Here is a 112048-nt window from a genome sequence, read left to right on the forward strand (position 1 = left end):
GACGGTCCTTTGATCGTGCAGTCGGACAAGACCTTGTTGCTGGAGACGGCGCATGCGGAGGCCAGCGAGTGCCGGAAGGCCATCGCGCCGTTCGCCGAGTTGGAGCGGGCGCCGGAGCATGTGCACACGTACCGGCTGACACCGCTGGGCCTGTGGAACGCGCGGGCTGCGGGGCATGACGCCGAGCAGGTGATCGACGTACTGCTGCGCTACAGCCGGTACCCGGTCCCCCACTCGTTGCTGGTCGACATCGCGGAGACGCTGGATCGGTACGGGCGGCTGCGGCTCGAGAAGCACCCGCAGCACGGTCTGGTGCTGATAACCACCGACCGGCCGGTGCTGGAGGAGGTACTTCGCAGCAACAAGGTGAAGCCCATGCTCGGCGCCCGGCTCGACGACGACACCGTCCTGGTGCACCCGTCGGAGCGCGGTCACCTCAAGCAGACCCTGCTGAAGCTCGGCTGGCCCGCTGAGGACCTGGCCGGGTACGTCGACGGTGAGGCGCACCAGATCGACCTTGTGACCGACGGCTGGGAGCTGCGCCCGTACCAGGAGCAGGCGACCGAGTCTTTCTGGCACGGCGGCTCCGGTGTCGTCGTACTCCCCTGTGGCGCCGGCAAAACGATCGTCGGCGCGGCCGCGATGGCACAGGCGTCCGCGACCACGCTGATCCTGGTCACCAACACCGTGTCCGCGCGGCAGTGGAAGGACGAGCTGCTGAAGCGCACCAGCCTCACCGAGGAGGAGATCGGCGAGTACTCCGGTGCGCGCAAGGAGATCCGTCCGGTGACGATCGCGACGTACCAGGTGATGACGACGCGCAGGAAGGGCGTCTACACGCACCTGGAGCTGTTCGATGCGCGCGACTGGGGCCTGATCGTGTACGACGAGGTGCACCTGCTGCCCGCGCCGATCTTCCGGATGACCGCCGACCTGCAGACCCGGCGCCGGCTCGGACTGACCGCGACGCTGGTCCGCGAGGACGGTCGCGAGGGCGACGTATTCTCGCTGATCGGCCCGAAGCGGTACGACGCGCCGTGGAAGGACATCGAGTCGCAGGGCTGGATCGCGCCGGCGGACTGCATTGAGGTGCGCGTGGATCTCGAGCAGACCGAGCGGTTCGTGTACGCGACCGCGGAGCCCGAGGACCGCTACCGCCTCGCCGCCTCCACCCCGGCGAAGTCCAAGCTGGTACGGCGGATCGCCGAGCACCACGCCGACGAGCCGCTGCTCGTCATCGGTCAGTACATCGACCAGCTGGACGAGCTCGGTGAACGCCTGGAGTGTCCGGTGATCAAGGGCGAGACCACGGTGAAGGAGCGGCAGCGTCTGTTCCAGGCGTTCCGCACCGGCGAGATCAAACGGCTGGTGGTCAGCAAGGTCGCCAACTTCTCCATCGACCTCCCCGAGGCGTCGGTCGCCATCCAGGTCTCCGGCACCTTCGGCTCCCGCCAGGAAGAAGCCCAGCGCCTGGGCCGAGTCCTCCGCCCCAAGGGCGACGGCCGCACCGCCCGCTTCTACTCCATCGTCGCGAGAGACACCATAGACGCCGAATTCGCCGCCCACCGCCAACGCTTCCTAGCCGAGCAGGGCTACGCCTACACCATCGTCGACGCCGAAAACCTGTTTGCTTGATCCCAGATGTGCAAGGTCGACAGGAGGTGTCGGGGTCAGCGGGTCATCGGCACGCTCGATGCATGCGGTATCAGGCCAGGTTCGAGAGACATCTCCTGTCGAGGTTGTACGTAGTCAGCCAGCAAGACGCCGAGCCAACGCGGCGCGGACGGTCGCGACGACCCAGGCGGGGTCGCCGATGATCTGTTCATAGGTGAATCGGAGTACGAGCCACCCGGCCGCCACCAACTCGTCGTACCGGTGACAGTCGGCCGCGAAGTCGCGCCGGGATCCGTGGAATTCGAAGCCCTCCGCCTCCAAGACCAGCTGCGCTTTCCGGTGCCCGAGATCAACCCTGGCCCGAAATGCCCCATGGGTCACCAGAACTTGCGGTTCGAAGCCGTCGACACCTGCACTGATCAGAAGCCCCCGGAGGATTGACTCGAGGAAACTGCCCGAGAGGCGAGTCGCGGCTGCGGCTGTTCTGCGCGCGTTCGGACAGCCGTGGCCACGCATCGCGGCAGTGGCGGCAAGGAGCTCGTCCTGGCTGAGCCGGCCTGTGGCGAGGGCTGCGTCCGCAACGGCCAATGCCTCGGTGAACGGGAGGATGCGAGAGCAGTCGACGACGGTCCGCAGCAGTGAGGTGGTCCGGTTCCGGCGCTCAGCGGATGTGGTTTCGGCCCAATGCAGGACAGCGGGTGGTCCCGGACGTGGGCGGCGCTTGGGCGGGACCATGATGTGAGGCTTCGGCGGTGTCTGCAGCAACGGAAGCCCCAGCGACTTCGCGGCACTCACGTGCGAGCGGACACCGTCGTACACCAGCACGGCCACCTCGTCGGCCGGAAGGTCAGGCAGCGCATAGATTCCCAGGGCGATCCGCTGGATCTCACCCCGCTCGATCGCTGCCTCGACGGCGCGACGGGAAGTCGCCCCGACCAGCCCGGCCCGCGTCCCCCAACCGCCAAAACGCGCGAGAACCTCACCGACCGATTCCATCCCAGGATGGTGCCCCACACGGGCGACTGATGATTTGGCTTATCCACAGGGGCCAAGCTCGACAGGACATGTGCCCGGTTGAGCGGGCAAAACACGCTCCACTGACTACCAGATGCTCGTTAGTGGACGTATACGTCCTGTCGAGCTTGCACGCACTATTCGCCTAGGCGGGTGTGGATGCCGTTGAAGTGGCTTTTCATGGAGTGGGCGTAGGTTTCGGGGTTGCCGGATTGCAGGGCGTTCAGGAGGTCTCGGTGCCAGGCGGCGGCGTCGGCGGGGGTGTAGCGGGCTCCGGGGAGGCGGGCGTCTACCTGGGCGAAGGTTCGCCAGAAGACCGAGAGTAGGTCGATGACCAGGGCGTTGCCGAGGGGTTCGTAGAGAGCCTGGTGGAAGGCCCAGTCCTCCTCGGGGAAGTAGTTGCCTTCGGCGGCCTTGGCTTCCATGCGTTCGACGATCGGCTCCAGCGCGTCGTACCCGTGCTCCTTGAAGTGGCTGACCACGTCGTCGGCCAGGCCGACCTCGATGGCCTGGCGGACCTCCAGGACGTTCTGGACGTCGCGGAGGTCGCCGGCCATCGACTGGGACATGCGGAACGCGAGGCCGTCCTCCAGGGACTGCAGGTTCACCTCGCCGACGTACGTGCCGTACCCGTGCCGGATCTCGATGATGCCGACCGCCTGCAACGCCTTCATCGCCTCGCGCAGCGGGTGCCGGCCGACGCCCAGCTGCGCCATCAGGTCCTGCTCGTTCGGCAGCGGGTCACCCGCCTTCAGACCGCGTTCCAGGATGTACGACTTCATCGCGTCCCGGATGAAAGACTGATTCCCTGCCGCACCACGTGCCCGGCTGAGCCCACCCGTTGTCACTGCCGGCCTCCCTCGTCTAGGACCGCTCAGTGTAATCCGGCGCGATCCAGGAGCGGCCGGATCGCGGCGATCTCCGTGTCGTTCAACGGAATCGAGGGGTACGCCGTGACCGGACAGGAGATCACGCCCAACAGGTAGAGCCCGGCCTTGAACGCACCGAGCGCAGCCGAGCTGGCCCCCATCCGGGACCGGTCCGCCATGTTGATGATGTCGAACAGCCGGAACAACCGGTCCTGCTCGTCCCGTGCGGCCGCAGCGTCACCGCCCACCGCTGCCTTGAACAGCCGCACGTATCCGGCCGGATCCACGTTTCCCAGACCAGGTACGACGCCGTCCACGCCGAACGCCAGCGCCGAGTCGACCGTCACCTCGGAGCCGGTCATGATCACGAAGTCGTCGAGCGCCTTCTCCCGGCGGGACAGCACCAACTCTCGCAGCGAGGTCTCCTGGCCGGACGAATCCTTCACCCCGGCAATAACCCCCTGCTCACCAAGGGACATGACCAGAGCAGCCGGTAGCTTGGTGCCGGCCCGAGGCGGGATGTCGTACGCATGCAGCGGCGTGTCGCCCGCAAGCGACGCCAGCCGGACGAAGTGGCGCTCGATCTCAGCAGGGTGAGTGGCGGCATAGAACGGAGCCGTGGCGACGATGCCGTCCACGCCGGCCTTCAACGCGGCCGAAACATGCGCAGCGACCCGGTTGGTCGACGTGTCGATGACGCCGGCCAGTACCGGGACCTGTCCGGCCACCTCCGCGACCGTCGTCTCCAGCACGACCTGGCGCTGCTCGTCGGTCAGGAACGTGCCCTCGCCGGAGGTGCCGAGCACGAACACCCCGTCCACACCCCCGGTCAGCTGGTACTGGATCAGCCGGGACAGCGATGCGGTGTCGACGTCGTACGACGGGGTGAGCGGAGTGACCAGCGGAGGGACGACGCCGGTCAGATGGGCGGACTCGGTCAAAACATCTCCAACCTCTCTGGGGCGAATGTGGCGAAGCGCAAGGTCGCGAACGAGGAGGTCTCACCGGCCTCGTAGAAGATCCCGATCGAGCCGTCGGGCAGCAGCACCAGATCGGAGTACCCGGCCATGCCCTCGTGCACGACCAGGTCCGGCTTCCACGACCCGCCGGAGTCCTCGGACACGAAAACGGTCAGTTCCCGGCGAGACGTGGGGTTCACCGGTGTGGACAGCAGCAACCGTCCGTCCGGCAGGCAGAGCACGCTGCCCTGGATACCGGGCGCGGTGATCTCGGGAATCCCGACGTACGGCGCATCGAGGGTCTGACCGCCGTCGGACGACCAGGCGTGCACGCGGGCCGGACCGGTGCCCTGGTGATTGCGGGCGTTGAAGTACAACCGCCCGTCCGGCAACTCGGCGACAGCTGTCTCGTTCGCGTTGATCTCCGCGCCGTCGTTGCGGTCCACGAAACCGACCGACCAGGAAACCCCGCCGTCGTCGCTGTAGATGCAGTGCCCGCCATTCAACCGGATCAGGTCGTCCAGCAGCTCGGACGGCACAAAAGAATGATTGGCCGGGACGACGAGACGCCCGGAGCGCAGCGTGATGCCGTGACATGGACCGGTCGCGTACCAGCCCCAGTCGCCCGGCTTCACCTCCGCCGTGATCTCGCGCGTCGGACTCCAGGTCGCACCGTCGTCGGCGGACCGCTGCACAAACACACGCCGGCCGTCGACTGGATCGGTGCCCCGGGCAAGCGACATCTCGACCGCGTCCGCACCGTTCTCAACCGTCACCAGCACGATGGCGCCGCTCGTGGGATCGACCAACGGAACCGGGTTTCCACAGGTCTTGCCCGGCGCCGCCGACACCACCTGCAGCGGCAGCCAGGTCCGGCCGCCGTCGAGCGAACGCCGCAGTACGACCTCGATCTCACCCGCGTCGCCGGCGCCGTGCAGCCGACCCTCACAGAAGGCGAGCACCAGCGAGTCACGCGCCACGACCGACGGGATGCGGAACGTGTGGTAGCCGCTTTCCGCCGGATCGAAGATTTCCAGAGCGCCGACTCTTGAAGACATAGGACGTACTATGTCATGGTGTGGCCCTCCGATGGAAGTGAGGCCTCATGCCGGTCAGCAGAAGAACATTCCTCGGCGGTGGTCTGGCCGCCGCCGCTGTCGCGGTCACGGGTACGCCGCTGCTGGCGGGGTGCGCGTCCGAGAAGAAGAACACCGCCGCGGCGAACGCGGCCGTCAAGCTGCCGACGTACACGAAGTACGGCGAGATCAAGCCGGACCTGCCCGGCACCGACGTGGTGCTGGACGGCTTCCTGAAGTACCCGGCGAACCCGGTGAAGGCGATTGCCGAGGCTCCTGGTGACGGCAAGCCGATCACGTTCATGACGAACATCCCCGGCGCCATCCCGCCGGCCGCGGACAAGAACCAGTTCTGGCAGGAGCTCAACAAGCGCCTCGGATCCGAACTGCAGATCAGCATGGCGTCGAACGACGAGTACAAGGACAAGTTCGCGACCCGGATCGCGGGCGGCGATCTGCCGGACATCCTGAACATCCCGCCGGACACGCCGCAGATCCCCGGCCTGGTGAAGTCCAAGTGCATGGACCTGACCGAGCACCTGTCCGGCGATGCGATCAGCAAGTACCCGTTCCTGGCGAACATCCCGACCGAGTTCTGGAAGGGCTGCGTCTTCAACGGCGCCATCTACGGCGTCCCGGTGCCGCGCGGCATGTCCCGTACGTCGGGCGTGCTCTACCGGGAGGACCTGCTCGCCGCGAAGGGCATCAAGGACCCGGCGCCGAAGAACTTCCAGGAGTTCTTCGACCTGGCCAAGGAGCTGACCGCGGCCAAGCAGAACAAGTGGGCGTGGACCCGGGTGCCGCTGTCGACCATCCGGCAGATGCTTGGTCTGCCCAATGTCTGGAAGCAGGACGGCGGCAAGTTCACTTCGATGTACGAACACGAGGCGCAGGAACAGGCCCTCGAGGCCGGGCGCAAGATGGTCGCCGCCGGTGTGATCAACCCGGACGCGTTCAACGACAAGGCCAGCGCCCGCAAGCAGTGGTTCAACGGCGGCATCGCCGCGTTCGACTACGACAGCTTCGTGGCCTGGAACCAGTACTACGCCGACAACACCGACGGCGAGGCCTTCGCGGTGAACATGCTCGACGTACCGGGCTTCGACAGCGGTGCGGGCACGCCGTGGATGGGCGGGGCGCTGAACAACGTGACGTCGTTCAGCAAGGACAGCCAGCACTCGGCCGAGACCTTGCTGAAGGTCGCGAACTGGATGGCGGCGCCGTTCGGCACCGAGGAGTACCTGTTCCGCAAGTACGGCGTCGCGGGCCGGCACTACACGTTGCAGGGCACGGACCCGGTGCCGTCCAAGGTCGGTGTCGTGGAGACCGGGATCGGCCTGCAGTACATCAGCGACTCGACGCTGGCGCTGTACTGGGCCGGTAAGCCGGACGTGCCGCAGAAGCAGCACGCGATCCAGGAGAAGTTCGCCAAGCGGCTCGTGTACGACGCGTCGTACGGCCTGTACTCCGACACCGGGTCGAAGAAGTGGGGCCAGCTGGTCAAGACGATGACCGACCTGGAGAGCCAGATCGTGCAGGGCAAGAAGCCGGTCTCGGACTGGAAGGCGGGCGTGGAGTCCTGGAAGGCGGCGGGCGGCGACAAGATCCGCACCGAGCTCGAGCAGGCGCTCGCTGACACGGCAGGGAAGTAATGCTGCAACGATCCAAGACGCGCCCGCAGCAGCAGTTGAGCCTCGGCCGGCGGCTGCTGCGGGACCGCGTGCTGCTGCTGTTCGCGTTGCCCGGGATCGCGCTGATCATCGCGTTCCACTACGTGCCGCTGCTGGGCAACGTGATCGCGTTCAAGGACTACCAGCCGTTCCTCGGGATCAGCGCGAGCGACTGGTCGGGCTGGGAGAACTTCAGTGTGATCTTCAACGGCGACCCGGCGTTCCTGCGGGCGTTGAAGAACACGCTGATCCTCACCAGCCTGCAGTCGATCTTCGTGTTCCCGGCGCCGATCCTGCTCGCCCTGCTGCTGAACTCGCTGTTCTCCGAGCGGATCAAGCGGATCGCGCAGAGCATCCTGTACCTGCCGCACTTCATGTCCTGGGTGATCGTGGTCGCGCTGTTCCAGCAGATGCTCGGCGGCAGCGGCCTGCTGAACAATTACCTGCGATCGCACGACCTGTCGACGATCAACATCATCGGGAACTCCGAGTTGTTCCACGTCCTGCTGACGTCGCAGATCATCTGGAAGGACACCGGCTGGGCGACGATCCTGTTCCTGGCGGCGCTGTCCCAGATCGACTCGCAGCTGTACGAGGCGGCGAGCGTGGACGGCGCTTCGAGGATGAAGCAGTTGTGGCACGTCACGCTGCCGGGACTGCGCGGGATCATCATTCTGCTGTTCATCCTGCGGCTCGGTGATTCGCTGACCGTCGGGTTCGAGCAGATCATCCTGCAGCAGCAGGCGGTCGGCCGAGACGTCAGTGAAGTACTCGACACGTACGTCTACAACAACGGCGTACTCGGTGGCGCCTGGGGCGTCGCGGCGGCGGTCGGCCTGGTGAAGGGCATCGTCGGCGTGATCCTCGTGCTGACCGCGAACAAGGTGGCGCACATCTTCGGCGAGCAAGGGGTGTACCAGCGATGAGTACCAAGATCGTGCCCCCGAAAATTGTGCAGGGCGTGCCGATGCCCGGCTGGCCGATGCGGATCTTCAAGGGACTGGTGCTGCTGGTCTTCTGCGCCGTCGTGATCGTCCCGTTCGTCGGGGTGATCTCGACCAGCGTGGCGCCGAACAAGCAGATCAACGAGTCCGGCGGTCTGGTGCTGTTGCCGAAGTCGATCAGTTTCGCGGCGTACGAGTCGTTGTTCGCCGGCGGCGTGGTGACACGGGCACTGTTCGTCAGCATCTTCGTCACGATCGTCGGCACGCTGCTCAGCCTGACCGTGTCGTGCCTGCTCGCCTACGCGTTGTCGCGGCCGAGTTTCGTCGCCGGGCGGCCGATCCTGCTGGTCGTGCTGTTCAGCATGCTGTTCTCCCCCGGCATCATCCCGCTGTACCTGACCGTGAAGGGCGTCGGCCTGCTGGACAGCATCTGGGCCCTGATCGTGCCGACGATGGTCAGCGCGTTCAATGTCGTCGTACTGCGGGCGTTCTTCATGAACCTGCCCAACGAGCTCACCGAGAGCGCGCGGATCGACGGCGCGGGCGAGCTGAAGACGTTCACCAACATCGTGCTGCCGCTGTCGAAGGCAGTGCTGTCGGTGATCGGCCTGTTCTACGCGGTGGCGTACTGGAACGCGTTCTTCTCCGCGCTGCTGTACCTGAACGACTCGAAGCTCTGGCCGTTGCAGCTGGTACTGCGGACGTACGTCATCAACGACACCCAACTCGGCAGCGCGGAGCTCGGCACCGAACTGCTCCCGCCGCAGGCGTCGATCCAGATGGCGATCCTGGTCGTCTCGATCGTGCCGATCCTGATCATCTACCCGTTCCTGCAGCGGCACTTCGCGAAGGGCGTCCTGACCGGTGCTGTGAAGGGCTGATCGGGGGTTGCCCAGGGCAACATCAGGGTTGCGCCTGGGCAAACCCTGTGGGAACAGCAGGTACCGTCGAACGGTATGGGGATAGCGGCACTTGAACGGGTGGGGCAAGAACGCAGAGCACAGGTTTTCTGGAGAGTGGTACGCGAAGCAGTCCTGCTCGCGACCCTGTTCCTCGTCTACAGCGCCGGCCGGCAGCTCGCGGCCAGACACTCCGGTTCGGCGTTCGACCATGCGCACGAGGTGCTGTCGCTGCAGAACTGGCTGCACCTGCCGAACGAGGCGTCGATTCAGCACTGGGTGCTGCAGTTCCCGCAACTGGTCAAGGGCGCGAACCTGTACTACGCCGGCGTGCACGCGCCACTGACTGCCGCCGTACTGCTCTGGCTGAGCATCTGGCGGCCGAAGGCGTACTCGCATGTCCGGTGGACGATGGTGTCGCTCACCGGACTGGCTCTGATCGGTCACATCGCGTTCCCGCTGGCGCCGCCGCGGATGATGCCGGGCTTCGTGGACACCGGCCTGCGCTTCGGCCAGTCTGTGTACGGCCCGGACCACACCGGCGGCGCGGTGAACCAGTTCGCCGCGATGCCGAGCCTGCACGTCGGGTGGGCCGCCCTGATCGCACTGTCGATGATCCTGATCACCCGGTCGCGCTGGCGGTGGCTGTGGCTGCTGCACCCGATCATCACGTTCAGCGTCGTCGTGGTGACCGCCAATCACTACTGGCTGGACGGCATCGTCGCCCTGGTCCTCCTGGCGGCCAGCCTGCCCCTCCTGCTCCGGCCCGGCCTACGCGCCGACAGGCCACGGACCCGTAATTCAGTTCCACCGAGCAGGGTGCTCAAGTAACGTGGCTGGGCTCCCCACTGCTCGCCCGGAGGTTTCAGCATGCCCTCAGATACGTCCGACACCCTCCAGGCCGAGAAGGACTACCTGAAGAACTCCCGGGCGGCGCTGGCGCTGATGCGGGAGAAGACCGGCGCGCTGGAGATCCACAGCGCAGACCGGGTCAACCAGGAGTACCTGCAGGCCGCCATCTTCCGGCGGATGAAGGAGCTGGAGGACGACCCGGACGTGCCGCTGTTCTTCGGGCGGCTGGACTATCTCGAGCCGACCGACGAGACGTTCCACATCGGTCGCCGGCATGTGAACGACGCGCTGGGCGAGCCGCTGGTGGTGGACTGGCGGGCGGACATCTCGGTGCCGTTCTACCGGGCCAGCAAGACCGAGCCGATGGGCGTGGGGGTACGTCGGCGGTTCGGCTTCACGCACGGCGAGATGACCGCGTTCGAGGACGAGGACCTCACCGCGACCGGTCAGGACGAACAGCACAGCGACATCCTGGACGCCGAAATCGAGCGCCCACGGTCCGGCCCGATGCGCGACATCGTGGCCACCATCCAGCCGGAGCAGGACGTGATCGTCCGGGCCGGCGTCGACGACACCATCTGTGTGCAGGGAGCACCTGGCACCGGAAAGACCGCGGTCGGGCTGCACAGGGCGGCGTACCTGCTCTATGCGTACCGCGACCAGCTCAGCCGGGCCGGTGTGCTCGTCGTAGGCCCGAACGCGAGCTTCCTGCGGTACATCGGGGACGTCCTCCCCGCACTGGGCGAGATCGAGGCGAAACAGACCACCGTCGAGGAGCTGGTCGCCCGCGTGAAGGTAGCCGGTCCTGGCCCGGCACTAGTCGACGTACTCAAGGGCGACGCCCGCATGGCCGAAGTACTGCACCGGGCCGTCTGGTCGCACGTCAGACTCCCCGAGGAGTCGCTAGTAGTGCCGCGCGGAGCGCACCGCTGGCGAGTAGCGGCGTACCAAGCCGAGGAGCTCGTCACCGAGCTGCGGAGCCGTGGCATCCGGTACGGCGCCGGCCGCGCGATGCTGCCGCAGCGGCTGGCCCACGCCGTACTGCTGCGCATGGAGGCAGCCGGTGACTCCCCCGACGACCGCGTGCAGGACTCGGTCGCGCGCAGCCGTCCGGTGAAGCAGTACGCCGACGCGCTCTGGCCGGCTGTGGACCCGGCGAAGCTGCTCTTCCGCCTCTTCACCGACCCGGAGCTCCTCGCCGAGTACGCCGACGGCATCCTCACTGCGGAGGAACAGGCGCTGTTGCTGTGGGACAAGGTGCCGCGGTCGCCCGGTGCGGCCAAGTGGTCCGTTGCCGACGCCACTCTGATCGACGAGATCGCCGACCTGGTCGACCGTACGCCGTCCCTCGGGCACGTGGTGCTGGACGAGGCGCAGGACCTCTCCGCGATGCAGCTGCGCGCGGTCGGTCGACGCTGCTCGACCGGCTCGATGACGGTGCTTGGTGACATCGCGCAGGGCACCACACCGTGGGCCACGCCGTCGTGGGACGAGGCGCTGAAGCACCTAGGCAAGAGCAGCGCGCACACCGAGGAGCTGACCGCCGGCTTCCGCGTCCCGGGCCAGGTGATCGAGTACGCCGCCCGCCTCCTCCCGACGATCGCTCCGCACCTCAAACCGCCGACCGCGGTACGGCGGGCGCGCGGTGAGCTGACCATCACCCGCGTACCGGACAGCCTGGCTGCTGCGGTGACAGCAGTCCATGAGGTGTCAGAGCGCCTCGGCTCGATCGGTCTGATCGTCCCGGACGCACTGGTCCCCGCAACCCGAAAAGCCCTGCAGGGCATCGCTTTCTCGGTTCTCGGCGACGAAGACGACGTGGATGCACACCTGGACGTCGTACCGGCGTCTCTCGCCAAGGGTCTTGAGTTCGACCACGTGGTGCTGGTGGAGCCGGCCGGCATCGTCTCTGGTGAAGCCGACGAGCGGACCGGACTCCGGCGCCTCTACGTCTGTCTGACTCGTGCTGTCACCTCACTGGTCGTACTGCACAGTGAAGACCTGCCTGAGGTACTAGAAGCCCCGTGACCCGCCGGACCGGCGCGAGGAGCGCCGGGACGACCCGCCACCGCTGGAGCGTGTCCGCGACGACCAACTCGAGCGCCGTGAGCTGCCGCTGTACCAGCCGTCGTCGTCACTGGACCCCGTGGCCGCGGACACCGCTGCCTCGCCCAAGGCACTACCGACGTTGGACCTGAAGCGGCCGAAGCGCGCTCCCGGGCGCCGGTACCGCCAGCGGGCGCGCATCTCCTCACCCCGCCGACGGAAGTCAGAGTCAGGGAACCACCACTGCCGCCCGTCGCCCTGCGACCAGTACCCGTCGACGTACGCGGCCAGCTCCTCGCCGAACTCCCAGTAGGGACGCTCGATCTGCCAGCCCTTCACCATCCGGATCTCGGGCCGCTCACCGGCCTCGTCACGCTGCTTGCACGCCGAGCAGACGTCCACAGTGCGCGCAGCTCCCTCCTCGGGCTTCCACTCGACTTCCGCCACGCTCGGCCCGTGCCGCGGGTCGAAGAAGCACGGCGCGGTCGGCTTCGGGATCGGCTTGCCGGCGCGTGCGGAGTCCAGGCAGAGCAACCCGTAGCGGGCCGAGCCGAGCAGCGTCGTCACTGCCTCGATGTCCTTGTCGTCCTTGGCCTGGTCGAGTCGCTGCCGTGCCTTCTCGACGGTGTCGAGCACGTCCTTGGACAGCTTCGACTGCTGCGGGTCCGAGACCGTCGGCAGCGCGGAGACCTGCTGCGAGAGCGCGATGACCTCCTCGTTGAGCAGCGGCTGCGCGACCTTCAGGTGGGCCTTCTCGTCCTGCCGCCGTGCGCGCCGGGCACCCAGCCCGGTCACGGTGACCCAGAGCCCGATGATCCCGGCCACGCCACCGGCGTACGGCGCGGCGTCGACGTAGAACGGCTTGTTCACGACCTGTGCGCGCTGGATGAACCTCTCGAGCATCGACTCGTAGTCCGGCGCGCAGCAGTCGACCGCCTGGTCCACCGCGTCGCCCACGAAGTACGTCGGACCGTGATCGGCCCGCTGGACGGCGTGCAGCCCGCGACCGGCGGACTGCGACGACGCATCGACCAGTACGGCGTACACGCCCTCGACGCCGACGCGGTCGTACAGCTGGTCCGCGATCTCCTCGCCTTCCCAGGCAGGCACCGAGTAGTACTTGTTCGCCGACTTGCTGATCTTGTCCACAGGGATCACAGCGATCCGGATCGGTGCACCGGCGCTCTTCGCGGCCGCGTCGAGCTGCGCGGTCTCGCTGGGACTCAGCTCCGTCACGTCCGGGTCGACCCAGACGCCGGCGTCGCCGAGGTGACCGGCCACGGTGTTCATGTACGCGTCGGGGTCGCCGGCCGCGTGCGCCAGTGGCGCGGGCAGGACCCACAGGGTGATGACGGCGAGCGCGCCGAGCAGACGTTTCATCGTGCTCCTCCCGAGAGCCGCTCACGACAGGCGTTGCAGACCGGGACCTCCCGGGGCCGCCCGCCAGGCGGCGTGTACATCCAGTCCGTCACGGAGGTGCCGTGGCCGGGGTCGAAGAAGCAGGTGGCACGGCGAGCAGGTGCGGGTGTTCCGGCGACCTTCGCCTGCGCACAGGCCAGCCGCCAGCGACCGTACTCGACCGTGGACCGCACTTCGCGCAGCGTGTCGTCGTCGGGTTCCCCATCGACCACGCGGCCGGCGTCGGCGTACGCATCCATCGCCGCCTGCACGTCCGCTGCCGTATCCATGCCGTCCAGACGCACGTCAGCGGCATCCAGTTCCTCGCCGAACCGCGTGACGTCCTCCCGCGCGGTCGCGCGCCGCTCGTCGAGCGTGTCGACCTCGTCCGGCAACACGTCGTACGACGGACGGTAAAGCGCGGGGCCCTCGTCCTTGCGCGACCGTTTCCTCCACAAGAGCAGACCGGCTGCTAATACCACCAACGCGATCAGCAACGGCCACAGCCAACCGGGTGCGCCTTTGGAAGCTTTAGGTACGTCGAGTTGGTCCAGCACCCCGTTGAGCAGGCCGACCGGGTCGGAGCGGCTGTGCTTGTCCAGCTCCCTCGTGAGGATGTCCGCGATCGGCGTGTCGACTCCGACAGCACTCCCCCAGGCGATGGCCCCACCGAAGACGACGAGGTAAACCCCGTCAGCCTTCTGCCGGTCCACCAGCTGGTCGACATACGTGTGTGCCGCTGTGCTCTTGTCGCCGGGGTTCAGCGCGGCAGCGGGCACGACCGCGATGCGAATCGCCGGGTCGTGCCCGCTCACTCGTTCTGCCAGCTCAGCGGCGTCCTTGTCGGGGACCAGTGAGCGCTGCGTCGGGTCGACGTACACAGGTGACGTCTTCCACCCGTCGACCACCGCGGTGGGGTCGTTGGACCCCGTCAGGGTGGTGGCGAGCAACAGCACACCGGCCAGCAGACGCATGGGCAGAAGAGTGCCCTATTGCGGGTCCTCCTCAGTCGGCGGTTGCTGTGAGGTAGATGTCCTCGTCCCGCTCGAGCTCCTCTACCCGCTGCAGGGAGGAGTCCCGCCAGAGCGCGTAGAGCAAGCCCAGCACGACCAGCGACAGTGCGGAGGCCAGCACGGGGAGGTAGCCGACGCCGAGTGTCTGGATGACTAGTCCGCCGACCACAGCGGACAGTCCGGCGCCCAGGTAGATCGCAGAGGCGTTGAGGGAGATGAGCAGTCCGCCGCCGAGCTCGAGCAGCAGGTTCTGGATCGGTGGGTTGAAGGCCCAGGTCAGCATGCCCCACACCACCAGAGCGGCTCCGGCACCGACCTCTGTCGTCAGTGTCAGGTCCAGCGTGGCGAGGACAGCGGTGATGCCGGTCATCAGGACGACCAGGGTGCGGAGGCTCCCGAACCGGTCGGTGATCCGGCCGCCGAGGAAGTTGCCGATGACCGCGCCCACGCCGTACAGGAGCAGGAGGAGACCGGTGACGCTGCCGGTCAGGCCGGCGGTGTGCTTGAGCAGCGGGACGATGTAGATGTACACGCTGAACGCGGCGAGCACCGCAAGGACTGTCATCGCCAGGATGATCTGGACGCGGCGGTCTGCCACACCGGCGAACCGCTCGCGCAGGCTGACCACAGGAGGTGCGTCGACCTTCGGGAGCGCGGCACGCTCCACAATGGCGACCAGTACGGCGACAGCGGTGATGAGAGCGAACACGCCCTTGTAGCCGAGCGTCGGGCCCAGCAGCGTGCCTGCGGGTACGCCGAGCACCAGTGCGAACGTGAGACCGCCGAACACAATGGCCACTGCTCTACCGCGTTCCTCGGGTGGCATCAGGCTGGTCGCGAACAGTGTGGCGGCCGGTGTGTAGACGGCGGCCCCGAATGCGGCCACGACGCGGCCGACGATCAGGATCGGGTAGTTGACGGCCAGCGCGGCGATCAGGTTGCCGAGCGCGGCCAGCACCAGTGCGGCGATCAGGAGGGTACGGCGCTCCCACCGGCCGGTCAGCGTGGACAGGATCGGCGCACCGATCGCGTACGACAGCGAGAACGCGGTGGCGAGTTGGCCGGCTGCGGTCAGCGAGACGTGCAGCTCGGAGCTGACGTCGGGCAGGACACCGGACACGACGTACGCGCTGGTGCCGACCGCGAACGCACCGGCGCCGAGCAGGTAGATCCGTGCGGACATCGAGGACCTTCCGGTCGAGGTTTCATTAATTCGATCGTCATCGTACTACGATCATCGTCGAACTTCGACCGACGTCGTACTATGGACACATGGCCAGCAAAGTCCTCCCGCAGCCGGAGCGGGACGAGATCCGCGTCGAGGCGGTTCTCCAGGCGCTGGGCGAGCCGGTCCGGCTGACGATCGTCCGCGCGCTCGCCGACAACCCGGCCGGCGTCTGCTGCGGCGAGATCGAGCTGCCGGTGACGGCGTCCACGCGCGCCCACCACCTCAAGACCCTGCGCGAAGCGGGCGTCCTGTCCACCCACACCGACGGCACCCGCCGGATCAGCATGCTGCGCCGCGACGACCTCGAGGCCCTCTACCCGGGTCTGCTCACGGGCATTCTGTCGGCCAAGCAGTAACCAACCGCAAGGTTGCGGGTGGGTGGTTGTAGAAGTGCGGCTGGCAGACTGAAGCGGTGGAGCTCCGGGCGCGGTGGGACGACCTGGTGCCCGGGTCTGCCTCGCTCGCGGACGAGCTGGTCGCGCGGTACGTCGAACGCACCCGGCGCGCGTACCGCGACCACTACCTGGGCATCGTCCTGACCGCGCTGGACTCGCTCATCCAGCTCTCCACGGACCCCACCAGTGTCCGGCTCGCCGCGTGGTTCCACCGCGCCGTCCACGAGCCCGGCGGCACCCCGTCCGAGGACGCCGAGGCGTCGGCCCGGCTCGCCGAGCGCCTCCTCCCGCAGTACGGCGTACCGCCGATCCGCATCGCCGAGGTCGCCCGGCTGATCCGCCTCACCGGTGACCTCGCGACGCCGCCTCCGGACGCCTACGCCCCACCTCGCCGCGACGCGAACGGCGACGTACTGCTGGATGCGGTCAACGCCATCCTCGCCTCCGACCCCAGCCGGTACGTCGTCCACACAGCCGAGGTACGACGCGACGCCGGCGACCGCAAGGCCGCGCTCGAGAGCCGGTACGACGAAGTCCGCGAGCTGCTCGACGGACACCTCTACCGCACGCAGCTGGCGCGGCAACGCCTCAGCCCGGTCGCCCGGGTCAATCTGGAGGCAGAGCTCGCCGGACTGGACAGTGAGCTCCCAGCCCCGTGGCGCGGTTGGCAACAAGCCACTCTGACCGCCACCGCTACTTTCACTGCCATCGCAGCCGCGGTGGTAGCGATCGCCGCATCCGGTGCGTCCTGGCAGACGCCAGCAGCACAGGACGAGGCTGGCTGGCCGACCGTGGCACTGGCCGTCCTCTCCTTCTTCAGCGCACCAGTCCTCTTCCGTTGCGCTCGCAGCGCCAGCCAGCGCGCCCGCCTCATCGCAGGCGCAGTACTGGCGATTGCAGTGACCGGACTGCTCATCGCCTGGGCCCAAGCGCCGCGAACGAACGTGGCTGTCGGCATAGGCCTCCGCGTCCCGTTGCTGATCTCCGCACTGGTCCTGCTGCTACTTGCTGGAGCATCAGCCCTCGTAGCCTCACTCCTGCGCACGCGGACGGCCCGCTTCCTCCCAGCACGCAACCTCGGTCAGCAACTGGCCTGGCTCGCCGTACCGGGAGCAGTCGCCCTCATCCTGCTGCTGATCGTCCAGCCCTTGTCCCGCGGCTACGTGCTCAGCTCCAACGAGCGGGTCGAGGGAACGCCTCGCGACGCCGGCAAGGCCAGCCCGTCGGTCCTCGACGGCCGCGTCGCATGGGTCAGCGATTCCGTCGCGGGCACTGGTGCAGAAGAAGCGATCGGCACCAGGTACGGCGTGGCGGTGCCCCGCCCGAGCGGTGTGGTCGAGATGCTCGATGCGGCCACTGGTGCGCTGCGGTGGCGCTACAGCCGCTCCGACTCCGACGAGAAGCCCGTGATCGCGGCCACCGGCAATGGCGACTACGTACTCGCACAGTTCGCCGACGTCGGCTACCTCCTGCTCGACGCGAACACAGGACGCCGCAAGGCCGCGTGGTCCGGTCGCACGCGGGACCGCTTCATCCTGCAGACTCAACCCCTCCTGACTGGCGAACGCTCCGGCAAGCTGCACGGTGTGGATCCGGACGGTCACGAGCGCTGGACCTACGACTCCGGCGACTGCACCGAGCTCGGCGCCATCGCCACCGCCGAGACCGTGCTCACCTTCGTGAGCCACACCTGCGACGACCGTCCGGACGAGATGACCGCACTGGACGTCCAGTCGGGCAAGAAGCTGTGGACCAGGACCTCAACCGACACCTACCGCCGCCCGGTGGTCGTGGCCGGTCTGGTGGTCGTGGCCGAGCCCGGCGGCGACTCCGACGTACCTGCCGCGCTGACCGCGATCGAACCGCGCACCGGCGACATCCGCTGGCGCTGGGACGTGCCGAAGGCCTGGGCCTGCCGCACGCTGCTGAACGCGGCCGGGAAGTACCTGATCGTCGTCGACTGCCCGGGGCCGAGTACCCAGGAGAACCGGCGGACCGTCGTCACTGCGATCGACGCGAACACCGGCCTGACCGCCTGGCAGACCCTGGCGCCGGTGAGCCCGCGGACCAAGGTCACCGTGACTGCGGACGGCCGGGTCATCTCGCTGGGCCGTGGCGTGAGCGGGTGCGTCGCGAACGTGGTCAGCCGGGCCGGATTCCGGCAGGTCAGGCTGCCCACCGGCATCTCCTGCAGCCGTGACCCGCGGGCCGTCGGCAACCTGATCCTCATGTCCGGACCGAACACCGTCATCGCCCTGCGCTAGTAACTCCGCGTAGCCGACCTCGGATGCAGGTCCCCAAGTCCACGCCGGAGTGTGACGTACGCCGCAATTCCAGGGGTGAGATTCGTTGCGAAACGCCCCTGTCGGAGCGGTCAGGTGACGAGCCGATATCGCTTTGGCCACGGACCGATCCGGGAACCCCGGATCGGTCGGCCGAGGCTCCCTACCGGTGCCAGACTCCTTAGCCATGGACCTGCGCGACCGGTGGAATCGCCTGCTGCCGCACGCGCAGCCGTTGGGCGACGACCTGCTGGCTCGTTACGCAGAGCAACATCGCCACTATCACGACCAGCAGCACCTGACCGAGGTCCTGCAGACCGTCGACGAACTGGCCGAGTACGCCGACGACCCGGACACCGTCCGGCTGGCGGCCTGGTTCCACGACGCGATCTACGACCCGCAGGCTGACCCCGGCGAGAACGAGGAAGTCTCGGCTCAACTGGCCGAGCTCGAGCTGGCGGCGTACGGCGTCGAGACCGAGCGAGTCGAGGAGATCGGGCGCCTGGTCCGGCTGACCGCGAAGCACGATTGTGCCGAGGACGACCGCAACGGCGCGGTGCTCTGCGACGCCGACCTGCGGATCCTGAGCCTGCCGGCAGCGCGGTACGACGAGTACGCGGCCGGGATCCGGCAGGAGTACGCGCACGTCGCGGACCGGGATTTCGCCCGCGGCCGGATGTCGTTCCTGCAGAGCCTGAGCGAGACGCGGTTGTACGCGACCCCCCGTGGCCATGACGAGTGGGAGCGACCGGCCAGGGAGAACCTGACCCGGGAGGTCGGTTCGCTGGGCCCTAAGGCGGCCCGGCCGATCGGCGGGCTGGTCCCGGTCATCTACTTCGGCGCTGCACTCGGTGCTGTCGTCGCCTCCTCGGTTCTGCTGGGCCGCGGCCTCGGGGCGGCGGCCAAGTGGCCTGCCGACCCGTCCGACATCGGCGGCTTCCCGGTCTGGGCCCCGATCGCCGGTACCGCTGTCGCTGCGGCACTGACCTGTGCGTGGTTCCGGCGATCCCAGCAGCGCCTGGTGGCAGTCCCGGCGATCGTCTTCGCCGCAGTCGGCCTGATTGCGATCGGCGTCTGCTGGTGGCGCTGGCCGGTCGCTCAGCCCGGTGCGGCCATGTCGGAGCGCTGGCCGTACCTACTCCTCGCTTCCGTGGCACTCGTCCTGGCCGGAGCGTTGCTGGCGCTGGCACGACGGCTGCGGCTCGCACCGCCGTACGCACAAGCTCCTCCGCGCTGGCTGGGGGTCGGTGCGACCGCTGCGTGCGGTGCGCTGCTGGCGTGGGTCGTGGTGTCGGCTGGTGAGCCTTTCGTACAGGCCCGGCTGGAGACCGCCAACACGGTCAGCACGACCACGACGGCCCAGCCGACGCAGCTGCCGGTCCAGCTCGACGGAACGCTGGCCTGGAGCCGTGAGGTGCCGGCGACCGGCGCCATCACCGGTACGGCGGGTGGAGTCGCGGAACTGCGCTCGGACGGCGTGGTCATGTCCGACGCGGCCACGGGGCAGATCCGGTGGCGCTACGCGCGGGCCGACGTACAGGACGCCGCCTCCAGTGGCGCCAAGGGACTCGTGGTGTCCGCGGACGGGCGGACCATCGTCGCGCATCTCCCCCGCTCGGAGTACCGCGAACCCGCGGGCATCAAGCTCCCGACGTACGCCGTACTCAACGCCGTGAGCGGAGAGGTGCTGACCGAGGTCGACACCGACGGGACGGCGCTGGCCGTCGACTCGAACCAGCTGCTCGTGGCTGAAGGCAACTACGTGGTCGCGCACGGCGTGAGCAGCCCGACGCACTGGCGCGCGCAGGTGCGCTGCAACGTGACGCAGGGCGAGCTGGTCGGTGACCAGGCGGTCGTCGTGGACGCCTGTGCCGGGAACGGCGCCGTAGTACGCGGTCTGGACATCAAGACCGGGGCCCAGCGGTGGGAAGTCGACCTGGGTGCGCGGATCGACCTGAGCGCGGAGCTGGACCCGTCGACGTGGGTCGGCGAGCTGGTCGCCGTACCGGACACCCGTGAGGTCTCCGGGCTGATCTGGACGGCCGCTGCGGGCGGCACGCTCTACCAGTGGTCCGTGGACATCAGCGAAGGCCACGTGATGTGGACAACCCCCGTGCCGGGGACACCACGCCCACGGCTCGGGTCGACGTCCTGCGACGCACAGCTGGCCGCCACGCACGCGTCACTGGTGCTGATCACGTGCCGGACCGGAAACGACCCCGGACAGCCCCAGACGTACGACGTGTCTTCGTCGAACCCTGCTGACGGGACACCGCAGTGGCATCACCTGCTGCAGGTGCCGCCGCGGTTGCAGCAACCGGAGTACCCGCGGAACGGGTTCGGACTGCTGCCGGACGGACGCGTGGTCACGCTGATGCCGCAGCCGAACGGCAGCTGCTCTCCCGTGATGATCGGCACCACCGGCATCCAGTCGCGACCGATCCTGCCCAGCCCGAACACGCAGTCGGTCGCCAAGTCCGAAGAAGTCACCTGCAACAAGCCGGCCGTCACCGTGGCCGCCGCCCGCCCGATCTTCTCCGACGGCACCAGGCTCTTCGCACTCAACTGACCCCCGGGAATTTCTGTTGCTCCCGGCAGCGTTGACACCTACCGTGATCCGCATGTTCCGCGTGGTTTTCGAGTTCGACCTGTCAGGCACCGGCCTGACGGGCGCTCCCACGTGGGCACTGTCAGTCGATTCAGCCACTCGAAGCTGACCCTCCTCCTGCTGAGCAGGACCCGCGGAGGAGGGTGGCTCGAACCGGCCCCCTCCACGCGGTGACAGCGCTGTGAGGGCTTGCCGGAGGGTCCTGGCTCATACCGAATCTTCTGACAGGCAAAGGAATTCTCATGGCCAAGAGCCAGTTCGTGCGGACCAAGCCGCACCTCAACATCGGGACGATGGGTCACGTCGACCACGGCAAGACCACGCTGACCGCCGCGATCACCAAGGTGCTCGCGGAGCGCGACCCGAGTGTGAACCGCTTCGTCGCCTTCGACGGCATCGACCGTGCGCCGGAGGAGATGCAGCGCGGGATCACGATCAACATCTCGCACGTCGAGTACGAGACCGCGACCCGGCACTACGCGCACGTGGACATGCCCGGGCACGCCGACTACGTGAAGAACATGATCACCGGCGCCGCCCAGGTGGACGCCGCGATCCTGGTCGTCTCCGCCCAGGACGGCGCCATGCCGCAGACGCGGGAGCACGTGCTGCTCGCGCGCCGGGTGGGCGTGCCGTACCTGGTGGTCGCACTGAACAAGGCGGACACCGTCGACGACCCGGAGCTGCTCGACCTGGTCGAGCTGGAGGTCCGTGAGCTCCTGGCGGAGTACGGCTTCCCCGGCGACGACGTACCGGTCGTTCGCGTGTCCGGACTGAAGGCGCTGGAAGGGGACCCGCAGTGGACCGCCGCGATCGGTGAGCTGCTGGACGCGGTCGACAACTACGTGCCGGTGCCGGACCGTGAGCTGGGCGAGCCGTTCCTGATGCCGATCGAGAACGTGCTCACCATCAGCGGCCGCGGCACAGTGGTCACGGGTGCGGTCGAGCGCGGTTCGCTGAAGCTCGGCGACGCGGTCGAGGTCGTAGGTCTCGGCCCGACGGTCACCAGCACGGCGATCGGCATGGAGACGTTCGGCAAGTCGCTGGAGTCCGCGGACGCGGGCGACAACGCGGCGGTGCTGCTGCGTGGCGTGAAGCGCGACGAGGTCCGTCGCGGCCAGGTGGTGGCGTTGCCGGGCAGTGTGCAGCCGCACCGGAAGTTCCGGGCGAACCTGCACGCGCTGTCCACGGCCGAGGGCGGCCGGCACACGCCGTTCGCCGCGGACTACCGGCCGCAGTTCTACTTCCGGACCACGGACGTGTCCGGCGGGATCGACCTCGGTGAGATCGCCCTGGTGATGCCCGGCGACACGATCGAGCTCGGAGTGGAGCTGGAGAAGCCGATCGCGATGGACGTCGGCCTCGGCTTCGCCGTCCGCGAAGGCGGCCACACGGTCGCCGCCGGCACAGTGACCGAACTGCTCGACTGAACAAGAACGGCCCTCGACCTCAACCGGTCGGGGGCCGTTTTCGGTTCCGTAGACCCGCGGCGATCAGCCGCTGCACGAGCTCGCGGCTGGTGACCGGTACGGCGCCGGCGGCAATCAGGTCGTCGTAGCGGTCGCTGGGTACGTCGTAGTGGTCGCGGTCGAAGCCGCGGGCCGGAATGCCGGCTGCCTTCGCGAACGCGTGGAGCTCCTCGTAGGACTCGTCACTGACCAGGTGCGACCAGACCCGGTTCCAGGCCGGCCAGGCGGGCGGATCGATCAGGATCATTCGCGAGCGTCCTGGGCGTCGAGCAGGTTGCGCCAGGACCGGACGAAACGGGAGTTCACGTACGCCTTCGTCCACGAGCCGTCCTGGCGGACCGATGTACCGACATGGAAACGGCGTACGCCGCTCTGGAACAGCCACGGCACGTGCTCGGGCTGCAGACCGCCGCCTGCCATCATCACACCGGCAACAGCAGAGTCCTCGCGAGCCAGCTTGCACAGGTCGTCCAGACCATGGCTGACACCAATAGACGAGCCAGCCGTCAGTACGCAGTCCAGCCCGGGCAGGGTGCGCAGGGCACGCCAGGCAGCTTGCTGGTCGAGTACGGCGTCAATAGCGCGGTGGAACGTCCACGGCGTACCGGCGAACGTGCTGACCAGTGCGGACACCGACTCGACGTCGACCTGGTTGTCCGGGGTCAGGAACCCGAGCACGAAGCCGTCCGCACCTGCGGACAGGAACGACTGCGCTGTCGCGGTCAGCCGGTTCAGGTCGGCGCCGTTCGCGGTGAACGAGTTCTCCAGCCGCAGCATCACCCGCAACGGCAGATCGGTGACCCGCCGGATCGCACTGACGGTCGACACCGACGGGCACAACCCGTCCGCCTCCATCGAGGCGCACAGCTCCAGCCGGTCCGCCCCGCCCTCCTGTGCCGCCTCCGCATCCGCCGGATGCAGCGCGATGATCTCCAGCAACGAACCCATGGGCGCCATCATCTCCCATATTCCTGTTGCACTCCCGCAAGCTCTTCTGTATCGTTTTTCTAGAACGATTTAGAAGAACGATACAGATGAGGTGATCAAGATGGCGGGCGTGACGCTGAAGACCGTGGCGAAGGCCGTGGGCGTGTCGCCGTCGACCGTCTCGAACGCCTACAACAAGCCCGACCAGCTCTCGGCCGCGCTGCGTGAGCGGATCCTGGCCACCGCCCAGGAGCTCGGGTACGCCGGACCGGACGCCTCGGCGCGCGCCCTGCGCAGCGGGAAGGCCGGCGCGGTCGGGGTGCTGTTCACGGACAAGCTGGCCTACGCCTTCTCGGACCCGTACGCGGTCGGCTTCCTGGCCGGGCTCGCGGAGATCGCCGAGGAGTTCGCGACCAGTCTGCTGCTGATGCCGCTCAGTTCGACGGACATCGTCGGCGGAAGCACCGCCGTACAGCAGGCCGCGATCGACGCGGCGGCGATCTTCTGCGTGCCGGGCGGTCATCCGGCGCTCGACATCCTCGCCAACCGCGGGATCCCCGCGGTGTCGACCGATCGGGGCGATCACCCGGACCTGTCCTGGGTCGCGATCGACGAGGTCGAGGCGGCCGCGCAACTGGGCGAGCACCTGGCCCGGCTCGGTCACCGCGAGGTCGTCGTACTGGTCGACAACGCGCAGGCAGCCGGCGGCCGGCCGGTGGAGCTGACGCTCGACGAGGTCGGGTACACCGACTGCGAGCTGCGGATCCAGGGCCTGCAGAAGGCGATGCCGGACGCGCGGCTGCGGATCGTCTCCGGCGGCCACAACGCGATCGCCTCCGGGCTGCGGGGCGCGGAGTACGTGCTCGACTCGCAGCACCGGCCGACGGCGATCGTCGGGCTGAGCGACGTCCAGGCGCTCGGCGCACTGGAGGCGATGAAGGTCCGGGGGCTGACCCCGGGTCGCGATCTGACCCTGGCCGGATTCGACGACATTCCGGCCGCCGCGGCGGCCGGGCTGACGACGGTCCGCCAGCCGATCAAGGACAAGGGACGCGCGGTCGGCCGCATCCTGCTCGACCCGGCCACGACCGAACGCCAGCTGCTGATGCCGACGCAGCTGATCGTCCGCTCCAGCAGCGGACCGGCACCCAAGCACTGACAACTCCACACCCACTCCCCAGGGACCACTCGGTTCCCGGGTCGATCAACCACGCTCTCAGGAGGGAGCAGAACCATGACGTACTTCATTGCCGGCAACACCGCCGTAGAGAACGCCCGTAGCCTCACCCAGTCGGCGCTCCCGAACGCTCCCCAGCAGCCGTACGACGAGCCCGCACCGCGGCGCACGTTCGCGGTCCGCGTCCGGATCGGCGCCGCACTGCGGGCCGCCGCCGAACGCGAGGTCCGCCTCGCCAACCGCATCGACCCCACCTGCTCCGTCAGTTGACCGACTTTGAGCACCCACCAACCAAATCCGCGACGGAAATCTGGTTGGTGGGGGCTCAAAGAGCTCGCCGCGTGGATTTGTCGGAAGGGTCTGGCACTCTGAAGGGCGATGAACGAGCCAGGGGTGTTGCTGACCGCGCGGGCGATGGTGCTTCATGACCTCGCCGCGCGCGGCTTCGATGACGCGGTGATGGTGTCCTTGCTGGAGGACGCCGTCGCCGGTCGTCAGTGGTGGCTGGACCAGTGGCCGGACGGCGCCGAACACATCGCCGGCCTGGTCGCGCAGGACGTCCAGGACCGCCTGGTCGACTCCGGGGTCCGCTGGCCGCGCTGCACCGCCTGCGACGACCTGCACGACCACGAGCTCCGCATCGAGCCGGAGCTCGGCCCTGACCCGCAGTGGGTCTGCGAACGCGCCGGCATCTCCGTCGCACCCCTGGGGCGCCTCACCTGACCCCTCCGGGTAATACCTGATTGCCCTACATGTAGCCAGACTACTATTGTCTGTCTACATGAAGGTCCTGAACGTGCTTCGGGCGACCGCCGGAGTCCATGCGCTGGCGATCTGCGTGCAGCCCGTCGTGGCGGGGGTCTACTTGGACGGCTCCCCCTCCGGTCTGCGGATGCACGAGCCGATCGGGTTGGCCCTGGCCTTCCTCGGACTCGCGCAGTTGCTGCTGGCAACGGTCTGGTGGCGGACCGGCGGACGCTGGACCGCACCCGCGGCGAGTCTGCTGATCCTCGCGGGCGAGGTCGTCCAGATCGCCATGGGTTACAGCCGCCAACTGGCGATCCACGTCCCGCTGGGCATCGCGTTGGTCGCTGCCACGGTCGCCTTCGCGTTCTGGGTCAACAAGCGACAGGTGGTCGCCGCATGATCACCCTCGAACCGCAACCGACGGCCAAGGTACGTCGGCCGCGCGTCAGCCTGCACGTCCTGCGGATCACGCTGGTTCTGCACGCCGCGTTCGTGATCGCACAGCCGATCGCGGCGGGCTACTTCCTGTCCGGCAACGTCGACGCGATGACCAACGTGCACAGCACGGTCGGCGGCACCATCTGGATGTTCGCGCTCCTCCAGACCGTCGCGGCCGCCTGCTACACGCTCGTAGGCCGCGGCCGGATCTGGCCGATGCTGGTATCCCCGCTCCTGGTCGTCGCGGAGTTCGTCCAACTCACCTTCGGTTACCTGCAGAACTTCGCCGTACACATCCCGCTCGGGACCGCGATCGTCGGCACCGTCTGCTGGATGACGGTCTGGTCGTTCCGTCGCACCGCACGCCTGAACCGCCGGGAGGCGAAATGATGAGGCTGTCCCGCCGGGGACTTCTCGCGGCCACGGGTGGCGCCCTGGTGCTCACCGCCTGCGGCCAGGAGGCCAAGCCGGCACAGGCCGGAGAACTCCTGCGCAGCAAGGCGAAACTGCCCACACCCTTCCAGGTCCCGCTACCGATCCCTCCGGTCAAGAAGCCGACCCGCTCCGACGCGAAAGCAGACTACTTCCAGGTCGTCCAGCGCAAAGCTCCTGTAGAGATCCTCCCCGGCCTGAAGACCGAGGTGATGGGGTACGACGGCCTGCTGCCCGGCCCCACCTTCGACGTGCGCAGCGGACGCACCACCGTGGTCGAGCAGGTCAACGAGCTCGACGTGTCGACCGTGGTCCACCTGCACGGCGGCCACACCCCCGCACCGAGTGACGGCTGGCCGCTCGACCTCATCATGCCCGCTAACGGTCAGCACGCCGGCCACCATATGTCCGGCGGCGACATGGCGATGGGCAAGCGCACCTACACGTACCCGAACACGCAGCGCGCCGCCACTCTCTGGTACCACGACCACACCATGGACTACACGGCGCCGCAGGTCTATCGCGGACTGTTCGGCCTGCACATCATCCGGGACGACGAGGAGGAGAATCTCCCGCTGCCGAAGGGCGATCGGGAGATCCCGCTGGTGATCGCGGACCGTGCGTTCGACGCGGACGGGTCGTTCTTGTACCCCGCCGCGAAGGACGGTCCCGGCGTCGAGTCGGCGTACATGGAAGGTGTCGTTGCCGACGTCACGCTGGTCAACGGCGCACCGTGGCCGGTTCACGAGGTGGACGCGGTCCGGTACCGCTTCCGCATTCTCAACGCCAGCAACGCCCGCCGGTACGAGCTTGCCTTCGACAAGGGCCCGGCGAAGTTCGTGCAGATCGGCAGTGACGGCGGACTGCTCGACAAGCCGGTCGAGCACAAGACGTTGGTGATCGCGCCGGCCGAGCGGTTCGACGTGATCGTGGACTTCTCGCAGTACCAGCCCGGCGACGAGGTCACCGTCGTCAACAAGCTCGACAACAACGCCAACATCATGCGTTTCAAGGTCGCTCGCAAGGCCGTCGACGAGAGCAGGATCCCGGCCAAGCTCTCGTCGTACGCCGTGGTGCCCCGGCCGACCGGTGTCGTACGGCGGGAGTGGCGCTTCCGCCGAGGTGGCGGTCACTCGGGGTGGACGATCAACGGGAAGGCGTTCGATCCCGCGGTGATGCAGGCGCAGGTGAAGCTGGACCAGTACGAGATCTGGTCGTTCGTCACCGACGTACATCACCCGGTGCACGTCCACCTCGCGCCGTTCCAGGTCCTCACCCGGGGCGGGAGCAGCAAGCTGTCGGCGTACGACCACGGCTGGAAGGACACCGTCGACATCCGCCCCGCCGAGGTCGTCGAGGTCCTCGTCAAGTTCACCGCCCACAAGGGCAAGTACCTGATCCACTGCCACAACCTCGAACACGAGGACATGGCCATGATGGCGGCCTTCGAAACGATCTAGATAGTCAGCGGATGCCTTGGGCCAGGGCTTCGGCGGCCTTGGCGTGCAGGGCTGCGCGGTCGACGCCGGCTGCTTGGAGGGTGCGGGCGACACGGCCGCGGTCGGCGCCGAGGAGACCCACCAGGATCCGCACGGAGCCGAACCGGGCCATCTTCGGCGGGGCATCCATCGCGCGGCGGAGCATCAGCTTGGTCGACTCGCCGATCTGCGGGTCGCGGTCCCGGTCCGGCGTTGCCTCCGGCAACAGTCCCATCCGGACGGCGATACCGGCGACGGCCAGGCTCTGCTCCCACTCGCGGTCCAGCGCGGCCCGGATCGCATCCTCGGTCAGGCCGGCGTCGGCCAGCAACCGCGCGGCCGGCGAGCCCTCGAGGGCGGCGACGGCGAGCAGCACGTGCTCGGCCTCGATCGTCCGGGAACCGTCCCGGCGAGCCTCGGCGCGCGCCGCGCGCACCAGGATCGCGCGCACGTCCTTGTGGTCCGACATCAGCGCCTCCTCAGGGCGACCCCGGCGGCGACGAGCCGCCGGGCATGTTTCTTGTGGACGGCCTGCCGAGTGACCCCCAGCACCTCGGCCACCTCGGACCAGCTCCAGCCGGCCCGCATCGCCCGCTCCACCTGGCTGTCCTCCAGCCGATCGGCCAGCCGGCGCAGCGCCACCACCGCGGCCAGGCCGGCCGCAGGGTCCTCGGGATCCACCAACTCGGTCATTCAAGCAACTTAGGTTGACAATCTCGCGTTGTCAACCTTGGTTGCTTAAATCACGGGTTGACGACCTCGACCAACCCTGCTTATAGTCAACCTATCGGTTGATCAAGGGAATGGTTGATAAAGATGATGGTTGACGATGGTCAGCTCGACCGGTCGTTCGCGGCACTGGCCGACCCGGTCCGGCGAGCGATGATCGCGCGGCTGTCCCGCGGCCCGGCCACCGTCAACGAACTGGCCGATCCGTTCCCGATCACCAAGCAGGCGGTGTCGCGGCACATCCAGGTGCTCGAGGCCGCCGGGCTGATCACCCGGACCCGGGACGGCCAGCGCCGCCCGTGCCACCTGGTGCCGGCCGCCCTCGAAGCACTGACGAGCTGGATCGACGAGTACCGGCTCGAAACCGAACGCCGCTTCCGACGGATGGAAGCACTACTGAAGGAGCAGGAATCATGAGCGGCACCACCATCAACACCCCGGCCGGCACCCCGTTCGTCGAGGTGACCCGTGAGTTCTCCGCGACGCCGGCGCAGCTGTTCCGGATCATGACCGAGCGCGACCTGGTTGCCGAGTGGCTCGGCCCGCGCGAGCTCGACGCGACCATCGAGGAGTACGACGTACGCACCGGCGGCAAGTACCGCTACGTGCACCGCGACGAGTCCGGTGAGTACGCGTTCCGCGGTGTCTTCCACAGCGTGGAGCAGGACAAGCAGATCATCCAGACCTTCGAGTGGGAGGGCGCGCCGGGCGAGGTGTGCATCGAGAAGATGACCCTCGAGCCGACCGCGCAGGGCGTCCGCCTGCACCAGCAGTCGGTGTTCCCCTCCGTCGAGGCCCGCGACCAGTCGATCGAGTACGGCATGGAGAGCGGCATCAACGACTCGATGGACCGCCTGGCCGAGCTGCTCGCCAAGGAGAGCTGACGATGAGCCAGGTTGTCGTCGACATCTCGGTGTCGCTGGACGGCTACGTCACCGGGCCCAACGTCGCACTCGACAACGGGCTCGGTGACGGCGGGATGGCCCTGCACGACTGGGTCTTCCACGGCACCGACGCGGACCGCGCCGTTCTCGACGCCGCCTTCGAAGCGAGTGGAGCGGTCGTCCAGGGACGGAACCTCTTCGACGTCATCGACGGGCCGGACGGGTGGAGCGACGAGATGGGGTACGGCGCGAAACCGACGGGTGAGATCAACCCGCCAATCTTCGTCGTCACCCACACACCGCCGGCGAAGACCCGGCTGGGCGACCGGTTCCGGTTCGTCGGCAGTCCTTCGGAGGCTGTCGCGCAGGCCCTCGAAGTTGCCGGTGACAAGGATGTTTACGTGATGGGCGGCGGGCAGATCTGCCACGCGGTGCTCTCCGAAGGGCTGGCCGACGTACTGCGGTTGCACCTGGCGCCCGTCGTACTCGGGGGCGGAACCCGGCTGTTCCCCGCCGAGGCCGCGCCGGCGTACGCACTCGAGCTGATCGAGGCCGTGTCGACAGCGGCCGCCCAGCACCTCACCTATCGAGTAGTGAAGGGGCAGTAGTCATGGGAAACGTCATCGCGTCGGCCGTCGTTTCGCTGGACGGCTTCGTGGCAACCACCGAGGACACCGTCGGACCGCTGTTCGACTGGTACAACAACGGCCCTGTCGAGGTGTACGGGACAGACCCGGGCCGACCGTTCCACGTCAGCCCGGCGAGTGCGGAGTACATCGCGTCGACCTGGCCGAACGTGCGCGCCTGCGTCATCGGCCGGCGGCTGTTCGACCTCACCAACGGGTGGAACGGCGTACCCGCGGTCGGCGAGCACGTCTTCGTCGTCACCCACGAGCCGCCGACGACTGGCCCTTCCCCGACGCCCCGTTCACCTTCGTCAACGGCATCGAGGAAGCCGTCGGCCAGGCCAAAGCCTACGCAGGCGACGCCGACGTCAGCATCACCGGCGGCAACCTCACCGGCCAAGCACTCGCCGCGGGACTGGTCGACGAGATCGCCTACAGCCTCGCCCCGGCCCTCCTCGGCACCGGCCGCCGGTTCTTCGGCGACTACGTGGGTCCCGAGCTCCTACTCGACAACCCCCGCGTGGTCGAAGGCGACCGCGTCACGCACCTGCACTACCGCGTCATCCGATAGAAAGACCCCATGGGAGCCAAGGACTGGATGGTGCTGTACGCCGAGACCGACGTCGCCGGCGTACTGCGAGCTCATCCCCGACCGGACCGGGACGCCACCCGCGCGGTGGTCGAGCGCCTGCACCCAGGCGCGCGTCTCACTCCGATCGAGGACGGGAATCTCGACGACAACGCCAACCCGCGGAACCTGACGGTGTATGCAGGGGTGTACCCGGGTCTGACCGTCGTCGCGACGGGCGAGGCCGCGATCGATCGGCCGTCCGCGCTACCACGGCAGTTCGTCGAGGAGGGTCGTGGTCGCACGTTGTACCTGCATGCGATGCACAGTGTCGTCGACTGGTTCGCCTACGCGATCTGGGTGGACGGTGTGCTGCGGCGGTCGCTCAGCCTGGCACCCGACGACGGCATCATCGAGAACCTCGGTGACCCGCTGGACTTCGAGAAGCCGTACTGGGCCGGCGAGCACCCGGTGGAGGTCGACGCGGACGACCCGCCCTACCCGTTCGTCTTCCATCCGCTCGAGCTGGGCGAGGCGGCGCTGCGTCAGCTGTTCGGGTTCAACTACGAGGGGTGGATCCAGGACGACGACCCGGAGCTCGAGGACGTCGTGCTGGCGGGTTATCGCCTGAGTTGAGGGTGGTCGGCGATCACGGTCCGGGAGCCCGGGGCGATCTCGGTGAAGCCGGCGTCCTGGACTACGGGGAGGTTGGTGGTCAGTAGGTGGGTCCACTGGGACGGGGTCGCCGTACGGACGGCTAGCTCGAAGTCGGTCGCCTCCCACTCCTTTCGCGCCTGCGCGGACAACGCCCACCAGGCGAGCTGCGCCGCGTGGCCGCACTGGGCCATTGCTTTGCCGCTCGACATCTCCAGGTCGGGGTTGAGCCACAGGACCGGTACGCCGGGCTTGAGGGGCGGAAGGTCGGCGGTGTCCTCGAAGTCGGTGCCCGTGACCTGGAGCTTGAACAGCTCAGCCGGTACGTCGTCCACCCCCGTCGGCGGAAACACCCGCACCTCCGCAGGTGCCGCATCCGAGGACCCGGCGCCCGTCCCCCGCACCGTGATGCCTGGTAGGGCCTCGGCGCGGCGCCACTCGATGCCTCGGGCTCGCTTGGTGATTTTGCGGATTCGGTGGTCCTGCCAGGCCGCCATCGCCGGCGCCCACTCGCCCTCGCCGTACGAGCGCTCGTCGGCCAGGATCGCGAGCACCGCCCGCGCCGCCGTCTCCAGCGCGTCGGTCTGCGACGGCCGCGCGTTCTTCTCGACCCGCACCACAAGCGTCAACACCTGTTCCACGCCGTGAGTCTGCCAGGACCCCTGATGCATTACGGTGACCGACCTCGGTAAAACGAACGTTCGACATTTCGACAGTGAGGCCACGGCACGACGATGACGCGGAAGATCACGAGAGTTCCCCAACTGTCGCCGGAGTGCGGCGTCAACCTGGCGTTCCTGGCGATGGCGGCCGATCTGCCCGGCGACCGCCCCTCGGCGGAGATGATGGCGGAGTGCGCCGAGGACCTGGCCACCCACGGCCGGACCGCTGACGCGCTGGAATGGTTCTCGCGCATCGTCGAGGGCCGCGAGCCGGAGCTCGGACCGCACGCGGCCCTCCGGATCGCCGGGCTGCTCGTCGACTACGACCTGGTGACTGCGCAGGCCGCACTGCGGTACGCCGCCGACAACGGGACCGGCGACGTCGCCGAGTTCGCCGCCGACAACCTGCGCATCGTGACCGAGGGCGAGGTGCCGGCCCGCACGGAGCCGGCCACCGTCGAAGAGATCGTCGGCCGCACCGCCATCCTGCGGGGCCTGCTGCTCAACGCCGAAGGCGATACCGCCGCAGCAGCCGAGGCTCTTCAGCAGGCCGTCGACAGCCCGATCCCCGACATCACCGCCTCCGCAGCCTTCGAGCTGGGCAATCTGCTCGAGGACGACGGCGACCTGGCCCGAGCGCGGGATGCCTACCGGCAAGCGGCCGAGCTTCGCCGGCCGCGGGTGAGCGGTCAGGCCGCAGTCAACCTGGGGCTGGTACTGAGCAAGCAGATGGATGTCCGCGGCGCCCACGCCGCGTACGGTCTGGCAGTCGAGGTAGGCGATCCCGATGACGTTGCCAAGGGCAACCGCCTGCTGGAGCAGCTCGCCGGGCTCGGCGATCTGGACGAGGTCCACGCGCGTGCCCAGCAGCTCGATCTGACCGACCCGGACCTGGTCGGCGCGAGCGCGATCGACGCCGGCGAAAAGTTCCTCGGCGACGGGGACCTGGAGTCCGCACTCCGCGCCTTCGAGAAGGCCATGGACACCGGTCACCCGGTCCACGCACCCGAGGGCGCCGCCTGGGTCGCCGCGGCGTTCTACCAGGTGGAAGGAATGCGCGGCGCCGAGGCCGCGATCGGGCGGCTCTCCGAGATCGGCCGGGCGGACCTGACGCCGCGGGCCTGGTTCATGTTCGGCTGCCGGTTGGTGGACGGCGGCAACGTCAAGGACGGCGAGAAGGCGTGGAAGCGGCCGGTCGGAGACGCTCGTGCGGCCGCGGAGTGCGGGCGGCACGTCGTACGGGGGAAGACGGCCAAGGCGGAGGCTGCGTTCGAGGAGGTACTCACGGCGGCCCCGGACCTGGCCGGTCATCTCGGCGGGCTGGCGCTGCAGGTCGGTGACCTGTACTCGGGGCACCGCGCGCAGGCGACGTACGAGCTCGCCCTCCGGTTCGGCGAGCGTGCCGAGCTACCTTGGCTGATCGAGCAGGCGCGCGCGAGTCTGGCACGTTGACTTGGTGCACCAGGTTGTAGCGTGGCGGCATGCAGCAGTACCTGGATCTGTTGAGGCACGTGCTGGACAACGGGACCGAGAAGGGGGACCGGACCGGCACGGGTACGTTGAGCGTGTTCGGGTACCAGTCGCGGTACGACCTGCGGGACGGGTTCCCGGCGGTGACCACGAAGAAGCTGCATCTGCGGTCCGTGATCGGGGAGCTGATCTGGTTTCTCAGCGGCTCGACGAACGTCAAGTGGCTGCACGAGAACAACATCTCGATCTGGGACGAGTGGGCCGACGCGGACGGTGAGCTCGGTCCGGTGTACGGGTACCAGTGGCGGTCCTGGCCGACGCCCGACGGGCGGCACGTGGACCAGATCGCGAACCTGATCGCGTCGATCAAGAAGAACCCGGACTCCCGCCGGCACATCGTGAACGCGTGGAACGTGGCGGACGTGGACGACATGGCGTTGCCGCCGTGTCACACCATGTTCCAGTTCTACGTCGCGGACGGCCGGCTGTCCTGCCAGCTGTACCAGCGGTCGGCCGACATCTTCCTGGGCGTGCCGTTCAACATCGCGTCGTACGCGCTGCTCACCCACATGGTCGCGCAGCAGACCGGGCTCGAGGTCGGCGACTTCGTGCACACCCTCGGTGACGCGCACCTGTACCTGAACCACCTGGACCAGGCCCGCCTGCAGCTCACCCGCGAGCCGCGGCCGCTGCCGACCCTCCAACTCGCGCAGCGCGACTCGATCGACGGCTACGAGATCGCCGACGTCGAGTTGATCGGCTACGACCCGCACCCCGGGATCAAGGCGCCCATCGCGGTATGAGCGTCATTCTGATCGCCGCGGTCGGACGGAACGGTGTGATCGGGCGGGACAACGACCTGCCCTGGCGGATCCGCGAGGACCTGCAGCGGTTCAAGCAGCTCACCCTCGGCCACACCCTCGTGATGGGCCGCAAGACCTACGACTCGATCGGCCGCCCGCTCCCGGGCCGCCGTACCGTCGTCGTCACCCGGCAACCCGACTGGTCCGCGGACGGCGTCGATGTCACGCACTCCCTCGAAGAGGCCTTGAAGTACGACGGCACGCTGTACGTCGCCGGCGGCGGCGAGATCTACCGCCAGGCCCTCCCGTACGCCGACGCCCTCGAACTCACCGAGGTCGACCAGTCCCCCGACGGCGACGTCACCTTCCCATCCGTCGCCCCCGGTACCTGGACCGAGACCGCCCGCGACCCCCACGACGGCTTCTCGTTCGTTAGCTATCGCCGCAGCTAACAACGAGTACGCAACGAGGTGACCAGGAAGACCGGGAACCGCGTAGATTGTGTGCGCGTCACGGAGGTATCCAGGGGCACCTCTCGGAGGGGAACACGATGACTGAAGCCGACCACAACGCTGCTCAGCCTGCTGCCGCGCAGGCCGCTGCGGCGCCGCTGCAGCCGCCGACGGCCACCGCGCCGGGACTGATACTGACCGCACCGCCGCCGTCACAGCCGGTGGCCGAGACCGCGGCGCCGAGTATGGCGCCGGCTGTCGACCCGGCCGCGTTACCGGGGCTCGACACCAAGGTGGACACCTTCCTGACAGCGCTGATGGCAGCCGAGCCGCGGTCGCCGGAGTTCGCGTCGAAGGCCGGCGACGTGCGCAGCATGGGCGACGTCGACATCCGCGCCGCGGCCGAGAGCTCGAACCGGCTGCTCCAGTCGCCGGTGCGGGCGCTGCAGGAAGGCGGCCTGTCGGAAGGTTCGACCGTCGGCAAGACGCTGCTCGAGTTGCGCCGTACGGTCGAGGACCTGGACCCGAAGGAAGCCACCGGGGTGAAGAAGCTCCTCGGGATGATCCCGTTCGGGGACAAGATCGAGGACTACTTCCGCAAGTACCAGACCGCGCAGAGCCACCTCGAGGGCATCCTGCACAGCCTGCGCAACGGCCAGGACGAGCTCGGCAAGGACAACGCCGCGCTGAACCTGGAGAAGCAGAACCTCTGGGACGCGATGACGCGCCTCAACCAGTACGTGTACGTCTCCGAGCGCCTCGACGCGCGGCTGTCCGCGGCGATCGCGGAGCTGCAGACGACGAACCCGGAGAAGGCGAAGGCGTTCCGCGAGGACGTGCTGTTCTACGTCCGGCAGAAGCACCAGGACCTGCTCACCCAGCTGGCCGTGTCGATCCAGAACTACCTGGCCATCGACATCGTGATCAAGAACAACATCGAGCTGATCAAGGGCGTCGACCGGGCGTCCACGACCACGGTCTCGGCGCTGCGTACGGCGGTCATCGTCGCGCAGGCGCTCGGCAACCAGAAGCTCGTGCTGGACCAGATCACCGCACTGAACACGACCACCAGCGGGATGATCGAGCGCACCTCGGAGATGCTGCGCGACAACTCGGTGGCGATCCAGCAGCAGGCCGCGTCCGCGACGATCGGGCTGCCGCAGCTGCAGGCCGCGTTCGCGAACATCTACGCCACCATGGACGCGATCGACACGTTCAAGGGCGAGGCGCTGGACAACATGGCCGCGACGATCGGCACGCTGGAGAACGAGGTGACCAAGTCGCGTTCGTACCTGGAACGGGTCGCCCAGCAGAACCAGCAGGTCGTCCACGGCAGCCTCGACCTCAACCTCGATCGCTGATCCACACCACCACCTGGAGACGGGGGACTGCATGGCGCTCGGCGACTTCTTTGCGCGGCTGACCGGTCGCAAGGAGGAACCCGAGCCTGCCCCGGTGCCCCGGCCGCCGACGAACGACGACCTGCTGGCGTCGCTGGTCCGCGTCGAGCAGCTGGTCGCGGGCGGCGCCGTACCGGCCGTGGTCGCGTCGCGGGTCGCCCGGGTGGTCCGCGTCGTACGGGAGACCATCCCGCGGCTCGGGAACCTGGGCGGCAGCGTGCAGGCGTACTCCGTGATGGCGACGGCGACCGACTACCTGCCGGAGGCGATCGGCGGGTACCTGCGGCTGCCGCGGCAGTGGGCCGACACGCGTCCGGTGGACCGCGGCAAGACGTCGCTGATGATCCTGATCGACCAGTTGGACCTCTTGGCCGCGACGATGGACAAGGTCTTCGACGCGGTGAACCGCGCCGACGCGGCGGCGCTGATCGCCCACGGCAGGTTCCTGCAGGAGAAGTTCGGCACCGGCTCCACCGGCGGAGGATTGGCCCTCGGCCCGACCGGGTCGACCCCGCCGCCCGACCTGGGACCGGCGGGACCACTGGCACCACCACCTGGACGAGGAGGGTCATGAGCGGCGCGGGGGGACTACCGGAAGCCGTGTCGGCGCTGCTGACCGTGGCCGCTCGGGCCGGCGTGGCTGAGGAGACAGCCCGGGGCGAGGCGCTGTCGCTGGCCGCCGCGCTGGCTGAGTCTGCACCCGGTGCGCCTGCTGACTGGGGCAAAGCAGTCCCGGGCGGTACGACGCAGGACTTCTTCGACGCCGCCGTACGCGGACGGCGTTGGCGGGGCGCTCCGACCGCTGTGCTGACCGAGCTGATCGCGAGTGGCTCGAAGGAGAAGGCGGCGTACGCCGAAGCGCTCGCGGAGGTGGCGTCCGCAGCCTGCACGTTGGGCGAGCCCACGATGCGGGTCGTAGGCAACGCGTCGGTGGCAGCTGCTGCGCAACTGCAGGCGGCAGGCGCACGCCAACTGCAGGTAGGCGCGACGCCGGCTGCGCCGGCGCAAGAAGCTGAGCGGGTCACGGCCGCGCACGCGGAGCCGGAGGCCGAGGCTGAGCCGGCTAAGACGGTTGAGGAACTGTTGGCTGAGCTGGATGAGCTGACGGGGCTGGCTCGGGTCAAGCGGGAGGTGCACCGGCAGGTCGCCGTACTGCGGGTTGAGAAGTTGCGGACCGAGGCGGGTCTGAAAAGCCCGACGATCACGCGACACCTGGTGTTCGTGGGGAATCCGGGCACCGGGAAGACAACCGTCGCGCGGCTGGTGAGCGGGATCTACAAGGCGCTCGGCCTGCTGTCGAAGGGGCAACTGGTCGAGGTCGACCGGTCCGAGCTCGTCGCCGGCTACCTCGGGCAGACCGCGACGAAGACCGCCGAAGTGGTCGCTTCCGCCGTCGGCGGCGTGCTGTTCATCGACGAGGCGTACAGCCTCACCGCGGGCGACCTGGGCGCCGACCAGTACGGGCGGGAAGCCGTCGACACGCTGGTCAAGGAGATGGAGGACCGGCGCGACGACCTGGTCGTGATCGTCGCCGGGTACCCCGAGCCGATGGAAGTGTTCATCGCCGCGAACCCCGGGCTGGCCAGCCGGTTCCGGACCACGATCGAGTTCGAGAACTACAGCGACGACGAGCTCACCGACATTCTCACCGGGCTCGCCGAGGCCGCCGACTACGAGCTGGTCCCGGAGGCGTTGGAGAAGTTCCGCGAGGTGCTCGCGGCCACCGCGCGGGACAGCTCGTTCGGCAACGGGCGGTTCGCCCGGAACGTCCTGGAGGCCGCGATCGGCCGCCACGCCTGGCGGCTGCGGGACGTGACGGCACCGACGAAGGACGAGTTGCGTCAGATCCTCGCCGCCGACCTGACCGACGACCCCGAGCAGCCAGAGCAGACCGAGCAGACCGAGACCGAAGAGCCCGTGCAAGCCGAGCACCCCGTGCAGGCCGAGGCCGAACAGGTCGGCGAGGCTGAGCAGATCGAGCGAGGAGAACAGGCGTGACCCAGACGCAGAGTGCGCCGCCCGCGACCGTGCCGGCGGCCCAGCCGCCGGGCACGACGCTGCAGGCGCCGAACGCCAGGACCGCCGGTCCACGCAGCGCCGTCGCGCAGTGGTTCGCCGGTACGCCGGGCCGGATGCGTGCGTTCCTGATCCTGGCCGCCGCAATGAGCGTCGTATTCGGCCTCGCCGCCGCGCAGGGGTTCAGCCAGTCCGACGGCGCCCTCGACCGGGCGCAGGCGAACACCGCGCAACTGGTCCGCATCCAGGCGATCCACACCAACCTGGTCAGCGCGAACGCCGACGCCACGAACGCGTTCCTGGTCGGCGGTCTCGAACCGCCGGAGCAGCGTGCGCACTTCGTCAACTCGCTGGCCGCGGCCGCCGGGCTGATCGCCGAGGCCGCGACCGCGCAGCCCGCGGACCGCGACGTGCTCGGCGCGCTGAACAAGACGCTGATCACGTACGGCGGCCTGATCGAGCAGGCCCGCGCCAACAACCGGCAGGGTCTCCCGATCGGTTCGCAGTACCTGAAGGACGCGAACTCGGTACTGCAGGACGACTCGCTGCCGCTGGTGAAGGCGCTGGTCGAGGCGAACGAGAAGCGCGTCGACACCGAGTTCGACGGGATCAGCAGGGGCACCATCTGGGTCCTCGCCGGCGGCCTGCTGAGCCTGGTGGTCTTCGCGATCACGCTCCGCTGGCTGGCCCGCCGTACGCACCGCTACCTCAACGTCCCGATCGCCGCCGGCGCCGCCCTCGTCCTGCTGACCACCGTCGTCGGCGGGGTCGCCCTCGCCGGCGCATCGAGCTCGGCGAAGGACACCCGCAGCTCCGAGTACGAGCGGACCTTGGCGCTGTCCCGCGCCCGGATCGCGGCGTACGACGCCCGCTCGAACGAGAGCCTGACCTTGATCGCCCGCGGCTCCGGCGACGCGTTCGACAAGGCGTACACAGCGGCGGCCGCCCAGGTGGACGAGCAGCTGGGCAAGGTCGGCGGCAACGGCGGCAACCTCCAGCAGCTGTGGACCGCCTACAAGACGGTCCACGCCAAGGTGCGGACGACCGACGGCACGGACGGCAACTGGGACGGCGCCGTCGCGATGGCCGTCGGCAAGGACAAGACCAACAACTCGGTCGAGACGTTCAACGCCTTCGACTCCTCGTCCAACCAGCAGCTGACCCGGACGAGCACCGCGGTGCAGAGCGAACTGAAGGATGCGCGGGACGGCCTCCCGCCGATCGGCTGGCTCGGCGTACCGATCGGCATCCTGGCCGCACTGTTGGTCGCCTGGGGCATGTCGCAGCGTCTGGAGGAGTACCGATGAAGAAGCTGATCCCGCTCGCCGTCGCCACCGCCCTACTCCTCACCGCCTGCGGCAACGGCAACTACGCCGCCACCCAGATCCCGGCAGAACCTGAGGCGCCGGCGTCGTCCGCCGCACCCGCGGCGACGGTGCCGTGCACGGCAGCCGAGAAGGCTGCCGAGCTGGAGTCCTACCAGCCCGAACCCACGCTGCCGGCTCCGATGCAGATGACGCCGGGGACGACGATGAAGACGATCCAGGATCGTGGCCGGCTGATCGCCGGCGTCTCGGCCGACAGCCTGCATCTCGGTTCCCGGAACCCGATCAGCGGCAAGATCGAGGGCTTCGACATCGACATGATCAAGGCCGTCGCGAAGGCGATCTTCGGCACCGACGTCGGCCACCTCGAGCTGCGCGTGATCTCCAGCCCGCAGCGCATCCCCTTGCTGGAGAACAAGAGCGTCGACATCGTCGCCCGGAACATGACGATCAACTGCGAACGCTGGAAGCGGATCGCGTTCTCGGCGGAGTACTACCGGTCCGGCCAGAAGACGCTCGTCCAGCGCGACTCGACGGCCACCAAACTCGCTGACCTGTCCGGCAAGACGATCTGCGCCCCGGCCGGGTCGACCAGCCTGGACAACCTGAAGAAGGCGAACCCGAAGATCAAGCCCGTCACGGCCGATACCGACACCGGCTGTCTGGTGCTGTTCCAGCAGGGCAAGGCGGACGGGATCAGCGGTGACGACACGGTGCTGGCCGGTGACGCCGCGCAGGACCCGTACGCGAAGGTGCTGAACGAGCGGATCAGTGACGAGCCGTACGGCCTGGGCATCAACAAGGACAACGTCGACTTCGTCCGGTTCGTGAACGGCGTCCTCGCGCAGATGAAGACGCCTCCGACCCCGGAAGGTGTGAGTCCGTGGATGCTGTCCTACAACACGTGGCTCGGTACGGACCTGGGCAAGTTGACGACCCCGCCGACACCCGCTTACGGCCGATGACCGTTCGTACGCCGATTGTGTCGGCTCCTCCGTCGCCGGGGAGGATGGGGAGCAGTGTTCCTGCTGCGGAGCTGCTTTCGTTTCTCGGTGCGCTTGGGGAGTGGCGGGACCGGCGGAAGGCGGAGTTGGACGAGCTGGATCAGGCCGCCCTGCACTCGCCCGACGGGGACGCTCTCAGTGCCGACATCGTGCTCAGCATGACGGTCTGGAAGGCGGTCTCGGACCGGTACGAGCTGATCCTGGTCACCTGGGACTCGGGCCGGGTCGGGCAGACGGAGACCGAGCGGATCTCCACGCTGATCTGGGGCGGCCTGGACGCCGGCGGCGCGGGCGGTTCGCTCGCGGTTTCGTTGCCCGAGGCCTGCAAACTGTCGGACGCGCTGGCGTCCAGCCTGCGGGCGAAACTCATGCTGCAGCCCGGCGACGCCGACCTGGCCGCCCGGCTGCGGCAGCTGCGTGCGCAGGTGGAGCGGATCAACGACCTGGTCAAGCTGGAGCCGGCGAACGTTCGCAACGACGCGCTCGCCAAGCACCACGACCTCGACCGCCGGCTCGTCGACCTGACCGACCGCAACAAGCGTGGCGCCGATATCGGCGGGCTGATCGGCCCGCTCGACCAGGACGCCGCGAAGGTCGAGCGAGACCTGATCGTCGGCGCCGCCACCCGCAAGGAGCGCGCCGCCGACGTCGCCCGGGCGCGCTCGCTGCGCGGCGAGCTCGAGGCGCAGGGCAAGGCGGTCCGAGCGCTCGCGGACAAGGCTGTCGCGACGGTCAGTCCGGCCCCGCGTCTCGCCGTACCGGATGTGACTGCGCTCGGTCCGGTGCCGAACACGCCGACAGAGCTGGAGAGGTACCTGACCCGGTTGGACGCCGTACGGCGGGCGCTCGGCCAGGCGCAGGCGGCGTACGGCTCGGCCCTGCAACGACGTGACGAGCTGGCTCAACTGCTGGACGCCTATCAGGTGAAGGCGTCCAGCGTTGCCCCGGGCAACGAAGATCTCGCCGAGCTGTACCGGCGCGGCCGAGCGGTGATCGAGACCGAGCCGGTGGAACTGGCTCGCCTCGGCGCACTGGTAGCGGCCTACCAGGCCTACCTGGAAGGGACGAAATGACGACCAACACCGCCTGCACCCAGCCGGGCTGTACCGGCTCCATCGTGGACGGGTACTGCGACGTCTGCGGCTCCCCCGCGGCCCCGAGTGCAGCCGCCGCGCCGGCTGCTGCTCCTGCGACCGGTGCGTGCACCCAGCCGGGCTGCACGGGGACGTATGTCGACGGGTACTGCGACGTGTGCGGCTCCCCCGCACCGGGCGGCGGCACCGCGGCCAGTGGCGAGCCGGACGCGCTCAGCACGGTGTCGACCGTCTCCCGCGCCTCCAACCGGCTGGCCTCCACGCCACTCGGCTCTGCGCGGGCAGGACAGGCCGGCTCGAAGCTGACCCGCAAGCTCGGTACGTCGTCCACCCGGCTGCGCGGCGCGCGGCTCGGCGCCGGGCTGACCCACGTACCGACGATCCCGGCGATCGACGCGAGCAAGGCGATCCTGGCCAACCCGATGGTCCCGGAGGACCGCCGGAACTGCCCGAGCTGCGGCCACGCGGTCGGCCGCTCCCGGAACGGTCAGCCGGGCCGGACCGAGGGGTTCTGCCCGAACTGCCGCAACCGGTTCTCGTTCTCGCCGAAGCTGCAGCCGGGCGACCTGGTCAACGACCAGTACGAGGTGGCCGGCTGCCTGGCACACGGTGGCTTCGGCTGGATCTACATGGCCAAGGACAAGAACGTGTCCGACCGCTGGGTCGTCCTCAAGGGTCTGCTGAACTCGGAGGATCCGGACGCCGTCGCCGCGGCGATCGCGGAGCAGACCTTCCTGGCCCGCGTCGAGCACCCGTTGATCGTCGAGATCTACAACTTCGTCACCCACGACGGCGCCGGCTACATCGTGATGGAGTACGTCGGCGGCACCTCGCTGAAGACCCTGCTCAAGCAGCGGATGGCGGCCAACAACAACCAGTACGACGCCCTGCCGATCGACCAGGCCATCGCGTACATGCTGGAGATCCTGCCGGCGTTCTCGTACCTGCACGACCTCGGCCTGGTGTACTGCGACTTCAAGCCGGACAACATCATCCAGGTCGGTGACGCGGTCAAGCTGATCGACCTCGGTGGTGTCCGGCGGATCGACGACCTGGACTCGGCGATCTACGGCACGGTCGGCTTCCAGGCGCCCGAGGTGGCCGAGGTCGGCCCGTCGGTCGCCTCCGACATCTACACGCTCGGCCGGACGCTGTGCGTGCTGGCGATGGAGTTCCGCGGCTACCAGAGCCGGTACGTCGACACGCTGCCGCAGGTGAGCGAGGTGCCGCTGTTCCAGAAATACGACTCGGTGTACCGCCTGCTGGCCAAGGCGTGCGCGAAGGACCCGGCGGACCGGTTCCAGTCCGCGGACGAGTTCCGCGTGCAACTGCTCGGCGTACTGCGTGAGGTGGTGGCCGACAAGCAGGGCGTGAAGGCTGCCCAGCACTCGGCGTCGTCGCTGCTGTTCGGTACGCCGGGTGACAAGTCGGTCGGACTGGGCGAGGCGGCGCAGCCGTGGCAGCAGCTGCCTTCGCTGGCGCCGGACGACAGCGACAGGATGGCGAGCTGGCTGAAGACGGTCAGCGTGCCGGACCCGGCCAAGAGGCTGGAGCTGCTGGTCGATGCGCCGGAGCAGTCGGCGCAGACACTGCTGGAGGTCGCGGAGGCCGCCCTGGAGGTCGGACCGGAGCGTTACGACATGGTCGACACCGCGGTGGCTGACCTGCTCAACGACGACCCGTGGGAGTGGCGCGCGGTCTGGATGGCCGGACTGGTCGCTCTGGCCCGTGGCGACTCGAAGGCCGCACAGTCCGCGTTCAATGCCGTCTACGGCCAGGTGCCGGGTGAGCTGGGGCCGAAACTCGCGCTCGCGATCGCGTGTGAGCACAGCGGCGAGTTCGACGTTGCCGAGGGCCTCTACCTGACCTGTGCGCGCACCGACGCCAACTACATCGCGCCCTCGGCGTTCGGTCTGGCCAACATCCGGACCTCGCGCAAAGACGTGGACGGTGCGCTCAACGCACTCGACCTGGTGCCGCGAACCAGCGGCGAGTACGTGCGGGCCCGTCGCCAGCGAGCCGGTCTGCTGGCAGGATCAGGGCGTGGCCTTCCCGCGCTCGCCCAGGCGATGGACAGCATCGCGACGCTGACCATCGACCCGGTCGACCGGGCCAACCTGGCCGCGGACGTGTTCCGGACCGCGCTGGCCGAGGTCCAGCAGTCCGGTCCGCAGGAAGCTCTGCGGATCGACGGACGGGCAGCCACCGAGACCTCCCTGCGGGACGGGCTCGAGGCCACCTACCGGCTGCTGGCCGACCAGGCGCAGACCCGGCCGGAACGGATCGCCCTGGTCGACCAGGCCAACGAGGTTCGAGGATGGACGTTGCGATGACGAGTACGACCGACACGGTCTGCCCCAGCTGCGGCGGGGTGGTGTCCGAGGCGGACCTGTTCTGCGAGGCCTGCGGCGCCGAGCTGAAGCCGGGGACTGCCCCGACCTCACCTGCGCTGGACACCGACACCGAGCCGACCGTGGAGATCGGCGCGGTGCCCGGCCCGGAGGCTGCGGCCGTCGGCCCGTGCCGGTCGTGCGGCGGCACCGTCAGCGCGGACGGGTACTGCGAGACCTGCGGCACCAAGGCGGCCAAGCCGCGCGACCACTTCGAGGAGCAGCCCGCTCCGTGGGTGGCCGGGGTGTGCGACCGCGGCATCCGGCACACCCGGAACGAGGACGCGATGGCGATCGCCGCGGACGCCGAGCCAGGCAGCCGAGCGCTTCTGGTGGTGTGCGACGGCGTCAGCTCGTCGCTCGACTCCGACGTCGCCTCGCTCGCGGCCGCCCGGGCGGCGCGTGAGGTGCTTGAGGCCGGCCACGCGCAGGGGCTCGGCACGGACTCGTCGCGGGCCAGTGCTACCGCGGCCCGGCTCAAGGCGGCGGCCGACGCGGCGAGTGACGCCGTACTCGACAACACCAGTCCGGACAGCCCGAACCCGGCGTCCTGCACCTTCGTCGCGGCCGTCCTGGAGAACGGGCTGCTCGTGGCGGGCAGTGTCGGCGACAGCCGCGCGTACTGGTTCCCGGACGCGGCCGAGCCGGTCGCATTGACGGTGGACGACTCGTGGGCCGCCGAGCTGATCGCCACCGGCGTCTCCCGCGAGGAAGCCGAGTCCGGTCCGCACGCGCACGCGATCACCCGCTGGCTCGGCAAGGACGCGCCGGACCACACGCCACGGACCACGAGCCAGCAGGTGAGCGGGCCCGGCTGGCTGCTGGTCTGCTCGGACGGCCTCTGGAACTACTGCTCGGAGGCGGCACCGCTGGCCGAGCTCGTACGTCAGACAGCTGCGGACAAGGGCGGCGAGCCGCTGGCCACTGCGTCCGCCCTGGTTGACTGGGCCAACGCCCAGGGCGGTCAGGACAACATCACCGTCGCGCTCGCACGCATTTAAGGAGAGGGACCCGAGATGGCCGACTTCACCGCCTCCGTTTACCAGAACGAGTTCCTGCCGGACGGCGGGACCGACGTGCACGCCATCGTCACGGTGAACTGCACCGGCGCCGGCGCCGCAGGGCAGTCCGGCAGCGGCGACGCGGGCGAGATCATCATCGTCGACACCTCCGGCTCGATGGGTCGCGACGGTGTCCAGGCGGCCGCGTACGCCGCGCAGACCGCGCTCGACCAGATCCTCGACGGTGTCTGGTTCGCGGTGATCTCCGGCAACGACCGCGCGCAGCTGGCGTTCCCGCCGTCCGCGGAGCCGGTGATGGTCAAGATGGACCCGTACACGCGGCAGGCCGCGAAGGACGCCGTGTCCCGGTTCTACGCCGACGGCGGGACCGCGATGGGCACGTGGCTGCGGCTGGCGTCGCGGGTGTTCGCCACCGTGCCGTCGCTGACGCAGAAGCACGCCATCCTGCTGACCGACGGCGAGAACCAGCACGAGACGCCGGAGGCGCTGACCCAGACGATCCAGGCGGTGACCGGCCAGTTCCAGTGCGACACCCGCGGCGTCGGCGTCGCCTGGCAGGTGGACGAGGTACGCCGGATCGCGCAGGCCCTGCTCGGTACCGTCGACATCATCCCGGCGCCGGACCAGCTGGCCGCCGAGTTCTCCAAGCTGATCCAGAACGCGATGAGCCGTGGTGTCGCGCAGGCCGACCTGCGGGTGTGGGCGCCGCAGGGTGCGGAGGTGCTGTTCGTCAGGCAGGTCGCGCCGACGGTCGAGGACCTGACGTCCCGGCGTACGTCGATCAACCCGTTGACCGGGTCGTACCCGACCGGGTCGTGGGGTGACGAGTCCCGCGACTACCACGTGGCGATCCGGCTGGCCGCGAAGGCGGTCGGGCAGGAGCAGCTCGCCGCGCGTGTGCAGCTCGTGCTGGGCGACGACACGGTCGCGCAGGGCCTGGTGAAGGCGCTGTGGTCCGCGGACGAGGCGCTCACCACCCGGATCAGCCCGGAGGTCGCGCACTACACCGGACAGACCGAGCTGGCGCAGGCGATCCAGGACGGCCTGGCCGCGAAGGCGGTCGGCGACACCGCGACGGCGACCACCAAGCTCGGTCGCGCGGTGCAGCTCGCCGCTCAGACCGGCAACGAAGAGGCGACGACCCGGCTGCGGAAGGTTGTCGAGATCGACGACCAGGATACGGGTACGGTGCGGCTGAAGCGGACGGTCGAGAAAGCCGATGAGATGGCGCTCGACACGGCCTCCACCAAGACCACCCGGGTGCGGAAATGACCGTGAACTGTCCCAGTGGACACCCGTCCACCTCCACCGACTACTGCGACGTCTGCGGCCTCCCCATCCCGGCGGACGCCGGCGCAGCGGTCTCGGCAGCCAGCACACCCGCGGCTCCCGCGGCCGGCGCTCCCGCGGGTCCTGGGCCGAGCGCCGGCGGCACAGCGCCCGCGGGTTCCGCCGCCTCACCAGCTGGAGCTCCGGCGGCGCAGTCGTGCCCGAACTGTTCGGAGGCCGCCGCCCCCGACGCTCTGTTCTGCGAGAGCTGCGGGTACGACTTCACCACCGGCACCATGCCGCGGCCGGCCTCGTCGCTCGACCTGTCCGCCGGTCCGGCTCCGGCGACCCCACCGGCGACACCGTCGGCACCGGCCGCGCTGGCCGAGTGGGTCGTCGAGCGCTGGGTCGACCCGGACTGGTACGCCGTACAGCAGAGTGACGACCCGTGTCCGTCGCCAGGGCTGCCGGCAGTGATCCCGCTGACCGAGAAGAGCCTGCTGATCGGCCGGCCGTCCCGTAGCCGCGGCATCTCGCCGGAGATCGACTGCGGCGACGACACCGGCGTCAGCCGCCGGCAGGCCCAGCTGACCACCGACGGCCAGCGATGGTGGGTGGAGGACCTGCAGTCCTCCAACGGCACGTACGTCGCCTCCGCCGCCGGACCGCTCCCGGAGACCCCGATCATCCCGGGCCAGCGTCAGGAGCTGAACCCCGACGACCGCGTCTACGTCGGCGCCTGGACCCGCCTCGTCGTCCGCAAGGCAACCCCGGAAGAGCAAGCCGGGCAGGCTTAGGCCTTTGCGCCGGGTTGGGCCTGTTGGGTCCAGCCCGGCGACGGGTTGAAGCACAGCCACTCGATCACGGCCGAACCGACCACGACCGGGAGCGCCCAAGCCCACCACTGGTGCGGCAGGGAGACGACCGCGATCGCGGTCCACAGTGCCACCCAGCCGCCGCCGTACCCGCGCAGGACGCCGCGGTACCAGAGTCCTCCGGGCGCCTCGGCCGCGCGTTGGCCGACGTACACGAACAGGTACGACGCGATCGTGATCGGCCAGAAGTACCAGAGCCGGCCCCAGTCGTACGGGACCATCACCAGCGCGGTCAGGCAGACCGCCGCGATCGTCCAGTGGTAGACCTCGCCGACCCAGTTCAGCCCGCGGCGGCGCAGCGTGAGCACGATCGCCAACGGGCCGAACAGGACTGCGAGCACGCCCGCCAGCACATGCAGGATCAGAGCGATGTCGCGCATCGCCCCGCTCCCCCGAAACTCTCTGACATGTCAGGGAGCATAGGGATTCGGGGCGTGCACGTCTCTACCTCGCGCTCAGTTCTCCGGGAAGGCCAGTACCCGGCGGACCGCGAAGTTCCGGTAGCCCTGGCGCTCGAAGCTCTTCGCCATCGGGATGTTGCCGAAGTCGGTGTCGGCCCGGATGTTCTCGGCGCCGGTCTCCGCGAGTTGGTGCGTGAGGTCGGCCAGCAGGTCGTTGATCAGGCCCTTCCCGCGGTGCTCCGGCACGATGCCGAGATACCCGACGACCGGCCCGCCGGCATTCGCCGACGGCAAGTGGAACCCGACCAGCTCGCCGGTTTCGTCGTGCGCCAGCCGCCACCAGTCGCGGTCGCCCCGCATCGACTTGTACATCGCCAGCTCTTCGCGGGCCGCGCCCTCGACGCCGAGTCGCGCGATCTCCCGCGCGGTCGCGGCGTCGAGACTGCCCACGCTGACCCGCATGAACACGTCGACGAACGCTTCGTCGTCGGCCGGATCGAACTTCAGCCGGGTGGGCCGCTCCGGCAGCCCGTACTCCGGCTTCCATTCGTAGCGCAGCCGATCGGTGATCCCGCTCATCCCGACCGCGGCGGCCGCCTGGCTCCGCGTCTGGAGCGCCGCGACGACGTCCGGCTTGTCCTGCCAGTCGCTGTCCAGGAAGAAGTGGTACTCCGGCGGCTCGGCACCGGCGGGCCGGGACGCGACGGCGTACTTCAGCAGCTCGGTCCAGACCGGGACCGGGTCGCCTTCACCGGCGTAGTAGAGGCCGTCGATGCTGTACGGGTGGTTCTCGCCCGGGACGCCCCACCAGATCGCGAGGGCCTGGATCGCGCCGTTCTCCTCGACGACCCAGTTCCAGTCGTGCTTGTAGTAGCCGGCGGCAACGTACTCGCGGTACCGCTCGACGGTCACGGTGTTGACGGACTTCTGCTCGATCAGAGCAAGGATGGTGTCGAGGTCGGCCTCGACGGTGTTGCGGATAGTCACAGATCCTCCAGCAGGAGGCGCGCCACTCCGCTCAGTGCGAGCTGTGCGAGCGGACCGGGCGCACCGGGAAACAAGTCAGTGTCTTCATCGGTCGCTCCTTCCGCTCCGGGATCTCTCTCGCCGCGCCAGACTTTAGGGGTACGCCGGGGTCATAGTCCAGCTGTTATTCAGAGCTGGGATGTACCGGCGTCGTTCCGGGCGGGAAGCCTCCGGGCATGAGAACCCTCATCGCCGCCGTGACCCTGGCTGCCACCGCCGCCCTGGGCTCCACGGCCTACGCCGCCCCAACCCCTACCTCCGCCTCATACGCCACCTCGTCGTACGTCACCGCGCCGCAGGTCACCGCGATCGACACCTGCGCGCTCAGCTCGCTGCCGTCGCAGGCCGCCGACACCCTCGACCTCATCCACTCCGGCGGACCGTTCCCATACGACCAGGACGGCACCGTCTTCTCGAACCGGGAGGGCATCCTCCCGGACGAGTCGAACGGGTACTACCACGAGTACACCGTGATCACGCCCGGCTCACCCGACCGCGGCGCCCGTCGGCTGGTCGGCGGCGGCGCGATGACCACGCCCGCACACGTCTACTACACCGGCGACCACTACGCCTCGTTCTGCGAGGTCGACGAGAACAGCTGAGCTGCCGAAGAGTAATGTCGTCGGCACGTTGAGTGATCAGGAGGATCCTTCACGATGCCGACCACGCGTCCGGTAGTTGCCTTCCTTGTGCTGACCGCCGCGCTGCTCGTCCTCGGCCGGCCCGAATCCGGGCTGGCCGAGGCGACCGGCGATCCGTTGAAGCTGACCACCGGGTTCTACGTCGATCCGGCGTCGCCCGCGGCTGCCTACGTACGGCGGCATCCGGAGGACACCGAGCTCGCGTCGAAGATCGCCGCGCAGGCGTCGGCGCGCTGGGTCGGAGCGTGGAGCGGGGACGTGAAGGCGGGCGTCACGGCGTACACGACGGCAGCCGACAAGGCGGGCAAGTTGCCGGTGCTGGTGACGGACAACCTCCCGGGACGCCAGTGCGGGATCGGGGGCGGGGCCGCGTCCGAGGCGGCGTACCGGACGTGGATCGCAGCGGTGTCGGCCGGGATCGGGACGCGGCCGGCGGTGGTGGTTCTCGAACCGGACGCGCTGGCGCGACTCGACTGCTACCCGACGTCGGAGTGGGACGGGCGGATCGGGCTGCTGAAGTACGCCGTCGGGGTGTTGGCGGCGAAGAACCCGAACACGTGGACGTACCTCGACGCCGGGAACGTGACGTCCGGTGACGCGAAGGAGATGGCGCGCCGGCTGCGGCTCGCGGATATCGGCAAGGTCCGCGGGTTCGCCCTGAACACCGCGAACTACTTCACCACCGAGCAGTCGGCCACCCGCGGCTCCGAGATCTTGCAGGCCCTCGGCGGCGGCACCCACTACGTCATCGACACCAGCCGCAACGGCAACGGTTCCGACGGCAGCTCCTGCAACCCACCCGCCCGCAAACTAGGCACTCCCCCGGCGCGCACCCCCGCCCCCGTAGACCTCCACCTCTGGCTCCGCACACCGGGCGAATCCGACGGCCCCTGCGGCCTGACCCCAGACCTCCCCACCCGCACCTTCTCCCCACTCCTGGCCCACCACCTCATCACCGGCACATAGCAAGCGGTCCCGAGCTGCTGCTCGGGACCGCTTGGTGTGCTGCTGTGTGCTGTTGGACTACTTCTGGATCAGAAGTCCATGCCGCCCATGTCGGGCGCGCCGCCCGGAGCGGCTGCTGCCTTCTCCGGCTTGTCGGCGATGACGGCCTCGGTGGTGAGGAACAGGGCCGCGATGGACGCCGCGTTCTGCAGCGCCGAGCGCGTCACCTTGGCCGGGTCGATGATGCCGGTCTTGATCAGGTCCACGTACTCACCGGACGCGGCGTTGAGGCCCCAGCCCGGCTCGAGGTTGCGAACCTTCTCCACCACGACGCCGCCCTCGAGGCCGGCGTTCACGGCGATCTGCTTCAGCGGCGCCTCGACGGCCTTGCGGACGATCTCCGCACCGGTCGCCTCGTCACCCTCGAGGTCCAGCTTCTCGAACGCGATCACCGACGCCTGCAGCAGCGCCACGCCGCCACCGGCGACGATGCCCTCCTCGACGGCCGCCTTCGCGTTGCGAACGGCGTCCTCGATGCGGTGCTTGCGCTCCTTCAGCTCGACCTCGGTGGCCGCGCCGACCTTGATGACCGCAACACCGCCGGCCAGCTTGGCCAGGCGCTCCTGCAGCTTCTCGCGGTCGTAGTCGGAGTCCGACTTCTCGATCTCGGCGCGGATCTGGTTCACCCGGCCGGTGATCTGGTCGGCGTCGCCCGAGCCCTCGACGATGGTCGTCTCGTCCTTGGTGACGACGATCTTGCGGGCCTGGCCGAGCAGCTCCAGGTCGACGGTGTCGAGCTTGAGGCCGACCTCCTCGGAGATCACCTCGCCGCCGGTGAGGACGGCGATGTCGACCAGCATGGCCTTGCGGCGGTCACCGAAGCCCGGCGCCTTGACGGCGACGGCCTTGAAGGTGCCCTTGATCTTGTTGACGACCAGGGTGGCCAGGGCCTCGCCCTCGACGTCCTCCGCGATGATGGCCAGCGGCTTGCCGGTCTGCATGACCTTCTCCAGCACCGGGACCAGGTCCTTGATGCTGCCGATCTTGCTGTTCACGACCAGGATGTACGGGTCGTCGAGGACGGCCTCCATCCGGTCCGTGTCGGTCACGAAGTACGGCGAGATGTAGCCCTTGTCGAAGCGCATACCCTCGGTGAGCTCGAGCTCGAGGCCGAAGGTGTTGCTCTCCTCGACGGTGATGACACCTTCCTTGCCGACCTTGTCCATCGCCTCGGCGATGATCGAGCCGACCTGGGTGTCCGCGGCCGAGATGGACGCGGTCGCCGCGATCTGCTCGCGGGTCTCGACCGGCTTGGCCAGCGCCAGCAGCTGCTCGCTGACGGCCTCGGTCGCCTTCTCGATGCCCTTCTTCAGGCCCATCGGGTTGGCGCCGGCGGCGACGTTGCGCAGCCCCTCGCGGACGAGGGCCTGGGCCAGCACGGTGGCGGTGGTCGTACCGTCACCCGCGACGTCGTCGGTCTTCTTGGCAACTTCCTTGACGAGCTCGGCCCCGATCTTCTCGTACGGGTCCTCGAGCTCGATCTCCTTGGCGATGGAGACGCCGTCGTTGGTGATCGTGGGTGCGCCCCACTTCTTCTCCAGAACGACGTTGCGGCCCTTCGGGCCGAGCGTCACCTTGACGGCGTCGGCGAGGGTGTTCATTCCCCGCTCGAGGCCGCGGCGCGCCTCTTCATCGAAAGCAATCAGCTTGGGCATTCTCCGCGAGTCCTCCCGCGTCGAGTCTTTGTGGTTCAGCCGGCCCGGATGCCCGCGACGGACGGCACCGATCCGCGACGCTCATGTCCCGCCGCGCAACAGCACCTCATCGAGGCCGTCTTCTTGCACACTCCGCCGGGCGCGAGCTCTTATCACTCTCACCCATGGAGTGCTAACCAAGTATTAGCACTCGACCCAAGCGAGTGCAAGCCAGCCCCTACCCGGCGCTCAGTTGTCCAGCTGGGCGATCAGGTACTTCGGGGCGGTGAGGCGCCAGGCTTCCGTGACCAGTTCGCTGAGCTCTTCCTCGTCGGCCAGCTCCACCTGGATGAGGACCCAGGCGAAGCGGCCGCCCTCCCAGGAGGGTGTGTAGACCTCCGGGTCTTCGGCGACGAGCGCCTCCTGCTCCTCGCGGAGCGCCTTGAGGTGCAGGCGGGTCTGGTCCTCGGACAGGTACGCGAAGCTCTTGTTGCGGACCTTGAAGACCGGCTGCCCCGCCCACCCCTCCTGCTCCTCGGCGCCCGGCAACCCCGCCATCACCTTCACCACCGCCTGCACGTCCATACCCAGCACGCTAGGCATCCCCACCGACAGTTCTGATCAGCGAGCGACCGTCACGGTCACGGTGGAGCCGACCGTCAAGATCGTGCCCGCGGTGGGCGAGACGCCCAGGATCGTGCCGGGCGGGTAGCTCGGCGACTTCACCTGCTTGTACTGCGCTTTGAGCCCGGAGGCCGCCAGCACCGGCGCGTAGGACTTCGCGACGGGATTGAGCGCCGTGCCGAGCGACCGGTAGCTGGGGACGCCGGACAGGTCCGGCACGATCTGGATCGGGGCCAGCATCCGGTCGACCTCCTCGGCGCTGGTCGACGATTCGGCCCGGAACCACACCTTGAGCGACGGGATGCTCACTGTGCTGCCACAGGTCGTGACCTTCGCCGTGCCCTTCGCCTTGGGGTAGAAGGAGGGCGAGCAGGTCGTCCGCTGCCGCTCGGCGCGGACTCCGTCGATCTCGAACGTCTCGTCGGCGTGGAAGTCGACTCTCGGGCGCCCGTAGTACACCGCCATGCTCTCGACCCCGGGGGGACGGTCCGCCTTGCAGAACTGCGCTGCGCTCGGGTCGTCGAGGAGGAGTGTGTCCTGTTGTGGAGTGCCGCACATGCTCTTGTTGACCGGCCAGTCCCCCGGTATGGCGATAACGGCGTGGCCGAAGCCGACCAGCCGCAGCGTATACGGCGTTGGGGACGGGGTGGGTGACGTAACGGGGGCGGTCTGGTCGGGAGAGGTCAGCAGGGTGGTTCCGCCGACTACGGCAGCGACAGCGACCGCAGCAGTGGCTGTGAGTCCCGCCGTACGGCGGCGTCCGCGGCGGGTCGCTCCGGCGTGGAGGGCGTCCAGTGGGGGTGGGCCTACGGGGGTCTGGTCGGCGGTGCGGGCCAGGAGGTCGGTCAGGTCGGTCATCGGGTTTCTCGCAGTTCTGCCAGGTGTGGGTCCTCTGCCAGGGCCTTCACCGCTCGGGATAGTCGGCTCTTGACCGTGCCGGCGGCGACGCCCAGTACGGACGCCATCTGCTGCTCGCTGAGGTGCGCGTAGTACCGCAGTACGACGGCTGTGCGCTGGTCACCCGGCAGGCGGTCGAGTGCACGCATCACGGCGTCCGTGTCGTCGACACCTGCCGTCTGGTCACCGCCCGGGGACTCCGGGAGCGACGCGGACGGCAGCTCACCGTGCCAGCGACGTCTGCGGGAGGAGCGGAAGCAGTTGACCAGCATGCGGTGCACGTACGCGTCACGGTCCTCCGCTACCCGCACCCGGTTCCACTTGAGCAGGCACCGCTCCAGGACGGACTGAACGAGATCCTCCGCTTCAGGCGGCGTACACCCGAGCAGAACCGCGGACCGCACCAGCGTGGGCCAGCGTGCGGTGACGTACTCAGTGAACTCGTCCATACCCCTCCTCACCCCTACAGACAGGGTGACGGGCACCAGAGGTTCCGACCTACTTGATAACTGTCAGCGTGACCGTTTGGCCGGGGCTCAGCAGGGTGCCGGGACGCGGAGAGACGCTCACGACGCGGCCTGGCTTGTACACGGTTGACGTCCTGGTGAGGATCTCCGTCCTCAGCCCCAGCTCCTGGACCAGCTTCGCGTACGCCGTACCGTCGCGGGCCTCGTCCAACGACCACGAGCTGGGTACGCCGACCCGGTCCGGCAGGATCTGGATCCGGGCGAGGATCTGATCCACCTCGTCGGCACTCGTCGACGACGAGGCGCGGAACCAGACGTGCAACGACGGGAAGCCCACTGCGCCCCAGCACACGTCGTCACTCGCACAGCTGGTCTTGCGGCGCTCGGCGTACACACCGTCCACAGTGATCGTCTCGTCCCTCTGGAAGCCGCTCGGCGGGACCGTGACAAGCTCCACGCTGTCAACATCCGGCGGGCGCGGCAGGTCGCAGTACGACGCAGCGGACGGGTCGTCGATCAGCACGGTGTCCCGGTGCGGCGTACCGCAGCGGCTGGCGTTCGTGCCCCAGGCCTTCGGCACGGTGATCGCCACGTGCCCGAAGCCGACCGTCCGCACCGCCACGGGCTCCGGGGTCGGCTCTGGGGTCGTGATCAGGGTCCCCGTGCCGCTGGAGCTCAGCAGGTTGGTGACGCCGATGACGGCCACCACCGTGGTCGCTGCGGCAACCGACGCCAGCACGCCCCGGCCACGGCCGGGGGTCGTACCGGTGCGCGGAGGCTCCACCCCCTAAGTCTCCGCGCTGACGAAGCGTCTTGTCACGAAAGTCGTCAGGGGTGGATCAGGGGTCGGTCGGTACCGATCCTGATGTGGCGCGGGGTCCCGGGGCGGGAGAGTAGAGCCATGACGAACTCCAACGCACCGTTCCAGAACCTGTCCGGCAAGGTCCTCCGTCGTTCCGCCAACCAGCGGATGCTCTCCGGCGTCTCCGGCGGCATCGCCGACTACCTGAACGTCGACGTGACCCTGGTCCGCCTCGGCTGGGTCGGCCTCACCCTGATCACCGGCGGCGCCGCGCTGATCGGCTACGCGGTCGCCTGGATCGTGATCCCGGAGTCCGACGGCAAGGCGGTCTGGCAGAACGTCCAGCAGTCGGTCAACCAGAACCAGAACCAGGACACGACCGAGGACGACATCGCTTCCCGCCTCTACGACGACACCAACAACAACAAGCCCCCGGCGGCGTGAGCATGACTGCGCCCACCAGAGGCGCAGCACCCCAGGCGGGGTGATCGCGGGCAGCGGTCACCCCGCTGCTACACGTTCAGGGCGGGTTTGCGGAGTGCTGCGACTGCCTGGTCCGGGTGGTCGGCGAAGACGCCCTGCAGGCCCAGTGCGGCGAAGCGGGCCAGCTCGGTCGGGAAGTCGGTCCCGGTCGGCAGGAAACGGCGCTCGGCGCGGAACGTCCACACCTGGACCCCCAGACCGGCGCGGTGGGCGTGGTCGACCAGGCGGGTCGGTTCCCCGAGACAACCGTCCGCGGTGCGCGGCACGACCAGGTCCTTGTACGGCGCCAGCACCTGCGCGTACGTCGCGATCTCCCGAAGCCCTCGAGGCTCGATCAAGTCGGCGTACGTGCGCCCGTCACCGGTCCGCAGGAAGTCGTTCGGTGCGCTCTCGGAGTCGATCAGCTGCACCAGTGGCACCCGTGTCATCACCGACAGCCGCCGCAGGCTCGTCGGCTCGAACGACTGGATCATGATCTCGTCCGGACGCAGCCCGAGCGCCAGGATCCGCTCGGTGAGCAGCTCCTCCAGCGGCAGGCCGAGCCGCCGGAAGTACGCCGGGTGTTTGATCTCCGGCAGTACCCCGATCGGCCGTCCCAGCCGCGCCGACTCCCGGCGCGCCAGCGCGACCACCTCGTCGAAGGTGGGGATCTCCTCCAGCCCGTCGTACGCCGTGTTGTTCGCCCGGAGCGCCGGCATCCGCTCGCGGGCCCGGAGCGTCCGCAGCTCGGCGAACGTGAAGTCCTCGACGAACCAGCCGGTGACCGCGGTCCCGTCGACGATCTTGGTGATCCTCCGGTCGGCGAACACCGGGTGCTCCGCGATATCCGTCGTACCGGAGATCTCGTTCTCGTGCCGGCAGACCAGGACGCCGTCGAGGGTGGCGACCAGGTCGGGCTCCAGGTAGTCGGCGCCCTGGGCCGCGGCCAGCCGGTAGGCCGCCGGTGTGTGTTCCGGGCGGTAGCCACTCGCTCCCCGATGCGCGATCACCAACATGGATCCAGGACAGGGGCCGGACATGACCCGGTGGGAACCCGTTGCCCAACGCAAGGTGAAGCTCTACCGACCGTCACCGCGCCCGGCGTGCCGAAAGGTGCCGTTCGGAGGGTCGACAGGTGCGAGTAATTCGCATGCGGCTGTCGGTGGCGGCACCTAGCCTGGGAAGGCTATGAGACAACTGCCGCTCGCCGATCCCGGCGTCCCGAATCATCGCTCGCCGGCCCGTTACCTGTGGTGGGTGGCGGGCGGCCAGGCACGCACGCTCGCGGGCGGGATGGCGTTCGGCATCCTGTGGATGGCGGCGCAGGCGTTCATCCCGGCGATCCTCGGGCGAGCGATCGACGAGGGCATCGCGGCGCGCGACGGCGAGCGGCTGCTGCGCTGGACCGCGGTGCTGTTCGCGGTCGGTGTGGTGCAGGCGACGGCGGGCATCATGCGGCACCGGTTTGCGGTCACCAACTGGCTGACCGCGGCGTACCGGACGGTCCAGGTGGTGACACGGAAGTCGGCCGACCTCGGCGCGACGCTGCCGAAGCAACTGGCCACCGGCGAGGTGGTCAGCATCGGCGCGGGCGACCTGTCCTACATCGGGAACCTGATGGAGATCTCGGCCCGGTTCGCCGGCGCGATCGTCGCGTTCGCGGTGGTCGCGGCGATCCTGCTGTCGTCGTCGACCGTGCTCGGTCTGGTCGTACTGATCGGCGTACCGATCATGTTGTTCTGCCTCGGGCCGATGCTGCGGCCGCTGCACAAGCGGCAGTCCGCGCAGCGCGAGGCGGTCGGAGAGCTGAACTCGCTGGGCTCGGACATCGTGGCCGGTCTGCGCGTGCTGCGCGGGATCGGCGGCGAGGAGTCGTTCTCCCAGCGGTACCGGAGCGAGTCACAGCAGGTGCGAAAGGCCGGCGTACGGGTGGCCGGCATCCAGTCCGTGCTCGACGCGGCACAGGTGCTGCTGCCAGGCATCTTCGTCGTGCTGGTGGTCGGTCTGGGTGCGCACTTCGCTCTGCACGGTGACCTCAGTGCCGGCTCGCTGGTCGCGTTCTACGGGTACGCGACGTTCCTGGTGCTGCCACTGCGTACCGCGACCGAGTTCGCCAACCAGCTGATGCGTGGACTGGTCGCAGCGGGCCGGGTCATCCGGGTGCTGAAGCTGGAGACCGACATCACCGACCCGGCGACACCGGTGCGGCTGCCGGACCACGGCGACCTGGTCGACCCGGTCTCCGGCGTCCGCGCCCGCGACGGACTGCTCACCGCGGTCGTCTCCGCGGAGCCGGACAGCTACGACAAGCTCGCAGACCGCTTAGGTCGGTACGACGAGGCAAGCGAGGTCAGGTACGGCGGCGTGACGCTGGCCAGCGCTACGCGGGCAGATGTCCGCGAGCGGATCCTGGTGAGCGACACGGGCTCCCAGCTGTTCACCGGTGTGCTGCGCACGGAGCTGGACCCAGCAGGTCGTCGTACTGACGACGAACTGATGGCTGCGCTCCGTACGGCGTCCGCGGAGGACGTGCTCGTCGCGCTGCCGGACGGGCTCGACTCCGAGGTCGAGGAGAAGGGCCGCTCGTTCTCCGGCGGACAGCGCCAGCGGCTGGTGCTGGTACGGGCGCTGCTCGCCGACCCGTCCGTGCTGGTCCTGGTCGAGCCGACCTCCGCCGTGGACGCACACACCGAGGCACGGATCGCGGACCGGCTGCGCGACCACCGGTCCGGCCGCAGCACCGTCGTACTGACCGCCAGCCCGCTGCTGCTCGACCGCGTCGACGAGGTGATCTTCGTCGCCGCCGGCCGAGTCGTTGCCACCGGCAAGCACCGCGAGCTGCTCGAGAGCACCCCGCAGTACCGCAGGACCGTCACCCGCCAGACCGAAGAAGAGGAGGCCCTCCGATGAGGCAGATCCTGCCCGTGGCCGGGTCGGCCGAGATTCGGCGGCATGCCCGGCGACTGGCCCGGCGGCACCCGCGCAACCTGACGATCGCGCTGGTGCTGCACGGGCTCGCGGCGGTCAGCGGGCTCGCGGCGCCGCGGCTGATCGGCGGCCTGGTGGAGAACGTGCAGAACGGCACGACCGCCGCCAAGGTCAATGTGGTGATCATCGTGATCGCCGGCTTCATCGTCGCGCAGTCGCTGCTGACCCGCTGGGCGCGGTACCGGTCGTTCGCGCTGGGCGAGCAGGTGCTGGCCGAGCTGCGTGAGGAGTTCGTCGACAACGCGCTCGCGCTCCCGATCGGCACGGTCGAGCGGGCCGGCACCGGCGACCTGCTGTCCCGGACGTCGCGGGACGTCGACACGCTGTCCCGGACCGTGCGGTTCGCAGTGCCGGAGACGATCATCGCGTTCGTGACCGTGATCTTCACCGCGGTCGCCACGCTGCTGGTCGGCGTCTGGGTGCTGGTGCCGATGGCCGCGATGGTCCCGCTGCTCTGGCTGAGCACGAAGTGGTACCTGCGCCGCGCCAAGGACGGGTACCTCCGCGAGAACGCGGCGTACGCGCAGATGACCAGCTCGCTCGCGGAGACGGTCGAAGGCGCGCGGACGGTCGAGGCCCTGCGGCGGTACGACGACCGCGTGCGGCGCGGTGACGTGGACATCCGCGGAAGCTACCTGGCTGAGCGCTACACGCTGTTCCTGCGGACGGTGTACTTCCCGGCCGCCGAGCTCGGGTATCTCGTACCGGTCGTCGGCACGCTGCTGTTCGGCGGCTGGATGCACCTCAACGGACATGCCTCGCTGGGCGCCGTGACGGCCGCCGTGCTGTACGTGAACCAGCTGATCGACCCGGTCGACAGGTTGCTGTCCTGGCTGGACGAGCTCCAGTCCGGTGGCGCCGCGTTCGCGCGACTGCTCGGGATCAGCGACGTACCGGACGACCGGACGCCGTCGGGCCGGGAGCCTTCCGGTGAGCTCGTTGAGGCACGTGACGTGCGGTTCTCGTACGTCGAGGGCCGCGACGTACTGCACGGCGTCGACCTGACGATCCAGCCGGGCGAGCGGATCGCGATGGTCGGGCCATCCGGTGCGGGCAAGTCGACACTCGGCCGGTTGGTCGCGGGCATCCATCCGCCGCGGACCGGTTCGGTGACGGTCGGCGGTGTGGGGATGACGGAGCTGCCGCTGGACGAGCTGCGCAAGCAGGTCGCGCTGGTGACGCAGGAGCACCATGTCTTCGTCGGAACGCTGCGGGACAACCTCTCGATGGCGCGTCCGTCCGCAACGGACGCGGAGCTGCTCGACGCACTCGGCGCGGTGGATGCGCGAGAGTGGGCTGTGGCACTGCCGGACGGGCTGGACACTCGGGTCGGTTCCGGACAGCTGGGGTTGACGCCGGCGCAGGCGCAGCAGCTGGCGCTGGCGCGGCTGGTGCTGGCCGACCCGCACACGCTGGTCCTCGACGAGGCGACGTCGCTGATCGACCCGCGGGCCGCGCGGCACATGGAGCGCTCACTGGCCGCCGTACTGGAAGGCCGGACGGTCATCGCGATCGCCCACCGCCTCTACACCGCCCACGACGCCGACCGCGTCGCAGTAGTAGAAGACGGCCGCATCTCAGAACTAGGCAGCCACGACGAACTCGTAGCCCGCCAAGGCTCCTACGCCGCCCTCTGGAACTCCTGGCACGGCTGACAGCAGAAACCCCCGCGAGGTCACCTCTGACCTTGCGGGGGTTGCGCTCCTTCTAGCGTTTGCGCAGCACCAAGACTGCTGAGTCGACATGCGGCGGTGGGGTGAATGCCCTGCGGGGAAGGCGAAGTCCGAGCGACGGGTCGTAGTGGCGGAACCACCGGTTCGCCCCGGGCGCGTCACCGCGAGCCCACCGATTCGCCACCTGCCGCTGCAGCACCAGATCCGCCGACACCAGGTGTGAACCCGGCGCCAGCAAACGCTTCAGCAACAAGGTGGAGATGTTGTACGGCGGACTCGACACCACCCGGAACGGCCGCGACGGCAGTCGCAGATCACCGGCATCGGCCCGGACGACCGTCACCGGCGCGTCCGCGAACCGCCGGCGCAACCGATCGGCACGACCGGGGTGGAGTTCGACAGCGACCACCCGGGCGCCGGCCCGGACCAGCGGCGCAGTCAGCGCGCCGAGTCCGGCCCCGACATCGAGAACGAGCTCACCGGGAACGATCCCGGCCGCGTCCACAACCCGTTGGGCCCAACGACTATCGAGCGGATGCCATCCCCAGGCACCCCTCGCCTGCCCGGAGGCGGGCACGACGGACCATCACGAAGTACGTAATCATGCGCCCGACCCTAGACCGCCGCGACGCCTTGACTCAAAGCATTTTCGGCGTCGCGCCCAGTGCCGTCACAGTCTCCGTCGTACGGCGCTGCGCCAGCTCGAGCCGACTGCGCCGGGCGGTGTCCTTCGCGAGTTCCCGCCGTACGTCGAGGACTCGTACCGGCAGGTCGTCGGTCATCAGCAGCGGCGCGTACTCGGCCTCGGTCTGCCATCCGTTTCCGTTGCGGGTGAAGGTGAAGCGGGTCAGCAGTCCTTCGGCCTTGCGGCTCGCAGGTTCCCGGTGCGCGGCGACCAGGTTCCCGTGCCCGTAGGCGATCCACTTGCCGTCGATCTCCTGCATCGGCTGGACGACGTGCGCATGGTGGCCGATCACCAGGTTGATGTTGCTGTCGGCAAGTAGCTGCGGCCCGACCTCGCGCTGCTGATCGTCGAGCTTGTTCGAGTACTCCGTACCCCAGTGGCAACTGACCAGGACCAGCTCGGCGCCGCGGTCGCGGGCTTCTTGAGCCTTCAGCTTGATCGTCTTCGCGCTGATCGTGCTCGCCCGCCAGGTCTCGCCGTTCGGGTATGGCAGCCCGTTGAAACCGAAGGTGAAACTGAGCGACGCGACCTTCACTCCCCCGACGTCGACGATCGTGATCTGCTCCGCCTCGGCCCGCGATCGCGCCGTACCGGCGTGCTTCAGGCCGACCTTGTCGAGGGTGTCGAGTGTCCGGTCGACACCGGCCGCGCCGCCGTCGAAGCTGTGGTTGCTCGCAGTCGTGCAGAGGTCGTAGCCGGTCTGCTTCAGCGCGGTCGCGATCTGCGGCGGACCCTGGAAGAGCGGGTAGCCGTGGTACGGACCGCCTGCACGAGCCAGCGGCGTCTCCAGGTGCGCGATCGCGAGATCCGCCTTCTGGACAAGGGGCTTCACGCTGCTCATCAACGGCGCGAAGTCCCAGCGGCCGTTGTCGCCGTCGCGTTTCGCGGTGGTCCACAGTCGTTCGTGGAGCAGTACGTCGCCGGTCGCGACGACCGTGATCCGCTCAGCCGGCTTGCTCTGCTTCGGCTCCGCCGTCTGCGTCGGGCTGTCACCTGTCGTGTTCGCGAACGTGTCAGCCAGGCATCCGCTGGTCGCCACCGCCGCGGCTCCAGCGAGCATTCCCCCGAGCACCGCGCGTCGTCGTACCGCCATTCCGTCCCCCAAGCCCTAGTTGTCGTTGAAGACGCTGCGCAGGGCCTGTTAGTTGGGGTTGTGGTAGAAGTGCCGGTATAACTATCCCGGAGGAATCATGGTCGAGTTGAAGACGCCGGCGCAGATCGAGCAGATGCGCGCGGCCGGGCGGGTCGTCGGTACGGCGCTCGCAACGGTGAAGAAGGAAGCCGCGGTCGGCGTCTCCTTGCGTGAACTCGACGAGGTGGCCCGCGAGGTACTGCGTTCCGCCGGGGCGGTGTCGTTGTTCGACGGGTACCAGCCCGGATTCGCGACCTCGCCGTTCAGCGGCGTGATCTGTACGTCGGTGAACGACGCCGTACTGCACGGGCTGCCGTCCGACCATCGGCTCGCCGACGGCGACCTGCTCAACGTGGACTGCGGCGCCTCCATCGACGGGTGGTGCGCGGACTCGGCGATCAGCTTCTGCGTCGGTACGCCGCGGGCCGAGGACCTGGAACTGATCGCGACGACCGAAGCGGCCCTCGCCGCCGGGATCGCGGCCGCTGTCGAGGGCAACCGGATCGGCGACATCGGCGCCGCCATCGGAGCGGTCGGGGACCGGGCCGGCGTCGGCACCAACCTGGACTTCGGCGGCCACGGCGTCGGCCGCCGCATGCACGAGGAGCCCCACATCCCCAACGGCGGCCGCCCCGGCCGCGGCCTCAAACTCCGCGCCGGCCACGTCTTCGCGATCGAGCCCTGGTTCTGGTCCGGCGCCGGCTCCACCTACAGCATCGACGAAGACGGCTGGACCCTCCGCTCCGCCGACCGAACCCGCGGCGCCCACGCCGAACACACCGTAGCCATAACCCCCAAAGGCCCCCAGATCCTCACCCTCCCGTAGCACCGCGTGGGATGCTCACGTCCGCCTTCCCCTCAGAACAACGGTTCCTGGGACGGCTTGGGGCGGTGCATGCCGTTGATGGGTTGGGTGCGGTGGGTGGAGGTTCGGGCGAAGCCGTGTTTGGCGAGTAGTGGGCGGAGCTTTTGGTCGAAGGACTTGCGGTAGCTGGGGGATGCGTTGGGGCCGTGGGCGTAGAGGGAGGTGTAGCGGCTGACGAGGTTCGGGTGGTCGTGGGACAGCCATTGCATGAACCACTCTTTGACGCCGGGGCGCAGGTGGAGGAGTAGCGGGGTTACGCCGGTGGCGCCGGCCGCGGACAGTTGCGCCAGGAGATCGTCCAGTTCGTCTGTCGAGTCGGTGAGCCAGGGAAGGACAGGAGCGACCATGACGCCGCAGGGGAGGTCTGCGTTGCGGACGGCTCGGATCAGGTCGAGGCGGCCGCGGACCGAGGGAACGCCGGGTTCGAGGCGGCGGCGGAGTGCTTCGTCGCCCAGGGCGAGGGAGAGGCCGATGCCGACGTTGACCTCGGCGGAGGCCGCTGACAGCAACTCCAGATCCCGTCGAAGCAGGGTGCCCTTGGTGAGGATGGAAAGTGGAGTACCAGACGCCGCGAGGGCCTCGATGATGCCCGGCATCAGGCGGTAGCGGCCCTCGGCGCGTTGGTACGGGTCGGTGTTGGTGCCCAGGGCAACCGGTTCGTGGCGCCAGGACGGGCGGGCGAGTTCGCGGCGCAGGACGTCGGCCACGTTCGTCTTCACGACGATCTGCTGGTCGAAGTCCCGGCCGGCGTCGAGTTCGAGGTACTGGTGGGTGGGCCGCGCGAAGCAGTACCGGCAGGCGTGCGAACACCCGCGGTACGGATTGACGGTCCAGTTGAACGGCAGCGCCGTACCGGGCACGGAGTTCAGCGCCGACCGCGCCAGCACCTCATGGAACGTGATCCCCTGGAACTCCGGCGTCGTCACCGACCGGACCAGCCCCGCGATCGACCCGAGCCCCGGCAACGTCCCCGGAGTCTCGGCATCAACCCGCTGCCCTGCCCACCTCATGCATCACAGTCAAACACATGTTCCCTTAATAGTCATCGCCGTTCACTGAGGGACGAGGATTCTGGAGCCTTTGCGGCGACGTTCGCGGAGTGATCCACTGGGCTGACGTGCGGTCGGTCGAGACGAGTGAGGTTGGCGTCATGCAGCCTGTTCCTGAGGCGCTACTGGCGGAAGTTCGCGACCGGTACGGCGTTGTGGCCGAGCACGCGGAGGCGATCGGCGGCGGGACTGCGAGCAAGCTGTGGCGACTTGACTCGGAACCGTCTGTGGCGATCCGGCTCTCCCAGTACTACGGGCTGCCGGAGCAGCAATGGTCCTGCAGGGTTGCCGCCGAGTTCGCCGGCAAGGTCCCTGAGGTGATCGCGCCGCTGGTGGCGTCTGATGGTGAGGCGGCGTTTCTGTGGCAAGGCCAGCCGATCACTGTCTGGCCGTTCGTGATGGGTGCACCGCTGGACCGACAGAATCCTGTTGAGCGTCGGCAGGCGGCTCGTCTGTTGGCGAGGCTGCACATCTCTGCGCGCGCTTTTCCCAGTCTGGGCGAGGGCGTACCTCCAGAACCTGATGACTCCGAGGCCCAGCGGCTGTTTCCGGATCGTGAGCTGGATCAGTGGCTGCGCTCGTGGCCTGGCCACAACGGCGACGAGCCGGTCGGGTGGATGCATCGGGATTTCTTTCCAGGCAACGTGCTGTGCCGTGACGGGCGGATCGTCGGCGTGGTCGATTGGGACGAGGTTGAATGGGGCCCGCTGATCAACGAGCTGGCCTGGTCGGTCTGGGAGTTCGGGAAGTCTCCCGCCGGCGATGCCTTGGACTTGGACCATGCGCGGGAGTTTCTGAGCGAGTACCAGCGGGCCGGCGGCCCGGTCCGGCCGTCGGATGCGTTGATTCCGCTGATTCGAGCGCGTCTTCGCAGTGGCATCGCGTTTTGGCGGCGGGTGAATGCCGCCGATCCGGTTGAGGATCAGGCGGCGGTCGCAGCCTTCGCGGCGCTTCGTCAGGTTCGATTGGACGTCGAACGCCGGTCCACCTCGGCACCGCTGTTGAGTACGCCGCTGACGTAGAGGAGGTCGCCCATGCGTAATGCGTCGCCCTCGAGGGGTGGGAGGTTGTTGGCGGCGAGGAGGTCCCGGGTGGTGAAGGCGTTCAGCGCCCAACCGCGGTCTGTGAGGTAGGGAGCGGCCTCGTTGCGCTCGCCGAAGTAGCGCAGCTTCGTGTGGTCGAGGTCGAAACCGTACGCGCGCCAGCGTTCGGAGATCTGATTCAGGCCTTCCTTCGTCTTGCCGTCGTCGCCCGGCCGCGGGTTGGGCCGGCTTTCGGTCGCCACCCGGCTGCCCGGCGCACTCAGTTCGGTGATGGTGTCCAGGAGGCGGTCCTGCGCCTCGGGCGGCAGGTAGCCCAGCAGGCCCTCGGCGCACCATGCGGTCTGCGCGGACGGGTCGAACCCGGCGGCGCGAAGCGCGGTGGACCAGTCGTCGCGCAGATCGACCGGGACCACCCTGCGCTCAGCGGTGGGTACGGCGCCCAGCTCGGCCAGCGTGCGGGTCTTGAACTCGATCACGTCGGGCTGGTCCAGCTCGTACACCACGGTCCCGGTGGGCCAGCGCAGTCGGTAGGCACGGGAATCCAGCCCCGAGGCCAGGACCACGGCTTGCGTGATGCCTGCGTTCGTCGCTTCGAGGAAGAAGTCGTCGTAGAACTTGGTCCGTACCTTGGCTCCGTCGATCGTGACCCGATCGACCAACTCGCCGGGAGGCTGTTCACCGGACGCCAGCCGGGCGAGGAGGTCGATACCGACCGCCCGGACGAGCGGTTCGGCGAACGGGTCGTCGATGAGACGGCTGTCCGCGCGGGTCGCGATCGCCCGGGCCGTCGCGGCCAGGGTCGCGGTCGCGCCGACGCTCGATGCCAGATCCCAGGTGTCTCCGTCGTGCCTGATGGAATTCATGCTCCGCCTTCCTCGAGGAGCACCACCCTTGCACCCGGCACCGACAGTCAGACGGCAGCCCGGGCGGCCGCTTCCACGCGGTCACGGTAGTTCGCCCACCAGGCGGCGTCCTGCTCCGGGAGGTTCGAGTTGGTCGGGCTCATGCCGGCCGCGCCGTCCAGTTGTTCGCGGAGGATGTCGGCGTGGCCTGCGTGGCGGTTGGTTTCGGCGAGTACGTGGACGAGGATGCCGTGCAGCGTCACCGACGGGTTGCGCCACCACGGCACCTGGCCCGGCGCGTCCAGGTCGAGCGCCTCGATCGTCGCGTCAGCGTGCGCACACGCCCGCTGGTACCGGTCGACGATCTCGGCGCGTGTCTCGTCCGCGGTCGCCCACATCTCGACGTTCGGTTCGGCGTCGTCGTCCCACCACGGCAACTCTTCGGCGAACGGCCGGTCGAAGGTCTTCCCGAAGTACCAGGCCTCGACGATCGACAGGTGCTTGACCAGGCCGAGGAGGTTGGTCCCGCTGGGCGTCAGCGGCCGGCGGACGTCGTACTCGCCGAGCCCGTCGAGCTTCCAGACCATCGCCTCGCGGGCCTTACGGAGGTAGTCGTGCAGATTTTCCTTCACAACCGCGCATCATGCCTCAGCCGAAGACCGTTGCGTTGGCGCGGGCCCATTCGCGGTACGTCGTACCCGGCCGGCCGGTGAGGTCGAACACCGCCGGCTCCGGCTTCATCGGGTGTTCCGCCATCATCCGAAAACCGTCCAGCAGCCACTGCGCCGTCTCTCGTCCGATGACCGGCGCCAGCCCCTCGACGTACTCATCCGGTGTCAGTTCCTCGAACCGCACCTCCCGCCCGATCGCCTCCGAGATCCACGCGACCTGCTCCGGCGGCGTGATCCCCTCGGGTCCGCTCATGGTGATCTTCTGCCCGCCGTACTCCTCCGACAGCAGCACCACCCGCGCCACCGCCGCGATGTCGGCGAGGTCGATCGGCGTCTGCACCGCGTCGGCGTACGGCGCCCGCACGACCCCGTCGGCCTTGATCGACGGAGCCCAGTCGAGCGTGTTGTTCATGAACTGCCCCGGCCGCAGGAACGTCCAGTCGAAGCCGCCCGCCTCGATCGCCCGCTCGATCCGGTAGTAGTGCCACGTCGACGGATCCCCTTGCGCCTCGTACTCCGCAGGCTCCCCCGACAGTACGACGACCCGCCGCACGCCGGCGTCCCGCGCACAGCGGACGAAGTCGTCGACGTACGCCGGAAGCGGCGCGAGGTACACGGTGTCGATGCCGGCGAGCGCCGCGGGCAGCGTCTCCGGCTTGCCGAGGTATCCGCGCGCGACCTCCACGCAATCCGGGAGCGCGGCCCGGGCCGGCTTGTTGGTCAACGCCCGCACCGGCGCACCCGCCGCCACCAACTCGTCGACCAGCAGCCGCCCGACACTCGCCGTCGCGCCCGTCACCAGGATCGTCATCTGAAATCCCCTCTCGATCAGAATTCTCGTAGGGTATACGAGAATTCAAGACTGCGCCTATCGTTGGCCCGTGAGCGAGCGGCGGAGTGGTGAGGGGCAGCCGGACAAAACGCTGGCGTTGCTGTGGCGCAACCACCGCCAGCCGACGGTTGACGAGCCCGCCGACGGGGTGGCGAGGAAGCGCGGCGCGGGCCGGCGTCCGTCGCTGAACGTCGATGACGTCGTCCAGGCAGGCATCCAGCTCGCCGACGACCAGGGGCTGGCGGCGGCGTCGATGGGCGGTCTCGCGAAGGAGCTCGGGGTCGGCACGATGACGCTCTACACGTACGTGCCGTCGAAGGACGAGCTGCTCGACCTGATGGTCGACCAGGTGCTCGGCGAGCGGGAGCTCCCAGGCCCGGGTGAGCCACGGCCGGAGGACTGGCGGGAGCAGGTGGAGCTCTACTCCCAGCAGACCCGTGCGATGTTCCAGCGGCACCTGTGGTTGTCACAGGTCTCGACGGTCCGCCCACCGGTCGGACCGGGCATGCTGGCGGGTCGCGAGTACCTCCTGTCCGCGTTGCTCGGCCTCGGACTCGGAGCGCTCGAGACGAACACGGCCGCGCTCGCAATCACGACGTACGTCGACTCCGCGGCGAGCCTCGAAGCGGAGAGTCAACTGGTCGAGCGCGCGACCGGACAGACCAACGACGCCTGGTGGTACGAGCGGAACGACCTGTGGGAGACGTACTTCGACGTCGACCGGCACCCCGCGATGACCACGATCTGGCACGCGGACGGCTACCAGTCGAGCACCCGGGAAGCCGCCGCCGACTCCTACCGCTACGGCCTGGACCGTTTGCTCGACGGCATCCAGCCCTAGGTGCGGGCCCCGGTCAGTACGTCGGCGCCGACCGGGTTGAGCATGTGGCGGACCGAGCTGCCGATGCGGTGGGTGGTGACCAGGCCGGTGTTGTGCAGGATCCGGGCGTGTTCGCTGGCCGAGGCCAGTGAGATGCCGGCTCGGGCCGCCAGTTCGCTGGTCGAGCATGCGCCGCTCGAGATGCTCTTCAGCACCCGTGCCCTGGTCTTCCCGAGCAGGTCGGCCACAGCGCGATCGCGGTCCGCGTGCCGTACGACGGCCTCGGGCCGGCCGGCGTGCCGTACCGGATACACCAGCACCGGCGGCAGTGCCGGATCGAGCAGCATCATCGGGTACTTCCAGCAGAAGAACGACGGCACCAGTCGCAGCCCGCGGCCGTTCAGGTGCAGGTCCCGGTCGATGTGCGGCATATCGACGGACAGCACCGGCGCCTCCCAGCGCAGTGTCCGGTGCAGCTGCGGGATCAGCGACTCGAACCCGTCGTTGGCGACGGTGTCGTTGTGCTTGGCAACGGTCGCCTCGATCGCGGGCGCGATCATCGGCATCTGCGGCGCGATCTTGGTCCGGTGGAACGTCCGCAGCCCGTGCACGAGCCGGGTCATCACGCCGTTCTCACCAGCCGCGAGCCGGCGGCTCCAGGCCGGTAGCCGCACGCTGTCCGACAACCTGCCCAACTCGGATCTCAGCTGACCAGGCGGTGTGGCGGCGATCGCCGCCAGCCCCGCCTCGAGTCCTTGACCCGCGGCGCGCGGTGTCAGGAAATCCGGTGAATACCCCACCGGCGGCGCCAGCGCGAGCAGCTCCTGCTCCAGCGCGCTCAGCCGGGCCCTCGCCCGCTCCCGCCAGGTGCCGAATGTCTCCGGCTCGTCGTCGGTCTGCAGGACGTGGAGACCCAGCAGGACCTCCCACAACGGATCGGGCTCCTGCGCGATCGTCGTCCTCGCCAGATCCGCACACTCGAAATGAACGCGGAACACCACGGTCTCCTCCCCCGAGGAAAGTCACCCGCCGTGGTCAACGGGCAACACGATGACCGTAACAGCCTCAGGGGTCACCCACCGTGACGTTGGCCCTGGCCGGTGACCCAGCGCCGTCGCGAGGAGGTGCTCGGTGCGGTGCATCGGCGTGCGGGGGCCAAGGTCTCGATGCGGAGCATCGTGGCCTTTGCCCCCGTGCGGCGAGGTGCCGTGCCGAGTGCCCCGCAGTAGGCGCTGGGTCACCGGCCAGGGCCTCACTACTCCCACTCGATGGTGCCCGGGGGCTTGCTGGTGACGTCGAGGGTCACGCGGTTGATCTCGTCGACTTCGTTGGTGATGCGGGTCGAGATGCGTTCGATCACGTCGTACGGCAGGCGGGCCCAGTCGGCGGTCATCGCGTCCTCGCTGGTGACGGGGCGCAGTACGACGGGGTGGCCGTACGTGCGGCCGTCGCCCTGGACGCCGACCGACCGTACGTCGGCCAGCAGGACCACCGGGAACTGCCAGATGTCGCGGTCGAGACCGGCCGCGGTGAGCTCGGTGCGGGCGATCAGGTCCGCGGCGCGCAGGATGTCCAGCCGCTCGCGGGTGACCTCGCCGATGATCCGGATGCTCAGGCCGGGGCCCGGGAACGGGTGCCGGTAGACCATCGTCTCCGGCAGGCCGAGCGCCAGGCCGAGTTCGCGGACCTCGTCCTTGAACAGCGTCCGCAGCGGCTCGATCAGGCTGAACTGCAGGTCGTCGGGCAGCCCGCCGACGTTGTGGTGCGACTTGATGTTCGCGGCGCCGGCGCCGCCGCCGGACTCGACCACGTCCGGGTACAGCGTGCCCTGGACCAGGAACTCGATGTGCCGCTCGGCGTCCACCTTGCGCGCGGTCGCCTCGAAGGTCCGGATGAACTCGCGGCCGACGATCTTGCGCTTCTGCTCCGGGTCGGTCACCCCGGCCAGCGCGGTCAGGAACTGCTCCTCGGCGTCGATCGCCTCGAGCCGGATCCCGATCGCGGCGACGAAGTCCTTCTCGATCTGCTCCGACTCGCCGGCCCGCTGCAGACCGTGGTCGACGTACACGCAGGTCAGCTGGTCGCCGATCGCCTTGTGCACCAGGGCCGCCGCGACCGCGGAGTCGACACCGCCGGACAGTGCGCACAGCACCTGCTTGTCGCCGACCTGCTCGCGGATCAGCGCGACCTGCTCCTCGACGACGTTGCTCGTCGTCCAGTCGCCCTTGCAGCCGGCGATCTCGTACAGGAAGTGCTCCAGCACGGCCTGCCCGGCCTGCGAGTGCAGGACCTCCGGGTGCCACTGCACGCCGGCCAGTCGCCGGTCCAGGTCCTCGAACGCCGCCACCGGCGCGCCCTCGGACGCCGCGAGTACGGCGAACCCGGCGGGCGGCGCGTGCACCGCGTCACCGTGCGACATCCACACGTTGAGGTCCTCGGGGATGTCGGCGAGCAGCGTCCCGGCCTCGCTCACCGTGACCGGCGTCCGGCCGAACTCGCGCAGTCCGGTACGCCGGACCTCGCCGCCGAGCGTCTGCGCCATCGCCTGGAAGCCGTAGCAGATCCCGAACGCCGGTACGCCGGCCTCGAACAGCCCGGAGTCGACCCGCGGCGCGCCCTCGGCGTACACCGACTGCGGCCCGCCGGACAGGATGATCGCCTTCGGCCCCTTCGCCAGCATCTCCTCGACCGGCATCGAGTGCGGCACGATCTCGGAGTACACCTTCGCCTCGCGCACGCGGCGCGCGATCAGCTGCGCGTACTGCGCCCCGAAATCGACTACTAGGACCAACTCATGCTCTGCCACCGTCAAAGCCTATCGGTGCAGGTCAGCAGGGTTGTAATCCGCGGCTCGACCGGTCACCGGCAACAGGTCGTTGGTGACCTCCAGCCCCGGAAACCGCCGCCGCATAGCAGCCTCGTACCGAGCCGCACCGGCCTGATCACCGATGTAGTCCGAGATCAGATGCGAACCGAACCACAACCGCACACGACACCGAGAGGCTGAACTCACAAACCCCGACGCTAGCGACGCCAGTTGTCCACCGTGTTACCGATAGTTACGCCCCGAAGACACTTCAAGCTCCGGAGACATGCTGAGGGCCCGTCGGCATAGACCGACGGGCCCTCAGGTGTTCATGTAACGGAGAGACCTGCCTCCGCCTTCACTAAGAAGCTTAGTGGCCTGCGGTGCAAGTGCATCGGACTCCTCGCGGCGGGGAGAGAAAACATCGCTGGGTGGCGAAAAGTTTCCCAGCTCCCTCGGTCGATCAAGGCGAACGCTCTGGTCGACGCCCCCACGAACTTACGTACGCCGACTGTGGCGCGGAGCCACCAGCAACCGCGCGGGAGCGCGGAACGAGAGCAGGTCGATCATCGGCGGGGGCTCGACGAGGCGTACGCCGCTCAGCAGTCCCCGCGCGCAGTCCAGCGCGACCTGGGTTTCCATTCGGGCTAGGGCGGCGCCGAGGCAGCGGTGGATGCCGATGCCGAAGGCTAGGTCGGCGGGGCCGCCGTGGCCGGTCAGGCCGAGTAGAACGGGTGCGTCGGCTGGGAGGTCCACGTCGCCCAGGGTCGTTGGCTCGGCGGTGATCCGGCGCCAGGTGGGGACCGACGACGCCTCCTGGAGGACCTGTTCCACCGTCGTGCCGGGACCGTCCAGACAGCGCTGGAACGCGGTGGAGATCAGCTGGGTTGTGGTCTCCTGACCGGCGATGAGCAGGAAGTAGCCGACCGCGCACACCTCTTCGTCGGTCAGCCCCAGTGCAACCAGCACACCGAACAGATCGTCACCCGGAGCCTTCCGGGCGGCCGTTGTCCATGCGCGTAGCCAGGCGTAGAACTCGGCCGCGCTGTGTGCGAGCTCCAATTGCCGGTCCTCGTCGGGCCAGCCCCAGAAGAGTTCCAGCGAGTCCAGGCTCCAGGCCTTCAGCGCAGGTACGTCGACGTCCGCCAGGCCGAGCAGGTGCAGTACGACGAGGGCCGGCGGCTCCGCGGCGATCGCCTGCACCAGGTCGAGCTGCTGGCCGTCCGCGAGAGCTGCAGAAGCAGCCGCGACTCGGGAGGTGTTGAGCTCCCGGGTCAGCGGTTCGGCGGCCGCGACGCGGGCGGGGCTGAAGAAGCGGGCGACGGCGGCGCGGATCGGGCGGTGCGACTCCCCCGCGTTGTTGGCCAGCGTCGGCGGCAGCGCGAAGCCGACGGCGGACAGGACCCGGAGCGCCTTCACGGACAGCGGCGTGTGGGCGAGTACGGCGTTGTCCGGGCGGAACGTCTGCGGGTCGAGCAGCACCTCCCGCGCCAGCGCCGGGTCGTCGACAACCCAGTACCCGAGCGTCTCGTCGTACCGAGCCGGACACCCACTCACGCGAACCATCCCGGTGCGGCGGCCCGGAACTCCTCTCGGGTCCAGGTGCCGGCGCCGGCCGGGATCCGTCCGATCACCGGGACGCCGGTCGTCGCCGGGAGATCCTCCAGGTTGCAGCTCTCGGCGAGGTCCGGCTCGGCCGGCCACGAGCCGATCACCAGCCCTTCGACCGGCAGTTCCCGCGACCGCAGCGCCTCGACGGTCAGCCCGGTGTGGTTCAGCGTGCCGAGCCCGGCGCGCGTCACCACCACGAACCTGAACGGCGACGTCAGATGCTCGGCGAGATCCGCCAGGTTGTTGCCATCGGCATCGAGCCCGACGAGCAGTCCGCCCGCACCCTCGACCAGCACGGAGTCGTATTCGCGGGCGAGGTCGTCGATGGATGCGGCGTACTCCTCGACCGACGGCAGCGCGATCCCGGCGCGCCGGGCGGCGGTGGTGGGCGCGAGCGGCTCGGGCAGCCGGACGCCCTCGTGCAACGCGGTCACGCCGGTGAGCCGGACCACTTCGGCCAGGTCGCCCGGTTCGTCGGGGCCGACGCCGGTCTGGGCCGGCTTGACGATCGCGACCGACTCCCCGGCGCGCACCGCGAGCGCGGCCGTGACGATCGTCTTGCCGATCTCGGTGTCGGTCCCGGTGACGAAGGTGATCATGAGACCACCCCGATCGCGTCGACGATCACTGCGCACGCGCGATCGAGATCCGCGGCGGATAACCCGGCGTGCGCGGTGAGCCGCAACCGGGAGATGCCGTCGGGGACTGACGGCGGCCGAAAACTTCCCACCCGTACGCCGTCCCGCAGGCACAGCTCGGCCGCACGGACGGTCTCTCGCGGACCCGGCATCGGAACGGAAACAACCGCACCACGCGACGGCGGCACGTCACACGCAGCCGCCAGCCGCGCCGCGGCCGCATGGATCGCCGCGGGACGGTCGGGCTCCGCCTGCAGAACCTGCAACGCGGCAAGGGCAGCGGCGCACGCGGCCGGGTTCAGACCGGTGTCGTAGATGAATGGACGTGCCCGGTTGACGAGGTGCTCACGGAGCACCGGCGGACCCAGCACGACCCCGCCCTGGGAGGCCAGGGACTTGGACAGCGTCATCGTGACGACGACGTGCTCCAGCCCAGCGAGACCCGCCGCATGCACGGAACCATGACCGTTGCCGCTGACCCCCAACCCGTGGGCCTCGTCGACCAGCAGTACGGCGCTGTGCGCGCGGACGACCGCGGCGAGTTCGGGCAGCGGCGCCTCGTCGCTGAGCACACTGAACACCGACTCGGTCATCACCACCGCATGAGGTTCGTTGCGCTCGGCAAGTACCTTCTCGACGGCGTCGACGTCGTTGTGCGGGACGACCTCGACGCGAGACCGCGCCAGGCGGCAGGCATCCACCAGCGAGGCGTGCACGTGTTCGTCGGAGACCAGCAACGTCCCCGGTCCGCCGAGCGCGGTGACGACACCGAGGTTGGCGAGATACCCGGACGAGAACACCAGCGCGGACCCCTGCCCGGCGTACGCCGCCAGCGCGGATTCGAGCTGCTCGTGAAGTTCCGTCGTACCGGTGACGAGGCGGGACGCGGTGGAGCCTGTGCCCCAGGTGCGTACGGCGTCGGCGGCGGCCGTCACCACCCGCGGGTCGCGGGCGAGACCGAGGTAGTCGTTGCCCGCGAGGTCGATCAGGTCACCGTCCGCGGCCCGGGCGCTGAGCCGCCGGGTCAGGCCTCGGGCCTCCAGCGCGGCCGCCTTCGGAGCGAGCCAGTCCTCCAGCATCACCCTGCCTCCTCGACCGCACCCACGATCGCCGCGCCGATGGCTGCGATGTCCTCGTCGGTGCAGACGTACGGCGGCATCGTGTAGACGAGATCGCGGAACGGCCGCACCCAGACCCCACGGCGCAACGCAGCCTCGGTCAGCCGCGGCAGATCCACCGGCCCACCGAGCTGTACGACGCCGACCGCTCCGAGCACTCGTATGTCTTTCACCGCCGGCAACTCACGCGCCGGCGCAAGCCCCGACGACAGCCCTGCAGAAATCGCAGCCACCCGAGAAGCCCAGTCCTGGGACAACAACAGGTCGATCGAGGCGAGGGCCACCGTGCAGGCGAGGGGGTTGGCCATGAAGGTTGGGCCGTGCATCAACGCACCACCCGGTCCGTTGGAGACCGTGTGCGCGACGTCCGTCGTACACAGCATCGCGGCCAGCGACAGATAACCGCCGGTCAGTGCCTTGCCGACACACAAGATGTCGGGGTCGACGCCCGCGTGCTCGGATGCGAACAGCGTGCCGGTGCGGCCGAACCCGGTGGCGATCTCGTCGAAGATCAGCAGGAAGCCGTGCCGGTCGGCGAGCTCACGGAGAATGCGCAGGCAGGCGGGGCTGTACGGGTACATGCCGCCCGCGCCTTGCAGAACAGGTTCGACGATGATCCCGGCGATCTCATCCGAATGGTGCGCGGCCAGTGCGGTCACTGCGTCGGCCCAGGACTGTAGCTCAGGGTCGGCGGACGGGCGGTCGAAGCCGGCCGGCGGCTGGGGACCGAACACCTGCTCCTTGAGCGCGCCGGTGAACAGCGAATGCATCCCGTTGACCGGGTCGCACACGCTCATCGGCGCGAACGTGTCGCCGTGGTACCCGCCGCGGACGGTCAGCATCCGCGTGCGCCCATGGTTGCCGCGCGCAACCTGGTACTGCAGCGCGAGCTTGATCGCCACCTCGACCGAGACCGAGCCCGAGTCGCAGAAGAACACGTGCCGCAACGGCTCCGGCGTGATCTCCACCAGCCGCTCGCCCAGCCGGACCGCCGGTTCGTGGGTGAGCCCACCGAACATCACATGACTGAACTCGTCCACCTGACGCTTCAGCGCGGCGTCCAGCACCGGGTTCCGGTAGCCGTGGATCATGCACCACCAGGACGCCATCGCGTCGATCGCCTCGACAGTCCCGCCCGTACCGTCGTCCAGCTGCAGCCGTACGCCGGACACGCCCCGGACCACCCGCACCGGCGAGGGCTCGGTCAGCGACGAGTACGGATGCCAGAGCAACTCCGCGTCCCGCTGTAGCCACCCATTGACCGACTGTGACACCGCGCTCCTCCGTCCTGAGGATTCACAACGGTAATCGCTCCGAACCCCGCCCACCCCCGCAGGTGGCCACGATGTGATCAGCGCCTCTAGAACGCTGTGCCGGCCTTTGCGATGTGGAGGGTTACTGCCACTGGGTCGAGTCGTGGTTTGGCCAGTGCCATCAGGGCTCTGGCGCCATCGATGCCCTCGTCCCGGATCCACTGGACCGGGGCGGCCAGGCCGAAGCGTTCGACTGCGCTGGTTGCGTCGAGGAAGTCTCGGGACTCGGCCACGGTCCAGGTCCGTTCGCGCTCCCAGGTGATCGCGTCGGCGGTGCGGGCCGGTTGCCGCCAGTCGTCGTCGCGCTGGTTGCCGTAGATCAGCTGCCCGTCCGGTCGCAGTACGCCGACGCGGTCCGCCCAGTCGCCGTCGTCGATCAGCTGGGCGGCCCGCAGCACACCGGCGTACCCGGCGTCGTGCTGCGTGGCCATCCGGCCGAAGCCGTAGGCCTCCAGCCCGCGGATGTGCCGCTGCAGTACGCCGAGGCGGCTGAAGGCCTCGTGCACCGCGAGGAGCGCGACCTCCACGTGGTACCCGGCGGCCTTGAACGCGCGGGCCGAGGCCGCGAACGCGTCCGGGTCGGCCAGCTCGGTCTCGATGATCACGTCGTACCGCTGCGCGGCGACCAGCTCCTCGGCGCGGGCCAGCCAGCGGCGGCCGTCGGCCTCGACGTACCGGTCGAACGTCGAGGGCTCGTCGGTGATCGGCTCGTTGAGCCGCGGGTGGTACGCCTCGAGGACGAAGCTGCTCAGTACGACGGGATCCGCGCGGCGGGACAGGGCGACCTTCACCAACGCGGTGATCGAGGCCTTGCCGTCGCCGGGCTGGCCGGCGACGAAGACGACCACCGGCTGGTCCTGCGGGACACCGGTGAGCCGGCTGGGGGCGATCCGCTCGCGGAAGATCCGCTCGTTGTCGGCTTCGCTCAGCAGGAACCGGTCCTGCTCAGTCACCTCGGCCATCCTGCTCGCTCAGCTCGGCACCACTGCCCTGGTCCTCGTCCTCGTTGAGGAGCGCGTCGGCTTCCTTGCGGATGCGGGCGGCGGCGCTGGTGTCGAGCGGGTCGAGGCCCCGGCCGCGGGCGGCCCAGGCCGCCTGGTCGGCGCACAACGCCGCGATCGCGGCCGCATCGGGCTCGTCGGCCGCTTCCGCCGCGGCGATCCGCTGGGCGTAGAACCCGATCGCCTGCCGGACCCCTTCGAGGGCGATCTCGTACCCGAAGATCTGCGCGGGTGTCCACTTCGCCTTACCCAGCTCCGGGAGCACAATCGGGTCGGCAAGGTTAACCACACCTAGACGATATCCGACGCCTCGGGTCAGCCCGACAACGGCTACAGACTCCAATCAGCGCAGCGATCCGCGCCGACGCGAGGACTTGGCCGAGCGGTGCGGCCTGGCGGCGGTGGAGCGGCGGCCGGCCGTCGGCTCCGGAGCGGCTTCCAGTGCCTTCTTGACCTGGGTGAACGCGTCGGACGCGGTGCGGATCGGCCGGACGCCGGTGAGTTTGGGGATCGCCGCGCGCTGGCGGCGGGTGTGGGTCTGGATGCGGTCGACGACGCGGGTGCGGACCTCGTCGAGGTCGGCGCCGGTCAGGTTCTCCACCGGTTTACCGCGGTCGAGTGCCACGTCGAACCATTCCGTGTAGCCGTGCGTGTGGACGACCTGGTTCGGGGACTTCTGGCCGAGGCGGCGGTACTGCGTCAGTACGTCGTACCGCTCGTCGAGTCCGAGGACCTCGTCGCGGAGCCCGAGCTCGACCTGGCGGTCGTAGGTCGCGGCGACCCGCTGGTCGATCTCGGCGGCCGGGCGGTCGACGGAGAACACGACCTGCCGGGTGGCGGGCGCGACGGCCCGCTCCGGATCGTTGCCCATGGCCCGTGCCAGCGCGTTCACGATCGCGTCGTAGTTGTTCTCGTGGATCTTCCCGGCGGCCTTCGGGTCGAGCCGGGTGAGTACGGCGTACGCGTCCTCGGCCATGCTGCGCGGGAAGTCGCGGCGGACCGCGTTCCGCGCCTCGGCGATCGCATCCACCTCCCAGCCCTCGAGCAGCGAGCGGACGTAGACGCTCGTACCGCCGACGATCACCGGTACTCCGCCGGCCGCCCAGCTGGCCTCCATCTCCCGGCGGGCCGCGGCGACGAACGTCTCCAGCTCGAGCTTCCGGACCGGCTCGGCGACGTCGAGCATCGTGTGCGGGATGCCCCGCATCTCCTCCGGCGTCGTCTTGCTGGTGCCGATGTCCAGGTATCGGTACACCTGCCGCGAGTCCGCGGAGACGACCATCGGCTGCAGGCCGAGCTCGTCCCGGATCCGCAGACAGAGGTCGACCGACACCGCGGTCTTGCCCGCCGACGTCGGCCCGTACAGGGCGACCAGCAGGCGCGCAGCAGAGTCGGACATGCGTCAACCCTAGCCGGACTCAGCTGGACGCAACCTCACCGTGAACCGAGCAGCGCGCGGTCCACCCCATCGGATGTACCTGGACGACCATCCGCCGGCGGCACTCCGCGCAGTACCGCGGGGGCTCCAGCGCGAGCGCCCGCACGCAGGACTCGTGGCCGCTGTCGGCCAGGTCCCGCCCACATCTGCCGCAGTACGTCACAGCGTCTTCTGGAGTTCCTTCACCGGCATCTTCAGCTCGGCGAGCAGGTCCAGGTCGGCGGTGGCCGGGCGGCCCAGGGTGGTCAGGTAGTTGCCGACGATCACCGCGTTGATCCCGCCGAGCAGGCCCTCGCGGGTCCCCAGGTCGCCGAGGGTCAGCTCACGACCGCCGGCGTACCGCAGAACCGTCCGCGGCATCGCGAGCCGGAACGCGGCGATGGTGCGCAGCGCGTCCTTGCCGTCCATGATCTCCAGGTCGCCGAACGGCGTACCCGGCCGTGGGTTCAGGAAGTTCAGCGGGACCTCGTGCGGGTCGAGCTCGGCCAGCTGGGCGGCCAGCTCGGCGCGCTGCTCGAGCGACTCACCCATCCCGACCAGACCGCCGCAGCACAGTTCCATCCCGGACTCGCGCACCATCAGGCAGGTCTCCCAGCGCTCCTCGAAGGAGTGCGTGGTGACGACGTCGCCGAAGTACGACCGGGCCGACTCGAGGTTGTGGTTGTAGCGGTGCACACCCCAGGACTTCAGCTCGTCGACCTGCTCCTGCGTGAGCATGCCCAGCGAGCAGGCGATGTTGATGTCGACCTCGGCGTTGATCGCCTCGATACCGGCCTTCACTTGGCTCATCAGCCGCGCGTCGGGCCCGCGGACCGCGGCCACGATGCAGAACTCGGTGGCGCCGGTCTTCGCGGTCTCCTTGGCGGCCTCGACGAGCTCGGGGATATTCAGCCAGACCGCGCGCACCGGCGAGGTGAACTGACCGGACTGGGAGCAGAAGTGGCAGTCCTCGGGGCAGCCGCCGGTCTTCAGCGAGATGATCCCCTCGACCTCGACCTCCTCGCCGCACCACTTCACCCGAACGTCGTGCGCGAGCGCGAGCAGTTCCGGCAGCCGGTCGTCGGGCACGCTGAGAACCTCGACCAATTGCTCCTGGCTCAACCCGGTGCCCTGCTCCAGAACCTGCGCACGTGCCACGTCCAGGATGTCGCTCACGCCTCCGCCTCGCTTCGCTCGGCTCCGGCCTGAGCGACAAGGTCGGCTCTGCTTTTTGTTCGCTCGCTGCGCTCGCTCACGGGTTCTCCTGCCTCATCAGAACGGTCGGCTCACAGTAAGACAGGTGGCTACGCCGGGGCTGCGGCGGGCGTCACGTGGAACACCTGCGGCCGAAGTGACTCACCGCCACTCTCCGCACTTCCCGGGAAAAGATTTCTGGTTTTTCTCCGGAACCTCGTAACCCCCCGTAGATGGGCTCGTTGATGTGTGCAGAGGCGGTTACCGCAAGGAAGACCGCCACCCGGTTACCAGGAGCTACAAATGCTGATCATTACGATCAGCACGCAGAGTGGTCACAAGGCCCAAAGCCCCTGGAAATCGGATGTAAGGTAGTGACCAAGAGCTCGGGTCGCCAGCCATGGTTGGTGACCCGATCCCAAAGCGCCGGGCGCCTCACCCCGGCTTGAGTGGGTCCCTCGGGAAACGATTTGGGCGGAAACGTTCCCGAGGGACCTGCTCCCTTTTCCGGACCTTTTGCGAAAAGCCTCAGCAACTTACTGCTGAGGCTTTTTCATTTGCGCTATTTCTCGCTGTTCTGTTACGAATCCGTCACAGCCTGCTTCGGGATGATCGGGAGCCGCAGCGCACCAGGGGCGTCGGTCGGGACGACCGGGTGCTCGGGCTTCACCGGCTGGATCCGCTGGTACTCGGCACCGACCGCCGGGCGCGGGTCCGCGGCGCCTTTGTTCGGCCAGAACGAGAGCGCCCGCTCGGCCTGGGCGGTGATCGTCAAGGACGGGTTGACGCCGAGGTTCGCGGAGATGGTCGAGCCGTCGACGATGTGCAGGCCTTCGTACCCGTAGACACGGTGGTACGGATCCACGACCCCCGACGAGGGTGAGTCGCCGATCGCGCAGCCGCCGATGAAGTGCGCGGTCATCGGCACGTTGAACGGCTCCCCGATCGTGCCGCCCGGCGTACCGTTCATCAGCTTCGCCATCCGCCGGACCACCTGGTTCGCGACCGGGATCCAGGACGGGTTCGGGGCGCCGTGCCCCTGCTTCGACGTGAGCTTCCACCGGCCCAGCCGGTCACGCTTGCCGTACGTCGTGATCGAGTTGTCCGCGGTCTGCATCACCAGCGCGATCACGGTCCGTTCGGACCAGTGCTTCAGGTCGTACAGCTTCCGGATGTTCTTCCGCTGGACGCCGAGCTCGCGCAACCAGGTCCGCCAGCGCGGCTTGTCCCCGTCGCCGTCGGTCAGCACGGTCTGCAGCAGCGACATCACGTTGCTGCCCTTCCCGTACCGCACCGGCTCGATGTGGGTGATGTCGTCGGGGTGGAACGACGACGTGATCGCGACCCCGCGGCTGTAGTCGACGTCGGTGTCGCGGGAGATCGCGCCGAGCAGCGACTCCGAGTTCGTCCGGGTCAGCACGCCGAGCCGGTCCGACAGTCGCGGCAGCTTGCCCTCGTCGCGCAGCCGGTGCAGCAACTTCGCCGTACCGAGCGCCGACGCCGCGAAGATCACCTGGCCCGCGGTGAACCGGCGGGTGGCCTTCTTGTTCGACGTACGCCGGGTGTCGATCGCGTACCCGCCATCCGGGAGCGGCTCGACCGACGTGACCGTGGTCAGCGAGTAGACCTCCGCGCCGGCCTTCTCGGCCAGGTAGAGGTAGTTCTTCGTCAGCGTGTTCTTCGCGTTGTGCCGGCAGCCCGTCATGCACTCGCCGCAGTCGATACATCCGGTACGGCGAGGGCCCGCGCCACCGAAGTACGGGTCGTCGACCTCGACACCCGGCTCACCGAAGAAGACACCGACCGGTGTCGGGTGGAACGTCTCCCCGACCCCCATGTCCTCGGCGACCTGCTTCATCACCTTGTCGGCCGGCGTGAACCCCGGGTACGTCGTGACGCCGAGCATCCGCTTCGCCTGGTCGTAGTACGGCGCCAACTCGGACTGCCAATCGGTGATGTGCGCCCATTGCCGGTCGGTGTAGAACGCGGGCAGCGGTTCGTACAGCGTGTTCGCGTAGACCAGGCTGCCGCCGCCGACCCCGGCGCCGGACAAGATGATCACGTCGCGCAGCGCGCTGATCCGCTGGATGCCGTACCACCCGAGCTTCGGCGCGAACAGGAACCGCTTCTTGTCCCACGAGTTCTTCGCGAACCCCGCGTCGTCGAACCGCGCACCGGCCTCCAGGACGGCGACCCGGTAGCCCTTCTCGGTCAGCCGCAAAGCACTCACGGACCCACCGAAGCCCGAGCCGACGATGACGACGTCGTAGTCGTGGATCCTCATGCACGTCCTCGCTTCGCTCCGGGCGCACATGAGGATCCAACACGGCTGCGTTGGATGATTCCTTCGCTTCGCTCAGTCATGGACGGCCGATCTTCTTCAGGATCCGGAGTGCGCCGGTCATCAGTTCGGCGAACTTCTCGTCGGACAACCCGTGCGAAGCCGCGATCGGGATCAGCCGTTGGGTGGCGATCGCCTGCGGTTCGACGTACCGGCGGATGCCCTCGACACCCTGCCGCCGGCCGAGACCCGACGACCGCATGCCGCCCATCGGCGTGTCGATCGAGCCGAACGTCGCGCCGTACCCCTCGTTGACGTTGACCGTGCCGGCCATCAGCTGCGCGGCGACCGCGCGGCCGCGGCGGCCGTCGCGGGTCCAGACGCTGGCGTTCAGGCCGTACTCGCCCTCGTTCGCGCGCTGGATCGCCTCGGCCTCGTCGGAGAACCGGTAGATCGAGACGACCGGCCCGAAGGTCTCGTTGTCGAAGCACTCCATCGCCGGGGTGACGCCGGACAGGACGGTCGGTTCGTAGAAGAGCGGACCGATGTCGGGCCGCGGTTTCCCTCCGGCCAGCACCGTGGCGCCCTGCTCACGGGCATCCTCGACGTGCCGAGTCACGGTCTCGAGCTGCGCCTTCGAGATCAGCGAGCCCATGTCGACGTCCCAGCCGGTGCCGGCACTCAGGCGGAGCTTCTTCACCCGGTCCACGAAGGCGGTCACGAACGCGTCGTACACCTGGTCGGCGACGTACAGCCGCTCCATCGAGACGCACAGCTGGCCGGCGTTCGCGAAACACGCCCGTACGGCGCCCTCCGCGGCTCGGTTGATGTCGGCGTCCCGCAGTACCAGCATCGGGTTCTTGCCGCCGAGCTCGAGGCTGCAGCCGATCAACCGCTCACCGGCCTGCTTCGCCACCAGCCGGCCGGTCTTCGTCGAGCCGGTGAAGCAGATGTAGTCGGCGTTCTGGATCAGCGCGCCGCCGACCGTCGGGCCGTCGCCGTTCACCGCGAGCCAGGCCTCCCGCGGCAGGCCGGCCTCGTACAGCAGCTCGATGCCGCGCAGCGCGGTCAGCGGGGTCTGGCTGTCGGGTTTGTGGACGACGGTGTTGCCGGCCAGGATCGCGGGCAGACCGTCGGAGATCGCCATCGTCAGCGGGTAGTTCCACGGCGAGATGATGCCGACGACACCCTTCGGGACGAACCGCTCCTCGGCGCGGGTGAGCAGCGGGAAGATCCCGAGCTTGCGCTGCGGCTCGAGCAATTCGAACGCCTTGCGGCCGTAGTACCGCGCCGTGAGCGCGACGTGCGCGAGCTCCTCGAACGCCTGCTTCCGCGCCTTGCCGGACTCGCGGATGATCAGGTCGACCAGCTCGTGCCGGTGATCGAGGACCAGGTCGTGGTACCGCAACAGGATCGCCGCGCGCTCCGCGAGCGGCACCCGCCGCCAGGTCTGCTGGGTCCTCCGGGCGGCCCGGATCGCCGCGACCACGTCGTCCGCACTCGACACCGGCAGGTCCGCGATCGGCTGCCCGGTGGCCGGCGCGTACGTCGTACGGGTGCCTGCCGTAGCGCGCAGCAGCCCCGACAACCGACGGATGACCGACTGATCGGTCGCGTACGACGCGGTCGGGTCGAGCTCCGGATCCGCGGGAATCGAGGTTTGCTCGCTCATATACAAAGGCTACCTGTCGGTAATAGCGGCTGTCAGTATCAAGAGACCGTTAAGCTGATCCGCTGAACCTGCGAAGGGGTGGAACGTACAGATGGTGGACAGCGGGGGGCTCTGGACGCCTCCTGAGGACGAGCTCGGTGAGGCACTGCAGACAGCCCAGGTGCTGATCGAGGAGGGCCGGGCCGACGAGGCAGGGCCGTACCAGCAGCGGGTCATCGAGCTGGCCAGGGCACGCGCCGAGGAGCATCCGAACCACTACGAGGCCAAGCATCTGATGGCCGCGACCCAGTACGAGCTGGCCGGATCGCTGAACGCGTCCGGGCGGCACGAGGAGGCACTCGCCGCGCTGCACGAGGCGCAACTCGGGTACACCGAGCTCCAGGACGCCGGCGTGCTCGACGCGACCTGCTTCCTGGCCGACGTCCGCGCCCGGCGCGCGATGACCCAGGCGCACCGCGGTCACGGCGCCACCGCCGTACTGGAGATGGACGGCGCGGTGATCGCGTACGGCCAGCTCGTCGGCGGCGAGGACGGTCTCAAGCACCAGCCGGACTTCGCCCGGGTGCTCGCGATGAATGCGCTGATCCTGCGGCGGTACGGCGACCCCGCGCTGGCGGTCGCGTCCGCGGACGCGGCGACCCAGCTGTTCCTGCAACTCGCGGACCAGATCAACGAGAGCCCGCAGTCGCTGTCGTACGCCCGCTACCTGTGTACGGCGACCGCGGTATCGGCCGACGTCCACGCAGCCGAAGGACGGCTGGACCTTGCGCTCGAGGCGGACGAGATCGGGCTGACCACGGCCGACACGCTCGCCGACTCGGACTCGGCGACCGACATGCGCACGCTGGTTGCCGCCCTGGTCAGGAAGGGCAAGCACCTCGGCATCGTCGGCCGCCTGGAGGGCGAGTCCTGTCTGCGGACGGCGTACGACACCGACGCCGAGACGGCGGCCCGCGTGGTCGAGGAGCTGGACCGCGGGTTGCCGCTGACGCTGGTCGCGGCGCTGGAGAACGCGGAGATCAAGCTCGGGCCGTTCGAGCAGTACCACCGGCTGGTGGCGCTGAGTGAGCCCGCGCCCGGGATGACGCTGGCGACCGTGTCCGGCCGGACGGATCCGGAGTCCGCGGCGCAACGTGCGACCGAGCTCGCCGAACTGGTGAAGCCGCTGCTGTCGCAGGACGGAAACGCCGCGCTGACGCTGGGGCTGGAGGCGCACTACCTGTTCGCGATCTCGTCCGAGCGGGAGTCGCACCGGATGCGGTTCCAGGCCGAGATGTACGTGCCGATCTGGGCGCAGCTGCTGCTCGACATCTCCGAGGCGTACTTCCAGGCCGGGCGCACCGACATCGCGCTCGACCTCGGCGGCTGGTGCGCGGAGGTGGCGACCGCGCTGATCCCGTACGCCGACGACAACGAGCTGATGAAGGACCTGGCCGGGGCCTGCTACCGGCACCACGGCAACCTGCTCGCCGCCACCGGCGACCTGGCCGCGTCCCACCACGCCCACGAGGCCGCGGAGCAACTCCAGCTCGGCCGTTGACGTCCCGGCCCCCTCCGGCGGACGCTGACGCTGGGAGGGGGAGTTATGGATGTCGTAGAACTGCACAATCGCACGGTCGCGAACTTCGCGGACCTGGTCTCGGAGGTGCCGGCCGATCAGTGGTCGGCGCCGACGCCGTGCTCGGACTGGGACGTCCGGGCGCTGGTGAACCATGTCGTCGGCGAGGAGCGCTGGACCGTGCCGCTGATGGCGGGCAAGACGATCGCCGAGGTCGGGGACACGCTCGACGGTGACCTGCTCGAGGACGATCCGGCCGCCGCGGCGTCGTACGCGGCCCGCGAGGCGGAGGTCGCGGCGACCTGGCCGATCGACAAGGTGCATCTGTCGTACGGCGACGAGGATCCGCACGAGTACCTGCGGCAGCTCGCGGCGGACCACCTGATCCACGGGTGGGACCTGGCCGTCGCGATCGACGTACCGCCGCGGATGGATCCCGAACTCGTGGGCGAGGTCGCGGATTGGTTCGCGAAGCGCGAGGAGCTCTACCGATCGGCCGGGATGGTCGGCGAGCACCTCGACGGCTTCACCGAACCTACCGAGGCCCTGCTCGCCGCCTTCGGCCGCGATCCGGGGTGGAGCAGCAGGACCTAATCCTGGAGTTCGGCGCGGAGGGCGCCGACGAAGAGGCCGGCTTCGGTCTCGGTCATTCCGGTCTCGGAGACGACCAGGGCGGTCGCCTGGTGGAGTTCGCCCGCGGCCTTGAGGGCGCGGGTGCGCTCGGCCAGGTTGGTGCCCGGGCGGCGGACCAACGGCGTACCGGTCGTCGGCGGCACGTACCGCCCGAGGCGGATGTCGTCGACCAGCTCCTTGGACTGCTTGAGGTCGAGGCCGGTGCGGTCACGGATCAGCTTGACCGCGTGCACCGCCTTCTTCGTGGTGATCAGGAACCGCACCTGATCCACGTCGTCCGGGGACAGTTGGCCTCGCGCGGCGGCGAGGGCAACATTGTCCGTGTCCTGGCTGCTTCGACGGCTGAACAATCCCATGCCGCAATCCTTCCAGAACCCGTCAAACCTGGTGAACTCGAAGCACGTCGGGCAGGTCCTGTTTGGTAATCCAGCGCCGTAGCGAGGAGGTGCCGTGCCGAGTGCCCCGCAGTAGGCGATGGATTACCAGACAGGACCTAATCCGCGAGCAACCGCAGGATCTCGGTCCAGGCGCGGGCGCCCAGCTCACGGTCGGCTGTCTCGGTGCCGCCACGCGCCATCCGTTGCCCGGCAGTCTTCGGCTGCTCACCCGGCAGCACCGCCCGGTGCCCGGCCTCCGCGACCGTCACCATCCGCGTCGTCAGGTCGCCACGACGTCGCACGATCTCCTCGGCGAACTCGACCGCCGGCCACACCTTGTCGTCACCACCCGCCACCAGCAACACGTCACGGATCCGCTCCACCGGGATCCGTGCCTGCTCCGGCGCGCCCTGCAAGCTCTGGCGATACAGACCGGTGTAGCTCGGCGGATTGTCCTCGGGCTTCCAGTCCAGGTCGAACGGTACGAACGGAAGCGGCTCGCCCTGCCAGGTCCAGGCCGACCGCTGACTGCCGTCCTCCAGGGTCCGGCCCCACACATACGCGCTCGGGGCGAACGCGACCACCGAGTCCACCCGCTCGTCGAGCGCACCGAGCAGCAACGCCGCCTCGGCACCCCAGGAGCTGCCCATCAGGACCAGCCGGTCGTTGTGCTCCAGCTCAGCCAGCGGGAACGACTCCAGCGGCACCTCGTGCGTCACCGGCCAGTGCGGCGCGAGTACGTCGTACCCCTCGGCCTCGAGCAGACGGGCCCGATCCAGGTCCGGCGTACCGCTGGAACCGTGCAGGAGCAGGACGCCGGTGCTCAACCTACGACGACCTCGACCCGCTGGAACTCCTTGAGTTCCGTGTAGCCGGTCGTTGCCATCGCGCGCTTGAGGGCGCCGACCAGGTTCATCGTGCCGTCCGGGACCCAGGACGGGCCGAACAGGATCTGCTCCATCGTGCCGGTCACGCCGACCTCGACGCGCTCGCCGCGGGGCAGGTCCTGGTGCCAGGCCTCGGCGCCCCAGTGGTACCCGCCGCCCGGGGCGTCGCTCGCGCGGGCCAGCGGCGAACCGACCATTACGGCGTCCGCGCCGCAGGCGATCGCCTTCGCCACGTCACCGGACCGCCCGACCGAGCCGTCCGCGATGACGTGCACATACCGGCCGCCGGACTCGTCCATGTAGTCCCGCCGCGCCGCCGCCACGTCGGCCACCGCACTTGCCATCGGCACCGCGACCCCGAGCACCTTCCGCGTCGTGTGCGCCGCGCCGCCGCCGAAGCCGACGAGCACGCCGGCCGCACCGGTCCGCATCAGGTGCAGCGCCGCCTGGTGCGTCGCACAGCCACCGACGATCACCGGTACGTCGAGGTCGTAGATGAACTGCTTCAGGTTCAGCGGCTCCGCCTGGCCGGACACGTGCTCGGCGGACACCGTCGTACCGCGGATGACGAACAGGTCGACACCCGCGTCCACGACATGCTTGGCGAACTGCTTGGTGCGCTGCGGCGACAGCGCACCGGCCACCGTCACACCGGAGTCGCGGATCTCCTGCACCCGCTGGGAGAGCAACTCGGGCTTGATCGGCGCCGAGTAGATCTCCTGCAGCCGGTGCGTGGCCTGCTGCGTCTCGAGGCTGGTGATCTCCTCGAGCAGGCTGGTCGGGTCCTCGTACCGCGTCCAGAGACCTTCGAGGTTGAGGACGCCGAGACCGCCGGCCTTGCCGATCGCGATCGCGGTGGCCGGCGACATCACCGAGTCCATCGGCGCGGCCAGGATCGGCAGCTCGAACCGGTACGCGTCGATCTGCCAGGCGACCGAGACCTCCTCTGGGTCCCGCGTGCGACGCGACGGCACGATCGCGATGTCGTCGAACGCGTACGCCTGCCGGCCCCGCTTCGCGCGGCCGATCTCGATCTCGGTCATCTGGTGTCCTTACCGGTAGCAGGCGGCTCAGCGGCCCGAGTAGTTCGGGGCTTCGACCGTCATCTGGATGTCGTGCGGGTGGGACTCCTGCAGGCCGGCGGAGGTGATCCGGACGAAGCGGCCCTTCTCCTGCAGCTCTGGCACGGTCCGGGCGCCCGTGTACCACATCGACTGCCGCAGGCCGCCGATCAGCTGGTGCGCGACGGCCGACAGCGGGCCCCGGTACGGCACCTGACCCTCGACGCCCTCGGCGATCAGCTTCTCGTCGGATCCGCCGTCGTGCTGGAAATAGCGGTCCTTGGAGTACGACTTGCGCAGGCCGCCGGCCGACGACATCGCACCCAGCGAACCCATCCCGCGATACGCCTTGAACTGCTTGCCGTTGATGAACACCAGGTCGCCCGGCGACTCCTCGCACCCGGCGAGCAGCGAGCCCAGCATGACCGTGTCCGCACCCGCGACGAGCGCCTTGGCGATGTCACCGGAGTACTGCAGGCCGCCGTCGCCGATCACCGGGACACCGGCCGGCTTGCAGGCCAGCGACGCCTCGTAGATCGCGGTCACCTGCGGTACGCCGACGCCGGACACGACCCGCGTCGTACAGATCGAGCCCGGGCCGACGCCGACCTTGACGCCGTCCGCGCCCGCCTCGACCAGCGCCTGCGCGCCCGCGCGGGTGCCGACGTTGCCGCCGACGACGTCCACGCCGCGGGTGGCCGGGTCGGCCTTGAGCTTGCGGATGATCTCGATCTGCGCCCGGGAGTGACCGTGCGCGGTGTCCACCACGAGCACGTCGACACCCGCCTCGACCAGCGTCATCGCCCGCTTGTAGGCCTCGCCGAAGAAGCCGATCGCCGCGCCGACCATCAGCCGGCCGGAGCCGTCCTTGGTGGACAGCGGGAACTTGTCGCGCTTGACGAAGTCCTTCAGCGTGATCAGGCCGGTGAGCTTGCCGGCCTCGTCGACCAGCGGCAGCTTCTCCACCTTGTGCTTGCTGAGCAGCGCCATCGCGTCGTCGGCGGCGATGCCCTGCCGGCCGGTGATCAGCGGCTGCTTGGTCATCACCTCGCGGACCGGCCGGGACAGGTCGGTCTCGAAGCGCATGTCGCGGTTGGTGACGATGCCGACCAGGACGCCCGCGTCGTCCACCACGGGGACGCCGGAGATCCGGTACTGCGCGCAGAGCGCGTCGGCCTCGCCGATGGAGGCGTCCGGCCCGATGGTGATCGGCTGCGCGATCATGCCGGACTCGGAGCGCTTGACCAGGTCGACCTGCTGGGCCTGGTCCTCGAGCGAGAGGTTGCGGTGCAGGACGCCGAGACCGCCCTGGCGGGCCATCGCGATCGCCATCCGGGCCTCGGTGACGGTGTCCATCGCGCTGGACACCAGCGGGATGTTCACCTCGACGTTGCGGCTCAGCCGGGACCGGGTGACGGCCTCGGACGGGATGACGTCGGACTCGTTCGGCTGCAGCAGTACGTCGTCGAAGGTGAGGCCGAGGACGGCGAACTTGTCGGGAACTCCAGCTGGGGTGATGTCCATGGGGAAAACGAGCACCTTTTGTACGGCGACAACGGAACCCCATCCTATCCGCGCCGCCACCAGGCCCCGAATCCGCCGTCCACAGGAACCGCACAGGCATCCACACAGGCAACCGCCCGCCGCGGTTCGCGGCGGGCGGTCGGTGGTCGGCCGGTTACCTGGTCGCGGTGTTGACGACGCCGAGGATGGTCAGCACGACCGTCTCCTCGGTGGACCCGTAGGTCCGTTCGATGGCGGCGTGCTTGCCCTCGGGGTACTGGCCGCTGGAGTGCTTGCCGGTCGGGTAGGTCTTGCGGACCGAGCCCGTGCTGACCGCCCCGCTCGAGTGCTTGGCGGCCGCCTTCGTCGAGGCGGCCTTCTTCGCCGCAGCAGGTGCCTTCTTCGCCTTCGCGGTCGCCTTGCTTGTCGTCACGGACTTCGCCGTCGCGTCCGGCGTACCGAAGAACCGCTCGGCCGTCTCGTTCGTGACCGGCTCACCGCTCGGCGTCGGCAGCACCGGCGACACGATCGATTCGACGACGTCCACGAGTTCCTTGACCTCGGCCGGAACCTGCGTGACCTCGCTGCTCGGCTTCTCGCCGTCACCGCTCGAGTCCGAACCGCTGGTGTCCGCGCCGCCCGTGCCGCCGGTGTCACCGGCGGGCGTGGTGTCCCCGTCGCTCGTCTGGCCCTCGCCGGAGCCCGCGCTCGGCGTCGAGGTCGGCGTGGACGTCGGCTCCCCGGTCGACGTGTTGTTGTCGCCCGTGTTGTCGCCCGTACCGGTGTCGACGTTCGCCGGCGGCGTCGTGGTGTCCGTCGGCGTCGGAGTCGGCGTGGGAGTGTCGGTCGGCTGGTCCGTCGGCGTCGACGGCGGCGTGTCCGGCGGCGTCTCCGTCGTCTTCGTGTCGGTCGGCTCGGTCGTCTTGGTGTCGGTCGGGTCCGTCGTCTTGGTGTCGGTCGGGTCCGTCGTGGTGTCGGTCGGAGTCGGCGTCACCTCGGTCGTCGGCTTGACCGGATCGAGCGTCTTCTGCTCTTCGGTCGGCACCTTCCACGGCCACTCGCGGCTCGCGACCGGCTTGTCCCCCGGCGGCACGACCTCGGGCGTTCCCTTGATCTCCTGCGCCTGCGGGTCGTCGCCGGCCGAGCCGTCCTTGCCGTTCTCGGCGGCGCGCTGCGCCTTGGCCTTCTCCTTGAAGTCCTTGCCGACCTTGACGATCGTGCTGCGGTCCACGATCGGCAGGCCGTCGAGCTCCTCCTTCGGGAAGCTGGTCTGCGGGCGGACCGCGTCGACCATCTTCTCGATGACCTTCTCGTACGGCGACAACGGGTCACCGGTGACCGCCGCGGCCACCCCGGAGACCGACAGCGCGGCCACCGCGGCGACACCGAACGCCAGACCGCGGGTCGCCACCTTGCGGGCGAACGGGTCGGTGATCGGGTTGAGCGCGGCGCAACGCGCCAGGAAGCTCTCCGGATCGTCGATGGTCTCTACCGGGAGCTCGTCCTCGACCTCCACCGCGAGCCGTAGATCGGCCAGCAGCGCGACGGCCGCGTCGTGCTCGCCCGCCGAGCGGGCGGACTCCCCACCGGCGGCGAGCAGATCGAGCAGCGCGTCATCGGCCTCGATCGCGTCCAGGTCGAAACGGTCAGCCATGATGCCCCTCCCCTGCTCTTCCTCGTTCCAGCTGTGCTTCATGCCCCACAAACCCCCTGAGCGTGTTCAACGCCCGATGCTGTGCGACCCTCACCGCCCCCGGTGTCATCCCCAGTGCCCGGCCGGTCTCCTCGGCTGACAACCCCGCAACGACGCGAAGGCGCAGGATCTCCCGCAGTTTCTCCGGCAACTTGTCCAGCAGGCCCATGATGTGCTGGACCTCTGAGTGCCGAACTGCGCGCTCCTCCGGCGTCGGTGACTCGTCCGCGCCGTCCGGCAGGTCCGGCGTCGAGACGTCGGCGACCGCGAACGCACGCTGGGCATCGGCGACCTTGCGGGCCGCGATGCCGTAGACGAAAGCCTCGAAAGGCCTCCCCTCGTCACGGTACCGGCTCAGCGCGCCGAACACCGCGACACAAACTTCTTGTGCGACGTCGTCGACCATGTCGGCGCCGCCGGGATAGGTCCACAAACGGGACCGTACGTAACGGTGCGCGACTGCGCGCACCCTGGTGAGCAGGTCGTTGAGAGCTGTGCGGTCCCCGTCGCCGGCCAGCGCGGCAAGATCCCTGAGCTCGACCCGGTCGTGGGTGTCAGGTACTCGGACCTCTGTCACCCCTCGCCCCCTCGTGTTCGGACCGGTCAGCCTGAAAGATGGTACGGCGCTCAACTCTCGTTGCCTAGTGGCAATTCGTGGTCAAGCGCATGTTTTCATCACAATCTGTCACTACCGGCGAGTTTCGTTCTACGGAGCCACGAAGCGGATCAACTCGGTCGCGTGCTCGCCGGCCCAGTCGATCGGCCTACGACCGATCTCGTGCCAGCCGGCCCGTCGATAGAGGTGTACGGCGGCGCCGCGGTTGTCGACCACCTCGAGCGAGAGCTTCCGCCCGAGCTCGGCGGCGGTCGTCGCGCAATGGTCCAGCAACAGCCGCCCGATCCCCTGCCGAGTCGCCTCCGGGTCCACGAACAACCGCTCCACCTCGGCGCCGTCCCCCGCGGCGGTCAGCACCACATGTCCCACGACTCGCGCGGCACTCACCGCGACCCAGCAACCCAGCCGGTTCTCCGGCGTCAGCCAGGCGCACGGGTCAGCAGGCCAGTTGATCGGGTACGCCGCCTGCTCGTGCACAGCCAGCAACAGCTCCACGCAGACATCCAGATCCTCGTCGCCCCGCACCCGTATCAACACCCGACCATCCCACCAGACCGAGCGGGTGGGATCGGCACGGGGCTTGGAGCACAGGACTGGATAACCCCTCGGGTTGGGGGTTCTCCCCTCGCACACCATCAGAGAACCCCCAACACGAGGGGATAACCGGCCTTGCCTGTTCCAGCCCACCAGGTCCTGTCTCCAGGTTCGCCGCCGCACAACAGAAACACCGCCCGGCGGGTCCGAGGACCTGCCGGGCGGTGCTGTGTGCTGTCGAACTACTACTGCTGAGGGATCAGTGGCCGTGGCCGTGGCCGTGACCGGCTGCGGCGGGCTCTTCTTCCTCGGGCTTGTCGACCACCAGGGTTTCGGTGGTCAGCAGCAGCGCGGCGATCGAGCCGGCGTTGGCGAGCGCGGACCGGGTCACCTTGACCGGGTCCAGGACGCCCTGCGCCAGCAGGTCGCCGTACTCACCGGTGGCGGCGTTGAAGCCGCTGCCGGACTCGAGCTCGGCAACCTTCGCCGTCACGACGTAGCCCTCGTAGCCGCCGTTCTCGGCGATCCAGCGCAGCGGCTCGACGACCGCCTTGCGGACGATCCGGACGCCGGTGGCCTCGTCACCGTCGAGCTCGAGGTCCTTGTCCAGCACGGTGGACGCGTGCACGAGTGCGGAACCGCCACCCGCGACGATGCCCTCCTCGATCGCGGCCCGGGTCGCGGACACCGCGTCCTCGATCCGGTGCTTCTTCTCCTTGAGCTCGACCTCGGTGGCCGCGCCGACCTTGATGACGCAGACGCCGCCGGCCAGCTTGGCCAGCCGCTCCTGCAGCTTCTCGCGGTCCCAGTCGGAGTCGGTGCGCTCGATCTCGGACTTGATCTGGCTGACCCGGCCCTCGATGTCCTCGGCCTTGCCGGAACCCTCGACGACGGTCGTGTTGTCCTTCGAGACCACGATCCGGCGCGCCGAACCGAGCACCTCGAGGCCGACCTGGTCGAGCTTCAGCCCGACCTCGGGGGCGACGACCTGCGCGCCGGTGAGCGCAGCCAGGTCCTCCAGCATCGCCTTGCGGCGGTCACCGAAGCCCGGCGCCTTGACGGCGACGGAGGTGAAGTTGCCGCGGATCTTGTTCACCACGAGGGTGGACAGGGCCTCGGCCTCGACGTCCTCGGCGATGATCAGCAGCGTCTTGCCGGACTGCACGACCTTCTCCAGCAGCGGCAGCAGGTCCGCGATCGCGGAGATCTTGCCCTGGTGGATCAGGATGTACGGCTCCTCCAGCACCGCTTCGCCGGCCTCGGCGTCGGTGATGAAGTACGGCGAGATGTAGCCCTTGTCGAACTGCATACCCTCGGTGAACTCGAGCTCGGTCCCGAAGGTGTTCGACTCCTCGACGGTGATCACACCGTCCTTGCCGACCTTGTCGAACGCGTCCGCGATCAGGGTGCCGATCTCGGCGTCCCGGGCGGAGATGGTGGCGACGTGAGCCATGTCGCCCTTGTTGTCGACCGCGCGGGCGGTCTCCACCAGCTTGGCCGACACGGCCTCGACGGCCGCCTCGATACCGCGCTTGAGGCCCATCGGGTTGGCGCCGGCGGCGACCGCCCGGAGGCCCTCGTGCACCAGTGCCTGCGCCAGCACCGTCGCGGTGGTGGTGCCGTCACCGGCGATGTCGTTGGTCTTGGTGGCGACCTCCTTGGTGAGCTGCGCACCAAGGTTCTCGAACGGGTCGTCCAGCTCGACCTCACGGGCGACGGTGACACCGTCGTTGGTGATGGTCGGGGCGCCCCACTTCTTGTCCAGGACGACGTAGCGGCCCTTCGGGCCCAGCGTCACCTTCACCGTGTTCGCGAGCTTGTCGACGCCACGCTCCAGCGCGCGCCGCGCGTTCTCGTCGAACTCGAGGATCTTCGGCATGAAGAAAACCAGTCCTTTTCCGTATGTCTCGTTGCAGGAGCGAGCCCTGTGTCCAACTCCCCCGCCCCACCACCCCGGTCGGGTGCCGGACCCACTCCGCCCCGGCGCCAGAGGCCCCGGGGCGGTGTCAGTCAGGAACGGCGGGCGTTCGTCACTTGCTGACGACTGCGAGGATGTCGCGGGCGCCCAGGATCAGGTAGTCCTGACCGTCGTACTTGACCTCGGTGCCGCCGTACTTGGAGTAGATGACCTTGTCGCCGACGGCGACGTCCAGCGGGACGCGGTTGCCGTTGTCGTCGATCCGGCCGGGGCCGACGGCGAGGATCTCGCCCTCCTGCGGCTTCTCCTTGGCGGTGTCCGGGATCACCAGGCCGGACTTCGTGGTCTGCTCGGCTTCGAGCGGCGCGACGAGGACACGGTCCTCGAGCGGCTTGATCGTGACCGACACTTGCTGACCTCCACGGTCGATGTGCTGTTTGCGGTTCATGGTGGTCGCGCTCCCCTGCCGTCGCGGGGGTCAAGGGCCGGACCGCTGGCATTCTCGCATCGAGAGTGCCAACACCGAATCTAGGCCGCGATTAGCACTCGGTCAACTCGAGTGCCAAAGGATTCTCACCGTGAGACCTCTAAAGTTGCCGGGGTGAGTGTCGCTGCGCTGCTCGACGGACCGGGCGCTGAGGTGCTGGCTGCTGCCTGCGCCGCGTACCGCCCCGGCAAGGAGCTCCAGCTGGTCGAGAAGCTCAGACGCCGGTACGACGCAACGCTTGTCACGACTGCGGTCACGCAGGCCGCACTGCGCCACCGCGCCGTCGCCAAGTTCGGTCCGGACGCAGAACGCATGTACTTCACCCCAGACGGCCTGGAGCAAGCCACCCGCACCACAGTGAGCACCCACCGAGCCGCACGCGTGGCGCTCTCCCAGATCGACACGATGGTCGACCTGGGATGCGGCATCGGCGGCGACCTCATCGTCATGGCCCGGGCGGGAATGCTGGTCACCGGTGTCGAACGAGACCCGGAGACCGCAGCCGTCGCCCGCGCGAACCTGGCGGCGTTCGACCTGCCTGGCGAGGTCCTTGTCGGCGATGCGGAGACGACGGATCTCACGTCGTACGACATGGTGTTCGCCGACCCCGCGCGCCGGTCGGACGGGCGGCGGGTGTTCGACCACAACGCGTACTCGCCGCCGTGGTCCTTCGTCACTCAGCTCCTGCAGCGGACTGCGTGCGTGAAGGTTGCGCCCGGCATCCCGCACGACGCGATCCCCGAAGGTGTCGAAGCGGAGTGGATCAGTGACTCCGGCGAGGTCAAGGAGGCCGCGCTCTGGTCCGGTGACCTGTACGGCGGTACGCCACGACGAGCGACGTTGCTGCCGGGTGGTGCGAGTGTGAGCGACGCACCGGATGCCGACAGCGGTCCGGTCGGCAAGTACATCTATGAGCCCGACGGTGCGGTCGTCCGGGCCGGTCTGGTCACCGCAGTCGCCGTAGCGGTCGACGGTTGGCTGCTGGATCCCCGCATCGCCTACGTCACCGCGTCGACGTACGTCCCGACAGCGCTGGCCTCGGCGTACGAAGTGCTGGAGGAGCTGCCCTACAAGGAGAAAGCGTTGCGCTCCTGGGTCCGCAGCCAGCGCATCGGGACGCTGGAGATCAAGAAGCGCGGCGTCGACCTCGATCCGGCCCAGCTGCGCAAGAAGCTCGCCCCGAAAGGCTCGACGTCGGCGACCCTGATCATCACGCGCATCGGCCGCGACGCCGTCGCCTACTCCTGCCGCAGGGTGACGACGAGCTTCCCGGTCGCCTGATCGTCCTCCATGTACCGGTGCGCCGCGACGATCTCGTCCAGCTCGAACACGCGGTCGACGTTCGGCCGGTAGACACCGCTCTCGACCTCTTTCACGATCCGCTGCAGCACGTCCGCGCGACCCTTCATCGTCTCGCTGTGGAACGCCGTCAGCCGGGTCCCGGACGGGATCATCGCGATCGGCTCGAAGTCCTGGATCAACCACCCGCTGAGCGATCCCGCGACGCACACCGTCCCACCACGACGGACGATCCGCAGCGAGTCCACCGCCGTACGCGCACCGACCAGATCCAGCACGTAGTCCGGTCCGTCCGACCAGACCTCCTGCAGCGCCGAGCCGTCATCGACTAACACGTGGTCGGCCGTCAGCGCGTCGACCTTGCCGGCCTGCCGCGTCGTCACCGCGGTCTCGACCCCGTACCCGGCCGCGATCGCCGCAGCTGCCATCCCCACTGACGACGTACCGCCGCGGATCAGCAGCCGGCCGCCGCGCTCGATCCCCAACGCGTCCAACGCGCCCTGCGCCGTGAGGTATGTCTCGGGCAACGCAGCCAACACGTCCCACGGCAGCGTCGTGGCGATCGGCATCAACGTTGCGTTCGGCAACAATGCGTACTCCGCATAACCGCCGTCGTACGCCCGCCCCATCTCCCCCATCACCGCCGCGACCGTCGTCCCATCCGGTACGCCGGGATCGGTCGACGCAACCACGACGCCGACACATTCGATCCCGAGGACCCGCGGGAACTTCACCGTCGGCGAATGCCCCTGCCGGGTCCGCAACTCCGACCGGTTCAGACCGGCTCCCGCCACCCGCACCAGACTCCAGCCGTCCCGAACCGCCGGCACCGGCAGCTCGCGAAGCTCCAGCACTTCGGGTCCACCCGCCCGGACACACACCGCGGCACGCATCGTCGCACTCATGCCTTCACTCTCGCCGCAGACCGGCATGGCCGACCACCGATAGAATGCCAAGCTATGCCCGTTGGCCGCCAACCTCTCCGCTCGGAGATCTTCCCGTCCGCCGGCGCCCACCACTGGGCGTCCGGCGGCACCAGCTCGGTGCAGACCCACGACGAGGGACACCTGGTGTACGCCGCGCGCGGCGTCTTGGCCGTGCACACCGATCGGGGTACGTCGATCGTTCCCGCCAACCGGATCGCCTGGACGCCGGCCGGGTTCACCCACCAGCACCGCGCCCACGGCGAGACCGACATGCGGATCGTGTTCCTGCCCACGACGCTGGCCCGACACATCCCGGATCGCCCGGCCGTGTTCCTGGCGTCCGGTCTCGCCCGCGAAGTCGTCCTCGCGCTGACAAGCCGCGAACTCGAGCCCGCCGCCCGCACCCGCCTCCAGCACGTTCTCGTCGACGAGCTCCACGAAGCGACCGAGCAGCCGCTGCAACTACCGGAACCGCACGACGACCGCTTGCGCGCCATCGCGCAGCTCCTCCGCGAGAACCCGGCGGACAACACCCCACTCGCCGAACTGGGGCGCAAGGCCGGAGCCAGCGCCCGCACCCTGAGCCGCCTGATCCGCAACGAACTCGGCATGACGTACTACGAATGGCGCACCCAACTCCGGATCTACCACGCCCTGGTCCTGCTCGCGGACGGCCACGACACCACGTACGTCGCACACGCCTGCGGCTGGGCCAACCCGAGCGGTTTCATCGCAGCCTTCGCCGCTGTCGTCGGCACCACCCCCGGCCGTCACCGCGCGGAACAATCCGGACTTGCGCGCGACGGACATTCGAACATATGATCGATCTCGCGAGCGGGTCTCCGGGCGACAAGCCGGCGGACGAGGTGCTGCGTCCGCTGCCGCAACTCCCCGGAGACCCGCCACTAACACCTCAGCCCGAGGTCCGGAATCGTTCCTTCACCGGCAGCCGGACCCGAGCCGCCACGATAGCGCCGACCGCCGACGCCGCCTGATCGCGCACCGCCGGCAGCTGTTCGTCGCCACCACCGGCAGGGATCCCTCCGACGAACCCGGCCACCAGCCGGTCCCAGTCCTTCGCGCGCCGGAGCATCGCATGCCCTTCCCCGGCGAGGGAATACGTCGTCACCTCCACCCCGGCCGCCCGCAGCCGCTGTGCGTACGCCGTCGTGCCCGCGGGAGAGGTGATCGTGTCGTCGGTCCCGTGCACGAACGTCACGGGTGGGCGCAGCGCGACGAGCGGCTCGTCGCGCGGCAGCCACGGCGCCAGCGCGAGCACGCCCGCCACCCGCGGATGATCGCCGGCGGCAACGACCGCTCGCCCGCCCATCGAGTGCCCGATCAGTAGCACCCGCGAGATCACCGGCGGCAGCTCGTCCAGAACGGTCCGCAGATCGGTGGCCGCGTCGCCGCCGTCGTTCCAGCCCCGGAGGCGATACCGCAGGAACCCGATCGCGCTGTTCGGCGCGACCGACCGCGCGGCCTGCGCGAACGGCCACATCCGCAGCAGCGCGGGGCGCCACAGGTGCGGGTCGGCGTGCGAGTGTTCCTCGCCGCCGTGTGCGAGCAGCACCAGCTCGGTCGCGCCCGCCGGGTGCCGGACGAGATCGACACCCGGACGCCTCACGGCCGCGCGTACAACTCGGCCGGTTCCTTGCGGATCGCCATCATCCGTCCAGGCGGCGTTTCGCTGAAGCCGTACGACCGGTAGAGCTCGTGCGCGTCGGCGGTCCCCAGCAAGATCTGCCGCAGGCCCTTCAACTCCGGATGCTCGAGCAAGGTCGACACGACAAACCGCCCGAGACCGTGCCCCCGGTGCGACTCCAGCACGAACACGTCGGCCAGCCACGCGAACGTGGCGCGATCCGTCACCATCCGCGCGTACGCAACCATCGCACCGTCCGCGCCGTACACCCCGAGGTTCAGCGATCCGGCGATCGCGCGTTCCACCACCTCGCGCGGGATCCCCTCGGCCCAGTACGACGTACTCAGGAAGCCCTGCACCACGTCGGCGTCGATCCGTTCGGCGTTGTCGTCCGCCTCGAAGCCGTCCGGCCCGGTCCACTTCACTTGTTCAGTACCTCCGTGATCGGCATCGACGAGTCGGCGGGGAGATCGAGCGGCGACGGCGCCTTCCCGGACCGGACCAGCTCCGAGCCGAGCGCGGCGACCATCGCTCCGTTGTCGGTGCACAGGCCGGGCCGCGGCACCCGTACGGCGATACCGGCCGCAGTGGCTCGCTCCTCGGCCATCGCCCGGAGCCGCGAGTTCGCCGCGACGCCGCCGCCGATCAGCAGGTGCTCGAAGCCGCGGTCCTTGCAGGCGTCGATCGCCTTGCGGGTCAGTACGTCGCAGACCGCTTCCTGGAACGCCGCCGCGACATGGTTCACCGGCACATCCTCGCCGTCGCGCCGTTTCGCCTCGACCCAGCGCGCGACCGCGGTCTTCAAACCGGAGAACGAGAAGTCGAACCGGTGCCGCTCGAGGTCCCGCTGCGACGTCAGTCCGCGCGGGAACGTCACGTACAGCCGGTCCCCGCCGTCGCGCGCCGCCTTGTCGATCCACGGACCGCCCGGGAACGGCAGCCCGAGCACCCGCGCCACCTTGTCGAACGCCTCACCGGCCGCGTCGTCGATGGTGCTGCCCATCGGTACGACGCCGTCGGTGATGTCCTCGACCGCGAGCAGTGACGAGTGCCCACCGGACACCAGCATCGCGACGCAGCCCTTCGGCAGATCGCCGTGCTCCAACGTGTCCACCGCGACATGCGCCGCCAGGTGGTTCACGCCGTAGATCGGCTTGTCCAGCGACAACGCCAGCCCCTTGGCCGCCGCGACGCCGACGAGCAGCGCGCCAGCCAGACCGGGCCCGCTGGTCACCGCGACCGCGTCGACATCGGTCGGCTTGATACCGGCCGTCTCGCAGGCCCGCCGGATCGTCGGCACCATCGCCTCGAGGTGCGCCCGACTGGCCACCTCGGGAACGACGCCGCCGAACCGGGCGTGCTCCTCGACACTGGACGCGATCGCGTCGGCGAGCAGCGTCTGCCCGCGCACGATCCCGACCCCGGTCTCGTCGCACGACGTCTCGATCCCCAGGATCAAAGGCTCATTCGAAGTCATACCGTCTCCCGCCACCGCATGATCACCGCATCCTCGCCGCCGCCGTAGTACCCGCTCCGCCGGCTGATCTCCTCGAAGCCGAAGCCCCGGTACAGCCCGATCGCCGATTCGTTGCTCGCAGCAACTTCCAGCAACACCGTCCGCCCGGCGCACCGGTCCAGCGCCGCCGTCAGCAACTGCCCGCCGATCCCGGTACGGCGCTCCGCCGGGCTCACCGCGATCCGCAGTACCTCGACCACATCAAGCGCGACCGGCGGCAGCAGCAGTACGACGTACCCCACGAGCGCGCCCTCGTCCGCGACCAGGACGACACGGTCCTCGCTCAGCCGGTCGAACTCGTCCTCCCAGGCGTCTGTGCTCCAGGCAGCCGTGCCGAAGCACAGCTCGTCCAACGCGACCAGTTCGGCCTGGTCGTCCGAACGCGCCGCTCTGATGGCAGGTCTCACAGGACGCTCTTCGGCCCGCTGGACATGGTCACGTCCGGCCGACGCAGGTACAGCGGATCCGGTGCGACAACCTCGAGCGTCCCGGTCGCGACCCCCGCCGCCAGCACCTCGGCCGACGGATACTCCACTCCGACAGCCGAATCACCCGGCGCCGCCACACCCAGCACCTCGCCGTACAGCACCACGCCGCGGCCGATCACGGGCAGCCCGGACAGCACGTGCGCGACGTCAGCGGGCTTGTCGACCGCAGGTCCTTCGAGCCGCCGACGGCTGCCGTCCGCGGCCGGACCGTCGTACAGCGCCCAGTAGATCTCCTTGCGCCGCGCATCCGTCGCGACCGCGACAGGCAACGTCAGCGTCGACTGTCGCGCGAGGATGTCGAGGCTACAGACGCCGGAGACCTCGATCCCCAGCACCTCGCCCATCGTCCGGGCCGTCACAAGCCCGACCCGCAGCCCGGTGAACGGACCGGGACCGACGCCGACCGCGATCCCGGTCAGATCGCGCGGCGTGATTCCCGCCGTGTCCAGCGCTGCAGCGATCGCGGGCGCGAGGAGTTCGCCGTGGCGCAACGCGTCGACGGTCGTCGACGAGGCGACGATCTCACCGGCCGGCGTGGCCAACGCGACGGTGACGGCGGCACTCGAGGTGTCGAAGGCAAGCAACATGTCAGTTCTTCTCCAGTACGGACAGCTGAATGCCGGATGCGGCCCACCGCGGACCCACCGGAGTGATCCGCAGCGCCCGCGTCTCGTCGGTGTCGTCGTCGCCACGGGTCACCACGATGTCCAGCCGATCGGGCGCGAGCGCCTCTGCCAGCCCATGACCCCACTCGACCACTGTGACCGCGTCCTCCAGGCTCGCGTCCAGGTCGAGATCGTCCAGCTCCGCGAACCCACCGATCCGGTACGCATCGACATGCACTAAGGCAGGACCACCGGCCAGCGACGGGTGCACGCGCGAGATCACGAACGTCGGCGAAGTGATCGCGCCGCGCACCTTGAGCCCGACGCCGAGCCCTTGCGTGAACGTCGTCTTGCCGGCGCCCAGGTCACCGGACAGCACGAGTACGTCGCCCGCGCGCAGCTGACCGGCCAGCTCCTCGCCGATCGCCTGCATCTCGTCAGCAGTCGGCACGGTCAACTCGACCGGCATCGCCTTGGCAAAGGTCAGGTTGTGCGCCTGCTGGTCGACGACGGAGTACCCACGCCGCCTCCAGAACTCCACGGTGTCCGGCAGCTCGACCCGCGCGATCAGGTTCACCCGACTGAGCCCTCGACGTACGGCGACCTCCTCGGCGCAACCGACCATCGCGGAGGCGACGCCGCGGGCCTGGTACCGCGGGTCGACCGACACGCGCCGCAGATTCAGGACGTCACCGACCTGCTCGAAGAGCACCGCTCCGAGCGGAACGCCGTCGCTCAGCACCAGCAGCCCGCCGTCCTTGGCGATCGCCGCCGCCACCGTCGTCGCGTTCTCGGACAACGCCGTCGACGGCGGGTCGAGAACCCGGCGCGCGGAGAAGGCATGGTGGATCACGGAAACGATGTCGTCGACGTGTTCCGGAGTGGCGTCGACGACGTGCAGATCTGTCATCAGGTGGGTCCTAGGGATTGTTCGGCTCGTTCGATCATCCCAAGGAGGGCGGCGGTGAACTCACGGTGGTGCTCGACCAGGCCGAGGTGGCCACAGTTCTGAACCTCGACCAGCTCGGCGCCAGGGACCCGCCGGACGATCTCCTCGGCGTGGTCGAACGGCGTCAGGTGGTCCTTGTCGCCGCCGATCACCACGCACTCGACCTTCTGCAGCGGCTCCAGGGCGTCGTACTTGTCGTGCAGCGCGAAGATCGGGTAGAACTCCGCGATCACCTCGATCGGCGTCGCCGCGATCATCTCGTTGACGAACTCGGTGAATGCCGGCGGCACCTCGGAACCGAACGAGTACTTCCGGGTCAGCAGGTAGCTGATGTCCGTACCGGCCTTCCGGCTGCGCTCGACCACGTCCGGGATTCGGGCCAGCGCTGCGACCGTCGGCGTGGCGAGTGCCCGTGCGAGCATGCCGACCTTGCCGGGGAACACGATCGGCACCTGGTCCAGCCCGCCCGCGCTGGTCGAGCAGAGCCCGACGCCGATCACCCGGTCGCCGAACAGCTCGGGATGCTGCTCGGCCAGGGCCATGATCGTCATGCCGCCCATCGAGTGCCCGATCAGGATCACCGGTCCGGTCGGCGCGAACCGCTCGACGATCCCGTACAGGTCCTTGCCGAGCTGGTCGATGCTGATGTTCTCCTTCGGCGACCGCCCGGAGCGTCCGTGCGAGCGCTGGTCGTAGAACACCATCGTGCCGATGCCGGCCAGGTCGCGGCGCTCGAAGTGCCACAGGTCCATGTTCAGCCCGTAGCCGTGGGCGAAGATCACCGTCAGGTCCTCGGGCGGCAGCGGGAGCTTCCGGCCGAGCCTGCGCTTCGGCGGCGGCGCAGGTCGCCGGGAGCGCTTCAGTTCGTCCACCTCGACGTACAGCTCGACCCCGTCGTCGGCGGTGAAGATGTACGGCGTACCGCGCAGCGACCCGAACGGCTCGGCCTCCAGCTGTTTGCGCTGCCCCGCGCGCCGGCCGATCACCTGACGCTCGACCGCGACCCCGGCCGCGGCACCCGCGGCGAGCACTCCGACCGCGGCCCCGATCAGACCGGCAGTCCGCCCTGCTTTGGACATGCCGGTCTACCTCTCGCTGTCGACGTACCTGCGTGGGATCCGGGCGCCCAGGCGGGTGACGATCTCGTAGTTGATGGTCCCGGCCGCGTCGGCCCAGTCGTCCGCGGTCGGCTCGCCCGACGTCCCCGGGCCGAACAGCACGATCTCGTCGCCTGCCGCGGCCTGGTCGTCGCCGAGGTCCACGACGCACTGGTCCATACAGATCCGGCCGACGATCGCGCGCCGCGCGCCGTACGCCTGGACCGGGCCGCCGTTCGAGGCGTGCCGCGGCAGCCCGTCGCCGTACCCGAGCGGGATCAGGCCGAGCGTCGACGGCCGCGGCGCGGTCCAGGTCAGCCCGTACGAGACGCCCGCGCCGGCCGGCACCCGCTTCACCATCGCCAGCCGCGCCTTCAGCGTCATCGCCGGCCGCAGGCCGAGCTCCTCCGACGGCAGCGCATGCCCGAACGGCGACAGGCCGTACGTCGCGACGCCCGGACGGACCAGGTTGAAATGGGTCTCCGGCAACGCCAGCGTGGCGCCGGAGTTCGCGAGGTGCTTGAACTCGGCGTCGATCCCGAAGGACTCGGCCACCTCGATCGCCTCGGTGAAGGTCGCCAGCTGCGACTCGTTCACCGGGCTCTTCGGCTCGTCCGAGGAGGCCAGATGCGACCAGATGCCCTTGATCTCGATCTGTCCGCTCGCCTGCGCGCGGACGGCCGCGCGGATCAACGCCGGCCACTCCTCCGGTACGGCGCCGCCGCGGGACATCCCGGTGTCGATCTTGAGGTGCACCCGCGCCGGGCGGTCCTGCACCCCGGCGATCAGCTCGTCGATCTCCCACGGCGCGCCTGCGGACAGGTCGATCCCGGCCTCGATCGCGTCTTCGAGCGGCTCGCCGGGCGTGGTCAACCAGCAGAAGATCCGCCCGGTGTCACCGGCGGCGCGCAGCGCGAGCGCCTCCTCGAGGACCGCGGCGCCGATCCAGTCCGCACCGGCCTCGCGGGCAGCCCGGGCGACCGGGACCATCCCGTGCCCGTACCCGTCGGCCTTGACCACAGCCATCAGCTGCGCGCCCTCGGCGCGGGCACGCAGTGTACGCACGTTGTGACGGATCGCAGCCAGATCGACCACGGCTTCGGCACGGACCGGACGTGACTCAGGAGTAGACATGGTCGTTCCAGTGTCTCAGGCGCCGTCGATGAGGTCGGCGAGGGCGGCCATGTTGTGGAAAACCGTGTCTGCATCGACAAGTTTCGCGGGGTCGGTCATGCCGGCGTACCCGAAGACCTTCATGCCGGCGGCGACCGCGGCGGCGACGCCGAGCGGGCTGTCCTCGACCACCAGGCAGTCGGCCGGTTTCACACCCATCGAGGCGGCCGCGTGCAGGAAGAGGTCGGGCGCGGGCTTGCCGTGCGCGACGTCCTCGGCGCTGAAGATCCGGCCCTCGAACCGGTGCAGGAAGCCGACCGCGGTCAACGCCGTACGGATCCGTCGATGGGTGCCCGAGGAGGCGAGGCAGTACGTGACGCCGCGCTCGTCCAGGTGATCGAGGACAGCCTCAACGCCCTCGATCGCCTGGAGCTGGGCGAATCCATCGAACAGCCGCTGGTGGTACCGGTCCTCGAGATCCGCCGGCAGCGGCCGCCCGAGCTGGGCCTCCGCCTTCTGGCGCATCGACGCCATCGACCCGCCCATGAAGTCCCGCACCGTCTCCTCGAAGGTGTACGGCAGCCCCGCCTCCGTCAGCAACTCGGCCAAAATCGTGTTGGCCAGCCGCTCGGAGTCCACCAGCACACCGTCGTTGTCGAAAATCACGAGTCCCGTCACACCGGAAACCCTAAGCGGCCACCGCATCGAGTGCGGTGGCCGCCGGGGTTTGCGAGAGCGAGCTGGGGTCAGGACGTGGTGAGCGAGTAGTCGTCCAGCCGGAAGGTCGCCGGACCGTTGGTGGAGGAGATCTCCACGCCGTACTCGATCGCGCTGACCTTGTCCGTGCCGGACAGCCAGCCCTTCGAGACCAGCCAGTCGAAGACCTTCTTCAGGTCGACGGTGCTCGCGGCCTTCTGGTCGGTCATCGCGAGCGCGATGTACCTGCTGCCGACGGCGCCGCGCTTCCAGGCGGCGTACGTGTGGCCGTCGATCGTCACGGTCGCCTTGTCCTGCGCGTCACCAGGCGGCAACGAGGCGGGGTACCGGTAGTTGGTCCAGATCATCAGCTCTTCGTTGCCGAGTCCGTTCAGCCAGATGTCGTAGGACCAGTTGTACTCGCCGGACGACGGTGCGGACTGGGAGTTGGCGTACGTGCTCTTGATGGTGCTGAACGAGCTGATGGCCTTCTCCGGGAAGTTCTTCTGGGTGTCCGGGTAGGTCTTGACCGATCCCGGGTTGCTCGCCAGCTCCTTCTGGTCCGAGGTGACGTACCAGCTGTTGAACCCGCAGGCGTGGATGGTCTGCGGCCCGGACTCACCTTCGTTCCACTTGTTGTTGTTGACCAGGTAGCCGCTGGTGTTCCAGGTCCCGAAGGCGTCAGAGGACGACCACAACGGGCTCTTACAGGTCCCCGAAGCCGGCGGGGTGCTCGTCGTCGTCGAGGTCGCCGTCGGCTGGGTCGTCGTCGGCGCCGTGGTCGGAGGCTTGGTGCTGGTCGTCGTGCTGGTCGGCGTCGGCGACGGCTTCGGGGTGCTCGTCGTCGGCGCACTGGTCGGGGCGGTGGTCGGTGCCGGGGTCGTCGGCTGACCCGCCACGGCGGCGAAGTCGTAATGGACGGTGTAGGTCACCTTCGTGCCGGCCTGGTACCTCTGGCCGTCGTAGCGGAGCGCACGCAGCCGGTAACTCTTGTCGGTGGTGCGGCGCGGGTCGATCGACACCATCGCGGGGCCGGAGGCGGTCGCGGTGATCGCGACCGGCTTCTGTCCGAAGCCGTGCAGGACGGTGCAACCGGAATAGGCGTCAAGGACGCAGGTCTCCACGCGTCCGACGTTGGGAAGGGCTGTCACCGTGCTGTCAGCGGCGTTCGCGGTCGACACCGGCGAGTCCTTCGACGCGTGGACGACGATCGGTACGGCGACCAGACCGGCGACCGCGACGAGGGCCGCGGGCAGAATCGCGCGACTCCGGGCAGTTCGGGTGAGGGGCATGCGAAAAGTTCCTTAGTGTGCTCGACGGGTCGCACTGCTGCCCCAGAACTCCAGTGCGGCCCTCAACTGATCGATTGGACGGATCCCCAGAGGGGCCAGTTCGACTGGCCTTGTCGTGCTGTTCGCTCTCGCGTACGGCGGTGACGTTATCGAACCGTGATCAGATCTGCCAACTCCGGGTCCCGAATTAACGAACCCTTCACCTGCAACGGTAGCTCCCCACGCTGCGTCCTGTAGTTGTGAACAAACGGATGATCGCGCTTGCCGCAACGGCTCTGCTCGCCCTGACTGCCTGCGGAAACGAGTCCGCGGCGCGGCCGGATTCGGGCGCATCACTGACCGGCCGGACGTTCTTGTCCACCTCGGTCACCGAGAACGGGAAGCCGCGACCGCTCGCGGCGAAGACCCAGATCCGGCTGCAGTTCACCACCAACGGCCGGATCTCGTGGAACGCCGGCTGCAATTCGTCGGAGACAACGGTGTCGACGTCCGACGGGCGGCTGAGCCTCGGCAAGGAGATCACGTCGACGGCGATGGGCTGCATGGAACCGCTGCAGGGTCAGGACTCCTGGATCGGCCGTGTTCTCGCGGCGAAGCCGACCTGGAAACTGGACGGCGACAAGCTCGTGCTCAGCACCGAGAGCACGACGATCTCGCTGCTCGACAAGGAGTCGGCGGAGCCGGACCTCGCGCTCGACGGCACGCAGTGGAAGCTGACCACGGTCGTCACCGGCGAGGCCGCGTCGCACCAGGCCGGCTTCGAGAAGGTCTGGCTGACGCTGAACGGCGAACGCGTCACCGGGTCGACCGGTTGCAACGAGTTCCAGGGCGTGGTCGCGCGCGCCACCGGCAAGCTCACCTTCGGCGAACTGGCCACCACCCGCCGGGCGTGCGCAGGCGACGCCGCGACGGTGGAATCCCTTGTCCTGAAGGGATTGAAGGGCGAACTGACCTACCAGATCGACGGCTCGACGCTGCAGCTGCGCTCCGCCGACGGCGGCCTGGACTTCACCGCGCCACACTGATTTATGGGATCCGGATGTCGAATGCTTGGACCTCGTTCTTGGTTGTCTCGTAGGAGATGAGCAGGTGGCCGCGGTCCGTCAGTTGTTGCCGTTGGGCCGCGGTCAGCGGGATCGTCCAGTGCTGCACGCCGCGGGTGACCTGCTGCGTGGCCTGCTTCACGAGGTGACCACTCATGTTCGGTGACCACGGCGGCGTCGCGCCGTCGGTGATCGCACACGGTGTGAACCCGTAGTCCGGCGGCGGGTCGGTCGTGCAGGACGTCGTCCAGACCGGGATCGCGCCGAGCTCACCGCTGGTCAGGAACGCGCGAGCAGTGCCGTTTCCCTTCGACGACGTGACGAGGTGCACCGCGTCGCCGCGGACGACGGAGGACAGGATCTTGAGGTCGTCCGTCGGCACCCGGCCGGAGATCGGTACGCCGTTCTGCGCGGATTGGGCAATCGTTTGCGGCGACAGGGCTCCGTTGAGGTTCGGGTTCGACACGTCAGGCGGCGCCGGCGTCGTCGGACGGTCAGCCGGCGGTGTGTACCCGGGGAGCGTGGCGAGCCCCCAGCGGTACGGGTCGGACTGCACGGAGCCGAGCGCCGACCACCCGAGTCGTGTACTCATGTCGATATGCCGCAACGTCGTCGTACCGGGTGCTGACGTGTCGTCGTTGTCGTACGGCGTGATGTTGAGGCCCAGGTGGTTGGGGTCGACGGCGGCGGGGAGGTCGGCGAGCGGGATCTTCACCTCGAGGTCGTAGCCTCCGCCGGCGTACGCGTGCGGGACCGTGGTCTCGTTGCTGCCGACCCACTGTGCGGTCGACGCGACCTTCACTCCGGGCGCGTTGCCGGTGTCGAGCGGGCCGCTCGAGTAGCCCTGGTGGTTGTCCGCGTCGCGTTCCCAGCACGGGCCGCCGCTCTGGCTGAACGGGAAGATGCCGAGCTTGAACGTGTTCGCCGTGTCCTTGAGGTCCTGGGACGCGGTGCCGCGCGGGTCGAGCAGGATCTCGACCGAGTCGGCCTGCCAGTGACCGACGCATTCCTCCGGCGTCACGGCGTACGACTGGTAGTCGTCGCGGACGTGGATGAAGAAGTACAGCGCGTCGTCGGACCAGCTGACCTTGGCGGTATTGCCTTCTCCTGTTGACGAAACGCCGCAGTCGTCGACACCGGTGCAGGTGCTCGCGCCCTGCCAGATCCGGCCGAGGTCGAGCGTCGGACCCGGGTACTCTCCGGGGTCGGCCTTCCCGTCGACGACTGGCGTCGCCTGCGGGATCACCGTCGTCGGGACGAGCGTGAGGGTCAGCGTTTCACTTCCGGTCGCCGTCCGGATGGGAATGTTGACGTTCTGCTGAGCGGGCAACGTCGTGTCGGTGTTGGTGAGTTTGAACGTGACTGTCGTGTCGGCGCCGGGCTCAAGTTGGTACGGCTTCGCGTTGGCGTCGACGGTGAAGTTGGCTGGGAGGTCGAGGGACACCGCACCGGTCTGCTGCTTGGCGGACCAGTTGTGGACGACGACCGGTACGTCGATGGTCCGGCCGATGCCCATCGACTGGATCGCCTGCGAGCGGCCGAGGCGGTTCGCCTGCGGCGCGGTGTTCTGCAGCCACTCGTCGTACTCCTGCCAGTTCCCCCAGCGCTGGAAGCGTCCTTCGGCCGCGGAAACGATCCGTACAACGTTTTCCGTGTAGCCGGTCGCGTGCTCGGCGGTGGTGTAGAGCGCGGAAACCTTCGCGTTCTGATCGACGGTCGCCGTGGCGGCGGGCGTGACGGTGAAGGTGATGTCGGCGCTCGATCCCTCGCGGACCGGCTTCGGGCCGTCGCTCGACCAGCCCGCCGGAACCGTCAGCGCTACGTTGCCCTTGGCAAGCTTTCCGCGGAGGTGCACGGTGGCCTGGAAGGGTTCACCGGCGACGTTGTAGAAGCGTGAGAATGTCAGGTATTCGAGCGTTCCGAGCGGCAGTCCGCCCGGGTCGGGTTTGGTCGCGCCGAACAGGATCGCGTCGTCGCGACCGGCCGCCGCGTTGCTGTTCGGCTGGAACGGTACGAACGACTCGGTCATGCCGAAGCGCGGACAGGCGGGGACCGACGTGCCCTTGTACATCACGCGGCTCTGGGTCGGGTACGCCGCGCGGCCCTCGTCCGCGACCTGCTGCCAGATCTTCGGCGTACCAGCGGTCTGCCCCTGCGTGTTTCCGGCCGGCCAGGCGTACGGCGAGTTGTAGCCGGTCCACACGCCCGCGACGGTGTCGAGGCCGGTCGGGGTGAATCCGGTCGTGCAGTTCGCCGAGGTCGTCGTACCGCCGGTGCCTGCGGTGGCTCCGCCGGAGAAGACCTTCTTCACCTGCCAGGTGCTGAGGGCGTGCGGGCCCTTCAGTTGCTCGGGGAACATGTTCGGATCCGCGGCCGCGAGCACGCCTTCCCAGATCAGCCGGCCGGCCTGCTGGTGGTTTCCGTGGCCGGCGGCAAGGGTCGGCGTGAAGCCGATGTAGACCTCCGGCTGCGTCTCGCGGATCACCCGCGTGACCCTTCGGAGCGTTTCCTGCTCGTCCCAGAAGTACTGCGTCAGCGGCGCGCTCTGGTTGTAGAAGAAGTCGATCCGGTCGAGGTTGAAGATGTCGACCGTCCCGGACCGGTAGTGCGCGACACGGTCCTCGTTCTCGCGCCGCAGACCGAGCTCGGGCCCGAGTTCGGGACCGGTCGCGTTACCGCCGCCCTCACCTCGGGTCACCATGATCACGCCGCACTTGACGCCGTACTGCTGATGCCAGACGCCACACGGCCCGATGATGCTGGTGTCGTCGTCCGGATGGGCCCACTCCCCCATCACGTCGATCTTCGTCTGACGATCAGCCACGTACGGCTGGGTCGTTTGGGTGTTGGCCACGGCCGGAACCGGCAGCACGGCGAGCAGGACAAGAACCACGAACCCGGCGAATCGCTTCACGTGCACACTCCAAAGGCGGCGGAGGCAACGCTCCAGTCCTACGTCCGCACCACAGAGCCGCGCAACCGCTTACCGCGCGTCCCCACGCTCCGGCTTCGGCGACCAGGCCCCGGTTCAGCTCAGGAGGCGGCGGGTGGCTTCGGGGAGGGAATGGGCGACGGTGGTGGCGGTGATCGGGGCGCCCTTGGAGGCGAGGTTGGCTGCGGCGGCGTGCAGGTACGCGCCGACTGCGGCCGCGTCGAGGGGCGTCAGACCGCCGGCGAGGAGGGCGCCGCAGAGGCCGGCTAGCACGTCTCCGGCGCCTGCGGTCGCGAGCCATGGGGTGGCGTTGGTGTTGACCCGGACCTCGCCGTTCGGGCTGGCGATCACGGTGGTGGCGCCCTTGAGCAGGACGGTCACGTCGAAGGTCTCGGCCGCGAGCCGCGCGTACTTCAGCCGCTCGGCCTCGACGGTCGCACGATCGACACCGAGCAGGCGAGAGAGCTCCCCGGCGTGCGGCGTGATCAGTACCTCGACGTGATCGCCGGAATCGTCCAGCGCCTTCAGACCGTCCGCGTCCAGGACAACCGGCTCCTCGGCGTCGAGCAGGTCGCGGATCCGCGGGATGTCGAGCTCGTCGCCGAGTCCGGAGCCGATCGTCCACGCCTGCACCCGGCCGTCGCCGACGACCTCCGGGTGAGCTTCCCGTACGGCGTGCGCTACGGCGTCCGGCCCGACGTACCGGACCATGCCGACGGGACCGGCGAGGGCGCCGGCTGTCGCGATCACTGCGGCGCCTGGGTACTGGGTGGAGCCGACCATCAGGCCGAGAACGCCGCGGGAGTACTTGTCGGACTCGCCGTGCGGGACGGGGTAGAGGGCTTTGACGTCCGCGGCTTGGAGCGCCTGCACTTCCGCGGGTGGGAGGTCGAGGCCGATGTCGACGAGGTGGACCGGACCACAGGCGGTGGCGGCGGGGTCGACGAAATGGCAGATCTTGTGCGTGCCGAACGTGACGGTGAGCGCGGCGTTCACATGCGGCTCGGGCGTCTCACCGGTGTCCACGTCCACGCCGGACGGCGTGTCAACAGCCACGACCGGTACGCCGTACTCCTCGGCCAACCGCACCACCGCGAGCGCGTCGGGCCGGAGCCCGGGCCGCCCACCGATTCCCACGATCCCGTCCACCACGACGTCGGCGGTCCGGACGTCGTCAGCTGACCCGACCTGTCCACCGGCCGCCTTAAATGCGGCGAGCCCGCCCGCGTGGACCTTGTCCGACAGCAGTACGGCCGTGACCTTCGCCGCACGCCGAGCCAGCCGCGCACCGGCGTACAGGGCATCGCCGCCGTTGTCGCCGGACCCGATCAGGAGAACGACTCGTGCGCCGTACACACTCCCGAGAAAGTTGCTGATAGCAACCGCAAGCCCGGTAGCCGCCCGCTGCATGAGCGCGCCTTCCGGCAGCTTCGCCATCAACGCCGCCTCAGCAGCCCGAACCTGCTCGACAGTGTGTGCGGAGCGCATCCTCAACCCTCCAGGACGACCACGGCGGAGGCGATGCCGGCGTCGTGGCTCAACGACAGATGCAGGCTCTGTACGCCGAGTTTGGCCGCCTGCGCCGCCACGGTGCCGGTGATCTCCAGCCACGGCCGCCCGGTCTCGTCGGTCTGTACCTCGGCGTCATGCCAGTGCATTCCCCCCGGCGCCCCGAGCGCCTTCGCCAACGCCTCCTTGGCGGCGAACCGAGCCGCCAACGACGCCGGCGGCTTCACCGCCTCCACGGCCGTGAACACCCGATCCCGCAACCCAGGCGTACGCTCCAGCGTCCGCATGAACCGATCCACGTCGACCACATCAATACCCACGCCGACGATCATGCAGCCCACCCTAACGGGGCGCTGTGGACTGGCGGATCCGCAGGTCGACGGCCAGGTCCAGGCGGAGGGCGGTTGGCGTGCGCCCCCGGGACAGATCGAGTACGACGCGAGTCGCGAGCTCGGCCATCTGCTGCAGGGGCTGGTGCACCGTCGTGAGCGTCGGAGTCACCCATTGCGCCACCGGAAGATCGTCGTACCCAACGACCGACAGATCCCGCGGCACCTCTAGCCCCAACTCGCGAGCAGCCTGGTAGACGCCCAACGCCTGCATGTCACTCCCGGCGAAGATCGCGGTGGGTCGGTCGGCGAGCCGGAGCAGCGCGAGCGCCTCGCGGTGAGCCCCGGCGACCTCGAAGTCGGCCCAGCGGATCAGCGCCGGATCGACGTCGACACCGGTCGAACGCAGCGCATCGGTGTACCCGTCGACGCGTTGCCGCGAGCACAGCGTCTCGATCGGACCGCCGACCATCCCGATCCGGGTATGACCGAGCGTCCGCAGGTGCGTCGTCGCCATCCGGCCGCCGTTCCAGTTCGCGGAGCCGATCGACGGTACGTCGTCCCCCACGTCGCCGACCGGATCGACGACCACGAACGGGATCCGCCGCGCCTCGAGCTGCGCGCGCTGGTCGGCGTCCAGGTCCGAGAACACCATGATCACGCCGAGCGGCCGCCGGTTCAGCACCGACTCGATCCACTCCTGCCGCGGCCGGAGCGCGCCGCCGCACTCGGACAGCACCAGTTCGACACCCTCGGCGCGGACGACCTCCTCGACGCCGCGGATCAGCTCCATCGCCCACTCGCCGCCGAGCTGGTTGAACACCAGGTCGATCATCGGCCCGGCCGCCGTACTCGAGCTCCGCCGCCGGTACCCGTGCTCCTGGATCAGGCTCTCGATCCGCGCCCGGGTCGCCGCCGCCACGTCCGCGCGCCCGTTCAGCACCTTGGAGACGG

109 protein-coding genes (2 of these 109 only partly in view) are annotated in these 112048 nt (G+C 69.0%); 47 read left to right on the plus strand and 62 right to left on the minus strand.

Features of this window, described 5'->3' with window-relative positions; translation table 11 throughout:
- A protein-coding gene (locus tag ACLJOO_RS04870; RefSeq protein WP_410785604.1) for a DNA repair helicase XPB crosses the window boundary here: on the plus strand, nt 1-1635 show its 3' portion. Its footprint begins 6 nt before the window's first position; the window shows 1635 of its 1641 coding nt (coding positions 7-1641); its start codon lies off the left edge, out of view; the stop codon is at nt 1633-1635.
- Nucleotides 1636-1749: 114 nt separating this feature from the next.
- Here the strand turns inward: ACLJOO_RS04870 and ACLJOO_RS04875 are convergent, their stop codons facing one another.
- The 4 genes from ACLJOO_RS04875 to ACLJOO_RS04890 form a co-directional block, all read right to left on the minus strand.
- Nucleotides 1750-2610 carry a DUF559 domain-containing protein gene (locus tag ACLJOO_RS04875; protein ID WP_410785605.1) on the minus strand — a complete coding sequence of 287 codons (861 nt, stop codon included), beginning with the start codon at nt 2608-2610 and terminating at the stop codon, nt 1750-1752.
- Nucleotides 2611-2765: 155 nt separating this feature from the next.
- Nucleotides 2766-3476 carry a FadR/GntR family transcriptional regulator gene (locus ACLJOO_RS04880; protein WP_410785606.1) on the minus strand — a complete coding sequence of 237 codons (711 nt, stop codon included), beginning with the start codon at nt 3474-3476 and terminating at the stop codon, nt 2766-2768.
- Between the two features lie 26 nt (nt 3477-3502).
- Complete coding sequence (locus tag ACLJOO_RS04885; RefSeq protein WP_410785607.1) at nt 3503-4438, minus strand: dihydrodipicolinate synthase family protein; 936 nt, start codon at nt 4436-4438, stop codon at nt 3503-3505.
- Nucleotides 4435-5514 (minus strand): sialidase family protein, encoded by a 1080-nt coding sequence (locus ACLJOO_RS04890; protein ID WP_410785608.1) that lies wholly within the window; start codon nt 5512-5514, stop codon nt 4435-4437. Before ACLJOO_RS04890 ends, ACLJOO_RS04885 begins: the two co-directional genes overlap by 4 nt.
- A gap of 47 nt (nt 5515-5561) precedes the next feature.
- Here ACLJOO_RS04890 and ACLJOO_RS04895 point away from each other — a divergent pair, with 47 nt between their 5' ends.
- From ACLJOO_RS04895 to ACLJOO_RS04915, 5 genes are all read left to right on the plus strand, one after another.
- The gene (locus ACLJOO_RS04895) at nt 5562-7184 is read left to right on the plus strand and encodes an extracellular solute-binding protein (RefSeq protein WP_410785609.1); all 1623 of its coding nucleotides are present in this window, start codon (nt 5562-5564) and stop codon (nt 7182-7184) included.
- Complete coding sequence (locus ACLJOO_RS04900) at nt 7184-8128, plus strand: ABC transporter permease (RefSeq protein ID WP_410785610.1); 945 nt, start codon at nt 7184-7186, stop codon at nt 8126-8128. The genes ACLJOO_RS04895 and ACLJOO_RS04900 overlap by 1 nt, the downstream gene beginning before the upstream one ends.
- The gene (locus tag ACLJOO_RS04905; protein WP_410785611.1) at nt 8125-9027 is read left to right on the plus strand and encodes a carbohydrate ABC transporter permease; all 903 of its coding nucleotides are present in this window, start codon (nt 8125-8127) and stop codon (nt 9025-9027) included. Before ACLJOO_RS04900 ends, ACLJOO_RS04905 begins: the two co-directional genes overlap by 4 nt.
- 135 nt (nt 9028-9162) lie before the next feature.
- Nucleotides 9163-9876, plus strand: a complete 714-nt coding sequence (locus ACLJOO_RS04910) for a phosphatase PAP2 family protein (protein ID WP_410785612.1) — start codon at nt 9163-9165, stop codon at nt 9874-9876.
- Between the two features lie 39 nt (nt 9877-9915).
- Complete coding sequence (locus ACLJOO_RS04915; protein ID WP_410785613.1) at nt 9916-11925, plus strand: HelD family protein; 2010 nt, start codon at nt 9916-9918, stop codon at nt 11923-11925.
- Here the strand turns inward: ACLJOO_RS04915 and ACLJOO_RS04920 are convergent.
- Genes ACLJOO_RS04920 through ACLJOO_RS04930 form a run of 3 tightly spaced genes read right to left on the minus strand, consistent with a single transcriptional unit; the run spans nt 11911 to nt 15537 of the window.
- Nucleotides 11911-13323, minus strand: coding sequence for a hypothetical protein (locus ACLJOO_RS04920; RefSeq protein ID WP_410785614.1), 1413 nt, complete (start codon nt 13321-13323; stop codon nt 11911-11913). The two genes, ACLJOO_RS04915 and ACLJOO_RS04920, sit on opposite strands and share 15 nt — an antisense overlap.
- Nucleotides 13320-14315 (minus strand): hypothetical protein, encoded by a 996-nt coding sequence (locus tag ACLJOO_RS04925; protein ID WP_410785615.1) that lies wholly within the window; start codon nt 14313-14315, stop codon nt 13320-13322. Before ACLJOO_RS04925 ends, ACLJOO_RS04920 begins: the two co-directional genes overlap by 4 nt.
- A gap of 31 nt (nt 14316-14346) precedes the next feature.
- The gene (locus ACLJOO_RS04930) at nt 14347-15537 is read right to left on the minus strand and encodes an MFS transporter (protein ID WP_410785616.1); all 1191 of its coding nucleotides are present in this window, start codon (nt 15535-15537) and stop codon (nt 14347-14349) included.
- A gap of 89 nt (nt 15538-15626) precedes the next feature.
- Between ACLJOO_RS04930 and ACLJOO_RS04935 the strand changes: the two genes are divergently transcribed.
- The 4 genes from ACLJOO_RS04935 to tuf all read left to right on the plus strand — a co-directional run bounded on the left by ACLJOO_RS04935 (nt 15627) and on the right by tuf (nt 22297).
- On the plus strand, nt 15627-15938 hold the full coding sequence (locus tag ACLJOO_RS04935) for an ArsR/SmtB family transcription factor (protein ID WP_410785617.1): 312 nt from the start codon (nt 15627-15629) through the stop codon (nt 15936-15938).
- A 56-nt stretch (nt 15939-15994) separates the two neighbouring features.
- Nucleotides 15995-18241, plus strand: a complete 2247-nt coding sequence (locus tag ACLJOO_RS04940) for a PQQ-binding-like beta-propeller repeat protein (protein ID WP_410785618.1) — start codon at nt 15995-15997, stop codon at nt 18239-18241.
- 205 nt (nt 18242-18446) lie between these two features.
- Nucleotides 18447-20828, plus strand: coding sequence for a hypothetical protein (locus ACLJOO_RS04945; protein WP_410785619.1), 2382 nt, complete (start codon nt 18447-18449; stop codon nt 20826-20828).
- A 281-nt stretch (nt 20829-21109) separates the two neighbouring features.
- Nucleotides 21110-22297 (plus strand): elongation factor Tu, encoded by a 1188-nt coding sequence (gene tuf, locus ACLJOO_RS04950; RefSeq protein WP_410785620.1) that lies wholly within the window; start codon nt 21110-21112, stop codon nt 22295-22297.
- A gap of 19 nt (nt 22298-22316) precedes the next feature.
- Here the strand turns inward: tuf and ACLJOO_RS04955 are convergent, their stop codons facing one another.
- Nucleotides 22317-22583: a DUF4031 domain-containing protein gene (locus ACLJOO_RS04955; protein ID WP_410785621.1), complete on the minus strand. Its 267-nt coding sequence runs from the start codon at nt 22581-22583 to the stop codon at nt 22317-22319.
- Nucleotides 22580-23284: a copper homeostasis protein CutC gene (locus ACLJOO_RS04960; RefSeq protein ID WP_410785622.1), complete on the minus strand. Its 705-nt coding sequence runs from the start codon at nt 23282-23284 to the stop codon at nt 22580-22582. Before ACLJOO_RS04960 ends, ACLJOO_RS04955 begins: the two co-directional genes overlap by 4 nt.
- 100 nt (nt 23285-23384) lie before the next feature.
- On the opposite strand from ACLJOO_RS04960, the gene ACLJOO_RS04965 reads away from it, so the two are divergent.
- From ACLJOO_RS04965 to ACLJOO_RS04990, 6 genes are all read left to right on the plus strand, one after another.
- Nucleotides 23385-24422 (plus strand): LacI family DNA-binding transcriptional regulator, encoded by a 1038-nt coding sequence (locus ACLJOO_RS04965; RefSeq protein WP_410785623.1) that lies wholly within the window; start codon nt 23385-23387, stop codon nt 24420-24422.
- Between the two features lie 75 nt (nt 24423-24497).
- A complete protein-coding gene (locus tag ACLJOO_RS04970; protein ID WP_410785624.1) occupies nt 24498-24710 on the plus strand; it encodes a hypothetical protein in 213 nt (70 codons plus the stop codon).
- Between the two features lie 108 nt (nt 24711-24818).
- Nucleotides 24819-25163, plus strand: coding sequence for a hypothetical protein (locus ACLJOO_RS04975; protein ID WP_410785625.1), 345 nt, complete (start codon nt 24819-24821; stop codon nt 25161-25163).
- Between the two features lie 58 nt (nt 25164-25221).
- Nucleotides 25222-25587: a hypothetical protein gene (locus tag ACLJOO_RS04980; protein ID WP_410785626.1), complete on the plus strand. Its 366-nt coding sequence runs from the start codon at nt 25222-25224 to the stop codon at nt 25585-25587.
- Entirely contained in the window at nt 25584-26015 is a 432-nt protein-coding gene (locus ACLJOO_RS04985) for a hypothetical protein (RefSeq protein WP_410785627.1), read from the plus strand. Before ACLJOO_RS04980 ends, ACLJOO_RS04985 begins: the two co-directional genes overlap by 4 nt.
- Nucleotides 26012-27517 (plus strand): multicopper oxidase family protein, encoded by a 1506-nt coding sequence (locus tag ACLJOO_RS04990; RefSeq protein ID WP_410785628.1) that lies wholly within the window; start codon nt 26012-26014, stop codon nt 27515-27517. Before ACLJOO_RS04985 ends, ACLJOO_RS04990 begins: the two co-directional genes overlap by 4 nt.
- 4 nt (nt 27518-27521) lie before the next feature.
- On the opposite strand, the gene ACLJOO_RS04995 is transcribed toward ACLJOO_RS04990, so the two are convergent.
- Nucleotides 27522-28004 (minus strand): Clp protease N-terminal domain-containing protein, encoded by a 483-nt coding sequence (locus tag ACLJOO_RS04995; RefSeq protein ID WP_410785629.1) that lies wholly within the window; start codon nt 28002-28004, stop codon nt 27522-27524.
- The gene (locus ACLJOO_RS05000) at nt 28004-28228 is read right to left on the minus strand and encodes a hypothetical protein (protein ID WP_131465942.1); all 225 of its coding nucleotides are present in this window, start codon (nt 28226-28228) and stop codon (nt 28004-28006) included. The genes ACLJOO_RS04995 and ACLJOO_RS05000 overlap by 1 nt, the downstream gene beginning before the upstream one ends.
- Before the next feature lie 123 nt (nt 28229-28351).
- Between ACLJOO_RS05000 and ACLJOO_RS05005 the strand changes: the two genes are divergently transcribed.
- The 5 genes from ACLJOO_RS05005 to ACLJOO_RS05025 all read left to right on the plus strand — a co-directional run bounded on the left by ACLJOO_RS05005 (nt 28352) and on the right by ACLJOO_RS05025 (nt 30978).
- Nucleotides 28352-28681 (plus strand): ArsR/SmtB family transcription factor, encoded by a 330-nt coding sequence (locus ACLJOO_RS05005; protein WP_131286199.1) that lies wholly within the window; start codon nt 28352-28354, stop codon nt 28679-28681.
- Entirely contained in the window at nt 28678-29148 is a 471-nt protein-coding gene (locus ACLJOO_RS05010) for an SRPBCC domain-containing protein (RefSeq protein ID WP_410785630.1), read from the plus strand. Before ACLJOO_RS05005 ends, ACLJOO_RS05010 begins: the two co-directional genes overlap by 4 nt.
- 2 nt (nt 29149-29150) lie before the next feature.
- Nucleotides 29151-29756, plus strand: coding sequence for a dihydrofolate reductase family protein (locus ACLJOO_RS05015; RefSeq protein ID WP_410785631.1), 606 nt, complete (start codon nt 29151-29153; stop codon nt 29754-29756).
- 235 nt (nt 29757-29991) lie between these two features.
- Nucleotides 29992-30345 carry a dihydrofolate reductase family protein gene (locus ACLJOO_RS05020; RefSeq protein WP_410785632.1) on the plus strand — a complete coding sequence of 118 codons (354 nt, stop codon included), beginning with the start codon at nt 29992-29994 and terminating at the stop codon, nt 30343-30345.
- A gap of 9 nt (nt 30346-30354) precedes the next feature.
- Entirely contained in the window at nt 30355-30978 is a 624-nt protein-coding gene (locus ACLJOO_RS05025) for a DUF6928 family protein (RefSeq protein WP_410785633.1), read from the plus strand.
- On the opposite strand, the gene ACLJOO_RS05030 is transcribed toward ACLJOO_RS05025, so the two are convergent.
- Nucleotides 30963-31637 (minus strand): aminoacyl-tRNA hydrolase, encoded by a 675-nt coding sequence (locus ACLJOO_RS05030; RefSeq protein ID WP_410785634.1) that lies wholly within the window; start codon nt 31635-31637, stop codon nt 30963-30965. The two genes, ACLJOO_RS05025 and ACLJOO_RS05030, sit on opposite strands and share 16 nt — an antisense overlap.
- Before the next feature lie 93 nt (nt 31638-31730).
- On the opposite strand from ACLJOO_RS05030, the gene ACLJOO_RS05035 reads away from it, so the two are divergent.
- The 13 genes from ACLJOO_RS05035 (at nt 31731) to ACLJOO_RS05095 (ending at nt 46700) form a co-directional block, all read left to right on the plus strand.
- Nucleotides 31731-33110 (plus strand): hypothetical protein, encoded by a 1380-nt coding sequence (locus ACLJOO_RS05035; protein WP_410785635.1) that lies wholly within the window; start codon nt 31731-31733, stop codon nt 33108-33110.
- Between the two features lie 29 nt (nt 33111-33139).
- A complete protein-coding gene (locus ACLJOO_RS05040) occupies nt 33140-33931 on the plus strand; it encodes a thymidylate synthase (RefSeq protein ID WP_410785636.1) in 792 nt (263 codons plus the stop codon).
- The gene (locus ACLJOO_RS05045; protein WP_410785637.1) at nt 33928-34383 is read left to right on the plus strand and encodes a dihydrofolate reductase; all 456 of its coding nucleotides are present in this window, start codon (nt 33928-33930) and stop codon (nt 34381-34383) included. The genes ACLJOO_RS05040 and ACLJOO_RS05045 overlap by 4 nt, the downstream gene beginning before the upstream one ends.
- 98 nt (nt 34384-34481) lie before the next feature.
- Nucleotides 34482-35744, plus strand: coding sequence for a toxic anion resistance protein (locus ACLJOO_RS05050; RefSeq protein WP_410785638.1), 1263 nt, complete (start codon nt 34482-34484; stop codon nt 35742-35744).
- Nucleotides 35745-35775: 31 nt separating this feature from the next.
- Nucleotides 35776-36357 (plus strand): hypothetical protein, encoded by a 582-nt coding sequence (locus tag ACLJOO_RS05055; protein WP_410785639.1) that lies wholly within the window; start codon nt 35776-35778, stop codon nt 36355-36357.
- The gene (locus tag ACLJOO_RS05060) at nt 36354-37781 is read left to right on the plus strand and encodes an AAA family ATPase (protein ID WP_410785640.1); all 1428 of its coding nucleotides are present in this window, start codon (nt 36354-36356) and stop codon (nt 37779-37781) included. Before ACLJOO_RS05055 ends, ACLJOO_RS05060 begins: the two co-directional genes overlap by 4 nt.
- Nucleotides 37778-39106 carry a hypothetical protein gene (locus tag ACLJOO_RS05065; RefSeq protein WP_410785641.1) on the plus strand — a complete coding sequence of 443 codons (1329 nt, stop codon included), beginning with the start codon at nt 37778-37780 and terminating at the stop codon, nt 39104-39106. Before ACLJOO_RS05060 ends, ACLJOO_RS05065 begins: the two co-directional genes overlap by 4 nt.
- Entirely contained in the window at nt 39103-40089 is a 987-nt protein-coding gene (locus ACLJOO_RS05070; protein WP_410785642.1) for a glutamate ABC transporter substrate-binding protein, read from the plus strand. Before ACLJOO_RS05065 ends, ACLJOO_RS05070 begins: the two co-directional genes overlap by 4 nt.
- Before the next feature lie 44 nt (nt 40090-40133).
- Nucleotides 40134-41201, plus strand: a complete 1068-nt coding sequence (locus tag ACLJOO_RS05075; protein ID WP_410785643.1) for a hypothetical protein — start codon at nt 40134-40136, stop codon at nt 41199-41201.
- Nucleotides 41198-43555 carry a tetratricopeptide repeat protein gene (locus tag ACLJOO_RS05080; protein ID WP_410785644.1) on the plus strand — a complete coding sequence of 786 codons (2358 nt, stop codon included), beginning with the start codon at nt 41198-41200 and terminating at the stop codon, nt 43553-43555. Before ACLJOO_RS05075 ends, ACLJOO_RS05080 begins: the two co-directional genes overlap by 4 nt.
- On the plus strand, nt 43540-44613 hold the full coding sequence (locus ACLJOO_RS05085; protein ID WP_410785645.1) for a PP2C family protein-serine/threonine phosphatase: 1074 nt from the start codon (nt 43540-43542) through the stop codon (nt 44611-44613). The genes ACLJOO_RS05080 and ACLJOO_RS05085 overlap by 16 nt, the downstream gene beginning before the upstream one ends.
- Nucleotides 44614-44628: 15 nt before the next feature.
- Nucleotides 44629-45906 (plus strand): VWA domain-containing protein, encoded by a 1278-nt coding sequence (locus tag ACLJOO_RS05090; protein WP_410785646.1) that lies wholly within the window; start codon nt 44629-44631, stop codon nt 45904-45906.
- Nucleotides 45903-46700 (plus strand): FHA domain-containing protein, encoded by a 798-nt coding sequence (locus tag ACLJOO_RS05095; protein ID WP_410785647.1) that lies wholly within the window; start codon nt 45903-45905, stop codon nt 46698-46700. Before ACLJOO_RS05090 ends, ACLJOO_RS05095 begins: the two co-directional genes overlap by 4 nt.
- Here ACLJOO_RS05095 and ACLJOO_RS05100 read toward each other — a convergent pair.
- Nucleotides 46697-47158 carry a hypothetical protein gene (locus tag ACLJOO_RS05100; protein WP_410785648.1) on the minus strand — a complete coding sequence of 154 codons (462 nt, stop codon included), beginning with the start codon at nt 47156-47158 and terminating at the stop codon, nt 46697-46699. The two genes, ACLJOO_RS05095 and ACLJOO_RS05100, sit on opposite strands and share 4 nt — an antisense overlap.
- Nucleotides 47159-47233: 75 nt before the next feature.
- Nucleotides 47234-48166, minus strand: coding sequence for a GNAT family N-acetyltransferase (locus tag ACLJOO_RS05105; protein WP_410785649.1), 933 nt, complete (start codon nt 48164-48166; stop codon nt 47234-47236).
- 215 nt (nt 48167-48381) lie between these two features.
- On the opposite strand from ACLJOO_RS05105, the gene ACLJOO_RS05110 reads away from it, so the two are divergent.
- Both ACLJOO_RS05110 and ACLJOO_RS05115 read left to right on the plus strand, forming a co-directional pair.
- Nucleotides 48382-48807 (plus strand): ribonuclease domain-containing protein, encoded by a 426-nt coding sequence (locus tag ACLJOO_RS05110; RefSeq protein ID WP_410785650.1) that lies wholly within the window; start codon nt 48382-48384, stop codon nt 48805-48807.
- 54 nt (nt 48808-48861) lie between these two features.
- Nucleotides 48862-49812 carry a glycoside hydrolase family 6 protein gene (locus ACLJOO_RS05115; protein WP_410785651.1) on the plus strand — a complete coding sequence of 317 codons (951 nt, stop codon included), beginning with the start codon at nt 48862-48864 and terminating at the stop codon, nt 49810-49812.
- Between the two features lie 68 nt (nt 49813-49880).
- On the opposite strand, the gene groL (ACLJOO_RS05120) is transcribed toward ACLJOO_RS05115, so the two are convergent.
- The 5 genes from groL (ACLJOO_RS05120) to ACLJOO_RS05140 all read right to left on the minus strand — a co-directional run bounded on the left by groL (ACLJOO_RS05120) (nt 49881) and on the right by ACLJOO_RS05140 (nt 54257).
- The gene (groL, locus tag ACLJOO_RS05120) at nt 49881-51506 is read right to left on the minus strand and encodes a chaperonin GroEL (protein ID WP_410785652.1); all 1626 of its coding nucleotides are present in this window, start codon (nt 51504-51506) and stop codon (nt 49881-49883) included.
- A gap of 228 nt (nt 51507-51734) precedes the next feature.
- Nucleotides 51735-52070 (minus strand): MmcQ/YjbR family DNA-binding protein, encoded by a 336-nt coding sequence (locus ACLJOO_RS05125; RefSeq protein WP_410785653.1) that lies wholly within the window; start codon nt 52068-52070, stop codon nt 51735-51737.
- 36 nt (nt 52071-52106) lie between these two features.
- A complete protein-coding gene (locus tag ACLJOO_RS05130; protein WP_410785654.1) occupies nt 52107-52967 on the minus strand; it encodes a PASTA domain-containing protein in 861 nt (286 codons plus the stop codon).
- Nucleotides 52964-53455 carry a SigE family RNA polymerase sigma factor gene (locus tag ACLJOO_RS05135; protein WP_410785655.1) on the minus strand — a complete coding sequence of 164 codons (492 nt, stop codon included), beginning with the start codon at nt 53453-53455 and terminating at the stop codon, nt 52964-52966. Before ACLJOO_RS05135 ends, ACLJOO_RS05130 begins: the two co-directional genes overlap by 4 nt.
- A gap of 49 nt (nt 53456-53504) precedes the next feature.
- A complete protein-coding gene (locus tag ACLJOO_RS05140; RefSeq protein ID WP_410785656.1) occupies nt 53505-54257 on the minus strand; it encodes a PASTA domain-containing protein in 753 nt (250 codons plus the stop codon).
- Nucleotides 54258-54374: 117 nt separating this feature from the next.
- Between ACLJOO_RS05140 and ACLJOO_RS05145 the strand changes: the two genes are divergently transcribed.
- Nucleotides 54375-54719 carry a PspC domain-containing protein gene (locus tag ACLJOO_RS05145; RefSeq protein ID WP_410785657.1) on the plus strand — a complete coding sequence of 115 codons (345 nt, stop codon included), beginning with the start codon at nt 54375-54377 and terminating at the stop codon, nt 54717-54719.
- Nucleotides 54720-54787: 68 nt separating this feature from the next.
- Here ACLJOO_RS05145 and ACLJOO_RS05150 read toward each other — a convergent pair whose 3' ends face one another.
- A complete protein-coding gene (locus ACLJOO_RS05150) occupies nt 54788-55753 on the minus strand; it encodes a glycerophosphodiester phosphodiesterase (protein ID WP_410785658.1) in 966 nt (321 codons plus the stop codon).
- Between the two features lie 172 nt (nt 55754-55925).
- Here ACLJOO_RS05150 and ACLJOO_RS05155 point away from each other — a divergent pair, with 172 nt between their 5' ends.
- Nucleotides 55926-57647, plus strand: a complete 1722-nt coding sequence (locus ACLJOO_RS05155) for an ABC transporter ATP-binding protein (RefSeq protein ID WP_410785659.1) — start codon at nt 55926-55928, stop codon at nt 57645-57647.
- Nucleotides 57644-59380, plus strand: a complete 1737-nt coding sequence (locus ACLJOO_RS05160; RefSeq protein ID WP_410785660.1) for an ABC transporter ATP-binding protein — start codon at nt 57644-57646, stop codon at nt 59378-59380. The genes ACLJOO_RS05155 and ACLJOO_RS05160 overlap by 4 nt, the downstream gene beginning before the upstream one ends.
- A gap of 52 nt (nt 59381-59432) precedes the next feature.
- Here ACLJOO_RS05160 and ACLJOO_RS05165 read toward each other — a convergent pair whose 3' ends face one another.
- Both ACLJOO_RS05165 and ACLJOO_RS05170 read right to left on the minus strand, forming a co-directional pair.
- On the minus strand, nt 59433-59975 hold the full coding sequence (locus ACLJOO_RS05165; protein ID WP_410785661.1) for an rRNA adenine N(6)-methyltransferase family protein: 543 nt from the start codon (nt 59973-59975) through the stop codon (nt 59433-59435).
- A gap of 61 nt (nt 59976-60036) precedes the next feature.
- Nucleotides 60037-61176 carry a CapA family protein gene (locus ACLJOO_RS05170; RefSeq protein ID WP_410785662.1) on the minus strand — a complete coding sequence of 380 codons (1140 nt, stop codon included), beginning with the start codon at nt 61174-61176 and terminating at the stop codon, nt 60037-60039.
- A 97-nt stretch (nt 61177-61273) separates the two neighbouring features.
- Here ACLJOO_RS05170 and map point away from each other — a divergent pair, with 97 nt between their 5' ends.
- Nucleotides 61274-62041: a type I methionyl aminopeptidase gene (gene map / locus ACLJOO_RS05175; protein WP_410785663.1), complete on the plus strand. Its 768-nt coding sequence runs from the start codon at nt 61274-61276 to the stop codon at nt 62039-62041.
- Between the two features lie 32 nt (nt 62042-62073).
- Here the strand turns inward: map and ACLJOO_RS05180 are convergent, their stop codons facing one another.
- The gene (locus ACLJOO_RS05180) at nt 62074-63090 is read right to left on the minus strand and encodes an Rv2578c family radical SAM protein (RefSeq protein ID WP_410785664.1); all 1017 of its coding nucleotides are present in this window, start codon (nt 63088-63090) and stop codon (nt 62074-62076) included.
- A 266-nt stretch (nt 63091-63356) separates the two neighbouring features.
- On the opposite strand from ACLJOO_RS05180, the gene ACLJOO_RS05185 reads away from it, so the two are divergent.
- Nucleotides 63357-64151: a phosphotransferase enzyme family protein gene (locus ACLJOO_RS05185; RefSeq protein ID WP_410785665.1), complete on the plus strand. Its 795-nt coding sequence runs from the start codon at nt 63357-63359 to the stop codon at nt 64149-64151.
- On the opposite strand, the gene ACLJOO_RS05190 is transcribed toward ACLJOO_RS05185, so the two are convergent.
- The 3 genes from ACLJOO_RS05190 to ACLJOO_RS05200 are packed head-to-tail and all read right to left on the minus strand — an operon-like array spanning nt 64085 to nt 66496.
- Nucleotides 64085-65035: an SAM-dependent methyltransferase gene (locus ACLJOO_RS05190; RefSeq protein ID WP_410785666.1), complete on the minus strand. Its 951-nt coding sequence runs from the start codon at nt 65033-65035 to the stop codon at nt 64085-64087. The two genes, ACLJOO_RS05185 and ACLJOO_RS05190, sit on opposite strands and share 67 nt — an antisense overlap.
- Before the next feature lie 47 nt (nt 65036-65082).
- Nucleotides 65083-65646, minus strand: coding sequence for a DinB family protein (locus ACLJOO_RS05195; RefSeq protein ID WP_410785667.1), 564 nt, complete (start codon nt 65644-65646; stop codon nt 65083-65085).
- 16 nt (nt 65647-65662) lie between these two features.
- Nucleotides 65663-66496 (minus strand): SDR family oxidoreductase, encoded by an 834-nt coding sequence (locus ACLJOO_RS05200; protein WP_410785668.1) that lies wholly within the window; start codon nt 66494-66496, stop codon nt 65663-65665.
- 70 nt (nt 66497-66566) lie between these two features.
- On the opposite strand from ACLJOO_RS05200, the gene ACLJOO_RS05205 reads away from it, so the two are divergent.
- The gene (locus ACLJOO_RS05205; RefSeq protein WP_410785669.1) at nt 66567-67358 is read left to right on the plus strand and encodes a TetR/AcrR family transcriptional regulator; all 792 of its coding nucleotides are present in this window, start codon (nt 66567-66569) and stop codon (nt 67356-67358) included.
- On the opposite strand, the gene ACLJOO_RS05210 is transcribed toward ACLJOO_RS05205, so the two are convergent.
- From ACLJOO_RS05210 to ACLJOO_RS05265, 12 genes are all read right to left on the minus strand, one after another.
- The gene (locus ACLJOO_RS05210; RefSeq protein ID WP_410785670.1) at nt 67355-68335 is read right to left on the minus strand and encodes an ArsR/SmtB family transcription factor; all 981 of its coding nucleotides are present in this window, start codon (nt 68333-68335) and stop codon (nt 67355-67357) included. The two genes, ACLJOO_RS05205 and ACLJOO_RS05210, sit on opposite strands and share 4 nt — an antisense overlap.
- Nucleotides 68336-68592: 257 nt before the next feature.
- The gene (gene guaA, locus ACLJOO_RS05215) at nt 68593-70143 is read right to left on the minus strand and encodes a glutamine-hydrolyzing GMP synthase (RefSeq protein WP_410785671.1); all 1551 of its coding nucleotides are present in this window, start codon (nt 70141-70143) and stop codon (nt 68593-68595) included.
- 498 nt (nt 70144-70641) lie between these two features.
- Complete coding sequence (locus tag ACLJOO_RS05220) at nt 70642-71700, minus strand: hypothetical protein (protein ID WP_410785672.1); 1059 nt, start codon at nt 71698-71700, stop codon at nt 70642-70644.
- The gene (gene bioD / locus ACLJOO_RS05225) at nt 71697-72353 is read right to left on the minus strand and encodes a dethiobiotin synthase (protein WP_410785673.1); all 657 of its coding nucleotides are present in this window, start codon (nt 72351-72353) and stop codon (nt 71697-71699) included. Before bioD ends, ACLJOO_RS05220 begins: the two co-directional genes overlap by 4 nt.
- Nucleotides 72350-73471 (minus strand): 8-amino-7-oxononanoate synthase, encoded by a 1122-nt coding sequence (locus ACLJOO_RS05230; RefSeq protein WP_410785674.1) that lies wholly within the window; start codon nt 73469-73471, stop codon nt 72350-72352. The genes bioD and ACLJOO_RS05230 overlap by 4 nt, the downstream gene beginning before the upstream one ends.
- Nucleotides 73471-74784 carry an adenosylmethionine--8-amino-7-oxononanoate transaminase gene (locus ACLJOO_RS05235; RefSeq protein ID WP_410785675.1) on the minus strand — a complete coding sequence of 438 codons (1314 nt, stop codon included), beginning with the start codon at nt 74782-74784 and terminating at the stop codon, nt 73471-73473. The genes ACLJOO_RS05230 and ACLJOO_RS05235 overlap by 1 nt, the downstream gene beginning before the upstream one ends.
- Before the next feature lie 86 nt (nt 74785-74870).
- Nucleotides 74871-75776 (minus strand): zeta toxin family protein, encoded by a 906-nt coding sequence (locus ACLJOO_RS05240; protein ID WP_410785676.1) that lies wholly within the window; start codon nt 75774-75776, stop codon nt 74871-74873.
- The gene (locus tag ACLJOO_RS05245; RefSeq protein WP_410785677.1) at nt 75769-76113 is read right to left on the minus strand and encodes a hypothetical protein; all 345 of its coding nucleotides are present in this window, start codon (nt 76111-76113) and stop codon (nt 75769-75771) included. The genes ACLJOO_RS05240 and ACLJOO_RS05245 overlap by 8 nt, the downstream gene beginning before the upstream one ends.
- A gap of 54 nt (nt 76114-76167) precedes the next feature.
- Entirely contained in the window at nt 76168-77223 is a 1056-nt protein-coding gene (locus tag ACLJOO_RS05250; RefSeq protein ID WP_410785678.1) for a tRNA (adenosine(37)-N6)-dimethylallyltransferase, read from the minus strand.
- A 198-nt stretch (nt 77224-77421) separates the two neighbouring features.
- Entirely contained in the window at nt 77422-78417 is a 996-nt protein-coding gene (gene bioB / locus ACLJOO_RS05255; RefSeq protein ID WP_410785679.1) for a biotin synthase BioB, read from the minus strand.
- 598 nt (nt 78418-79015) lie between these two features.
- A complete protein-coding gene (locus ACLJOO_RS05260) occupies nt 79016-80719 on the minus strand; it encodes a GMC oxidoreductase (RefSeq protein ID WP_410785680.1) in 1704 nt (567 codons plus the stop codon).
- Between the two features lie 76 nt (nt 80720-80795).
- The gene (locus tag ACLJOO_RS05265; RefSeq protein ID WP_410785681.1) at nt 80796-82388 is read right to left on the minus strand and encodes a succinic semialdehyde dehydrogenase; all 1593 of its coding nucleotides are present in this window, start codon (nt 82386-82388) and stop codon (nt 80796-80798) included.
- 91 nt (nt 82389-82479) lie between these two features.
- Here ACLJOO_RS05265 and ACLJOO_RS05270 point away from each other — a divergent pair, with 91 nt between their 5' ends.
- Both ACLJOO_RS05270 and ACLJOO_RS05275 read left to right on the plus strand, forming a co-directional pair.
- A complete protein-coding gene (locus ACLJOO_RS05270) occupies nt 82480-83928 on the plus strand; it encodes a hypothetical protein (protein WP_410785682.1) in 1449 nt (482 codons plus the stop codon).
- A 45-nt stretch (nt 83929-83973) separates the two neighbouring features.
- Nucleotides 83974-84540: a TIGR03086 family metal-binding protein gene (locus ACLJOO_RS05275; RefSeq protein ID WP_410785683.1), complete on the plus strand. Its 567-nt coding sequence runs from the start codon at nt 83974-83976 to the stop codon at nt 84538-84540.
- On the opposite strand, the gene ACLJOO_RS05280 is transcribed toward ACLJOO_RS05275, so the two are convergent.
- The 9 genes from ACLJOO_RS05280 to groES form a co-directional block, all read right to left on the minus strand.
- Nucleotides 84537-84935, minus strand: coding sequence for a hypothetical protein (locus tag ACLJOO_RS05280; RefSeq protein WP_410785684.1), 399 nt, complete (start codon nt 84933-84935; stop codon nt 84537-84539). The genes ACLJOO_RS05275 and ACLJOO_RS05280 overlap by 4 nt on opposite strands.
- Before the next feature lie 137 nt (nt 84936-85072).
- Nucleotides 85073-85783 carry an acyl-CoA thioester hydrolase/BAAT C-terminal domain-containing protein gene (locus tag ACLJOO_RS05285; protein ID WP_410785685.1) on the minus strand — a complete coding sequence of 237 codons (711 nt, stop codon included), beginning with the start codon at nt 85781-85783 and terminating at the stop codon, nt 85073-85075.
- Entirely contained in the window at nt 85780-86886 is a 1107-nt protein-coding gene (locus tag ACLJOO_RS05290; protein WP_131335103.1) for a GuaB3 family IMP dehydrogenase-related protein, read from the minus strand. The genes ACLJOO_RS05285 and ACLJOO_RS05290 overlap by 4 nt, the downstream gene beginning before the upstream one ends.
- Nucleotides 86887-86913: 27 nt before the next feature.
- A complete protein-coding gene (gene guaB / locus ACLJOO_RS05295) occupies nt 86914-88428 on the minus strand; it encodes an IMP dehydrogenase (protein WP_131335104.1) in 1515 nt (504 codons plus the stop codon).
- Between the two features lie 154 nt (nt 88429-88582).
- Entirely contained in the window at nt 88583-90061 is a 1479-nt protein-coding gene (locus tag ACLJOO_RS05300) for a hypothetical protein (protein ID WP_410785686.1), read from the minus strand.
- Nucleotides 90054-90677: an RNA polymerase sigma factor ShbA gene (gene shbA, locus ACLJOO_RS05305; RefSeq protein ID WP_410785687.1), complete on the minus strand. Its 624-nt coding sequence runs from the start codon at nt 90675-90677 to the stop codon at nt 90054-90056. The genes ACLJOO_RS05300 and shbA overlap by 8 nt, the downstream gene beginning before the upstream one ends.
- A gap of 129 nt (nt 90678-90806) precedes the next feature.
- Nucleotides 90807-91253, minus strand: a complete 447-nt coding sequence (locus ACLJOO_RS05310) for a GNAT family N-acetyltransferase (RefSeq protein WP_410785688.1) — start codon at nt 91251-91253, stop codon at nt 90807-90809.
- Between the two features lie 256 nt (nt 91254-91509).
- Nucleotides 91510-93129, minus strand: coding sequence for a chaperonin GroEL (gene groL / locus ACLJOO_RS05315; protein WP_410785689.1), 1620 nt, complete (start codon nt 93127-93129; stop codon nt 91510-91512).
- A gap of 151 nt (nt 93130-93280) precedes the next feature.
- The gene (gene groES / locus ACLJOO_RS05320) at nt 93281-93577 is read right to left on the minus strand and encodes a co-chaperone GroES (protein WP_130384566.1); all 297 of its coding nucleotides are present in this window, start codon (nt 93575-93577) and stop codon (nt 93281-93283) included.
- Nucleotides 93578-93769: 192 nt separating this feature from the next.
- On the opposite strand from groES, the gene ACLJOO_RS05325 reads away from it, so the two are divergent.
- The gene (locus tag ACLJOO_RS05325; protein ID WP_410785690.1) at nt 93770-94936 is read left to right on the plus strand and encodes a THUMP-like domain-containing protein; all 1167 of its coding nucleotides are present in this window, start codon (nt 93770-93772) and stop codon (nt 94934-94936) included.
- Here the strand turns inward: ACLJOO_RS05325 and ACLJOO_RS05330 are convergent.
- A complete protein-coding gene (locus tag ACLJOO_RS05330) occupies nt 94894-95859 on the minus strand; it encodes a zinc-binding dehydrogenase (RefSeq protein WP_410785691.1) in 966 nt (321 codons plus the stop codon). The genes ACLJOO_RS05325 and ACLJOO_RS05330 overlap by 43 nt on opposite strands.
- A 54-nt stretch (nt 95860-95913) precedes the next feature.
- Here ACLJOO_RS05330 and ACLJOO_RS05335 point away from each other — a divergent pair, with 54 nt between their 5' ends.
- Complete coding sequence (locus ACLJOO_RS05335; RefSeq protein ID WP_410785692.1) at nt 95914-96702, plus strand: helix-turn-helix domain-containing protein; 789 nt, start codon at nt 95914-95916, stop codon at nt 96700-96702.
- 91 nt (nt 96703-96793) lie between these two features.
- On the opposite strand, the gene ACLJOO_RS05340 is transcribed toward ACLJOO_RS05335, so the two are convergent.
- The 10 genes from ACLJOO_RS05340 to ACLJOO_RS05385 all read right to left on the minus strand — a co-directional run bounded on the left by ACLJOO_RS05340 (nt 96794) and on the right by ACLJOO_RS05385 (nt 105281).
- Nucleotides 96794-97507, minus strand: coding sequence for a dienelactone hydrolase family protein (locus tag ACLJOO_RS05340; protein ID WP_410785693.1), 714 nt, complete (start codon nt 97505-97507; stop codon nt 96794-96796).
- Nucleotides 97504-97950, minus strand: a complete 447-nt coding sequence (locus ACLJOO_RS05345) for a GNAT family N-acetyltransferase (protein ID WP_410785694.1) — start codon at nt 97948-97950, stop codon at nt 97504-97506. The genes ACLJOO_RS05340 and ACLJOO_RS05345 overlap by 4 nt, the downstream gene beginning before the upstream one ends.
- The gene (gene tsaD, locus ACLJOO_RS05350; RefSeq protein ID WP_410785695.1) at nt 97947-99002 is read right to left on the minus strand and encodes a tRNA (adenosine(37)-N6)-threonylcarbamoyltransferase complex transferase subunit TsaD; all 1056 of its coding nucleotides are present in this window, start codon (nt 99000-99002) and stop codon (nt 97947-97949) included. Before tsaD ends, ACLJOO_RS05345 begins: the two co-directional genes overlap by 4 nt.
- On the minus strand, nt 98999-99448 hold the full coding sequence (locus ACLJOO_RS05355; protein WP_410785696.1) for a GNAT family N-acetyltransferase: 450 nt from the start codon (nt 99446-99448) through the stop codon (nt 98999-99001). Before ACLJOO_RS05355 ends, tsaD begins: the two co-directional genes overlap by 4 nt.
- Nucleotides 99445-100116 carry a tRNA (adenosine(37)-N6)-threonylcarbamoyltransferase complex dimerization subunit type 1 TsaB gene (gene tsaB, locus ACLJOO_RS05360; protein ID WP_410785697.1) on the minus strand — a complete coding sequence of 224 codons (672 nt, stop codon included), beginning with the start codon at nt 100114-100116 and terminating at the stop codon, nt 99445-99447. Before tsaB ends, ACLJOO_RS05355 begins: the two co-directional genes overlap by 4 nt.
- A gap of 1 nt (nt 100117) precedes the next feature.
- Complete coding sequence (gene tsaE, locus ACLJOO_RS05365) at nt 100118-101044, minus strand: tRNA (adenosine(37)-N6)-threonylcarbamoyltransferase complex ATPase subunit type 1 TsaE (RefSeq protein WP_410785698.1); 927 nt, start codon at nt 101042-101044, stop codon at nt 100118-100120.
- A complete protein-coding gene (locus ACLJOO_RS05370) occupies nt 101044-102162 on the minus strand; it encodes an alpha/beta fold hydrolase (RefSeq protein WP_410785699.1) in 1119 nt (372 codons plus the stop codon). Before ACLJOO_RS05370 ends, tsaE begins: the two co-directional genes overlap by 1 nt.
- Nucleotides 102163-102168: 6 nt before the next feature.
- On the minus strand, nt 102169-103314 hold the full coding sequence (gene alr / locus ACLJOO_RS05375) for an alanine racemase (RefSeq protein ID WP_410785700.1): 1146 nt from the start codon (nt 103312-103314) through the stop codon (nt 102169-102171).
- Between the two features lie 15 nt (nt 103315-103329).
- On the minus strand, nt 103330-103971 hold the full coding sequence (locus tag ACLJOO_RS05380; protein WP_410785701.1) for an HAD family hydrolase: 642 nt from the start codon (nt 103969-103971) through the stop codon (nt 103330-103332).
- 68 nt (nt 103972-104039) lie between these two features.
- Nucleotides 104040-105281 carry a GH12 family glycosyl hydrolase domain-containing protein gene (locus ACLJOO_RS05385; RefSeq protein WP_410785702.1) on the minus strand — a complete coding sequence of 414 codons (1242 nt, stop codon included), beginning with the start codon at nt 105279-105281 and terminating at the stop codon, nt 104040-104042.
- A 239-nt stretch (nt 105282-105520) separates the two neighbouring features.
- Between ACLJOO_RS05385 and ACLJOO_RS05390 the strand changes: the two genes are divergently transcribed.
- Nucleotides 105521-106306: an META domain-containing protein gene (locus ACLJOO_RS05390; protein ID WP_410785703.1), complete on the plus strand. Its 786-nt coding sequence runs from the start codon at nt 105521-105523 to the stop codon at nt 106304-106306.
- Nucleotide 106307: 1 nt separating this feature from the next.
- On the opposite strand, the gene ACLJOO_RS05395 is transcribed toward ACLJOO_RS05390, so the two are convergent.
- From ACLJOO_RS05395 to ACLJOO_RS05410, 4 genes are all read right to left on the minus strand, one after another.
- On the minus strand, nt 106308-109238 hold the full coding sequence (locus tag ACLJOO_RS05395) for a PIG-L family deacetylase (RefSeq protein ID WP_410785704.1): 2931 nt from the start codon (nt 109236-109238) through the stop codon (nt 106308-106310).
- A gap of 114 nt (nt 109239-109352) precedes the next feature.
- Nucleotides 109353-110744 (minus strand): NAD(P)H-hydrate dehydratase, encoded by a 1392-nt coding sequence (locus ACLJOO_RS05400; protein ID WP_410785705.1) that lies wholly within the window; start codon nt 110742-110744, stop codon nt 109353-109355.
- Between the two features lie 2 nt (nt 110745-110746).
- Nucleotides 110747-111097 (minus strand): holo-ACP synthase, encoded by a 351-nt coding sequence (locus ACLJOO_RS05405; protein WP_141854699.1) that lies wholly within the window; start codon nt 111095-111097, stop codon nt 110747-110749.
- 10 nt (nt 111098-111107) lie between these two features.
- Nucleotides 111108-112048, minus strand: partial view of a LacI family DNA-binding transcriptional regulator gene (locus tag ACLJOO_RS05410; RefSeq protein ID WP_410785706.1) — the 3' portion only. The gene runs 58 nt beyond the window's last position; only the last 941 of its 999 coding nucleotides appear in the window; the start codon falls outside the window, past its right edge; its stop codon occupies nt 111108-111110.

Source organism: Kribbella sp. C-35 (genome assembly GCF_046549195.1).
In the GTDB taxonomy this organism is placed as follows: Bacteria; Actinomycetota; Actinomycetes; order Propionibacteriales; family Kribbellaceae; genus Kribbella.

What these genes read in the sequence shown, in the direction of transcription:
- ACLJOO_RS04875 (WP_410785605.1), bottom strand. Translation starts at nt 2,610, where the DNA reads ATGGAATCGGTCGGTGAGGTTCTCGCGCGTTTTGGCGGTTGGGGGACG.
- ACLJOO_RS04890 (WP_410785608.1), bottom strand. Translation starts at nt 5,514, where the DNA reads ATGTCTTCAAGAGTCGGCGCTCTGGAAATCTTCGATCCGGCGGAAAGC.
- ACLJOO_RS04895 (WP_410785609.1), top strand. Translation starts at nt 5,562, where the DNA reads ATGCCGGTCAGCAGAAGAACATTCCTCGGCGGTGGTCTGGCCGCCGCC.
- ACLJOO_RS04900 (WP_410785610.1), top strand. Translation starts at nt 7,184, where the DNA reads ATGCTGCAACGATCCAAGACGCGCCCGCAGCAGCAGTTGAGCCTCGGC.
- ACLJOO_RS04905 (WP_410785611.1), top strand. Translation starts at nt 8,125, where the DNA reads ATGAGTACCAAGATCGTGCCCCCGAAAATTGTGCAGGGCGTGCCGATG.
- ACLJOO_RS04915 (WP_410785613.1), top strand. Translation starts at nt 9,916, where the DNA reads ATGCCCTCAGATACGTCCGACACCCTCCAGGCCGAGAAGGACTACCTG.
- ACLJOO_RS04920 (WP_410785614.1), bottom strand. Translation starts at nt 13,323, where the DNA reads ATGAAACGTCTGCTCGGCGCGCTCGCCGTCATCACCCTGTGGGTCCTG.
- ACLJOO_RS04925 (WP_410785615.1), bottom strand. Translation starts at nt 14,315, where the DNA reads ATGCGTCTGCTGGCCGGTGTGCTGTTGCTCGCCACCACCCTGACGGGG.
- ACLJOO_RS04930 (WP_410785616.1), bottom strand. Translation starts at nt 15,537, where the DNA reads ATGTCCGCACGGATCTACCTGCTCGGCGCCGGTGCGTTCGCGGTCGGC.
- ACLJOO_RS04935 (WP_410785617.1), top strand. Translation starts at nt 15,627, where the DNA reads ATGGCCAGCAAAGTCCTCCCGCAGCCGGAGCGGGACGAGATCCGCGTC.
- ACLJOO_RS04945 (WP_410785619.1), top strand. Translation starts at nt 18,447, where the DNA reads ATGGACCTGCGCGACCGGTGGAATCGCCTGCTGCCGCACGCGCAGCCG.
- tuf (WP_410785620.1), top strand. Translation starts at nt 21,110, where the DNA reads ATGGCCAAGAGCCAGTTCGTGCGGACCAAGCCGCACCTCAACATCGGG.
- ACLJOO_RS04955 (WP_410785621.1), bottom strand. Translation starts at nt 22,583, where the DNA reads ATGATCCTGATCGATCCGCCCGCCTGGCCGGCCTGGAACCGGGTCTGG.
- ACLJOO_RS04960 (WP_410785622.1), bottom strand. Translation starts at nt 23,284, where the DNA reads ATGGGTTCGTTGCTGGAGATCATCGCGCTGCATCCGGCGGATGCGGAG.
- ACLJOO_RS04965 (WP_410785623.1), top strand. Translation starts at nt 23,385, where the DNA reads ATGGCGGGCGTGACGCTGAAGACCGTGGCGAAGGCCGTGGGCGTGTCG.
- ACLJOO_RS04970 (WP_410785624.1), top strand. Translation starts at nt 24,498, where the DNA reads ATGACGTACTTCATTGCCGGCAACACCGCCGTAGAGAACGCCCGTAGC.
- ACLJOO_RS04975 (WP_410785625.1), top strand. Translation starts at nt 24,819, where the DNA reads ATGAACGAGCCAGGGGTGTTGCTGACCGCGCGGGCGATGGTGCTTCAT.
- ACLJOO_RS04980 (WP_410785626.1), top strand. Translation starts at nt 25,222, where the DNA reads ATGAAGGTCCTGAACGTGCTTCGGGCGACCGCCGGAGTCCATGCGCTG.
- ACLJOO_RS04985 (WP_410785627.1), top strand. Translation starts at nt 25,584, where the DNA reads ATGATCACCCTCGAACCGCAACCGACGGCCAAGGTACGTCGGCCGCGC.
- ACLJOO_RS04990 (WP_410785628.1), top strand. Translation starts at nt 26,012, where the DNA reads ATGATGAGGCTGTCCCGCCGGGGACTTCTCGCGGCCACGGGTGGCGCC.
- ACLJOO_RS04995 (WP_410785629.1), bottom strand. Translation starts at nt 28,004, where the DNA reads ATGTCGGACCACAAGGACGTGCGCGCGATCCTGGTGCGCGCGGCGCGC.
- ACLJOO_RS05000 (WP_131465942.1), bottom strand. Translation starts at nt 28,228, where the DNA reads ATGACCGAGTTGGTGGATCCCGAGGACCCTGCGGCCGGCCTGGCCGCG.
- ACLJOO_RS05005 (WP_131286199.1), top strand. Translation starts at nt 28,352, where the DNA reads ATGATGGTTGACGATGGTCAGCTCGACCGGTCGTTCGCGGCACTGGCC.
- ACLJOO_RS05010 (WP_410785630.1), top strand. Translation starts at nt 28,678, where the DNA reads ATGAGCGGCACCACCATCAACACCCCGGCCGGCACCCCGTTCGTCGAG.
- ACLJOO_RS05015 (WP_410785631.1), top strand. Translation starts at nt 29,151, where the DNA reads ATGAGCCAGGTTGTCGTCGACATCTCGGTGTCGCTGGACGGCTACGTC.
- ACLJOO_RS05025 (WP_410785633.1), top strand. Translation starts at nt 30,355, where the DNA reads ATGGGAGCCAAGGACTGGATGGTGCTGTACGCCGAGACCGACGTCGCC.
- ACLJOO_RS05035 (WP_410785635.1), top strand. Translation starts at nt 31,731, where the DNA reads ATGACGCGGAAGATCACGAGAGTTCCCCAACTGTCGCCGGAGTGCGGC.
- ACLJOO_RS05040 (WP_410785636.1), top strand. Translation starts at nt 33,140, where the DNA reads ATGCAGCAGTACCTGGATCTGTTGAGGCACGTGCTGGACAACGGGACC.
- ACLJOO_RS05045 (WP_410785637.1), top strand. Translation starts at nt 33,928, where the DNA reads ATGAGCGTCATTCTGATCGCCGCGGTCGGACGGAACGGTGTGATCGGG.
- ACLJOO_RS05050 (WP_410785638.1), top strand. Translation starts at nt 34,482, where the DNA reads ATGACTGAAGCCGACCACAACGCTGCTCAGCCTGCTGCCGCGCAGGCC.
- ACLJOO_RS05055 (WP_410785639.1), top strand. Translation starts at nt 35,776, where the DNA reads ATGGCGCTCGGCGACTTCTTTGCGCGGCTGACCGGTCGCAAGGAGGAA.
- ACLJOO_RS05060 (WP_410785640.1), top strand. Translation starts at nt 36,354, where the DNA reads ATGAGCGGCGCGGGGGGACTACCGGAAGCCGTGTCGGCGCTGCTGACC.
- ACLJOO_RS05070 (WP_410785642.1), top strand. Translation starts at nt 39,103, where the DNA reads ATGAAGAAGCTGATCCCGCTCGCCGTCGCCACCGCCCTACTCCTCACC.
- ACLJOO_RS05075 (WP_410785643.1), top strand. Translation starts at nt 40,134, where the DNA reads ATGGGGAGCAGTGTTCCTGCTGCGGAGCTGCTTTCGTTTCTCGGTGCG.
- ACLJOO_RS05080 (WP_410785644.1), top strand. Translation starts at nt 41,198, where the DNA reads ATGACGACCAACACCGCCTGCACCCAGCCGGGCTGTACCGGCTCCATC.
- ACLJOO_RS05085 (WP_410785645.1), top strand. Translation starts at nt 43,540, where the DNA reads ATGGACGTTGCGATGACGAGTACGACCGACACGGTCTGCCCCAGCTGC.
- ACLJOO_RS05090 (WP_410785646.1), top strand. Translation starts at nt 44,629, where the DNA reads ATGGCCGACTTCACCGCCTCCGTTTACCAGAACGAGTTCCTGCCGGAC.
- ACLJOO_RS05095 (WP_410785647.1), top strand. Translation starts at nt 45,903, where the DNA reads ATGACCGTGAACTGTCCCAGTGGACACCCGTCCACCTCCACCGACTAC.
- ACLJOO_RS05100 (WP_410785648.1), bottom strand. Translation starts at nt 47,158, where the DNA reads ATGCGCGACATCGCTCTGATCCTGCATGTGCTGGCGGGCGTGCTCGCA.
- ACLJOO_RS05110 (WP_410785650.1), top strand. Translation starts at nt 48,382, where the DNA reads ATGAGAACCCTCATCGCCGCCGTGACCCTGGCTGCCACCGCCGCCCTG.
- ACLJOO_RS05115 (WP_410785651.1), top strand. Translation starts at nt 48,862, where the DNA reads ATGCCGACCACGCGTCCGGTAGTTGCCTTCCTTGTGCTGACCGCCGCG.
- groL (WP_410785652.1), bottom strand. Translation starts at nt 51,506, where the DNA reads ATGCCCAAGCTGATTGCTTTCGATGAAGAGGCGCGCCGCGGCCTCGAG.
- ACLJOO_RS05125 (WP_410785653.1), bottom strand. Translation starts at nt 52,070, where the DNA reads ATGGACGTGCAGGCGGTGGTGAAGGTGATGGCGGGGTTGCCGGGCGCC.
- ACLJOO_RS05130 (WP_410785654.1), bottom strand. Translation starts at nt 52,967, where the DNA reads ATGACCGACCTGACCGACCTCCTGGCCCGCACCGCCGACCAGACCCCC.
- ACLJOO_RS05135 (WP_410785655.1), bottom strand. Translation starts at nt 53,455, where the DNA reads ATGGACGAGTTCACTGAGTACGTCACCGCACGCTGGCCCACGCTGGTG.
- ACLJOO_RS05145 (WP_410785657.1), top strand. Translation starts at nt 54,375, where the DNA reads ATGACGAACTCCAACGCACCGTTCCAGAACCTGTCCGGCAAGGTCCTC.
- ACLJOO_RS05150 (WP_410785658.1), bottom strand. Translation starts at nt 55,753, where the DNA reads ATGTTGGTGATCGCGCATCGGGGAGCGAGTGGCTACCGCCCGGAACAC.
- ACLJOO_RS05155 (WP_410785659.1), top strand. Translation starts at nt 55,926, where the DNA reads ATGAGACAACTGCCGCTCGCCGATCCCGGCGTCCCGAATCATCGCTCG.
- ACLJOO_RS05160 (WP_410785660.1), top strand. Translation starts at nt 57,644, where the DNA reads ATGAGGCAGATCCTGCCCGTGGCCGGGTCGGCCGAGATTCGGCGGCAT.
- ACLJOO_RS05170 (WP_410785662.1), bottom strand. Translation starts at nt 61,176, where the DNA reads ATGGCGGTACGACGACGCGCGGTGCTCGGGGGAATGCTCGCTGGAGCC.
- map (WP_410785663.1), top strand. Translation starts at nt 61,274, where the DNA reads ATGGTCGAGTTGAAGACGCCGGCGCAGATCGAGCAGATGCGCGCGGCC.
- ACLJOO_RS05180 (WP_410785664.1), bottom strand. Translation starts at nt 63,090, where the DNA reads ATGAGGTGGGCAGGGCAGCGGGTTGATGCCGAGACTCCGGGGACGTTG.
- ACLJOO_RS05190 (WP_410785666.1), bottom strand. Translation starts at nt 65,035, where the DNA reads ATGAATTCCATCAGGCACGACGGAGACACCTGGGATCTGGCATCGAGC.
- ACLJOO_RS05200 (WP_410785668.1), bottom strand. Translation starts at nt 66,496, where the DNA reads ATGACGATCCTGGTGACGGGCGCGACGGCGAGTGTCGGGCGGCTGCTG.
- bioD (WP_410785673.1), bottom strand. Translation starts at nt 72,353, where the DNA reads ATGATCACCTTCGTCACCGGGACCGACACCGAGATCGGCAAGACGATC.
- ACLJOO_RS05230 (WP_410785674.1), bottom strand. Translation starts at nt 73,471, where the DNA reads ATGCTGGAGGACTGGCTCGCTCCGAAGGCGGCCGCGCTGGAGGCCCGA.
- ACLJOO_RS05250 (WP_410785678.1), bottom strand. Translation starts at nt 77,223, where the DNA reads ATGTCCGACTCTGCTGCGCGCCTGCTGGTCGCCCTGTACGGGCCGACG.
- ACLJOO_RS05260 (WP_410785680.1), bottom strand. Translation starts at nt 80,719, where the DNA reads ATGAGGATCCACGACTACGACGTCGTCATCGTCGGCTCGGGCTTCGGT.
- ACLJOO_RS05265 (WP_410785681.1), bottom strand. Translation starts at nt 82,388, where the DNA reads ATGAGCGAGCAAACCTCGATTCCCGCGGATCCGGAGCTCGACCCGACC.
- ACLJOO_RS05270 (WP_410785682.1), top strand. Translation starts at nt 82,480, where the DNA reads ATGGTGGACAGCGGGGGGCTCTGGACGCCTCCTGAGGACGAGCTCGGT.
- ACLJOO_RS05275 (WP_410785683.1), top strand. Translation starts at nt 83,974, where the DNA reads ATGGATGTCGTAGAACTGCACAATCGCACGGTCGCGAACTTCGCGGAC.
- ACLJOO_RS05280 (WP_410785684.1), bottom strand. Translation starts at nt 84,935, where the DNA reads ATGGGATTGTTCAGCCGTCGAAGCAGCCAGGACACGGACAATGTTGCC.
- ACLJOO_RS05290 (WP_131335103.1), bottom strand. Translation starts at nt 86,886, where the DNA reads ATGACCGAGATCGAGATCGGCCGCGCGAAGCGGGGCCGGCAGGCGTAC.
- guaB (WP_131335104.1), bottom strand. Translation starts at nt 88,428, where the DNA reads ATGGACATCACCCCAGCTGGAGTTCCCGACAAGTTCGCCGTCCTCGGC.
- ACLJOO_RS05300 (WP_410785686.1), bottom strand. Translation starts at nt 90,061, where the DNA reads ATGGCTGACCGTTTCGACCTGGACGCGATCGAGGCCGATGACGCGCTG.
- groL (WP_410785689.1), bottom strand. Translation starts at nt 93,129, where the DNA reads ATGCCGAAGATCCTCGAGTTCGACGAGAACGCGCGGCGCGCGCTGGAG.
- ACLJOO_RS05330 (WP_410785691.1), bottom strand. Translation starts at nt 95,859, where the DNA reads ATGAGTGCGACGATGCGTGCCGCGGTGTGTGTCCGGGCGGGTGGACCC.
- ACLJOO_RS05335 (WP_410785692.1), top strand. Translation starts at nt 95,914, where the DNA reads ATGCCCGTTGGCCGCCAACCTCTCCGCTCGGAGATCTTCCCGTCCGCC.
- tsaD (WP_410785695.1), bottom strand. Translation starts at nt 99,002, where the DNA reads ATGACTTCGAATGAGCCTTTGATCCTGGGGATCGAGACGTCGTGCGAC.
- tsaB (WP_410785697.1), bottom strand. Translation starts at nt 100,116, where the DNA reads ATGTTGCTTGCCTTCGACACCTCGAGTGCCGCCGTCACCGTCGCGTTG.
- tsaE (WP_410785698.1), bottom strand. Translation starts at nt 101,044, where the DNA reads ATGACAGATCTGCACGTCGTCGACGCCACTCCGGAACACGTCGACGAC.
- ACLJOO_RS05370 (WP_410785699.1), bottom strand. Translation starts at nt 102,162, where the DNA reads ATGTCCAAAGCAGGGCGGACTGCCGGTCTGATCGGGGCCGCGGTCGGA.
- alr (WP_410785700.1), bottom strand. Translation starts at nt 103,314, where the DNA reads ATGTCTACTCCTGAGTCACGTCCGGTCCGTGCCGAAGCCGTGGTCGAT.
- ACLJOO_RS05385 (WP_410785702.1), bottom strand. Translation starts at nt 105,281, where the DNA reads ATGCCCCTCACCCGAACTGCCCGGAGTCGCGCGATTCTGCCCGCGGCC.
- ACLJOO_RS05400 (WP_410785705.1), bottom strand. Translation starts at nt 110,744, where the DNA reads ATGCGCTCCGCACACACTGTCGAGCAGGTTCGGGCTGCTGAGGCGGCG.
- ACLJOO_RS05405 (WP_141854699.1), bottom strand. Translation starts at nt 111,097, where the DNA reads ATGATCGTCGGCGTGGGTATTGATGTGGTCGACGTGGATCGGTTCATG.